General features: G+C 68.7%; 117 protein-coding genes and 3 tRNA genes (1 of these 120 running past the window's edge). 65 read left to right on the forward strand and 55 right to left on the reverse strand.

Features of this window, described 5'->3' with window-relative positions:
- The first annotated feature begins 333 nt into the window (after nt 1-333).
- From NOW55_RS00005 to NOW55_RS00015, 3 genes are read left to right on the forward strand one after another with little or no spacing between them, the layout of a single operon-like run.
- A complete protein-coding gene (locus tag NOW55_RS00005) occupies nt 334-840 on the forward strand; it encodes a YkgJ family cysteine cluster protein (RefSeq protein ID WP_256397998.1) in 507 nt (168 codons plus the stop codon).
- A gap of 52 nt (nt 841-892) precedes the next feature.
- Entirely contained in the window at nt 893-1054 is a 162-nt protein-coding gene (locus NOW55_RS00010; protein WP_256397999.1) for a hypothetical protein, read from the forward strand.
- A 59-nt stretch (nt 1055-1113) separates the two neighbouring features.
- Entirely contained in the window at nt 1114-1698 is a 585-nt protein-coding gene (locus tag NOW55_RS00015) for a hypothetical protein (RefSeq protein WP_256398000.1), read from the forward strand.
- A gap of 6 nt (nt 1699-1704) precedes the next feature.
- Here NOW55_RS00015 and NOW55_RS00020 read toward each other — a convergent pair whose 3' ends face one another.
- Nucleotides 1705-2598: a ZIP family metal transporter gene (locus NOW55_RS00020; RefSeq protein WP_256398001.1), complete on the reverse strand. Its 894-nt coding sequence runs from the start codon at nt 2596-2598 to the stop codon at nt 1705-1707.
- A gap of 72 nt (nt 2599-2670) precedes the next feature.
- A complete protein-coding gene (locus NOW55_RS00025) occupies nt 2671-3360 on the reverse strand; it encodes an SDR family oxidoreductase (protein ID WP_256398002.1) in 690 nt (229 codons plus the stop codon).
- 99 nt (nt 3361-3459) lie between these two features.
- Between NOW55_RS00025 and crtID the strand changes: the two genes are divergently transcribed.
- From crtID to cruF, 3 genes are read left to right on the forward strand one after another with little or no spacing between them, the layout of a single operon-like run.
- Nucleotides 3460-4944: a bifunctional phytoene desaturase/3,4-desaturase gene (crtID, locus tag NOW55_RS00030; RefSeq protein WP_256398003.1), complete on the forward strand. Its 1485-nt coding sequence runs from the start codon at nt 3460-3462 to the stop codon at nt 4942-4944.
- 1 nt (nt 4945) lies between these two features.
- Nucleotides 4946-5830, forward strand: a complete 885-nt coding sequence (locus tag NOW55_RS00035; RefSeq protein WP_256398004.1) for a prenyltransferase — start codon at nt 4946-4948, stop codon at nt 5828-5830.
- A complete protein-coding gene (gene cruF / locus NOW55_RS00040; RefSeq protein WP_256398005.1) occupies nt 5823-6737 on the forward strand; it encodes a bisanhydrobacterioruberin hydratase in 915 nt (304 codons plus the stop codon). The genes NOW55_RS00035 and cruF overlap by 8 nt, the downstream gene beginning before the upstream one ends.
- Nucleotides 6738-6740: 3 nt before the next feature.
- Here cruF and NOW55_RS00045 read toward each other — a convergent pair whose 3' ends face one another.
- Nucleotides 6741-7397: a DUF6517 family protein gene (locus NOW55_RS00045; RefSeq protein WP_256398006.1), complete on the reverse strand. Its 657-nt coding sequence runs from the start codon at nt 7395-7397 to the stop codon at nt 6741-6743.
- A gap of 263 nt (nt 7398-7660) precedes the next feature.
- Between NOW55_RS00045 and NOW55_RS00050 the strand changes: the two genes are divergently transcribed.
- Both NOW55_RS00050 and dnaG read left to right on the forward strand, forming a co-directional pair.
- The gene (locus NOW55_RS00050) at nt 7661-8533 is read left to right on the forward strand and encodes an ArsR/SmtB family transcription factor (RefSeq protein WP_256398007.1); all 873 of its coding nucleotides are present in this window, start codon (nt 7661-7663) and stop codon (nt 8531-8533) included.
- A 144-nt stretch (nt 8534-8677) separates the two neighbouring features.
- Nucleotides 8678-10129, forward strand: coding sequence for a DNA primase DnaG (gene dnaG / locus NOW55_RS00055; RefSeq protein WP_256398008.1), 1452 nt, complete (start codon nt 8678-8680; stop codon nt 10127-10129).
- On the opposite strand, the gene NOW55_RS00060 is transcribed toward dnaG, so the two are convergent.
- Together NOW55_RS00060 and NOW55_RS00065 are read right to left on the reverse strand one after the other, a co-directional pair.
- On the reverse strand, nt 10126-10554 hold the full coding sequence (locus NOW55_RS00060) for a GNAT family N-acetyltransferase (RefSeq protein WP_256399324.1): 429 nt from the start codon (nt 10552-10554) through the stop codon (nt 10126-10128). The two genes, dnaG and NOW55_RS00060, sit on opposite strands and share 4 nt — an antisense overlap.
- A 2-nt stretch (nt 10555-10556) precedes the next feature.
- Entirely contained in the window at nt 10557-11936 is a 1380-nt protein-coding gene (locus NOW55_RS00065) for a DUF92 domain-containing protein (RefSeq protein ID WP_256398009.1), read from the reverse strand.
- Nucleotides 11937-12049: 113 nt separating this feature from the next.
- Between NOW55_RS00065 and NOW55_RS00070 the strand changes: the two genes are divergently transcribed.
- The 6 genes from NOW55_RS00070 to NOW55_RS00095 all read left to right on the forward strand — a co-directional run bounded on the left by NOW55_RS00070 (nt 12050) and on the right by NOW55_RS00095 (nt 17384).
- Complete coding sequence (locus NOW55_RS00070; RefSeq protein ID WP_256398010.1) at nt 12050-13447, forward strand: PAS domain-containing sensor histidine kinase; 1398 nt, start codon at nt 12050-12052, stop codon at nt 13445-13447.
- A 52-nt stretch (nt 13448-13499) separates the two neighbouring features.
- Complete coding sequence (locus NOW55_RS00075; RefSeq protein WP_256398011.1) at nt 13500-14108, forward strand: undecaprenyl diphosphate synthase family protein; 609 nt, start codon at nt 13500-13502, stop codon at nt 14106-14108.
- A gap of 114 nt (nt 14109-14222) precedes the next feature.
- Nucleotides 14223-15050 carry a DUF4129 domain-containing protein gene (locus NOW55_RS20695; protein ID WP_256398012.1) on the forward strand — a complete coding sequence of 276 codons (828 nt, stop codon included), beginning with the start codon at nt 14223-14225 and terminating at the stop codon, nt 15048-15050.
- Nucleotides 15047-15619, forward strand: a complete 573-nt coding sequence (locus NOW55_RS00085; protein WP_256398013.1) for a DUF7269 family protein — start codon at nt 15047-15049, stop codon at nt 15617-15619. The genes NOW55_RS20695 and NOW55_RS00085 overlap by 4 nt, the downstream gene beginning before the upstream one ends.
- Nucleotides 15616-16869, forward strand: a complete 1254-nt coding sequence (locus tag NOW55_RS00090) for a DUF58 domain-containing protein (RefSeq protein WP_256398014.1) — start codon at nt 15616-15618, stop codon at nt 16867-16869. Before NOW55_RS00085 ends, NOW55_RS00090 begins: the two co-directional genes overlap by 4 nt.
- A complete protein-coding gene (locus tag NOW55_RS00095; RefSeq protein ID WP_256398015.1) occupies nt 16866-17384 on the forward strand; it encodes a DUF7519 family protein in 519 nt (172 codons plus the stop codon). The genes NOW55_RS00090 and NOW55_RS00095 overlap by 4 nt, the downstream gene beginning before the upstream one ends.
- Before the next feature lies 1 nt (nt 17385).
- Here the strand turns inward: NOW55_RS00095 and uppS are convergent, their stop codons facing one another.
- Nucleotides 17386-18309: a polyprenyl diphosphate synthase gene (gene uppS / locus NOW55_RS00100; RefSeq protein ID WP_256398016.1), complete on the reverse strand. Its 924-nt coding sequence runs from the start codon at nt 18307-18309 to the stop codon at nt 17386-17388.
- A 119-nt stretch (nt 18310-18428) separates the two neighbouring features.
- Between uppS and NOW55_RS00105 the strand changes: the two genes are divergently transcribed.
- Together NOW55_RS00105 and NOW55_RS00110 are read left to right on the forward strand one after the other, a co-directional pair.
- On the forward strand, nt 18429-18623 hold the full coding sequence (locus tag NOW55_RS00105) for a cold-shock protein (protein ID WP_256398017.1): 195 nt from the start codon (nt 18429-18431) through the stop codon (nt 18621-18623).
- A gap of 134 nt (nt 18624-18757) precedes the next feature.
- The gene (locus NOW55_RS00110; RefSeq protein ID WP_256398018.1) at nt 18758-19162 is read left to right on the forward strand and encodes a DUF5778 family protein; all 405 of its coding nucleotides are present in this window, start codon (nt 18758-18760) and stop codon (nt 19160-19162) included.
- A gap of 13 nt (nt 19163-19175) precedes the next feature.
- On the opposite strand, the gene NOW55_RS00115 is transcribed toward NOW55_RS00110, so the two are convergent.
- Nucleotides 19176-19766, reverse strand: a complete 591-nt coding sequence (locus tag NOW55_RS00115; RefSeq protein WP_256398019.1) for a GNAT family N-acetyltransferase — start codon at nt 19764-19766, stop codon at nt 19176-19178.
- 126 nt (nt 19767-19892) lie between these two features.
- On the opposite strand from NOW55_RS00115, the gene ahbB reads away from it, so the two are divergent.
- The 3 genes from ahbB (at nt 19893) to hemA (ending at nt 23093) form a co-directional block, all read left to right on the forward strand.
- On the forward strand, nt 19893-20993 hold the full coding sequence (gene ahbB, locus NOW55_RS00120; protein WP_256398020.1) for a siroheme decarboxylase subunit beta: 1101 nt from the start codon (nt 19893-19895) through the stop codon (nt 20991-20993).
- Nucleotides 20994-21111: 118 nt separating this feature from the next.
- Nucleotides 21112-21774: a precorrin-2 dehydrogenase/sirohydrochlorin ferrochelatase family protein gene (locus tag NOW55_RS00125; RefSeq protein ID WP_256398021.1), complete on the forward strand. Its 663-nt coding sequence runs from the start codon at nt 21112-21114 to the stop codon at nt 21772-21774.
- Complete coding sequence (gene hemA / locus NOW55_RS00130) at nt 21771-23093, forward strand: glutamyl-tRNA reductase (RefSeq protein WP_256398022.1); 1323 nt, start codon at nt 21771-21773, stop codon at nt 23091-23093. Before NOW55_RS00125 ends, hemA begins: the two co-directional genes overlap by 4 nt.
- Before the next feature lie 14 nt (nt 23094-23107).
- Here hemA and NOW55_RS00135 read toward each other — a convergent pair whose 3' ends face one another.
- The gene (locus tag NOW55_RS00135) at nt 23108-23926 is read right to left on the reverse strand and encodes a hypothetical protein (protein WP_256398023.1); all 819 of its coding nucleotides are present in this window, start codon (nt 23924-23926) and stop codon (nt 23108-23110) included.
- Nucleotides 23927-24067: 141 nt separating this feature from the next.
- Here NOW55_RS00135 and NOW55_RS00140 point away from each other — a divergent pair, with 141 nt between their 5' ends.
- Nucleotides 24068-24343, forward strand: a complete 276-nt coding sequence (locus NOW55_RS00140) for a 4a-hydroxytetrahydrobiopterin dehydratase (protein ID WP_256398024.1) — start codon at nt 24068-24070, stop codon at nt 24341-24343.
- Nucleotides 24344-24345: 2 nt separating this feature from the next.
- Nucleotides 24346-24723: an LWR-salt protein gene (gene lwrS / locus NOW55_RS00145; RefSeq protein ID WP_256398025.1), complete on the forward strand. Its 378-nt coding sequence runs from the start codon at nt 24346-24348 to the stop codon at nt 24721-24723.
- Between the two features lie 23 nt (nt 24724-24746).
- On the opposite strand, the gene NOW55_RS00150 is transcribed toward lwrS, so the two are convergent.
- Nucleotides 24747-25364: a universal stress protein gene (locus tag NOW55_RS00150; RefSeq protein ID WP_256398026.1), complete on the reverse strand. Its 618-nt coding sequence runs from the start codon at nt 25362-25364 to the stop codon at nt 24747-24749.
- A gap of 153 nt (nt 25365-25517) precedes the next feature.
- On the opposite strand from NOW55_RS00150, the gene NOW55_RS00155 reads away from it, so the two are divergent.
- Nucleotides 25518-26192 (forward strand): HAD family hydrolase, encoded by a 675-nt coding sequence (locus tag NOW55_RS00155; RefSeq protein WP_256398027.1) that lies wholly within the window; start codon nt 25518-25520, stop codon nt 26190-26192.
- A 71-nt stretch (nt 26193-26263) separates the two neighbouring features.
- Here NOW55_RS00155 and NOW55_RS00160 read toward each other — a convergent pair whose 3' ends face one another.
- The 3 genes from NOW55_RS00160 to NOW55_RS00170 all read right to left on the reverse strand — a co-directional run bounded on the left by NOW55_RS00160 (nt 26264) and on the right by NOW55_RS00170 (nt 29905).
- On the reverse strand, nt 26264-26683 hold the full coding sequence (locus tag NOW55_RS00160) for an HIT domain-containing protein (RefSeq protein WP_256398028.1): 420 nt from the start codon (nt 26681-26683) through the stop codon (nt 26264-26266).
- 88 nt (nt 26684-26771) lie between these two features.
- Nucleotides 26772-28688: a molybdopterin biosynthesis protein gene (locus tag NOW55_RS00165; RefSeq protein WP_256398029.1), complete on the reverse strand. Its 1917-nt coding sequence runs from the start codon at nt 28686-28688 to the stop codon at nt 26772-26774.
- Nucleotides 28676-29905, reverse strand: coding sequence for a molybdopterin molybdotransferase MoeA (locus NOW55_RS00170; protein ID WP_256398030.1), 1230 nt, complete (start codon nt 29903-29905; stop codon nt 28676-28678). The genes NOW55_RS00165 and NOW55_RS00170 overlap by 13 nt, the downstream gene beginning before the upstream one ends.
- A gap of 108 nt (nt 29906-30013) precedes the next feature.
- Between NOW55_RS00170 and NOW55_RS00175 the strand changes: the two genes are divergently transcribed.
- From NOW55_RS00175 to speB, 6 genes are all read left to right on the forward strand, one after another.
- Nucleotides 30014-30790, forward strand: coding sequence for a GIDE domain-containing protein (locus tag NOW55_RS00175; RefSeq protein ID WP_256398031.1), 777 nt, complete (start codon nt 30014-30016; stop codon nt 30788-30790).
- A 107-nt stretch (nt 30791-30897) separates the two neighbouring features.
- Nucleotides 30898-31254 carry an Hsp20/alpha crystallin family protein gene (locus NOW55_RS00180; RefSeq protein ID WP_256398032.1) on the forward strand — a complete coding sequence of 119 codons (357 nt, stop codon included), beginning with the start codon at nt 30898-30900 and terminating at the stop codon, nt 31252-31254.
- A 6-nt stretch (nt 31255-31260) separates the two neighbouring features.
- On the forward strand, nt 31261-32931 hold the full coding sequence (locus tag NOW55_RS00185; RefSeq protein ID WP_368407678.1) for an ABC1 kinase family protein: 1671 nt from the start codon (nt 31261-31263) through the stop codon (nt 32929-32931).
- A 54-nt stretch (nt 32932-32985) separates the two neighbouring features.
- Nucleotides 32986-34053: an aminotransferase class I/II-fold pyridoxal phosphate-dependent enzyme gene (locus tag NOW55_RS00190; protein ID WP_256398033.1), complete on the forward strand. Its 1068-nt coding sequence runs from the start codon at nt 32986-32988 to the stop codon at nt 34051-34053.
- 107 nt (nt 34054-34160) lie between these two features.
- The gene (locus NOW55_RS00195) at nt 34161-34538 is read left to right on the forward strand and encodes a translation initiation factor IF-5A (RefSeq protein WP_256296980.1); all 378 of its coding nucleotides are present in this window, start codon (nt 34161-34163) and stop codon (nt 34536-34538) included.
- Nucleotides 34539-34543: 5 nt separating this feature from the next.
- Nucleotides 34544-35356: an agmatinase gene (gene speB / locus NOW55_RS00200; protein WP_256398034.1), complete on the forward strand. Its 813-nt coding sequence runs from the start codon at nt 34544-34546 to the stop codon at nt 35354-35356.
- A gap of 325 nt (nt 35357-35681) precedes the next feature.
- On the opposite strand, the gene NOW55_RS00205 is transcribed toward speB, so the two are convergent.
- The gene (locus tag NOW55_RS00205) at nt 35682-36056 is read right to left on the reverse strand and encodes a 30S ribosomal protein S8e (protein WP_256398035.1); all 375 of its coding nucleotides are present in this window, start codon (nt 36054-36056) and stop codon (nt 35682-35684) included.
- Between the two features lie 92 nt (nt 36057-36148).
- Between NOW55_RS00205 and NOW55_RS00210 the strand changes: the two genes are divergently transcribed.
- Nucleotides 36149-36613 carry a DUF2240 family protein gene (locus NOW55_RS00210; RefSeq protein WP_256398036.1) on the forward strand — a complete coding sequence of 155 codons (465 nt, stop codon included), beginning with the start codon at nt 36149-36151 and terminating at the stop codon, nt 36611-36613.
- Between the two features lies 1 nt (nt 36614).
- Entirely contained in the window at nt 36615-37019 is a 405-nt protein-coding gene (locus NOW55_RS00215; protein WP_256398037.1) for a DUF7993 family protein, read from the forward strand.
- A gap of 16 nt (nt 37020-37035) precedes the next feature.
- Here NOW55_RS00215 and NOW55_RS00220 read toward each other — a convergent pair whose 3' ends face one another.
- Together NOW55_RS00220 and NOW55_RS00225 are read right to left on the reverse strand one after the other, a co-directional pair.
- The gene (locus NOW55_RS00220; RefSeq protein WP_256398038.1) at nt 37036-38244 is read right to left on the reverse strand and encodes a cation:proton antiporter; all 1209 of its coding nucleotides are present in this window, start codon (nt 38242-38244) and stop codon (nt 37036-37038) included.
- Nucleotide 38245: 1 nt separating this feature from the next.
- Nucleotides 38246-38725, reverse strand: a complete 480-nt coding sequence (locus tag NOW55_RS00225; protein ID WP_256398039.1) for a cation:proton antiporter regulatory subunit — start codon at nt 38723-38725, stop codon at nt 38246-38248.
- Between the two features lie 117 nt (nt 38726-38842).
- On the opposite strand from NOW55_RS00225, the gene NOW55_RS00230 reads away from it, so the two are divergent.
- Nucleotides 38843-39202, forward strand: coding sequence for a DUF5830 family protein (locus tag NOW55_RS00230; protein WP_256398040.1), 360 nt, complete (start codon nt 38843-38845; stop codon nt 39200-39202).
- Between the two features lie 34 nt (nt 39203-39236).
- Here NOW55_RS00230 and NOW55_RS00235 read toward each other — a convergent pair whose 3' ends face one another.
- On the reverse strand, nt 39237-40658 hold the full coding sequence (locus tag NOW55_RS00235; RefSeq protein ID WP_256398041.1) for a DUF7115 domain-containing protein: 1422 nt from the start codon (nt 40656-40658) through the stop codon (nt 39237-39239).
- A 133-nt stretch (nt 40659-40791) separates the two neighbouring features.
- Between NOW55_RS00235 and NOW55_RS00240 the strand changes: the two genes are divergently transcribed.
- Nucleotides 40792-40948, forward strand: a tRNA-Met gene (locus NOW55_RS00240).
- A gap of 123 nt (nt 40949-41071) precedes the next feature.
- Here the strand turns inward: NOW55_RS00240 and NOW55_RS00245 are convergent.
- A complete protein-coding gene (locus NOW55_RS00245) occupies nt 41072-41863 on the reverse strand; it encodes a hypothetical protein (RefSeq protein WP_256398042.1) in 792 nt (263 codons plus the stop codon).
- 172 nt (nt 41864-42035) lie between these two features.
- On the opposite strand from NOW55_RS00245, the gene NOW55_RS00250 reads away from it, so the two are divergent.
- Nucleotides 42036-42572, forward strand: a complete 537-nt coding sequence (locus NOW55_RS00250; RefSeq protein ID WP_256398043.1) for a hypothetical protein — start codon at nt 42036-42038, stop codon at nt 42570-42572.
- Between the two features lie 22 nt (nt 42573-42594).
- On the opposite strand, the gene phoU is transcribed toward NOW55_RS00250, so the two are convergent.
- From phoU to NOW55_RS00275, 5 genes are all read right to left on the reverse strand, one after another.
- On the reverse strand, nt 42595-43266 hold the full coding sequence (phoU, locus tag NOW55_RS00255; protein ID WP_256398044.1) for a phosphate signaling complex protein PhoU: 672 nt from the start codon (nt 43264-43266) through the stop codon (nt 42595-42597).
- Nucleotides 43267-43308: 42 nt separating this feature from the next.
- Nucleotides 43309-44178, reverse strand: a complete 870-nt coding sequence (gene pstB / locus NOW55_RS00260; protein WP_368407679.1) for a phosphate ABC transporter ATP-binding protein PstB — start codon at nt 44176-44178, stop codon at nt 43309-43311.
- 18 nt (nt 44179-44196) lie between these two features.
- Nucleotides 44197-45855 (reverse strand): phosphate ABC transporter permease PstA, encoded by a 1659-nt coding sequence (gene pstA / locus NOW55_RS00265; RefSeq protein WP_256398046.1) that lies wholly within the window; start codon nt 45853-45855, stop codon nt 44197-44199.
- A 1-nt stretch (nt 45856) separates the two neighbouring features.
- Entirely contained in the window at nt 45857-46816 is a 960-nt protein-coding gene (pstC, locus tag NOW55_RS00270) for a phosphate ABC transporter permease subunit PstC (RefSeq protein WP_256398047.1), read from the reverse strand.
- 62 nt (nt 46817-46878) lie between these two features.
- Nucleotides 46879-47871 (reverse strand): PstS family phosphate ABC transporter substrate-binding protein, encoded by a 993-nt coding sequence (locus tag NOW55_RS00275; RefSeq protein ID WP_256398048.1) that lies wholly within the window; start codon nt 47869-47871, stop codon nt 46879-46881.
- A gap of 330 nt (nt 47872-48201) precedes the next feature.
- Here NOW55_RS00275 and NOW55_RS00280 point away from each other — a divergent pair, with 330 nt between their 5' ends.
- Entirely contained in the window at nt 48202-49197 is a 996-nt protein-coding gene (locus tag NOW55_RS00280) for a phosphate signaling complex PhoU family protein (RefSeq protein ID WP_256398049.1), read from the forward strand.
- Nucleotides 49198-49653: 456 nt separating this feature from the next.
- Nucleotides 49654-50328: a TVP38/TMEM64 family protein gene (locus NOW55_RS00285; RefSeq protein WP_256398050.1), complete on the forward strand. Its 675-nt coding sequence runs from the start codon at nt 49654-49656 to the stop codon at nt 50326-50328.
- 4 nt (nt 50329-50332) lie between these two features.
- Here NOW55_RS00285 and NOW55_RS00290 read toward each other — a convergent pair whose 3' ends face one another.
- From NOW55_RS00290 to NOW55_RS00300, 3 genes are all read right to left on the reverse strand, one after another.
- The gene (locus tag NOW55_RS00290; protein ID WP_256398051.1) at nt 50333-50884 is read right to left on the reverse strand and encodes a response regulator transcription factor; all 552 of its coding nucleotides are present in this window, start codon (nt 50882-50884) and stop codon (nt 50333-50335) included.
- A 97-nt stretch (nt 50885-50981) separates the two neighbouring features.
- Nucleotides 50982-51113 carry an HVO_2523 family zinc finger protein gene (locus NOW55_RS00295; RefSeq protein ID WP_256399341.1) on the reverse strand — a complete coding sequence of 44 codons (132 nt, stop codon included), beginning with the start codon at nt 51111-51113 and terminating at the stop codon, nt 50982-50984.
- 45 nt (nt 51114-51158) lie between these two features.
- The gene (locus NOW55_RS00300) at nt 51159-54275 is read right to left on the reverse strand and encodes an adenosylcobalamin-dependent ribonucleoside-diphosphate reductase (protein WP_256398052.1); all 3117 of its coding nucleotides are present in this window, start codon (nt 54273-54275) and stop codon (nt 51159-51161) included.
- Nucleotides 54276-54636: 361 nt separating this feature from the next.
- On the opposite strand from NOW55_RS00300, the gene NOW55_RS00305 reads away from it, so the two are divergent.
- Nucleotides 54637-54876 (forward strand): hypothetical protein, encoded by a 240-nt coding sequence (locus NOW55_RS00305; RefSeq protein WP_256398053.1) that lies wholly within the window; start codon nt 54637-54639, stop codon nt 54874-54876.
- Between the two features lie 37 nt (nt 54877-54913).
- Here NOW55_RS00305 and trpG read toward each other — a convergent pair whose 3' ends face one another.
- The 4 genes from trpG to trpD are packed head-to-tail and all read right to left on the reverse strand — an operon-like array spanning nt 54914 to nt 58810.
- Nucleotides 54914-55543 (reverse strand): anthranilate synthase component II, encoded by a 630-nt coding sequence (gene trpG / locus NOW55_RS00310; protein ID WP_256398054.1) that lies wholly within the window; start codon nt 55541-55543, stop codon nt 54914-54916.
- Nucleotides 55540-57150, reverse strand: coding sequence for an anthranilate synthase component I (gene trpE / locus NOW55_RS00315; RefSeq protein WP_256398055.1), 1611 nt, complete (start codon nt 57148-57150; stop codon nt 55540-55542). The genes trpG and trpE overlap by 4 nt, the downstream gene beginning before the upstream one ends.
- Nucleotides 57147-57809: a phosphoribosylanthranilate isomerase gene (locus NOW55_RS00320; protein ID WP_256398056.1), complete on the reverse strand. Its 663-nt coding sequence runs from the start codon at nt 57807-57809 to the stop codon at nt 57147-57149. The genes trpE and NOW55_RS00320 overlap by 4 nt, the downstream gene beginning before the upstream one ends.
- On the reverse strand, nt 57806-58810 hold the full coding sequence (gene trpD, locus NOW55_RS00325; protein ID WP_256398057.1) for an anthranilate phosphoribosyltransferase: 1005 nt from the start codon (nt 58808-58810) through the stop codon (nt 57806-57808). Before trpD ends, NOW55_RS00320 begins: the two co-directional genes overlap by 4 nt.
- Before the next feature lie 114 nt (nt 58811-58924).
- Between trpD and NOW55_RS00330 the strand changes: the two genes are divergently transcribed.
- The 3 genes from NOW55_RS00330 to NOW55_RS00340 all read left to right on the forward strand — a co-directional run bounded on the left by NOW55_RS00330 (nt 58925) and on the right by NOW55_RS00340 (nt 61437).
- The gene (locus tag NOW55_RS00330) at nt 58925-59650 is read left to right on the forward strand and encodes a PKD domain-containing protein (RefSeq protein ID WP_256398058.1); all 726 of its coding nucleotides are present in this window, start codon (nt 58925-58927) and stop codon (nt 59648-59650) included.
- 110 nt (nt 59651-59760) lie between these two features.
- Nucleotides 59761-59835, forward strand: a tRNA-Val gene (locus NOW55_RS00335).
- Nucleotides 59836-60039: 204 nt separating this feature from the next.
- Entirely contained in the window at nt 60040-61437 is a 1398-nt protein-coding gene (locus NOW55_RS00340; RefSeq protein WP_256398059.1) for a receiver/sensor box histidine kinase, read from the forward strand.
- Between the two features lie 12 nt (nt 61438-61449).
- Here NOW55_RS00340 and NOW55_RS00345 read toward each other — a convergent pair whose 3' ends face one another.
- The 3 genes from NOW55_RS00345 to NOW55_RS00355 form a co-directional block, all read right to left on the reverse strand.
- Nucleotides 61450-61977 carry a DUF21 domain-containing protein gene (locus NOW55_RS00345; RefSeq protein ID WP_256398060.1) on the reverse strand — a complete coding sequence of 176 codons (528 nt, stop codon included), beginning with the start codon at nt 61975-61977 and terminating at the stop codon, nt 61450-61452.
- 50 nt (nt 61978-62027) lie between these two features.
- The gene (locus NOW55_RS00350; RefSeq protein ID WP_256398061.1) at nt 62028-62564 is read right to left on the reverse strand and encodes an adenine phosphoribosyltransferase; all 537 of its coding nucleotides are present in this window, start codon (nt 62562-62564) and stop codon (nt 62028-62030) included.
- A gap of 212 nt (nt 62565-62776) precedes the next feature.
- Nucleotides 62777-63091 (reverse strand): lycopene cyclase domain-containing protein, encoded by a 315-nt coding sequence (locus tag NOW55_RS00355; protein WP_256398062.1) that lies wholly within the window; start codon nt 63089-63091, stop codon nt 62777-62779.
- A gap of 135 nt (nt 63092-63226) precedes the next feature.
- Between NOW55_RS00355 and NOW55_RS00360 the strand changes: the two genes are divergently transcribed.
- Complete coding sequence (locus tag NOW55_RS00360; protein WP_256398063.1) at nt 63227-64384, forward strand: CBS domain-containing protein; 1158 nt, start codon at nt 63227-63229, stop codon at nt 64382-64384.
- Between the two features lie 42 nt (nt 64385-64426).
- Here the strand turns inward: NOW55_RS00360 and radB are convergent, their stop codons facing one another.
- A complete protein-coding gene (gene radB / locus NOW55_RS00365; RefSeq protein WP_256398064.1) occupies nt 64427-65125 on the reverse strand; it encodes a DNA repair and recombination protein RadB in 699 nt (232 codons plus the stop codon).
- Nucleotides 65126-65197: 72 nt separating this feature from the next.
- Here radB and NOW55_RS00370 point away from each other — a divergent pair, with 72 nt between their 5' ends.
- The gene (locus tag NOW55_RS00370; RefSeq protein ID WP_256398065.1) at nt 65198-65953 is read left to right on the forward strand and encodes a hypothetical protein; all 756 of its coding nucleotides are present in this window, start codon (nt 65198-65200) and stop codon (nt 65951-65953) included.
- A gap of 117 nt (nt 65954-66070) precedes the next feature.
- Here the strand turns inward: NOW55_RS00370 and NOW55_RS00375 are convergent, their stop codons facing one another.
- Nucleotides 66071-66328, reverse strand: coding sequence for a hypothetical protein (locus NOW55_RS00375; RefSeq protein ID WP_256398066.1), 258 nt, complete (start codon nt 66326-66328; stop codon nt 66071-66073).
- A 318-nt stretch (nt 66329-66646) separates the two neighbouring features.
- On the opposite strand from NOW55_RS00375, the gene NOW55_RS00380 reads away from it, so the two are divergent.
- The 3 genes from NOW55_RS00380 to NOW55_RS00390 all read left to right on the forward strand — a co-directional run bounded on the left by NOW55_RS00380 (nt 66647) and on the right by NOW55_RS00390 (nt 70934).
- Entirely contained in the window at nt 66647-68872 is a 2226-nt protein-coding gene (locus NOW55_RS00380; protein WP_256398067.1) for a CDC48 family AAA ATPase, read from the forward strand.
- Nucleotides 68873-69017: 145 nt separating this feature from the next.
- Nucleotides 69018-70625 carry an alpha-2-macroglobulin family protein gene (locus NOW55_RS00385; protein WP_256398068.1) on the forward strand — a complete coding sequence of 536 codons (1608 nt, stop codon included), beginning with the start codon at nt 69018-69020 and terminating at the stop codon, nt 70623-70625.
- A 75-nt stretch (nt 70626-70700) separates the two neighbouring features.
- A complete protein-coding gene (locus NOW55_RS00390; protein WP_256398069.1) occupies nt 70701-70934 on the forward strand; it encodes a DUF8028 family protein in 234 nt (77 codons plus the stop codon).
- A 5-nt stretch (nt 70935-70939) separates the two neighbouring features.
- Here the strand turns inward: NOW55_RS00390 and NOW55_RS00395 are convergent, their stop codons facing one another.
- Nucleotides 70940-71857, reverse strand: coding sequence for a DMT family transporter (locus NOW55_RS00395; protein ID WP_256398070.1), 918 nt, complete (start codon nt 71855-71857; stop codon nt 70940-70942).
- Nucleotides 71858-71980: 123 nt separating this feature from the next.
- On the opposite strand from NOW55_RS00395, the gene NOW55_RS00400 reads away from it, so the two are divergent.
- Nucleotides 71981-72616, forward strand: a complete 636-nt coding sequence (locus NOW55_RS00400; protein WP_256398071.1) for a ribonuclease H family protein — start codon at nt 71981-71983, stop codon at nt 72614-72616.
- Here the strand turns inward: NOW55_RS00400 and NOW55_RS00405 are convergent.
- Nucleotides 72613-73074 (reverse strand): hypothetical protein, encoded by a 462-nt coding sequence (locus tag NOW55_RS00405; protein ID WP_256398072.1) that lies wholly within the window; start codon nt 73072-73074, stop codon nt 72613-72615. The two genes, NOW55_RS00400 and NOW55_RS00405, sit on opposite strands and share 4 nt — an antisense overlap.
- 494 nt (nt 73075-73568) lie before the next feature.
- Between NOW55_RS00405 and NOW55_RS00410 the strand changes: the two genes are divergently transcribed.
- Nucleotides 73569-74102, forward strand: coding sequence for a hypothetical protein (locus NOW55_RS00410; protein WP_256398073.1), 534 nt, complete (start codon nt 73569-73571; stop codon nt 74100-74102).
- A 21-nt stretch (nt 74103-74123) separates the two neighbouring features.
- On the opposite strand, the gene NOW55_RS00415 is transcribed toward NOW55_RS00410, so the two are convergent.
- A complete protein-coding gene (locus tag NOW55_RS00415) occupies nt 74124-75353 on the reverse strand; it encodes an ATP-binding protein (RefSeq protein WP_256398074.1) in 1230 nt (409 codons plus the stop codon).
- 77 nt (nt 75354-75430) lie between these two features.
- Here NOW55_RS00415 and NOW55_RS00420 point away from each other — a divergent pair, with 77 nt between their 5' ends.
- A complete protein-coding gene (locus tag NOW55_RS00420) occupies nt 75431-75877 on the forward strand; it encodes a hypothetical protein (RefSeq protein ID WP_256398075.1) in 447 nt (148 codons plus the stop codon).
- A 50-nt stretch (nt 75878-75927) separates the two neighbouring features.
- Here the strand turns inward: NOW55_RS00420 and NOW55_RS00425 are convergent, their stop codons facing one another.
- Nucleotides 75928-78195: an NADP-dependent malic enzyme gene (locus NOW55_RS00425; protein WP_256398076.1), complete on the reverse strand. Its 2268-nt coding sequence runs from the start codon at nt 78193-78195 to the stop codon at nt 75928-75930.
- Nucleotides 78196-78345: 150 nt separating this feature from the next.
- Between NOW55_RS00425 and NOW55_RS00430 the strand changes: the two genes are divergently transcribed.
- From NOW55_RS00430 to bioD, 11 genes are all read left to right on the forward strand, one after another.
- Nucleotides 78346-78855 carry a COX15/CtaA family protein gene (locus NOW55_RS00430; protein ID WP_256398077.1) on the forward strand — a complete coding sequence of 170 codons (510 nt, stop codon included), beginning with the start codon at nt 78346-78348 and terminating at the stop codon, nt 78853-78855.
- Between the two features lie 41 nt (nt 78856-78896).
- Nucleotides 78897-79115: a hypothetical protein gene (locus NOW55_RS00435; RefSeq protein ID WP_256398078.1), complete on the forward strand. Its 219-nt coding sequence runs from the start codon at nt 78897-78899 to the stop codon at nt 79113-79115.
- 112 nt (nt 79116-79227) lie between these two features.
- Complete coding sequence (locus tag NOW55_RS00440; RefSeq protein WP_256398079.1) at nt 79228-80010, forward strand: transporter substrate-binding domain-containing protein; 783 nt, start codon at nt 79228-79230, stop codon at nt 80008-80010.
- Between the two features lie 120 nt (nt 80011-80130).
- Nucleotides 80131-80760: an amino acid ABC transporter permease gene (locus NOW55_RS00445; RefSeq protein WP_256399326.1), complete on the forward strand. Its 630-nt coding sequence runs from the start codon at nt 80131-80133 to the stop codon at nt 80758-80760.
- Nucleotides 80757-81515, forward strand: coding sequence for an amino acid ABC transporter ATP-binding protein (locus tag NOW55_RS00450; RefSeq protein WP_256398080.1), 759 nt, complete (start codon nt 80757-80759; stop codon nt 81513-81515). The genes NOW55_RS00445 and NOW55_RS00450 overlap by 4 nt, the downstream gene beginning before the upstream one ends.
- A complete protein-coding gene (locus tag NOW55_RS00455) occupies nt 81512-82405 on the forward strand; it encodes an amino acid ABC transporter permease (protein ID WP_256398081.1) in 894 nt (297 codons plus the stop codon). The genes NOW55_RS00450 and NOW55_RS00455 overlap by 4 nt, the downstream gene beginning before the upstream one ends.
- Nucleotides 82406-82471: 66 nt before the next feature.
- Nucleotides 82472-83422, forward strand: coding sequence for a hypothetical protein (locus tag NOW55_RS00460; protein ID WP_256398082.1), 951 nt, complete (start codon nt 82472-82474; stop codon nt 83420-83422).
- 405 nt (nt 83423-83827) lie between these two features.
- The gene (gene bioB / locus NOW55_RS00465) at nt 83828-84949 is read left to right on the forward strand and encodes a biotin synthase BioB (RefSeq protein WP_256398083.1); all 1122 of its coding nucleotides are present in this window, start codon (nt 83828-83830) and stop codon (nt 84947-84949) included.
- 83 nt (nt 84950-85032) lie between these two features.
- Nucleotides 85033-86139, forward strand: a complete 1107-nt coding sequence (gene bioU / locus NOW55_RS00470; RefSeq protein WP_256398084.1) for a (S)-8-amino-7-oxononanoate synthase BioU — start codon at nt 85033-85035, stop codon at nt 86137-86139.
- 126 nt (nt 86140-86265) lie between these two features.
- Nucleotides 86266-87513, forward strand: coding sequence for an aminotransferase class I/II-fold pyridoxal phosphate-dependent enzyme (locus NOW55_RS00475; protein ID WP_256398085.1), 1248 nt, complete (start codon nt 86266-86268; stop codon nt 87511-87513).
- Nucleotides 87510-88172 carry a dethiobiotin synthase gene (gene bioD, locus NOW55_RS00480; RefSeq protein WP_256398086.1) on the forward strand — a complete coding sequence of 221 codons (663 nt, stop codon included), beginning with the start codon at nt 87510-87512 and terminating at the stop codon, nt 88170-88172. Before NOW55_RS00475 ends, bioD begins: the two co-directional genes overlap by 4 nt.
- Before the next feature lie 90 nt (nt 88173-88262).
- Here the strand turns inward: bioD and NOW55_RS00485 are convergent, their stop codons facing one another.
- The 3 genes from NOW55_RS00485 to NOW55_RS00495 form a co-directional block, all read right to left on the reverse strand.
- Nucleotides 88263-89759, reverse strand: a complete 1497-nt coding sequence (locus NOW55_RS00485; protein ID WP_256398087.1) for a hypothetical protein — start codon at nt 89757-89759, stop codon at nt 88263-88265.
- A gap of 112 nt (nt 89760-89871) precedes the next feature.
- A complete protein-coding gene (locus NOW55_RS00490) occupies nt 89872-91377 on the reverse strand; it encodes a replication factor C large subunit (protein ID WP_256398088.1) in 1506 nt (501 codons plus the stop codon).
- Nucleotides 91378-91993: 616 nt separating this feature from the next.
- A complete protein-coding gene (locus NOW55_RS00495; RefSeq protein WP_256398089.1) occupies nt 91994-92422 on the reverse strand; it encodes a hypothetical protein in 429 nt (142 codons plus the stop codon).
- Nucleotides 92423-92739: 317 nt separating this feature from the next.
- Here NOW55_RS00495 and NOW55_RS00500 point away from each other — a divergent pair, with 317 nt between their 5' ends.
- From NOW55_RS00500 to NOW55_RS00515, 4 genes are all read left to right on the forward strand, one after another.
- Entirely contained in the window at nt 92740-93321 is a 582-nt protein-coding gene (locus tag NOW55_RS00500) for a flavodoxin domain-containing protein (RefSeq protein ID WP_256398090.1), read from the forward strand.
- Between the two features lie 5 nt (nt 93322-93326).
- Nucleotides 93327-94187, forward strand: a complete 861-nt coding sequence (locus tag NOW55_RS00505; protein WP_256398091.1) for a hypothetical protein — start codon at nt 93327-93329, stop codon at nt 94185-94187.
- Nucleotides 94188-94268: 81 nt separating this feature from the next.
- Nucleotides 94269-94934, forward strand: coding sequence for an HAD family hydrolase (locus NOW55_RS00510; protein ID WP_256398092.1), 666 nt, complete (start codon nt 94269-94271; stop codon nt 94932-94934).
- Between the two features lie 119 nt (nt 94935-95053).
- On the forward strand, nt 95054-96268 hold the full coding sequence (locus NOW55_RS00515) for an MFS transporter (protein ID WP_256398093.1): 1215 nt from the start codon (nt 95054-95056) through the stop codon (nt 96266-96268).
- Between the two features lie 20 nt (nt 96269-96288).
- On the opposite strand, the gene NOW55_RS00520 is transcribed toward NOW55_RS00515, so the two are convergent.
- Nucleotides 96289-97095 carry an arylamine N-acetyltransferase family protein gene (locus NOW55_RS00520; RefSeq protein ID WP_256398094.1) on the reverse strand — a complete coding sequence of 269 codons (807 nt, stop codon included), beginning with the start codon at nt 97093-97095 and terminating at the stop codon, nt 96289-96291.
- Nucleotides 97095-97676: an NADPH-dependent FMN reductase gene (locus NOW55_RS00525; RefSeq protein WP_256398095.1), complete on the reverse strand. Its 582-nt coding sequence runs from the start codon at nt 97674-97676 to the stop codon at nt 97095-97097. Before NOW55_RS00525 ends, NOW55_RS00520 begins: the two co-directional genes overlap by 1 nt.
- 110 nt (nt 97677-97786) lie before the next feature.
- Here NOW55_RS00525 and NOW55_RS00530 point away from each other — a divergent pair, with 110 nt between their 5' ends.
- A complete protein-coding gene (locus tag NOW55_RS00530; protein WP_256398096.1) occupies nt 97787-98212 on the forward strand; it encodes an SHOCT domain-containing protein in 426 nt (141 codons plus the stop codon).
- Nucleotides 98213-98221: 9 nt separating this feature from the next.
- On the opposite strand, the gene NOW55_RS00535 is transcribed toward NOW55_RS00530, so the two are convergent.
- The 3 genes from NOW55_RS00535 to NOW55_RS00545 form a co-directional block, all read right to left on the reverse strand.
- The gene (locus NOW55_RS00535) at nt 98222-99040 is read right to left on the reverse strand and encodes a DUF4097 family beta strand repeat-containing protein (RefSeq protein WP_256398097.1); all 819 of its coding nucleotides are present in this window, start codon (nt 99038-99040) and stop codon (nt 98222-98224) included.
- A 51-nt stretch (nt 99041-99091) separates the two neighbouring features.
- On the reverse strand, nt 99092-100069 hold the full coding sequence (locus tag NOW55_RS00540) for a ZIP family metal transporter (protein WP_256398098.1): 978 nt from the start codon (nt 100067-100069) through the stop codon (nt 99092-99094).
- Between the two features lie 314 nt (nt 100070-100383).
- Entirely contained in the window at nt 100384-101244 is an 861-nt protein-coding gene (locus NOW55_RS00545) for a DUF7351 domain-containing protein (RefSeq protein ID WP_256398099.1), read from the reverse strand.
- A gap of 127 nt (nt 101245-101371) precedes the next feature.
- Here NOW55_RS00545 and NOW55_RS00550 point away from each other — a divergent pair, with 127 nt between their 5' ends.
- A complete protein-coding gene (locus NOW55_RS00550) occupies nt 101372-101524 on the forward strand; it encodes a hypothetical protein (RefSeq protein WP_256398100.1) in 153 nt (50 codons plus the stop codon).
- Here the strand turns inward: NOW55_RS00550 and NOW55_RS00555 are convergent.
- The 8 genes from NOW55_RS00555 to NOW55_RS00590 all read right to left on the reverse strand — a co-directional run bounded on the left by NOW55_RS00555 (nt 101517) and on the right by NOW55_RS00590 (nt 109850).
- A complete protein-coding gene (locus NOW55_RS00555) occupies nt 101517-102599 on the reverse strand; it encodes a M23 family metallopeptidase (RefSeq protein ID WP_256398102.1) in 1083 nt (360 codons plus the stop codon). The genes NOW55_RS00550 and NOW55_RS00555 overlap by 8 nt on opposite strands.
- Nucleotides 102600-102797: 198 nt before the next feature.
- Nucleotides 102798-102868, reverse strand: a tRNA-Pro gene (locus NOW55_RS00560).
- A 55-nt stretch (nt 102869-102923) separates the two neighbouring features.
- Nucleotides 102924-103829, reverse strand: a complete 906-nt coding sequence (locus NOW55_RS00565; RefSeq protein ID WP_256398103.1) for an RNA-guided pseudouridylation complex pseudouridine synthase subunit Cbf5 — start codon at nt 103827-103829, stop codon at nt 102924-102926.
- A gap of 3 nt (nt 103830-103832) precedes the next feature.
- A complete protein-coding gene (gene cmk, locus NOW55_RS00570) occupies nt 103833-104408 on the reverse strand; it encodes a (d)CMP kinase (RefSeq protein WP_256398104.1) in 576 nt (191 codons plus the stop codon).
- Between the two features lie 86 nt (nt 104409-104494).
- Nucleotides 104495-105400 carry a DUF106 domain-containing protein gene (locus tag NOW55_RS00575; RefSeq protein WP_256398105.1) on the reverse strand — a complete coding sequence of 302 codons (906 nt, stop codon included), beginning with the start codon at nt 105398-105400 and terminating at the stop codon, nt 104495-104497.
- 36 nt (nt 105401-105436) lie between these two features.
- A complete protein-coding gene (locus NOW55_RS00580) occupies nt 105437-106087 on the reverse strand; it encodes an adenylate kinase (protein WP_256398106.1) in 651 nt (216 codons plus the stop codon).
- Nucleotides 106088-106179: 92 nt separating this feature from the next.
- Nucleotides 106180-107787 carry a S8 family peptidase gene (locus NOW55_RS00585; RefSeq protein ID WP_256398107.1) on the reverse strand — a complete coding sequence of 536 codons (1608 nt, stop codon included), beginning with the start codon at nt 107785-107787 and terminating at the stop codon, nt 106180-106182.
- A 209-nt stretch (nt 107788-107996) separates the two neighbouring features.
- Complete coding sequence (locus tag NOW55_RS00590) at nt 107997-109850, reverse strand: S8 family serine peptidase (RefSeq protein ID WP_256398108.1); 1854 nt, start codon at nt 109848-109850, stop codon at nt 107997-107999.
- A 159-nt stretch (nt 109851-110009) separates the two neighbouring features.
- Between NOW55_RS00590 and NOW55_RS00595 the strand changes: the two genes are divergently transcribed.
- Nucleotides 110010-110489, forward strand: coding sequence for an NYN domain-containing protein (locus NOW55_RS00595; protein ID WP_256398109.1), 480 nt, complete (start codon nt 110010-110012; stop codon nt 110487-110489).
- A 51-nt stretch (nt 110490-110540) separates the two neighbouring features.
- On the opposite strand, the gene NOW55_RS00600 is transcribed toward NOW55_RS00595, so the two are convergent.
- Nucleotides 110541-110552: the 3' end of a S8 family serine peptidase gene (locus NOW55_RS00600; RefSeq protein WP_303648625.1), read on the reverse strand. The gene runs 1869 nt beyond the window's last position; the window shows 12 of its 1881 coding nt (coding positions 1870-1881); its start codon lies off the right edge, out of view — the gene reads right to left on this strand; its stop codon occupies nt 110541-110543.

Below are 110552 nucleotides of genomic sequence, written 5' to 3' on the forward strand. Positions count from 1 at the left end.
CCTGGCGACGTTCCACAGTTTCGACGCGGAGAACCCACAGTCATCGAGGTCGTCACTCACCTGAGAGTGGTTGGCGATTTTCGCTCGATAGGTGCGGGTTGTCTCCAGCATCGGACTGTGTTCATAATCAGTTATGAAGAATTATTTATTAAAAGTAACGACTGGCGCGTGGAATATCCAGCAGGACCATCGAACGTGGTTAGTGGAGGAGTTGTCGGCTGTATCCCCGCCCTGAAGGGCGGGGTTTTAGCCTTGCAACTTCCATAAATTACCGTTCCTTACGGTCGTGCTCGGAGGCAACCCATTTGAGTCTCGGGGTCCGACTGTCCGCCGATGGAAGCGTCCAGACGCGTCGAGGTCCACCCCGGCCGCGAGGTAGTCGTCGACTTCGACCCGTCGCTCACCTTCGAGTGCGTCGACGACTGCACCTGGTGCTGTCACCACGGCGTGTTGCTGTACGAGCCCGACTTCTTCGCGCTGGCCGAGCACGCCGACCTCGCCGACGCGACGACCGAGTTCCGCGGCCAGGACTTCGTCCGCAAGGAGGAGAAGGACCGCGAGGAGCACGTCGGCGAGGACGGGGAGGCGTGCTACTTCCTGCGCGACGACGGGCTCTGTACGCTCCACCTCGAAGACGACTGGAAACCGGCCCGCTGTTCGGTGTTCCCGCTCGCGGTCACGGTCGAGGACGGCGACATCCACGTCGACATTCGCGACAGCGCACACGAACACTGCGAGGGGCTCGACGTCTCCGAACGGAGGGTGATCGACAACCTCGACGCGTTCCTCCCCGAGGTGCTGTGGGAGCTGGACGACCCGGAGAGCGACCGCGAACTCTGAGCCAAGCGGACTCCCCCGGCCATTCCAGGGGCTTCGGGGACACGGTTCGACCATGACGGGACCCGACTCCGAGCGCGAGCTCCAGCCCGAGGAGACGCTCGGCGAGGCCAGCGAGACAGTCGGCGAGAAGAGCGGGTGGGAGACACTCTCGGAGTGGGCGGACGACCACCTCACCGGCGACTGGTCGGACGACCACACCCCGTCCCGCCACTGACTGAAAGCCGTGTTTCACCCAGGGGAGGACATTTTGTCCGGGCTCCCGTCGGCGCACACGTGCAACGACGTGCACTTCTCACCGCGCTCGCTACCGGTGTCGCCAGCCTCACCGGCTGCCTCAAGGGGTCGCTCGACGCCGCCGGTGGCCAGTCCCCCGACTCGCCGGCCGACATCTGGGGTGAGGAGCCACCGTGCCCGGCGTTCGGCCGGACGGCCGACCGGACGGTCTGTACCGGCGGCGGGCACCCCGAGCCGAGCGGCGTCACCGTCGCGCTCGACCCGCCCGTGGACGCACCGCTCCGGGCGGGGAAGCCGTTCATCGTCACCCTCCGTCCCCGTGCGGACGTGCCCCTGACGTTTGCGCCCGGCGACTGGACGGTTCGGCGACTCGGCGACGAGGGCTGGACGGACGTCGCGTCGGGCAAGACCCCGACCGGCTTCACGACGGTCTACCCCGACGAGCAGTACGAGTGGCGAGTCGGCGTGGACGGGGCCGTCGCCACGACCGACGAAGCGACCCGCATCGGGGCCTCGTTCGACCCCGGGCGGTACGCCTTCTCGCTCACCGCGAGCGTCGGACGTGGCTGGTCACATGGAAAACGGATCGAGTGTGTCGTGCTGTTCGCGGTGCGTGGACGGTGACCGGGCTCACCCGACGACCAGCCAGGCGACGAACACGACCGCGCCGCCGAGGAACGTGCTCCCGACGGCGTGGATGCGGAGCCGGTCGAGCAGGTGGTGTGCGTCGTCGGAGACCTGCGCGACCTCGTACACCTCGCCACCGATCTCACAGCGCGGCAGGAAGTCCATCGCGACGTGGAGGAACACGCCCGCGGCGAAGCCGAAGACGGCGGCGGTGACGAGCGGCTCGCCGGAGAGGTCGAGGAAGCTGGCGGGGATGGCGGTCAGGCCGACGCCCGTCGCGGGCAGCAGGATGACCGTCGGCGTCTGCCCGTTGCTCGCGAGGCGGCGTGCGGCGGCGTAGCCCGCCGGGCCCTTGTGGGAGACGATGGCGAGTCCGAGGCCGACGCCGAGTTCGGGCATCGTGCCGTAGACGATACCGATGATGACGCCGGCGGCGAGCGCGTGGGCGGAGAGCTCGACGGCGGTGTGGTCGAACCCGAGGTCGACGTGGGCGAAGCGGTGCCCGAGCGTGTGCGAGCCGAAGCCGACGAGCAGCCCGGCTGCGACGCCCGCACCGGCGTACTTCATCCCCGTCGCAGGGTTAGACGCACCCTGTGCGAGCCCGAACGCCTGTGGGAGGAGAAAGAGCGCGGCGCTGACGATCATCGCGCCCGAGGCCAGTCCGTAGCCCCAGACGAGTGCCCGTGCGTGCTGGTCGCGTGCTTTGACACCGAGCGGGATGGCCAGTGCCATGGCGAAGAACGCGACCCACGCGATACCGACGGGCTTCATCGCGTCGGTGCTCGATGCGGAGAGGAGGGCGACACCGCTGAGTGCGAGCAACGCCGCGACGGCGACGAGGCCGACCCGTGAGAGGTCGTCGACGCCCCGCCAGCTGAACGTTTCCGTGGAACCCATTGTTACTAATGACAGTATTCGAGTTAATAAGAGGTTCGATTGGAGTGGTATCCACCGGTCCGTTCCCGGCGGTTACCGTGTCGCCTGCTTCCACTCCCGCAGGCCGACGACCGCGCCGTCTATGTCCTCCGCCGGACAGTCCGTCGCCGCCCAGACGAACATCGGGGCGACCTCGCTCGGGTCGCGCCCGCCCGGTCCGGAGAGTTCGGTCTCGACCTGCCCGGGGTCGACACAGCCCGCGACGTACGTGGTGTCGGCCGCGAACGCGCGGGTGACGGCCTCCGCGGCGGCCTTCGAGACCGCGTAGGAGCCGATGCCCGGCATGGCGTCCCGCGCGATGGAGCCGGTCGGAACGAGCAGCCGCGCGTCCTCGTTCAGATGCGGGACCGCCTCGCGGAACGTGGCGAAGACGCCGCGTGTGTTCGTCCGCAGGTGGTCGTCGAACGCCGAGTACGCCTCGTCCTGCACCGGGGTCTCGCCCGGGTCGCCGTGGTAGACCCCCGCGTTGGCGACGACGAGGTCGATGCCGGCACCGTCGCCGGTCCGCGAGGCCGTCTCAACGAGCCGCTCCACGTCGAACTCGTCGCGCACGTCGGCCCTGACGGGCGTGGCCGCGTCGCCGTGGCGCTCGACCAGCCCGTCGAGGTCGTCGGGGTCGCGGGCACAGGCGACCACGTGCGCCCCCGCCGCGACCAGCCCGTCCACGACCGCCTCGCCGATTCCGCGACTCGCACCGGTGACGACCGCCGTCTGTCCGTCCATACTCCCACCTTCGCTCTCGGCCCGCAGGAAAGCATCGGTTCCGGCGACCCCAACCAGGTTTGCGGCGACTTTATGCGGGTCTCGTTACAACAGTCAGGCATGAATTCCCTCGCAGGAGAGTCGGTCGTCGTCGTCGGGAGCGGGTTCGGTGGGCTCTCGACAGCCTGCTACCTCGCCGACGCCGGAGCCGAGGTGACGGTCATCGAGAAGAACGAGCAGCTCGGTGGCCGCGCCTCGGTGCTGGAGCGCGACGGCTTCCGGTTCGACATGGGGCCCTCCTGGTACCTGATGCCCGACGTCTTCGAGCGCTTCTTCGGGCACTTCGACCGCGAGCCCACGGAGTACTACGGGCTCGAACATCTCGACCCCCACTACCGCATCTTCTTCAAGGACGGCGACCAGGTCGACATCACCCGCGACAGAGAGCGGACGAAGCAGGTGTTCGAGTCGTACGAGACCGGCGCTGGCGAGGCGCTCGAACGCTACCTCGAGAAGTCCGAGGAGAACTACGAGATCGGCATGGAGCACTTCGTCTACGAGGACCGCTCCTCGTTCCGTGACTTCGTGGACCTCGACGTGGCCCGGCAGGCCCGCGGCCTCTCGCTGCTCGGGTCGATGCAGGACCACGTCGAGCACTACTTCGACCACCCGAAGCTCCAGCAGATCATGCAGTACACCCTCGTCTTCCTCGGCGGCTCCCCGAAGAACACGCCCGCGCTCTACAACCTCATGAGCCACGTCGACTTCAACCTCGGCGTCTGGTACCCCGAGGGCGGCATGGGCGGCGTCGTCGACGGCATCGTCGAGATGGGCGAGGAGCTCGGCGCGGAGTTCCTCGTCGACGAACCCGTCACGGAGATCAAGGGCCGCTACGGCGGCTTCCTCGTCGAGACCGAACGCGACAAGCTCATCGCCGACATCGTCGTCAGCGACGCCGACTACGCCCACACCGAGCAGGAGCTGCTCCCGCCGGAGAAGCGCCAGTACAGCGCCGAGTACTGGGACTCCCGTACCTACGCCCCCTCCGCGTTCCTCATGTACATGGGCGTCGAGGGCGACGTGCCCGAGCTCGAACACCACACGCTGGTCCTGCCGACGGACTGGAACCAGCACTTCGACCAGATCTTCGAGGAGCAAGCGTGGCCCGAGAACCCCGCGTACTACCTCTGTGTCCCCTCGAAGACCGACGACACGGTCGCACCCGAAGGCTACAGCAACCTGTTCGTCCTCGTCCCCATCGCGCCCGGGCTGGACGACGACGAGGAGACCCGCGAGTGGTACCGCGAACTCATCCTGAACGACATCGCGGCGTTCACCGACACCGACCTGCGCGACCGCCTCGTCGTCGAGGAGACGTTCTCCGTCTCGGAGTTCACCGACCGCTACAACTCGATGCAGGGGACCGCGCTCGGGATGGCCCACACGCTGCGCCAGACCGCGATGTTCCGGCCGCCGCACCGCTCGACGGCCGTCGACGGGCTCTACTTCACGGGGTCGTACACCACGCCCGGTATCGGGGTCCCGATGTGCCTCATCAGCGGCGACATCACCGCGGACGCCGTGCTGGAGGACCACGGCGCGTAGGATGAGAGCGACCGGTGTCGTCTCACGGCTCGCCCGGGTCGTCCCGTCGGAGGACCGGCTCTCGGGCTACCTGCTCCGGCTCTCCAGGCCCCGGTTCTGGTTCTACCTCGCCGGGCCGGTCGTCGTCGGCGTCACCTACGCCGCGAGCAGCACGGCAGATATGTTCACGCCCCTCGCCCTCGCCCTGTTCGCGTACTTCCTGGTCCCGGCGAACGTGTTCCTCTACGGGGTCAACGACGCGTTCGACCGCGACATCGACGAACACAACCCCAAGAAGGACGACCGGGAGGTCCGGTACCGCGGCGGGACGGCCGTCCGGGTCGTCGTCGCCCTCGCCGGATTGCTCGCGGTGCCCCTCCTGGTCGTCCTCCCGACCGTCGGTGCGCTGGCGTTCGCGCTCTACCTGTTCCTCGCCGTCGAGTACAGCGCGCCACCGCTGCGGTTCAAGACGACGCCGTTCCTCGACTCGCTCTCGAACGGGCTGTACGCGCTCCCTGGCGTCATCGCGTTCGTCGCCGTCGCCGACACCCTCCCGCCGACGGCGGCCATCGCGGGAGCGTGGCTCTGGACGATGGCGATGCACACGTTCTCCGCCATCCCGGACATCGAACCGGACCGCGAGGCGGGCATCAGTACCACCGCGACGTTCCTCGGCGAGCGAGCCACCTACGCCTACTGTGGGCTGGTCTGGCTCGCCGCCGCCGCCGCGTTCGCGCTGGTGGACGCCCGGCTCGGCCTGCTGCTCGGGGTCTACCCCGTGTTCGTCGCTGGTGTCGCGCTCTCGGACGTGGCCGTCGACCGGGCGTACTGGTGGTTCCCGTTCCTCAACACCGTCGTCGGGGCCGTCATGACGATGGGCAAGCTCTGGGTGATGGTGAATGGCTGAGGCGAGCGGGGCGGGCGGCGGAGACGGCCCCTCGGACGGCGAGGGCGGCGACGGCTTCGACCGCCGACGGTTCGAGGCGCGCCTCGACGCGCTCGTCCGCGAGCACCGGTTCACCATCGCCGTCGTCTTCCCGCTGGTCGGCGCGGTGACGCTCGTCGCCAGCGCGGAGGGCTGGCTCCCCGACCCGCTGGCGTACAACCCGCTGTTCGTGCTGTTCGGCGTGCTCGTCATGCGGCTCCCGCTCGTCGCGGGTGTGCTACCGCTCGTCGGCAGGCGGGCCGCGGCCAGTCTCGGGCTGTTGACGCTGTACGCCTACGGCATCGAGCTCGTCGGCATCCGCACTGGCTGGCCGTACGGCTACTTCGAGTACGAGGTGCCGCTCGGCCCGATGCTGTTCGGGGAGGTGCCGGTCGCGCTGCCGGTCTTTTTCTTCCCGCTCGTACTCAACGCCTACCTGTTGATGCTGCTGCTGCTCGGGAGCCGGGCGCGTTCGCGGGTGGTCCGGCTGCTCGTCACCATCGCGGCCGTCGTCGCCATCGACCTCGTGCTCGACCCCGGCGCGGTCGCGGTGGACTTCTGGGAGTACGCCGCCCACCCCGACGGCGTCGGCGGCTACTACGGCGTCCCCGCCTCGAACTACCTCGGCTGGGTGCTCTCGGCGACGGTCGCCGTCGTCGCCTTCGACGTGGCGTTCGCCCGCCAGGGGCTGCTCGACCGGCTGGAGGCGTGCGAGTTCATGCTCGACGACATGGTGAGCTTCGTGCTGCTCTGGGGGAGCATCAACGCCCTCTACGGCAACTGGATTCCGGTCGTCCTCGCGGCAGGCTTCGGCGTCGGCCTGCTCGCCACCGACCGGTTCGACTTCTCGGTGGGTGACAGCGCGCTCGTCAGGGCAGTCCAGCGGTGAGACTCACTCGACCCGCCGCATCGCCTCGAAGACGCGCGCTCTGTCCCGCTCGGGGTCCGGGTCCACCTCGACATCGACCGCCAGCCGTGCCCCCGATGCCTGCCGGAGAATCGCGTCGGCGAACTCCTCGGTCGGGTACATCCCGCCGGCCATGGCGTACGCGCCCCGCGTCGGCCAGATGCACGCCCAGAGCGTCGACGGCAGCGTGAACTGGCCGTCGACGACGTCCTGCTCGATGACGTCGTCCGAGAGCGGGTAGGCGACGTCGTAGCAGAACGCCCGCGCCGGCCGACCGTCCCCCCGGTCGAAGTCGCGCTCCTCGACTGTCTCGACCGCGGTGAGGCCGTCGGCCTCGATGCTCTCCTTGAACTCCCGTTCGGCGTAGCTGGTGGCGATACCGAACACCGAGGCCGGGTCGATGCCGAAGGAGTCGAGCGACGGGTCGAACACGAGGTCGGTGGTGAAGAAGGCGCGGCCGGCCAGGTCCACCCTGGGGTCCGCGATGGCGTCGTAGGCGTCCACGCTCGCGGACTCGACGTAGATGGCGTTGAACGCCTCGATGGAGAAGAACGGGAGTTCGAGCGCGAGTTCGGACTCGGTCCGTGCCAGCTCCCAGCCGAACTCGGCGAGCAACGCGTCGGGGAGGCGGGGAGCACTCATCGCTGCGGGCTACGCCCTCGACCTCCTTCGGCGTGCCGGTCCGGGGACCGACCGGTTCCGACGGCGAGCCCGAACGACCGTGCCGACACCCTCGATTTTCGACCACAATCTCCGTTTCACCTTCGGAACTATCTGGTAGCGAACACGAAATCAGTCCACTGGCCTCGACACGGAACCGCAGGACGTGGACGACCCGAATAGCTCAAAACGAGTTTTCAGCTTGCACAATTGGTTTACCTGTACCTGTTGTAGACGGGAGTAGCATGTCGCGGCTCCTCCCGTTCCGCTCGGACGAGACGACCCCCACCCCAGAACAGCCACCGCGGGTGGTCGACCTCGACAGCGACGACGCCGACCAGGTGTTCGGAGCGCTCTCCTCGGACACCGCGAGACGTATCTACACCTGTCTGCACGAGGAGCCGCGGACCCCGAGCGACATCGCCGACGAGATCGACTCGTCGATCCAGAACGTCCGGTACCACCTCGAGAAGCTGGAGGACGCCGGCCTCATCGACGTCGTGGACGTCTGGTACTCCTCGCGCGGCAACGAGATGAACGTCTACGCACCCCAGTCCGGCCCGCTCATCGTCTCCGGGGACGAGCAGCGCTCCTCGCGGCTCCGGTCGGCGCTCGGCCGGTTCGTCGGCGGCGTCGGCGTGCTCGCGGCCGCCAGCCTGTTCGTCCAGTACGGCCTGCCACGGCTGCTCGGGCGGACCGGCTGGGGCGCGACGGGCGGGTCGGGCGGGGCGGTCGAACCGACCGGCGGCGGCGGTGACGACGCCGAGTTCGCCGCTCGGAGCGGCAACGAGACGGCGGCACCCACGACCGCCGAGGGCGACGTGGAAGTCGCCGCGGAGACCAGCACCCCACAGGCGACGGCGACCGACGGCGGAGACGTAAGCGTGTTCAACAACGACGGCAACGCGACGACCGAGACCGCCGAGATGGCGGACGCCCCCGCCACCGAGGCGGCACAGACGACCACCGACGGTGCCGCAGCCGGGGCCGACACCGCCGTGCAGGGGGCCGACGCGCTCCTCTCGACCATCGAACCCGGCCTACTCTTCTTCGCCGGCGGCCTGCTCGTGCTGACGCTCGTGCTCGGCTACTGGTACTGGTCCGGCGACCAGTACTGAGGGAACCGCTGCCCCTCGGAGATACGTTCAGCCCACTTCTCCCGATAACAACAGGTATGAACACGGAGCCCGTAGCTCCCGTGTCCATGAACCAGTTCATGGCAACATCACAATCACACGCCCCCCACACGGGGCAGATCATCAATGGAGGATACATCCAAATATCTCATTCACGCGACGGTAACGGCCGACGGGGTGGTCGAACGGAGTGACGTCGTCGGAGCCATCTTCGGCCAGACGGAGGGACTCCTCGGCGACGAACTCGACCTCAGGGAGCTACAGCAGTCCTCGAAGGTCGGGCGCATCGATGTCGAGATCGACAGCGACGCCGGGCGCTCACACGGCAGCGTCACCATCGCCACGAGCCTCGACAAGGTGGCGACGGCGACGCTGGCGGCCGCGCTGGAGTCGCTGACCCGCGTCGGCCCGTGCAAGGCGACCCTCGAGGTCGCGGACATCGAGGACGTCAGGGCGGCCAAGCGCCGGCGCGTCGTCGAGCGCGCGAAGGAGCTGCTCGCGACGGCGTTCGACGACTCGATGATGAGCTCGGAGGAGATACTGCGGGAGGTCCGCGAGCACGCCCGCGTCGCCGACATCTCCGAGTACGAGGGCCTGCCGGCTGGCCCCCGCGTCGAGGAGAGCGACGCCATCGTCGTCGTCGAGGGTCGCGCGGACGTGCTCCAGCTCCTGAAGTACGGCATCAAGAACGCCATCGCCGTCGAGGGGACAGACGTGCCCGAGGCGGTCGCGACGCTCACGCAGGACCGGACCGTCACCGCGTTCCTCGACGGGGACCGGGGCGGCGACCTCATCCTGAAGGAGCTCTCGCAGGTCGGCGAGGTCGACTACGTCGCCTTCGCGCCGGCGGGCAAGTCCGTCGAGGACCTGCTCCACCACGAGGTGTTCGAGGCGCTGCGCGAGAAGGTGCCGTTCTCGGTCGTCGCCGAGACCAGCAACCCACACGAGACGGTCGGCACGCACGAGGCGGTCTCGATGTCGACCACGGAGAGCGACGGCGGGGCCACAGAGACGTCGGGCCGCCCTGGTGCGGACGAGCCCACCGGCGCGGCGACATCGGAGTCGGCCCAGGCCACGACCGAGTCGCCGGTTGTCGAGGCCGCGGCGGAGGCCAGCGACACGGCACGGGCGACGCCAGACGGGGCGACCACGGAGCCGGCCGACTCCGGGGGGACGACAGCGACCGATTCGGCTGCAGACGCCGCGGTCCCCGGGACCGAGTCGAGTGACGCGGAGACGGCAGCGGCGGCAGAACCGACCGACGAGCCGGCACCGCCGGACACCCTCCGGGGGCACGTCGAGGCGGTCGTCGCCGCCGGCACCGGCCAGGTGAGGCTGCTCGACGACGACTTCGCCGCCATCGCAGCGGGACCGGCGGACGAGGCGTTCGACCTCGTCCGCGAGGCCGAGACGGTGCCACACGCCGTCGTGCTCGACGGCGAACTGGGCCAGCGCGTGCTCGACGTGTCGGCCCAGCGTGGGGTCGACCACGTCGTCGCCGCGTCGCTCGGGGAGTTCGTGAAGCGACCGACCGGGACCAGAATCCGGACCGCGGACCGACTCCTCGGCGGCAGCTAGAGCTGCAGCCGGTATCGGACGGCGTCGCCGTCCGCTTCTCCGTCCTCGGTTCCGTAGTAGCCGACCAGCGTCTCCCTTTCCTCGAAGCCGAGCTCCTCGTAGAGCGTCCGCGCCGGCGTGTTCTCGACGGCGACGACCAGCTCGACGGCTCGACAGCCCTCGCGCCGGAGCCGGGCGAGCAGCGCGAGGAACAGCTGCCGAGCACGCCCCTCGCGGCGGTGTGCGTGGGCGACGACCAGCTCGGCGACGTGGGCGACCTCGCCGGTGAACGAGTGGATGTAGCCGACGGGCACGCCGTCGACGGCCGAGACGAGCGTCACGCCGGGGGGCAGGTCGTCGAAGAGGCCCGGCACCGGCGCGTCGAGGAGGCCCTGGAGCGCCCGGAGGGCGGGCAGGTCGGCACGTGTCGCCTCGCGGACCGGCATCGTCACGGGAGCGTCGCCCCGCCGGCGACGAACGCGACGAGCACCGCGACGACGGCCCCAGCGAGGGTCGCGAAGAAGTTCACACCCTGGTTGCCGAGGAAGTCGCCCTCGAGCGTGGCCCCGAGCAGGCTGTCGACGGTCATGCCGCCGATGCCGGCGACGAACACGACGCCCGCACCCGTCGCGGTGACCGTCGCCGAGCTGTCCACGGCCGGGAAGACGAGGAGGGCGATGGTGGCGACGACGGCCGCGCCGACGATGCCGGCGAGCTCGCCCTGCCAGGTCACCGCACCGTCGGTGCCCGGCTCGACGGGCTGGAGTGTCGTGATGAGCCGCGGCGAATCGAACACTGCACCGATCTCGCTGGAGAGGGTGTCGCTGAGCGCGGTGGCGATGGAGCCAGCGAACGCGAACAGAAAGATGGTCCCGTCGACGCGCAGCAGGGTGACACCGGGCTCGGCGGCCGCGAAGCCCAGCACCGCGACCATCGCGACGGCGGCGTTCCCGAGGACGTTGCCCGTGCCGCGAGCGCCCTCGTTGTCCTCCGCGATACCGCGTGCCTCCTTCGTGTCGTACTGGTACTTCGTCGAGAGTGCGCCGATGGCGAAGAAGGAGATGAGGACCGCGAACCAGCCGATGCCGCCGAGGACGATGGTGAGGATGGAGAGCAGGATCCCCGTCAGCATCCCCTCGACGGACGCGGTCTGGAGGGCGAAAGAGAGGTAGCCGAGGACGAGTGTGACGCCGATGGCCGCCGCGATCTCCTGCTGGTGGACCGCCGGTGCGAGCTCGAACAGCAGCCAGAGCAGGAGGCCGACGGAGAACAGCACCAGCGGGTCGTCCCGTTCGAACAGCGCGGCTCGCAGCAGCGCACCGAGGAACGCACCGCTGACGGCCAGGAACACGACCTTCGGGAGCGTCCCCGCGATGGGCTGGTCGAGCAGCACCCGGGCCACCAGCTGCCCCGTGATGCCGGCCACGACACCGCCGGCGACGAAGCCGGTGCTGACGTGGAAGGGGTCCGGGTACCGTATCTTGACCAGCTCCGAGGCGAGGTTGCCGTAGACGAGCAGGAGGACGGAGCCGACGAACACGTCGACCTGCAGCGGGGGGACTCGGCCGGTGCCGACGAGGTCGGTCACCGTCAGCAGTCCGAGGCCGACGACCGCGAGCCCGAAGCCGATGAGGCCGTACAGGCGTCGCTCCTTGCGGTCGCCGGGGCGAGCGAACAGTTCGAAGAGGGGGCCGTCGGTCACGATGGCGGCACCGACGAGCACGGCGGCGGCGACCGTCATCGCCGCCTCCGGCCCGACAGCTGGCAGGAGCAGCACCAGCGAGCCGACCGCCGCGAATGCACCCGCACGTCGAACTGGGGAAGTCACGCGGCCGCTTCTTTTCCCGGGGGTTACTTACCGTTTCCGAACGCCCGCCTCCCGGCTCGCGCCACGAAAATCGCCACAGCCTCTATGCCACTCGAACGTCTCTTGGAAACGAGATGGTGTCTCCGCCGGATCCCTCCGTACTCCTCGACTACACTCAGACGAAGCTCAGCGTCGTCGACGATGCGGGGACGATCAGGTACGTCAACGCCGCCGCCGAGCGGGTGATGGGGTACGAGCCGGAGACGCTGGTCGGGACCGACGCGTTCGACTACGTCCACCCGGACGACCGCGAGCGCGTGCTGGGGGCGTTCGCGGACGTCGTCGCGGGCGACCCCGACGCGGCGTCGGTCATCGAGTACCGGTACCGGACGGCGGACGGCGGCTGGGTCTGGCTGCAGAGCCGTATCACCGAGCTCGACGACATCGACGTGGACGGCTACGTCGTCAGCTCCCACGACGTGACCGAACGGATCGCGGCACAGCGGGAGCGACAGACGACGGAGACACGGCTCCAGGAGATCGCCGCCAAGGCGGGCGACGTGCTGTGGATGTTCAGCGGGGACTGGTCGGAGTGCCTCTTCGTCAACCCCGCCTACGAGGAGGTCTACGGCCCGCCCATCGAGACGCTGTACGACGATCCCGAGAGCTTCCTCGACTCGGTCCACCCGGACGACATCGCGGTCGTCGAAGCGGAGATGCGACGGCTCTCGAACGGGGAGCCCGCCGATATGGAGTACCGTGTGAACCCCGACACCGAGTACCGACGCTGGGTGTGGGTGCAGGCCGACCCGATCGTCGTGGACGGGACGGTCGAGCGCATCGTCGGCTTCAGTCGCGACGTGACGGACCGACGCCGGCGCGAACAGCAGCTCGCGGTGATGGACAAGCTCCTCCGGCACAACATCCGGAACGACATGAACGTCGTCATCGGCGAGGCCGAAAACGTCGAAGCGGAGGGAGGGCCGGAGGTCGCTGGACGGATGCGGGTGATCCGCGACACCGCGGCCCAGCTCATCATGACGGCGGAGAAGCAGCGGGAGATAATCGAGCTCCTCACGGGCCCCGGAACCCCGGAAGAGGTCGACCTGTCGGGGGCCGTCACGCGGGTCGGCCGAGCGATGCGGGAGCGGTATCCGGAGGCGGTCATCGAGGTCGACGTCCCCGAGACGGCACCGGCGTTCGCGCTCGGCGGCATCGAGACCGCCATCGCCGAACTCGCCGAGAACGCCATCGTCCACGCGACGGACGAGACGCCGACGCTCCGGCTCGCCTGCCGGATGACCGAGGAGTCCGTCGCTGTCGAGGTCGTCGACGACTGCGAGCCGATTCCGGAGTACGAGTACCGGGTCATCACCGGCGACCACGAGATGGACGACCTGTACCACGGCAGCGGCGTCGGCCTCTGGCTCGTCTACTGGCTCGTCGAGCTCTCCGACGGCGACATCGAGTTCGAGACGCGGGAGAGTTCGGGCAACCGCGTCCGGCTCACGTTCGCCCTGGTGGCCGACTGAGTCGCAACGACGAGTCGACAGGTTCAGGCTCCACCGGGTGGAACGGGGTGGCGTGGGACTGTACGACCGCTACCTCGCCTACCGTATCCGTCGCGACGAGGCCGCGCCGCCGGCACATGTCGCGCTCGTCATCACGGAGCGCGACCTGCTGGAACAGGGTGCCTACGGAACGCTCTCGCGGTTCTTCGAGCTCGCCTTCGAGGTGGGTGCCGACCGCATCACGGTGTACGTCAGCGTCCTCGACGAGGCGGCAGCGCCGACGCTCGCCCGCCAGTTCGACGACCTCGACGCACCGCGTCCGGTCGCGGTGCGGGGGCCGGACGACGACGAGCGGGCCCACACACCCATCCAGGTGAGCATCGGTCTCGGCGGGAAACACGAGTTCACCGCTGCCGTCCAGGGCGTCGCGAAGGAGGTCTCGCGCGGCGAACTCGAGCCCGACGCGGTCGACGAGGACGAGATCGAGCGCCGGCTCGTGTTCCCCGCCGAGCCGGACCTGGTAATCAAGACCGGGGCCGAACGGCTCTCCGATTTCATGATCTGGCAGTCCGTCTACTCGGAGCTCTACTTCACGGACCTCAACTGGCGGGACTTCCGCGACCGGGACTTCTACCGGGCCATCCGGGAGTACCAGGACCGCCAGCGCAGATTTGGACGGTAGGGTCGGGTTACTCCGAACCGCCGTCGTCCGGTGGCGAGACCCCCCGGGCCCCCGGATGTTCCGGCTCGGAAAACGAGAGTGTGTTTTAGGGCGGTCCGCCTCCTCGACTCGACCGTGACGCGATTCGCCCTCCAGACGGTCGCGATAGCCCTGCTGGTCACCGTCGCGCTGGGGGTGGCCGCCGGCTCGCTGGGCGGGCTCTCGGCCGACCTCGGCCCGGACGAGGAGGGGGTCAGGACGCCCGAGGACCCGGAGAGCGGGAGCTCGGCACCGTCGAGCGCGGTGACCGGTGGGGAGACCATCGGGCAGGAGACGTACCTCCGACTGCTCGCCGCGCTGCTCGCGACCGTGCTGGTCTGTTGTTACGTGCTGTTCCCGGGGTACCGTCGGGTGGTCGTCCTCACTGGCGGGACGGGTGCGGTCGGGGTGGCGGGATACCTGCTGTACCGGCCGAGTGCCGACGTGGCTGTCCCCGCGTTCGCGACGAGCGACGCGTTCGGGCTGGCCGGCGTCGGCCTGGTGGTCGGTCTGGTACTCGCCGGAGCGGGCCTCCTCTGGCGGTCCGACGTGCTGGCGTCTGCACAGACCCGGACGGACGACGAGGGGGCGGTGCGCTCCGGTGGAGCGGCCGCCGGAGCGACGGGACGCCACCCGGCAAGCGCCGACGCCAGCGACCCGGTCCGGCGTGCCTGGCAGCGGATGGTCGCCGACCTGCAGCCGCCGTCGCCGGGCGCTCGCACGCCGGGCGAGCTCGCCGAGACGGCGAAGGCACACGGTCGCGACGCCGGCGCCGTCGACCGACTGACGCACCTGTTCCAGACGGTGCGCTACGGCCGACACAGCCCCGAGGAGTGTGCCGACGAGGCGCGACGGCTCGCCGACCGGGTCGCCGGTGAAGACAGCCTGGATTCGCCGGACACCCCCGACGAGGTGCAGCGATGAGCCGGCGACCAGGCCCACGTAGCCTCCTGCTCGCGGTCGGGCTCTCGCTGGTCGGTGCCGGACTGCTCGGAACGGTCGCACCGGGGCTGGTCGTCGGCGACGCTGTCGCGCTGCTCGTCCTCGTCGCGGGGAGCGTCGCGGCGGTCGCGCTGGCGCTCGTCTACGCCCGACAGGACACACGGGCGATGGTCGGGCGGGCGACTGTCCCGGACCGGTCGGGGCCACGCGTCCCCGGACAGGCCGCCGACGAGCTGCTCGCCGGTGTGACCGCGGCCGGCCGCGTCCGCGGCGACGATGCCCGCGAGGACGTGTACGAGCGACTCACCGCGGTCGCGGTCGACACGCTCGTCGCCCGATACGACTGCACACCCGGGGAGGCGCGACGCCGGCTGGAGACGGGGTCGTGGACCAACGACCCGGTCGCGGCCGCGCTGTTCGTCGAGGGCGTCGACCCCGAGTGGACGACACGGGACAGGCTCCGGACGCTCTGGACCGGCGAGCCACCGCTCCGTCGGCGCGCCCGGCACGCGCTCGCCGAACTCGCGGCGCTCGCGGGAGGTGAGCGATGAACTGGAGCCGGACGACGACCGACCGCTGGCGCTGGCTGGTCCCGGTCGCGCTCGTGCTCGCGCCCGTCGGCGTCGTCTCGTCGAACCCGGCGGTCGTGCTCTGTGCGGTCGTCTGCGTCGGCGTCGCGGCGTTCGCCCGTGCATCGCCGGAGCCGACCCCGGCCCTCGCCTGCGAGCGTCGGTTCGAGGAGCGCGACGACGGCACCGTCGGGGTCTCGCTCCGGGTCACGAACGACGGCGACGGTCCCCTGCCGGACGTGCGTGTCGTCGACGGCATCCCGGCGGACTGCACCGTGGTCGACGGGACGCCAGAGCTGACGTGCTCGCTGGCGGCCGGGGCGTCGCGAACGCTGCAGTACCGGGTCGAGTCCCCGGAATCCACCCGACGGTTCGACGACCCGTTCGTCGTGGTCGCGGACCGTGCCGGCCGGGTGGAGCTGGACGCGCGGGTCGACGCCGGTGCGAACCGGCTGGGGAGTTCGCGGCCCCTGCCCGACGCCGAGCCGGTGGCGTTGCGTCCGCCGACGGGTGGGCCACCCGGGCCGCTGACCGGAACCGAGTCCGGCGAGGGGCTCGCGTTCCACTCGGTCCGGGAGTACCGCCGCGGTGACCCACTCGCCCGCGTCGACTGGTCCCGGTTGGCCCGGACCGGCGACCTCTCGACGGTGACGTTCCGGGCGGAGCGCGCCCCGACCGTGGTGCTGGTCGTCGACGCTCGGCCGGCCGCCTCCGTCGCGCGAGCCGCCGACGCGACGCCGGCACGGGCCCACGCGGTCGACGCCGCGCGGACGCTCGTCACCGGACTGGCGGACGCGCAGGTCGGCCTCGCGGTGGTCGGGTCGGGCGTGTCGTGGACGCCGCCGGGGACCGGACGTACACACCACGCGCGGCTCCGACGCGAACTCGACACCGACCCCGCGCTGGTCGCGCCGCCCGAGGGTCCGGACCCCGACCTCGAATCGGTGGCGTCGACGCTCCGGGCGCGCGCACCGGCCGACGCGCAGGTCTGCCTGCTGACGCCGCTGTGTGACGACGAGGTGGCGACGCTGGCTCGGCGGCTCGACGCCGGCGGGACGCCCGTCTCCGTCGTCAGCCCGGACCCGACGACTGTCGACGGGCCGGGCACCCAGCTCGCACATCTGGAGCGCGGGGCCCGGGTCCGTGACCTTCGACGGGCCGGAGTTCCGGTGCTCGACTGGCGGGAGGGCGACGCCCGCGAGGCGTTCGCGCGCTCGGGGTGGTCCCGATGAGCCGGACGACCGTCGAGCGGGACGACCGAACCGGCCGACCCCTGACCGGTGGGACACCCGCGGTGCTGGTCGCACTCGTCGCCGCGCTCGCCGCGACGTTCGTCGCGAGCGTGACGGTCCCCGGAACCGCCATCGCTGTCGCCGGGACCGCCGGGCTCGGTGCCGGCACCGTCCACGAGGGCCGCCGGACGCGCCTCGCGGGGGCCGCGCTGCTGGTCGGGGCGGTCGCATACGGCGCGTACGGCGGGCTCCCGATTCCGGTCGTCCTCGGCGGCACCGTCGCCGCGCTGGTCGCCGCCGACGGCGCGGAGCGGGCGGTCGCCCTCGACGCGCAGGTCCCCGACGCTCCGACGGGACGACTCGTCCTCCGGCGGACCGGCACCACGCTCCTCGTCGGGACCGTCGCGGCGGGTCTCGGCTACGGGGCGTACCGGGTCGGGTCCGGCGAGGCACCGGCGGCCGCGGCCGCGCTGCTGCTCGTCGGTGCACTGCTGTCGGCGGCCGCGCTCAGGTAGCTCAGTCCGCGGTCGTCGACTCCTCGGTGACGCGGGAGGCCTCGTCGTGCTCGCTGCCCGAGAGCGAGTCGCGGAACTTCCGGACGACGCTCGTTGCCTCGGCGAGCTCGGTCGTCCCGAACGCCTTCACCAGCGCGAGCGCCCGCCGGGCACGGGTGCGCCGCCAGGACTGCTCGCGGTTCTCGTAGGTCCGGATGGCCCGCAGGAAGTCGACCTTCGAGAACTCCGGCCAGTACGGCGCACAGAAGAACACGGCGGCCTCGTTGCCGTTGGCGTGCCACGGCAGGAAGTTCGAGGTGCGCTCGGCCCCGCCGGTCCGGATGATGAGGTCCACGTCCCGCACCGACTGGCCGTAGAGCCGGTCCTCGACGGTCTCGACGTCCACGTCCTCGGGGGCGAGGTCGCCCTCGTCGACGGCACGGGCGATCTGCTGTGCCGCGGTGAGCAGCTCGTTCCGGCCGCCGTACGCCAGCGCGATGTTGAGGACGAACTCGTCGTAGCCGCGGGTCTGCTCCTCGGCGTGCCGGACCGCGGACCGGACGCGCTCGGGGAGCATCTCGGCGTCGCCGATGACCCGGATGGCGACCTCGTGCTCGTGAATCTGCTCGTGGTCGGCGAAGTCACGCAGCTTCTCGGCCATCAGGTCGAACAGCGGGTCGAGCTCCTCCTGTGGGCGTTCGAAGTTCTCCGTCGAGAACGTGTACAGCGTCAGCTCCTCCACGCCGACGTCGCGGCACCACTTGAGTATCTCCTCGCTGGTCTTCGCACCCGCCTTGTGGCCGTCGGGGGCGTCGTCGCCGCGCTGTCTGGCGTATCGACGGTTGCCGTCCTGGATGACGGCGACGTGGGTCGGCGAGCCGGAGATCTCCCGCTTCAGCAGTTGCTCGTACGCCGACTGCCACCGCTGGCGGACCCACGCTCGCATCACCGGTCCTTCGACGGAGCGGCTAATGGGTCTTGTGTTGTCTAACTGGTGGGTCTGCCACGTGCCGAGCGAGCACGCCACACACATTTTTATCCGATGCCGTCGTGATTCCATGTGAAATGGCAACAGGTACTGTCGATTTCTTCAAGGAATCGGGCGGCTACGGCTTCATCGCGACAGAGGACCACGACGAGGACGTGTTCTTCCACATGGAGGACGTCGGCGGCGAGGATCTCGAGGAGGGTCAGGAGGTCGAGTTCGACATCGCCGACACCGACGACGGGCCGCGGGCGCAGAACCTCACGCGACTGTAGGTCGTAGCCACCACAGGCGAGTGGTGTCCGGGCGGGCGGCGTGCCGTCTTTCCCGTGTCACGACCATTTTCCGCACGGCCAGCGGCGCGGCCGGACCGTGAGCGATTTGAGTGGGCGGAACGACCGGTCGACCAATGAGCGAGACCATCGACGACGACCTCGTGAAACGGACGAAGGCGCTGCTCGAACCCGGCGACATCGAACTCAACGGTGTCATCGTCCACACCGACTACTCGGGGCAGGAGGACCTCGAGATGATGCAGGCGACGCTCGACGCGGGCGACGTCATCGCCGAACACGCGGGCCACGACCCGAAAGACGTGTACGTCCACTCCGGCAACGACGACCCCGACTTCTCCTCGAACCAGCATCAGGGCCTCACCATCGACGGCGAGGAGTTCGTCTGGGAGTGCCAGCAGCTGCTCCGTGACGGGAGCTTCGACGTGGTCATCTACTACGAGGCGTCGGCCGACCACGAGGCCATCCTCGACGGTATCGAGGCGCTCGGCTACGACGTGACCGGCGTCCGGGGCGACTGAGCCGCGAGCGACACTACAGCTCCTTTCCGAGTATCGTGTTCGCGGTGCCGCCGAGCCGGTTCGCCAGACCGTCTCGAAGCGACGGATGGTACTCGTCGAAGTCGTAGTACAGGAACCGGGTGCCGTCCGCGCTGCGCTCGTCGACGAGGTCGCCGTGGCTCGCGTAGTCGGCCGGCAGGTCGGTCTCGGGGACCTGCACGAGGATACAGGACGGCTCGTAGCCGCAGGCCCGGTAGAACCCCACGACGTTGTCGGCGGCGGCGACGCTGACGGCGTCGCCGTACTCCCGTGCGCCCGCTTCGAACGCCTCCAGCAGCGCACGGCCGAGCCCGTTGCCCTCGTGTCCGTTCCTGACGCCGATGGCGGCGAGGACGACGGTGTCGTCGTCGACCGCCGGCCCGTCGGCGTAGCCAGACGCCGCACCGAGCAGCTCTCCGCCGGACCCGTAGCTGTCGCCGGTCGCCTCGACGAGCACGAACAGCTCCGGATACTGGTCGAACCGCTCGCTGAACGTCTCGGGCGATACGTCGTGGCCGACGAACTCGCGCTCGAACGCCCGCATGGCGTCGAGGTCGGCGGCCGTCGCGGTTCGCGTGGTCGGCATCGCTTCTCGGTTCGACCGTCGGTGGACAAGTGCGTTCCGGTGGTGTGTGGGTCGGGGCTGGAGAGTCGCCGCTCGCCGAGCGCGAGAGAGCGCGCCGTTTTTACCCGCGCGAACCCCAGCGGGGGTATGGGACGGGCCGTGGAGTACGAGCTGGACAGAACCGACCGCGCCGTCGTCAACGCCTTCCAGGGGGGGTTCCCGGTCGTCCGCCGACCGTTCGACCCGGCGGCGGCCGCGCTCCGGGACCGGGGCGTCCAGGTGAGCGCCGACGAGCTGGTCGAGCGCATCCGGACGCTCGACGACGAGGGGGTCCTGAGCCGGTTCGGGCCGCTCGTCAACGCACAGGAGATCGGCGGTACCGCGACGCTCGTCGCGATGCACGCCCCCGAGGACCGGTTCGACGAGGTCGCCGAGCAGGTCAACGCACACCGCGAGGTCGCACACAACTACGAGCGCGAGCACCCGCACCTCAACATGTGGTTCGTGCTCTCGGTCGCCGACGGCGAGGACGAGACCGCCGCGGAGCGCGTCGACTCCGTGCTGGCCGAGATCGAGGCCGAGACGGGCCAGGAGACGTACAACCTGCCCAAGCAGCGGGAGTTCCGCGTCGAGGCGAAGTTCTATCTCGACGGGCCGATCGCCGACGGCGACCTCGACCTCACCGGGCTCGGGCCGAGCGTCGAGCCGTCCGGTCGCAAGACGCTGACGCCCCGGGAGCGCGACCTCGTCCTCGAGATTCAGGACGGCTTCCCGGTGACGATGACGCCGTATCGCGACGTGGCGGAGACGCTCGGCGAGGACGTGGACTGGGTCGTCGAGACCGTCCGGCGGTTCGAGCGCGAGGGGAAGATACGCCGCATCGGCGTCATCCCGAACCACTACGCGCTCGGCTACACGGAGAACGGGATGACCGTCTGGAACGTGCCCGACGACGTGGTCGACGAGGTCGGCCCCGTCGTCGCCGGCCTCGACTTCGTCACGCACTGCTACGAGCGGCCGCGCCACGACGGCGTCTGGCCGTACAACTTCTTCGCGATGACCCACGGCCGCTCCGAGGCGGAGAGCCAGGAGCGCATCGAGCAGGTGCGCGAGACGATGGCGGAGTACTGGGATGTGGGCGAGGAGGAGTGGGACTCGCTGTTCTCGACGCGCATCCTGAAGAAGACGGGCATCCGGCTCGCCGAGCGCGCCGACGCGAACACGGACGTCGAAGTGGAGGCCCGGTGACGGCGGTCGCGGCACCGACATCAGTGGATTCTCACCGTGCGAGAGCCCCCGGTGAACTTTTGTCCGTCGCTTCCCTCGCTCCGGCAGAAGCGATGGCCACACCCCGGAGGGGACACCGATGATCCCACTGCTCCACGACTTCACCGGTACGACAGTCCTCGTCGTCGGCGGCGGCCGCGTCGGTGCACGCAAGGCCCGACGCTTCACCCGAGAGGCCCGCGTCGTCGTCGTCAGCCCCGGCTTCGTCGACGACGACGACCCTGGCGTCGACTTCGGCGGGGCCGAGAAGGTCCGTGCGTCGCTGGGCCCCGAAGACGTCGACGACTGGCTGGACCGGGTCGACCCCGCGCTGGTCGTCGCGGCGACCGACGACGGCGAGCTGAACGCGGCCATCGAGCGTGCCGCGACGGACCGGAACGTGCTCGTGAACCGGACCGACACGCACGGCGGACGCGACCCCGGCAGCGTGGTCGTGCCCGCGACGGTGCGCGACGACCCCGTCGTCGTCTCCATCTCGACCGGTGGCGCGTCGCCGGCGCTGTCGAAGCACCTCCGCGAGACGCTCGAGGGGGACATCGAGGGTGCGGGCGCGATGGCCGAACTGACCGGGCTCGTCCGCGAGGAGCTACAGGCTCGTGACATCCCCCCCGAGACACGGCGCACCGTGGTACGGGACGTGGTTCGGTCGCCCGACGTTTGGACAGCTTTACGTACAGGAAACCCCAACCTCCGCCAGATAGCGCGCGAGGTCGTCGCCGACCGCGCACTCGACGAACCATGATAGGTGCCTCTGGCGTCATCTCAGGCGTTCGCGTCTCTCACTCGGTCGCCAGTGTCGACGACATCGCGGCGGCCAGCGGGGCCACCCAGCGCGAGGTCGTCGCCGACCTGACCGCACGGGACGGCGTCCACGAGGCGTTCTGCATTCACACCTGCAATCGCGCCGAAGCGTACGTCGTCACCGACGACCCGGCGACCGGCCGGGCGGCGCTGGAACCCTACACCGAGAACGTCGAGAACGACGACGTGGTCGTGCGGATGGACCACGAGGAGAGCCTGCGCCACCTGCTCCGCGTCGCGGCCGGCCTGGAGTCCATCGTCCTCGGCGAGGACCAGATCCTCGGCCAGATCCGCTCGGCCTACGAGGACGCCCGCGGCGTCGACGGCCTCGGTGCGATGCTCGACGACGCCGTGCTGAAGGCCATCCACGTCGGCGAGCGTGTCCGAGACGAGACCGACATCAACGAGGGCGTCGTCTCGCTGGGCTCCGCCGCCGCGAACCTGGTCGCCGCTGAGCGCGACCTCCCCGACTCGACGGCGCTCGTCGTCGGCGCAGGCGAGATGGCGACGCTCGCGGCGCGGGCGCTCGCCGACCGCGGCGTCGCCGAACTCGTCGTCGCGAACCGCACGCTCCCCCACGCCGAGCATCTCGTTGGCGAGGTCGAGGTCGACGCGGAGGCGGTCACGCTGGCCGCCCTCGACAGCGCGACGCGCGACGCCGACGTGGTCGTCACCGCGACCGGCAGCGACGAGCCAGTCATCGCGCGGGCGGACCTCGACGACGGCCGCGAGCGGACCGTCTTCGACCTCGCACAGCCGCGCGACGTCGAAACCGCCGCCCGCGAGCTGGACGCCGTCGACGTCTACGACCTCGACGACCTCGAGGACGTCACCGACGAGACACGGGCGAAGCGCCGCGAGGCCGCCGGCGAGGTCGAGGCGATGGTCGAGACGGAGTTCGACCTCCTGCTCGACCAGTACAAGCGAAAGCGCGCCGACGAGGTCATCGCGGCGATGTACGAGTCTGCAGAGCGCGTGAAGGCCCGCGAGGTCGAGACGGCCCTCGCGAAGCTCGACCTCGACGACGAGGAGCAGGAGGTCGTCGAGTCGATGGCCGACGCGCTCGTCGGCCAGCTGCTCGCGCCGCCGACGAAGAGCTTGCGCGACGCCGCCGCCGAGGACGACTGGGCGACCATCAACACGGCGCTCCAGCTGTTCGACCCCGAGTTCGGCGGCTCGCCGCCGGCGTTCGTCCGAGGGATGACGGCCGCCGACGAGGACGCCGACCTGCCGGCGAGCGTCGTCACCGACGACGACTGAGTTTCTGGCGGTTCTCAGCGGAGGTACCCGTCCACGTAGCGCGTCGTCGCGCGGAGCGTCGCGTCGCTCAGCTGCCAGGTGTGCGTCCAGTGCCGGGGGTCGTGCTCGCGCCCGTCGTGGGTCGAGAACGACGCGTGGTCGTAACAGCCCGAGCCGTGCCACCGCGTCTCTCCGCCGACCAGCGTGGTGTCGGCATAGGAGGTTGCGAGCGGCGTCACGACCACCGTCTCCAGGTCCCGCCGTGCGACGACGCCGAGGTCGTGTTCGCACCGGCTGCCGTTGACCGCGGCGGCGACCTCGGGACGGAGGACGGTGTGGAGCCACTCGTGGACGGCCATGTTCTCGGAGACGGCGCGGTCGTCCCAGAACTCGGTCGCGCCGAGGTTCGCGAACGCGACGGCACCGCCGCTTGCGACGTCCCGGTTCGCGCCGCCGTAGCCGAGCGCCTGGTCGAACGGGAGTCGCGGGAGGTAGAGGTGACAGGTGCCGTCGTCGTACGCGTCGCGGTCGCGGAGCCAGCGCTCGACGCTGTCGAACAGGGCTGGCTGGTCGGTCGACGAGACGGCTGCTGGTGGAATCGGTTCGCCCTCGGTGACGTTCCTCTCGACCGTCACGTCGAGGGTTCGTTCGGCGCGGGAGGCGACCTGTTCGACGCCGGTCCGGACGGCGTCGCGGACGGACCGTGTGGTCCCGTTCCAGCCGAACCGTGCGTCGGGGTGGACGGCGACGGCGAGTCGCGGTGCCGGCTGTCGCGTCGGCCGACCCGACGCGAACCCGCCGAGGGCGGCGGTGCCGACGGCCGCGAGCAGCCGTCGTCTGGAGGGCGGATGCACGTCCGAAGCGTCGGCGGTTCGGGCTGTAATCTTTGGGGCGGCATCGACTGGCGACCAGGAGGGTACCAGCTGGCGACCGGACCGCTACGTCGTGGTTCCGTTCCCCCAACGATTATCCCGACCCCCGCCCATGGCTCGGGTATGGCAGACGTGCTGTCCGACGAGGAGGTCGACGAGCAGCTCCCCGAGGGCTGGGAACGGGACGGCGACGAGATCGTCCGGGTCTTCGAGTTCGACGACTACATGAAAGGCGTCAACTTCGCGCAGCTGACGGGCGAGATCGCCGAGGCACAGTTCCACCATCCGGAGCTGATAATCCGGTACGAGGAGGTCGAGGTCCGCTTCACCAGCCACGAGGCGGGTGGTATCACCGAACAGGACATCGAGATGGCCGATATCCTCAACGCGGAAGTGTAGCGGTGCAGGCGGCGTACGTCGTCCGGGTGCGCTTCCGGCTCGCCCCGACCGAGGGGTGGGTGTCGGTCGACCCGGCGACGTTCGAGACGACCGTTCGCTGGACGGCACCCGAGCCCGGCAGCGACGGCTGGCTGTTCTTCCGCGACCACTGCTGGCACGGCGAGTTCAACGAGCCTGCACACGCCCGGGAGCTGCTCGCGGACGCACTCGGCGTGCCGGTCGAGGACGCCTCGTTCAGCGAGCTGCGGACCGACGAGGCGTACCTCGACGCGCTGAAGTCCGAGGTCGGTGCCGACCTGACGCGCTTCAACGCCGACTCGACGAGCGAGGCGCTCTCGAAGTACCTCGGGAGCTCCATCCACGTCGTCGACGAGCGCTGAACGGTGCGTCGCCGGGCGGGGGTTCAGTCCCGCAACCGGGCGATGCGCGTCGAGCCCGACGTGGCGTCGATGTGAACCTGGACGGTGCGGTCGCCGGCCTTCGCGGGGACGATCCACGAGCCGGTGGTCCGGTACGGCTCCTCGGTGATCGTCGGGTCGTCGTAGCCGTGTGCGGTCAACTCCGCTCTCGCAAGTTCCTCGGCCTCCTCGGCGTCGTGGATGGTCGGTTCGTCGGTCATCCGGATGGTGACGACCGGCACGTCGGCGGTCCGGACGACGCGCTCGGTGACGCTGCCGATGATGGCCCGGTCGACGCCGGTCCGACCGTGGGTTCCCATGACGATCATGTCGGCGACGGCCTCGTCGGCGTAGTCGAGGATGGCCTCGTACGGGACGCCCTGCCGGACGGCGGTCGTCACGTCGACACCGTCCTCGCGGGCGGCGTTCGCGACGGTCTCGACGGTCCGCTCGGCCTCCTCGGTCGCCCGCTCCGCCGCGGTCTCGTCGCGGTAGGGGTCCTCGGTGACGACCGAGAGCACGTGCAGGGTCGCGTCGTACTGTTTCGCGAGGTCGATGGCGTGGCGTCGTGCCCGGTTCGTCGCGTCACTCCCGTCGGTGGGAAACAGCACGGTGTCGTACATACGTGACCCTTCAGCGGCATGGGACTTAAACGCGGGCGGCGATTCCCGTGGGCTGGCGTCAAGCGGCGACAGCGGCGACCCGGAGGCCGCACCGGCACATCGAGACACACCCCCGGAAGACACTTACGGGGACCCGTCCTAGCTCAGTATCCGATGCCGCCCGAGTACGACTACTGGCTGCTCGACCTCGACGGCACCCTCGTCGACGTGGACTGGTCGTACACCCGCGAGGTGTTCGACCGCGTCGGCGACCGCCTCGGCCGCCAGTTCACAGACGAGGAGGCCCACGTCCTCTGGCACGGCCTCACCGGCAAGCGGGACGACCAGCTCCGCGCGTGGGGCATCGACCCCGCCGAGTTCTGGCCCGCCTTCCACGCCGTCGAAGACCCGCAGGTCCGCGCCGAGAACACGTTCCTCCACCCCGACGCAGCGTTCGTCGGCGACCTCGACTGCCCCGTCGGGCTCGTCACGCACTGCCAGCAGTTCCTCGCCGACCCGGTCATCGACCACGTCGGCATCCGCGACTGGTTCGACGCCATCGTCTGCTGTACGGACGACACCGGCTGGAAGCCCGACCCGACGCCCGTCTACCACGCCCTCCGCGACATGGGCGTCGCAAACCCGCCCGTCGCCACCGACGGGGGTGTCGCCACCGAGGGTCGTGGTGTCCTCGCCGGCGACGGCAGTGGCGACGTGGGTGCGGCCTGGAACGCCGGTCTCGACGCCATCCACGTCGAGCGCCACGGCCACGAGTTCCGCGGCCACTGCGTGATGGGCGACCACCGCGTCGAGACGTTCGCCGACCTGTGGGCCGACGACCGGTACTGAGTATCTCGAGCGACGCGGACCCGTTCCGGTTGTCGCTCGTTACGGAGAGAGTTTCCACGCAGAGCGGGCAGCTACCGTCCGTCGCTCGTCGTGAGTGCCCGTCGAACGGCTTCGTAGATCAGGCCCGTCTCGGTCTCGTCGTACGAGCTCTCCGGCCAGAGGTCGAGCTGGTCGCCCGCTCGGCGGGGTGCGAGATGGACGTGAAAGTGCTGTACCGACTGGTGGGCGGCGCGGCCACTGTCGTTCAGCAGGTTCACACCGTCGAACTCGTCGGCACAGAGCCGACGACTGAGGGTCCGCACGTGTCTCATGACAGCGCACAGCGTCGGCTCCGGAATGTCGAGCAGACTCTCGTGGTGTTCCTTTGGAATCACCAGCATATGGCCCTCGGAGATGTGGTCGAGCGGGGCGAACGCGAGTGTCTGGTCTGTCTCGTCGAGGACCACCGCGTCCTCCTGGCCCCGACAGATCGAACAGAACACGCAGTCCATACCGGTGGGTGTCCGGTGACCGTGTAAACAATTCCGGCGGTTCGAGACGCAGTCACACGGGGAGCCAGCGGTTCGAATCCTCGGCGAGCTACATCGAGTAGCCCGCCAGCCCCTCCGCGAGCCCCGCCTCGGGGTCCAGCGCCGCGACGAGCGCCTGCACACCCGTCTTCTCGACCCGGTCGGGGTTCCCGAGCAGCCGGACCCGCTCGTGCCCACACGAGACGAACCCCATGTCGAGCTTCGCGGCGGTCGCACGCAGGCCGAGCGCCACGTCCGCGTCGCCCGACCTGACCACCCGCGCCGGGCTCTCGTGCGCCCGCCGGCCGGCGTCGAAGCCGTCGATGGACTCGACGACCTCGTGTCGTTCGACGCCCCGCTCGTCCGCGAGCGCGGCGAGCGCGTTCGCCAGTGTGGTCCGAAGCCCGGAGGCGGTCGTGCGGTTGACGAACCGGAGGTCGCGGTCCGCGAGATCCGCCAGTCCCGAGACCTCGTCGGGGTTGCCGTGCGGGACGACGAGCCCCCACTCGCGTCGCCAGTCCGCCAGCAGTTCGGGCTCGTCGGCCTCGCTCTCTCGGTCGAGGTCCACGGGGCCGGCGGTGACGGCCACGTCGGGCACGTCGGCGCGGAGCCGCCGGAGCCCGGGGCGCGTGCCGACACCGAGGTAGCGCGCCGTCGCGACACGGTCGAGCGCGAGCGAGAGTAGCGGGTCGTCCTCGCCGACGCCGAAGACGGCCGGCGGCCGCACGTCCGGCGAGAACAGCTGGACCGTCACGGTCTCCCCCGCGTCGAGGTAGGTCACGTCGGCGGGCATCTCGACGACGCCGTCGGCCTCCGCGAGGCTGGTCGTCGCGCCGGAGCCCTTGTCGACGGGGTAGACGAGGGTGCGACCGTCGCCCGTCTCGACCAGTCCGACCGAGACGAAGCGGTGGCGGCCCTCGGCGTGGCGCTCACGCTCGACGAGCTCGCCGGTCGTCGTCGCCATCGTCGATTCGGGGAGCCCGGCGGCTCGGCGGATGGCCGGTGCGACGAAGGTGCGGAAGATGGTGAGCGCGGAGACCGGGTAGCCCGGGAGGCCGACGTACGCGCTGTCCGCCAGCTTGCCGACGAGCATCGGCTTGCCGGGCTTGACCGCGACGCCGTGCACCAGGAGTTCGCCACGCTCCTCCACGACGCGGTACACCACGTCGACGGCGCTCGCGCTGGTGCTGCCCGAGGAGAGCACGAGGTCGCACTCGTCGGCGGCCTGTGAGAGCACGCGCTCCATCTCGTCGTAGTCGTCGCCGGTGTGCGGGTAGAGCTCGGGGACGCCGCCCGCGTCGGCGACGCTCGCGGCGATGCTGTAGCTGTTCACGTCGTATATCTGCCCGCGCTCGTCGTGGAGCTCGTCGCCGGGGCGGACCAGCTCCTCACCGGTGGAGACGATGCCGACCGTCGGCTTGCCCCGTACCGGCACCGCGTCGACGCCGAGCGCCGACAGCAGGCCGACCTCGCGGGGCGTGATTCGGGTCCCGGTGCCGAGTGCGCGCTCGCCGGCGGCGACGTCGGTGCCCGCGAAGGCGACGTTCCCGCCGGGCGTGACGCTGGTCCTGACCGCCACGTGCTCGTTCCCGTCGCCGTTCTCGACCAGGTCCGTCTCCTCGACCATCACCATCGCGTCCGCGCCGTCGGGCATCACCGCGCCCGTCGATATCTCGACACACTCCCCGACGCCGACGGTCACGTCGGGTTCGGTGCCGGCGTCGACCCGTCCGACGAGATCGAGCGTCGCGGGGTCGGTCTCGCCCGCGCCGAAGGTGTCCGCCGCCCGGAGCGCGTACCCGTCGAGCTTCGCGCGGTCGAAGCCGGGTACGTCACGTTCGGCGTCGATGCGCTCGGCGAGCACGCGACCGCTGGCGTCGGCGAGCGGTACGGTCTCGGGCTCCGGTTCGAGGCCGAGGCTGGCGATGGCCTCGTGGGCCGCCTCGGGGGATGCTAGCTCGCGGAACTCCTTCCTCACGGCGACCACCCCCAGCGCTGGACGGCGACGAGGTCGCCCTCCGGCAGCCCCTCGATGCCCTCGCGGATCTCGACCCAGCCGTCGGCGAGGCCGACCGAGGAGTGCGACAGCGGGCCGTCGCTCCGGATGGGGACGGCGACGCGCTGGCCGCCCTCGGCGTCGAAGCGCACCCGGACGTACGTCCTGACGCCCGGCTCGGAGGGCACCTTCCGGGCGAGCATCGCGGGCCCGGTCAGCAGCTCCTCGTACTCGCGCCCCTCGGTCCACGTCACGGCTGGCCGGAGGAACTGCACCGCGCCGACGACGCAGGCGGCCGGGCCGCCCGGGAGGACCACGACGGGCGTGTCGTCGACCGTACCGAGCCCCAGCGACCCGCCGGGCGTGGCCGCGATGCCGTGGACGAACAGCGAACCGACGCGCACCAGCGCGTCCGGCACGAGGTCCGACGCTCCGAGGCCCGAGCCGCCCGTCGTCGCCACGATGTCCGCGTCGGCGGCGGCCTGCTGGAGTGCGTCACTGATGGCCGATGCGTCGTCGGTGACCGGGTCGTGGCGGTCCGCGACGCCGCCCCAGCGTTCGACCAGCCGTGCGACGGTCAAGGAGTCCGTCTCGACGCTCTCGCCCGGCCCGGGCTCGTCGTCGACGAGGTCGTCGCCGGTCGGGAGGACCGCGACACGCGGCCGGTCCCTGACGGTGACGGTGTCCACGCCGGCGGCCCGCAGCAGCCCGAGGTCCGGTGGGCGGAGCCGCCGACCCGGCTCGTACAGTGGCTCGTCGGCGGCAACGTCCGAGCCGACGGAGGTGACGCCATCGCAGACGGCGACGGGGTCGAACACCTCGACGGTGTCGTCGACGCGTGCAGCCCCGCCGACCGGGACGACGGCGTCCGCACCCGACGGAAGCGGGTCACCGGCGTCCACGCGGCGCGCACCCCGGGTGCCACTCCCGTCCCCGACGTCACCGTCGTGGTCCAGCAGCGCGGGTGACCGGTCGCTCGCGCCGAACGTCGTGCTCGCGGCCACCGCGAACCCGTCGACGGCCGCCCGCGACTCCCCCGGCACCGTCCGGCGAGCGGCGACGGCCTCGGCCAGCGTCCGCCCGTCCGCGTCGGCGACCGCGACCGTCTCCGTCCGGCCGACCGGCGACACCACCTCGCGGAGGCGCTCCCTCGCGTCGTCGATGCGAGTCCGCTCCCGGAACCCGGACTCGCGCCTGCGTTCGTCCATGTTCTCAGAGTCCGCGGGCGGAGGCAAAAACGTGCGGGACAGTCGCAGGACGTGTCGGTCGAGGAACTATCAATTCTTATATGGTACGGCGAGAAACGCCGGAGGACGGTGACGCCCTTCCACCAGCTGGCCATCGCCGGCGGTCTCATCGCGCTCGGCTACGGCGCGGTCGTCGGCGCGAAGGCCTACCGCATCGGCCGCGACGACCCCATCCCGACGTACCGACTCCGGCACGGAGGCGTCTGCGAGGTCGAGGGCGTCGCCGCGGCCCACGAGGAGACGGTGTCCGCGCCGTTCACCGGCACCGACTGCCTCGTCTGTCGCTGGACGGTCGAGGAGTACACGCAGTCGGGCAAGCACAGCCACTGGAAGACGGTCGACTCGGGCGTCTGGTCGCGCCCGTTCGTCCTCGCGGACGACACCGGCCGGGTGCTCGTCGCCCCCGACGGCGCGGAGTTCTCGCTCGGGGACGACGACACCATCCGGGTCGACGGCGGTGACACGCCGCCCCGTCGCGTCCAGCAGTTCATCGACGCGAACGACCGCGTCGACGACGAGGACGCCGAGCTCGACCTCGGCGTCGTCACGCTCTCGACGGGGAACGACCGTCGGTACGTCGAGGAGCGCCTCGACCCGGGCGACAGCGCGTACGTGTTCGGCCACGCCCGGGCGAACCGCCGCCCCGGCAGCGGCGTCGAGGGCGTCGTGACAGGCCCACCGACCGACGGCACCGGCTCCCGGCTGGACCGGCTGGTCGGTCCGCTCTTCCTCGTCTCCGATACGACCGAGGCCGACGTCCTCGGTCGGCTCCGCTGGCAGGCGGTCGCTCCGATGCTGCTCGGTGCCGGCCTGGTCGCACTCGGACTCACGCCGCTGCTCCCGTGAGCCGGTGCCCCGAGCGGGCCGGCTCTCCGGAGAGGGTGTGCCGGACAGTGACACGCATCGGTTCCGTCTCCGCGGCCTTTTTCGTTCCCGACTCCCAAGGGTCTGGCATGTCAGCGCTGCGTGACGCGTTGCGGGACCTGCCCGACGCCGTGTTCGCCGACTTCCTCGAATCCGAGGAGGCGTACCTCCTCGTCGTCGACCTGCCGGGCGTGTCCAGCGAGACGCTCGACATCGTCGTGACCGACGGTCGGGTCCGTCTCGAAGCGCGCCGCGAGAAGGACGTGCCCCCCGAGTTCCGCTACGAGCGCGAGGACCGGTCCATGTTCCTCGACGCCGAGTTGCCCCTCCCGCCGGACGCGACCGCAGAGGGAGCGACGGCCGCCGTCGACCGCGGCGTCCTCGAACTCCGCCTCCCGAAGCGCCGCGCAGAGGAGACCCACATCGAGATCAGCGACGACGAGTAAGCCGGGGTGGTCACGCTGGTCAACCTTCGCGCGTACTGGCGCTTCTTCGTCGTCGCGAGACAGTTCCTCCCGCTGCTGCTCGCCTACGCTCGCGACCGCCGCCGGTACCTGCTGTTCGGCGGCCGCCGCCAGGTCGACCGCGAGACGCAGGTCCGTCGCGCCGAACACCTGCTCTCGTCGCTGCTCACGCTCGGCCCGACGTTCATCAAGCTCGGCCAGCTGCTCTCGACCCGGCCCGACGTCCTCCCGAAGGCGTACATCGACGTGCTCTCGTCGCTGCAGGACGACGTGCCGCCGGCGGACTGGGCGGACGCACGGGTCGTCCTCGAGGAGGAGCTCGGCCCGGTCGCGGAGACGTTCGACGAGTTCGACACCGACCCCATCAGCGGCGCGAGCCTCGGGCAGGTGTACCGTGCGAAGGTCCGGGGTCAGGACGTCGCGGTGAAGGTACGCCGTCCCGGCGTCGAGTCGCTCGTCGAGGCCGACCTCCGGGTCATCAAGTGGTCGCTCCCCCTCCTGATGCGCTTCGTCGGCGAGGCGCGGGCGTTCTCGCTGGAGAACCTCGCCGACGAGTTCGCGAAGACCATCCGCGAGGAGATGGACTACAACCGCGAGGCGCGGATGCTCACCGAGATCCGCGCGAACTTCGCTGACTTCGACGGGGTCCGCATCCCGGCGGTCCTCGACGACTACTCCGACGCCCGGGTGCTCACGATGGAGTACGTCGCCGGGACGAAGATCAACGACGTCGAGCGCCTCGACGAGCTCGGTATCGACCGCAGCCACATCGCCGAGACGCTGCAGGAGACGTACCTCCAGATGATAATCGAGGACGGCGTCTTCCACGCCGACCCCCACCCGGGCAACCTCGCGGTGACCGACGACGGCACCATCGTCTTCTACGACTTCGGCATGTCCGGACGGGTCGACGAGTTCATCCAGGACCGCATCGTCGAGTTCTACATCGCCGTCGCGAACCAGGACATCGACGGCATCCTCGACTCGCTCATCGCCATCGGCACGCTCTCGCCGGAGGCCGACCGCGACGTGATGGGCGACGTGATGGAGCTGGCCATCGCCGACGCCCGCGGCGACGACATCGAGCAGTACCGCGTGAACCAGATCATCAGCCAGATCGAGGACTCCATCTACGAGTTCCCGTTCCGACTGCCCGCGAACCTCGCGCTCGTGCTCCGCGTCGCGACCGTCGTCGAGGGGGTCTGTGTCACGCTGGACGGGGACTTCGACTTCATCGAGACCGCGACCTCGTACCTCACCGAGCAGGGCTACCGCGAGGAGTCCGTCAAGCAGTACGTCGAGGAGACCGGCGAGCAGGCCTGGGAGTCGGCCCAGTCGATGCTCCGCGTGCCGCCGAAGCTGGAGCACACGCTCGACCGCGCCCAGCGGGGCAACCTCACCCTGCAGGTCGAGCTGAACGACCAGAAGGGCGTCATCGACCGGCTCGCCAAACGCATCGTCTACGGGCTGGTGTTCTCGTTCAGTCTGCTCTCGACGGCGTACCTCTACCAGGGTGCGTCGCTGTACGCCGCCGGGGTCTCTGCCGTCATCGGCATCATCGGCGGCATCCTGCTGTGGCTCTCCTTCCGCGACAGGAAGGGCATCCGCGCCCAGCCGCAGTTCACCAGACAGAACATGCGGAAACGGCGCGAGGACTGAGGACCGAACCGCCGGTGCCGGTACACGTTTCTCGTCGCCGGACACACGTCCTGTATGGACATCGCCGAGTTCGGACTGGAGCGGTGGTTCGGTGAGTACGAACACGGAGCGGACATCATGCTCGCGGAGTCGGGCATCCGGCCACTGGACTCCTCGCGATTCGACACCGACCCGGGCGAGCTGAACTACGTCATCCCGACCGACGGCGACCCCGAGTTCCGCGCCGCGGTCGGCGAGCGATACGACCGCGGGGCCGACGAGGTGTGTTTCACCTGCGGGACACAGGAGGCGAACCTGCTCGTGTTCCTCTCGCTGCTCGACGCCGAGGACCACGCGGTCGTCGTGACGCCCACGTACCAGGCGTTGCAGGCGGTTCCGGAGTCCATCTGCGACGTGACGACGGTCGACCTCCAGGAGCCGGCGTGGACGCTCGACGTGGACGCCGTCGCGGACGCGATGCGTCCGGAGACGAAGCTGGTCGTGCTGAACAACCCGAACAACCCGACCGGGCGCTACCACGACGAGGCCGTCGTCGGCGAGCTGTACGACGTGGCCGCCGCCCACGACGCCTACCTGCTCTGTGACGAGGTGTACCGCCTACTCGACGACGAGCCCATCCCACCGGTGGCGAGCATGGGCGACCACGGCATCTCGACGACGAGCCTGACGAAGGCGTACGGATTAGCGGGCCTGCGCTTCGGCTGGATCGCCGGTCCCGAGGACGTGGTACGGGACGCGGTGCGTTGGAAGGACTACACGACCATCTCGCCGCCGATATTCGGCCAGCACGTCGCCCGGCAGGCGCTCGGCGAGCAGGAGGACGCAATCCTGCAGGAGAACCGCGAGCTGGCTGCCACCAACCGGGCCATCGTCCGGGAGTTCGTCCACGAGCACGGGCTCGACTGGTACGACCCCGTCGGCGTCAACGGCTTCGTCACCGTCCCCGACGGGTTCGCGGACGGCCGGGAGTTCTGTGTCCGCGTCGTCGAAGCGGAGAGCGTCGTACTCGCGCCCGGCGACCTGTTCGGGTTCCCCGACTACTGGCGTCTCGGTTTCGGCCTCCCCACGGACGAGCTGGAGGAGGGACTCGAGCGCGTCTCGCGGGTCATCGAGTCGGCCTGACCGACGCATCGACGGGCGGGTGCCGCGGCTCGTGTCGCTACGCCCACAGACCACGTCGTTGGCGCCGTTCCAAACGGTTTATACACAAGCGGGCAGAACCCCGCCACATGGCTAAACAGCAGAAGGAAGTGCGTGACCTTCAGGAGGGTAGCTACGTGATGATCGACGACGTCGCCTGTAAGATCAACGGCTACTCCACAGCGAAGCCGGGCAAGCACGGCAGCGCGAAGGCTCGCGTCGAGGCCGTCGGCGTCTTCGACGGCAAGAAGCGCTCTATGTCCCAGCCCGTCGACGCGAAGTGCTGGGTCCCCATCATCGAGCGGAAGGGCGGGCAGGTCGTCTCCGTCGAGTCCGCCACCGTCGCACAGGTCATGGACCTCGACACCTACGAGACGTTCTCGATGTCCATCCCGGAGGATATGGACCTCGAGCCCGACGACGAGATCGAGTACCTCGAGCTCGACGAACAGCGCAAGATCGTCTGAGGCCGATGTTCCCCGGAGCCATCGCCGACCGCGACGACGCAGATTACGTGGTCGTCGGGGCTCCGCTCGACGTCTCGACGACCTTCCAGCCGGGCACGCGGTTCGGACCGGACCGCATCCGGCGCTTTTCCGAGACCTTCGACGACTACGACCACCACACCGAGAGCCACTTCTCCGACCTCGGCGTCGCGGACCACGGCGACGTGCGCGCCTGGGACGACGCCGCGGAGTACCTCGACTACCTGGAGGGCGTCTGTACCGACGTCGTCTGGGACGACGCCACGCCCCTCGTCCTCGGCGGCGAGCACACCGTCACGCTGGCGAACGTCCGCGCGACCGACCCCGACACCTTCGTCTGCCTCGACGCCCACCTCGACCTCCGGGCGGAGTACGACGGCAACGAGCTGAGCCACGCGACCGTCACCCGACACGTCCTCGACGTCGCCGACGAGGCGGTGATTCTCGGTGCCCGGACCGGCAGCGAGGCAGAGTGGAACCGCGCCAGCGAGGCCGACGTGACCGTCGTGCCGCCCGGGGATGTGGCCGACTGGGAGCCCGACTTCGGCGACCGCGACGTGTACTGCTCCGTGGACATCGACGGAGCCGACCCCGGGTTCGCACCCGGGACGGGAACGATGGAACCCTTCGGGCTCGCGCCCCGCGAGATGCGCGACGTGGTTCGGGCTGTCGGGGAGACGGGCGACGTCGTCGGCTTCGACGTCGTCGAGGTGAACGACCGCGACGACGGGCAGGCGGCGTCGCTGGGTGGGAAGCTACTGCGGGAGTTCGTGTTCGCGGATGCTGTCGGTTCGGTGTAGGTTCTGAATTCTGCGTCCTTGCAGGGTGTTTATCGGTCAGTCACCGGACTTGCTTGAACCACCAACAGCCAGAAACCCCCGACGTGCTCGACTCGGGGGACTGGCGAGACTCCTTCGTCGTCTCGCTGCCCTCCGCTCGCAGGCTCGCGGAGACCTCACTTCGTTCGGCACGCTCGTCAGCGTGAGAGCAAGCTCTCACTTGCAATCGGAATCGCGCCGCGATTCCGAGACAGCCGCGCGCCACGTGGAAAATCCGGGACTCGAATCGGTCTGAAAGACACCAGTCGCTACGCGAGTCAGGAGAGAGACGGAAAGAGAGAGCCGCTTATTCGTCGACGGCGACGGCGTTGACCTGTCCGGTCTGGCCGGGGCGGGAGGTGACGCGGGCGGTGCCGGCGTCGGTCTCGATGAGCGCGCCCTTCGTGATGATGTTCCGGCGCACGTAGTTCGGGTTGGCGTCGTTCTCGACGACGTCCTCGATGGTTGCCTCGACGGTCTCGCCGCCCTTGTTCACGTTGGCGATGTCGGTCGCGAGGGCGCGGGTCTTCTCGGTGTTCCCGCGCGTGTCGACGATGCGGAAGCGGGGCTCGCCGACCTGCGTCTCCGTGGGGAGGCGGCCGAGCTGGTGCTTCTTTCGGTTGCGGATCGGGCGCAGTCGCCCACCGGTGCGCTTGCGAGTGGAGCGTCCCTGGTCTTGCATACCCGGGAAGAGTCCCAGGAGCTACTTGAATCGCTCGACTTGGCACGGGCAGAATCGCAGGGTTTAGGCCGTCCTCGGCCGACCGGCGAGACATGAGTCTTCGCGTCGCCGTGGCCGCGCCGTTCCGACAGCGCGGCAAGGACGAACTCGCCGAGAACGAGTTCGTGGTCGCGCTCTCGCTCGACCGCGACTGGTTCTCGCCGGACCAGGCGAAGCGGCTGGTCGACGTGGCGACGGGCGAGGGGTTGCTCGAGCGCGACGACGGCGGGCTGCGCCCGACGTTCGACCCGGCGGAGGTGACGGTGCCGGAGGGGTTCGTCCCGGGCGAGGACATCCTGCGCTCGCGCTCGGCGTTCGAGCAGGTGCTCGACGACCTCGTCGCCGACGGGCACGAGAAGCACGAGGCGGTGGGCGAGATCAACCAGCTGCAGGGCGAACTCGACGTGACCATCGAGGCCGCCGCGGTCGTCTACGCCCGCCGGAACGGGCTGGACGTGAGCGGCGTGCGCGGGAAGGCCGTCGCCGAACTGGCGAGCGACGACGGGGAGGCGACGTAGGATGGTCGAGGACCGCGTCACCGACGGCGTCCGCATCGCGCAGCTGCTCTCCTCGGAGCTCGACGGGCGCGAGGACGGGACGTTCGACCGCTTCGACGTCGTCGACGCCGACCCGGATGTCGAGCCGACGGTCGACGGCGCGCTCGCGTACCGGGTGCGCTGTGACGGCGACCCGGTCGCCGAGGTGTTCGTCCAGCCCGACCGCGCCCGCGTCGAACTCCGGACGGGCCTCGACGCGGCGGTCGAGCGGGCCGGGGAGCTGGCGTCGGCCGCCGATGGAACCGTCGACCTGCGGGTCCGCCCGAAGGCGGTCGAGCCGCCCCGTGTCGTGCTGTTCGTCGAGTCCGGCGCGGCGGTCAAGCGGGCGGCCGACGTGCTCGCGGCGGCGGTCGAGTCCGCGTCCTGAGCACGCCGTCCTCGACTCAGGCGGTCTCCGTGGCCTCGGCTGACCGGTCCTCGAGGTACCCCTCCAGCCGTGGAACCGACTTCATCAGCACCGTGCCGAGGACGCTCATCGCGAGCACGTAGCCGACGGCGAAGGCGGGGATGACGTCGGCGAGCGCGCCGGTGCCGACCTCCAGCGCGAGCGCGGCGAGCACCAGCGAGAACTCCCCGCGGGCGACGAGCGCGATGCCGGCACGGCGGGCGCGGCGCTCGCTCAGACCATACCGGAGCCCGCTCCAGTAGCCGCTGACGAGCTTGCTCACGGTGGTCAGCACGACCGCGACGGCGAGCAGCGTCAGCGCGGTGCCCGAGAGCGCGCCGAGGTCGGTCTGGAAGCCGATGGCGAGGAAGAAGATGGCGGCGAACAGGTCGCGGGCGGGTGAGAGCAGCTTCTCGACGCGGTGGACGGCGTCGGTCGCGCTGACGGCCGTGCCGACGAAGAACGCCGCGACGGCCTCGCTGACGCCGAGCTGGAGCGCGAGCCCGCCGACGAGCGCGACCGCCCCCAACGTCGTGAGGACGAACAGCTCGTCGGAGTCGACCGAGAGGACGCGCTGGATGACGGGCGTGCCGAGGCGGGCGACGACGACGAGAACGGCGATGAACCCGAGCGCGACCGCCACGGCGGAGAGTGCCGCGTCACCCCCACCCCCCAGGACGAGCGCGGAGAGCACCGCGAGGTAGACCGCGATGACGAGGTCCTCGACGACGAGCGTGCCCAGCACCACCTCGGCCTCGGGGTCGGCCACCCAGCCGAGGTCGATGAGCGACTTGGTGACGATGGCGCTGGAGGAGATGTAGACGATGCCGGTGAGGAAGGCCACCTCGACCGGCGTGAAGCCGAACGCGAGCCCGATGGCGACACCGACGGCGGCGTTGACGACGAGGTCGATGCCGCCGACGACGGCCAGTCTGTCCCGGTTCGCGAGCAGCTGGTCGATGCTGAACTCGACACCGATGAAAAAGAGCAGGAGCACGACCCCGAGCTCGGCGAGCAGGTCCACGAACTCGTGGCGCTCCAGCACCGAGAACGAGATGCCGGCGACCTCCGGCGCGTTCGGCCCGACGACCAGCCCGATGACGATGTACGCCGGGATGACCGACTGGCCGAGCCGGAACGCGAGGGTTCCGGCGACGGCGAGCACGGTGATGGCGAGGCCGGCCTCCAGCAGCAGTCCCGAGGCCATCCTACTGGTCGACGAACTCCTGGAGCGCCTGCTGTTCCTCCCGGGTTCCCAGCACGACGAGGATGTCGTCCGCCGCGATGGTCTCGTCGGGGTCCGGGTTGGGGACCGTCTCGTCCCCGCGCTGGATGGCGATGACGGAGACGCCGGTCTGGTTTCGCACGTCGCATCCGGAGAGCGTCTGCCCGACGATCGAGGAGCCCTCGCCGATCTCGACCCACTCCAGGATGGCCTCGCCCAGTGGCACCTGCGTCCGGTCCAGCTCGATGGGCTGGAAGTACGCTCCGGTCAGGATGGCCCCGAGCTGGCGGGCCGTCTCGCCGTCCAGATCGACGATGCGCTGGCTGTCCGCGTCCGGGTTCGGCCGGTGGAACAGCTCGCGCCGCCCGTCGTGGTGCATCAGGACGACGAGTCGTGCACCCTCGCCGACCTCGAGTTCGAACTTCCGGCCGACGCCGGGCACGTCGGTCTCGTAGACGGTCATGTCCGACTCGATGGCCGCCTGCGACTTAAAGAGCGATGGCGACCGTGTGCGACGATTCGGACAGCCGCACCACGATTGCACGCAAGGCTTAATCGCCTCCCTCTACCACTGAGAACGATGGCACACGAGCGGGTCGAACTCGGCGTGGAGCTCCTCTCGAAGCTGGAGGACGACGAACTCGCGCTCGCCGAGGCGATGGACCGTATCGAGACGGTCACGCGGGACCCCGCCACCGTCCGGGAGATCCTCGACACAGCCGTGATGCGCGGGGTCATCGAGCGCGAGGACGGCGTGGTTCTGACGACGAGCAGCGGCGGCTACGTGAGCCAGTCGGGCGACGTGGTCCGGCGAGAGGGCGACTTCGAGTGCCGACGCTGTGGGGCGTCCATCTCGACGGGGCACTTCATCGAACTGGAGTCGGGCGAGCTCGGGCCGTTCGGACCGGAGTGTGTCCGGAAGGTCACCGGCCGGGACTGAGCTTCTGCCCGGGAGAACCATCGACCGCGACGACTCAGCGGCCGCGGCTGAGTTCGTCGACGAGCTGCTGGAGGAGGTCGTGCTGACGCTTGAGGAGTTCGTTCTGGTGCTCGACCTGGGATTCGAGCGCCTCGATTCGTTCGAGCAGTTCCTCGTCGCCGGCCGAGGTTGCGGGCTGGAACCCGGCCTCGGCGAACTTCGAGTCCGCGAGCGAGTCCTCGTCGTCGCTCTCGTCCATGTTCGCCGGCGGCTCCGCCGCGTCGTCGCCGGCCGACACGTCGGTCTGGGTCGACTCGGGGGAGTCGGTCTGCTGCGCCGACTCCGTACTCCCCGCGGCATCCTGTGTGTCACTGACCGTCTCTTCGACCATCGATGCGAGCTCGTTCTGCGTGGTCTCATCGACGGTTTCGGTCACCGCGTCGACGCCGTCGCCCTGCTGTCCGGTCTGGTCCTCGCTGGTCGACTCGTTCCGCTGTGTCGGCTGGGACTGTTCAGGCGATTGCGCCTGTCCGGGTTGCTCGCCAGATGACTGCTCGGCCTGCGTCTGGTCGACCGCGGGTTGGTCTGCCTGCGCCTGCGTCTGCTGGTCGGCCTGCGGCTGACCCGGCTGCGACCCGCCCGCCGGCGACTGAACGGGCTCGTTCCCCCGAGCCGTCCCGGCGTCGGCGGGCTGATTCTCGACGGGCTGTTCGGCCGGCGGACCCGGTTCGACTGGCTCCCCGCCGTCGTCGGGCTGGACCGTGTTCCCGGCGTCGAGCGGGTCGACACCCTCGCCGAAGTCGACGGCTGCGGCCTCGTCGGCCTCGTCGGCCTCCTCGGGTGCGACGGCTTCGTTCAGCGCGTCGAGCGAGTTCACGCCGTAGTACGAGAACAGCGAGCGCTGGAGGTACTCCTTCACCTCGGCGGCGCGGTCGTTCGAGACCTTCATCCGCTCTGGGCGGCCGTCGACCGTCAGCACGAGCTGGGTTGCGACGCTGCCGTCCTCGAAGTCGAGTCCGGTCACGTCCGCGAAGTGGTACTCCTCGTAGTCCTCGTCCCAGACGGCGCTCCCGACGTGCTTGACGAGCCGCGCGGAGGTGATGACGAGCGTCAGTTCGTCGAGTCGGAACGTGCGTGTGACGGTCTCGTCGGCGTCGGTGACGCCGCTCGCGTTCAACACGCCGGCCAGCACGGGGTGGAGCACGTCGTCGGTCGCGTTCGAGGGGACGGTGAACTCCTCGGTTCCATCGAGGGAGTACTCGAGGCTGATGCGGGTCTTGCGGCGACCCTCCTTGACGGTCATCCGCTGTGCGTCGTGGGGGTACTCGTCGACGGACTCGTCGCTGAGGAACCCCTCGGACTGGTAGATGAGTGTTCGGGTCGGCGTCACGTAGAGGGCGTTCTCGCCACCGAGGGAGACCTCGGCAGCGACTTCCTCGCCCGAAAGCGTCGATTCCACGATGCCCGGGACGTCCATGCCCACTGATTTACCACCCCACCGTATAAATCCGTGGGGCTGTCTCACGGCCCGCCGGAAGGCATGCGACCGCAGGACAGCCCGGGGAACAGTTGAGAAGGCTTAAGTCGTCCACCCGGTAACGAGGGAGTGAGGCCGGGTGGCTTAGCTGGACATAGCGCCGCACTCATAGGGTTTCAGAGATTCGGTGCGGTACCACAGCCTTGGAAGGCTTACGCGTGACCTCGGGGCCCGCCGAGCCTCGAACCTGGGTCATGCGGAGATCGCGGGTTCGGAGCCCGCCCCGGCCACTTCTGACGCGGAGCAACGTACGCCAGTGAGTGACGGCGCCCGTTCACAAATAGGTCCAAGGACGGCTGTTCTGAGATCGCGAGGTGGTTGGCTCCCACTGCAGGAGGAACGAGAAGCGACGGCTACTCCGTCGGGTCGATGAGCTGTGAGCCTTCCTGTGCGACCAGACCCTTGTCGATGGCGGCGTCGATGACCGCACGACACTCCTCGACGTCGACGTCGTAGGCACCCACGGCGACGTCCTCTATCTCGCCCCGTTCGATGGGGAAATCGCGGTTCTGGAGCAGTCGCACGACCTTGTTGTACGTCTGCGGTGAGGGGCTCACCGTCCGTTGCTGGCCGCTGGAAGGGGCCGATACCGAGTCGTCGTCGGCCTCCGCGGCGCGTGCGGTGCTGCGGTCGACCGCGTCGCCGAGGGGCCGGCCGTCCTCGGTTGTCTTGGTGGTACCGGGCTGACCGGCGTTCGCATCGGGCTCCTCGAAGCTGACTGCGTCATCCGGTGTCGAGAAGACGGAGTCGGTCCCCGCCGTCTCGTCCGGGTCGCCGAACACGGACGTCTGGTCGTCGTCGTGGTCGTCATCCTCGGGCTTCCGGAAGGTGATCTCGTCGGCACCGTCGACGGTCGACTCCGCCGTGGACTCGCCGGCGGTCTCGGCGTCGGCGATGGGTGGTGACGGCGTGCCGTCCTCTGGCGCAGGGATCGACGTGGGGTCGGTGAAGCCGGCGTCTGCCTCCGTCTGCTCGTCGCCGTCCTCGGGCAGCGTCGACTCGTCGGCCGCCGCCTTCGACTCGTACTCGAGTTCGAGTCGAACCGACGTTATCTGGGAGAACTCGACGGGGGCCGCCTCCAGCATCGCGCGGAGGTTCTCGTAGGCGTCCTCCGGGTCGTCGACCTCGATTGTCAATGAACTCACAGGAAACCACCCGCCAGCGCGGTACACCATCCACGACCGCATGTCAGGTCCGTCATCGGCGTAAATCACGACAGCCCCCTATCTAAAACTTAGGCTATCCAGCTGATACTCCTCGTTTCTTGCCGTTTCGACGTGGGAAAAAATAATATGGTTCGCATACGTGTGAGGACGTATGAGCCAGAACGAACGCGGGACCGCTGGTGGGGCGTCGGTCCAGCTGTCACCCGAGCGAGTGCTGGCGGCGTTCGACGGGCACGCGCCGGAGACGACGGGGTCGCTCGCCGAGGAGCTGAACGTCGCGAGCGAACGCGTCTGCGAGACGTGTCGTACGCTCTGTGACCGGGACGCGCTCGCCCGGCGGGAGCTGAACTGTGGGCACGGCACCGTGACGGCGTGGTACCGGCCGGCCGACGCCGGGGGGGACCTCGAAGACCGGGCCGAGCAGGCGCTCGCGGAGCTGTCGGTCCCGGGCACGAGCGAGATGATGCGCGACTGGCGGCGCGACGCCGTCCGCGCGGCGTTCGAGTTCGTCGTCGAGGAGGGGCCAGTCGTCGAATCGGAGTTCACCGAGCGGGTGTTCCCGACACAGAACGCAGGCTACGACGACCCCGAGCGGTGGTGGGAGATGGTGGCTCCGCGGCTGGCGGAGGTTCCGGGCATCTCGCCGCCGGCGGAGGGCGAGGTGTGGACCAGCGACGTGGGTCGGTAGAACCGCGGCCCGGTGAGCGAACTCAGTAGATGAGTTCGTCGTCGTTCTCGACCATGTAGAGGGTGCGTGCCGCGATGTTCACCGCGTGGTCGCCGATGCGTTCGAGGTCACGGACCGTGAGCAGCAGCCGCGAGACGTCCTCGAGCACCGTCTCGACCTCGGTGCCGTCGTCGAGCTCGCTCTCGATGAGGTCGCGGACGACGGTCTGGCTCGCGTGCTCGCACATCGCGTCGAGCTCGTCGTCGCTCTCGTTGATCTCGAAGCAGGCGTCGGTGTCCTGTGCGGCGTAGGCGGCCATCGCCTTCTCGACCATCGAGACGGTCTGGTCGCCGATGGCCTGCACGTCGACCTCGGGGTAGACGTCGTGCCGAGCGTCGAGCGTGTACTCGCCGAGGTTCGTCGCGAGGTCGCCGATGCGTTCGAGGTCGGTGATGATCTTGAACGACGCGGCGATGAAGCGGAGGTCGCCGGCGACGGGCTGTTGGAGCGCCAGCAGGTCGACGCACTGCTGTTCGATGTTGAGGTAGAGCGAGTTCACCTCGCTGTCGCCGTCGATGACCTCCCATGCCGCGTCATCGTCCTTGTTCTCGAGGGCGGTGAGGGCGGTTCGCAGACGGTCGACGACGACCTCGCTCATGTAGAGGACGTCCTCTTCGAGACTGTCCAGTTTCTCCTGGTAGTTCTCTCGTGCCATGATTGAATCAGAAAGTGGTGTTGGTGGTGTGCGTTGCGGTGCTCATCCGAACTTGCCGGTGATGTAGTCCTCAACGCGCTCGTTCTCGGGGTTCTCGAAGATCTTCTTCGTGTCGTCGAACTCGACGAGCTCCCCGCCGGTGAGGAAGACGGCGGTCTTATCGGAGATGCGGGCCGCCTGCTGCATGTTGTGTGTGACGATGATGACGGTGTAGTCCTCGGCGAGCTCGTCGATGAGATCCTCGATCTTCGAGGTGGCGACGGGGTCCAGCGCGCTCGCGGGCTCGTCCATCAGGATGACCTCCGGGTCGGGTGCGATAGCCCGGGCGATGCAGAGCCGCTGTTGCTGGCCGCCGGAGAGGTCGAGACCGGACTCGTCGAGCTGGTCCTTGACCTCGTCCCAGAGCGCGGCGCGCTTCAGCGACTCCTCGACGATCTCGTCGTGGTCGCCGCCGATGTCCTGGATCTTCAGCCCGTAGGCGACGTTGTCGTAGATGCTCTTGGGGAACGGGTTCGGCTTCTGGAACACCATGCCGACGCGGCGGCGGAGCGCAACCGGGTCGACATCGTCGTCGTAGACGTTCTTGCTCCCGAGGTAGAGCTCGCCCTCGACGCGGGCGGCGTCTATCATGTCGTTCATCCGGTTGATGCAGCGAAGGAACGTCGACTTCCCACAGCCCGAGGGGCCGATCATCGCGGTGACCTTCTTCTCGGGCACCTGCATCGAGATGTCCCGGAGCGCCTGGTCGTCGTTGTACCAGACGTTGATGTCCCTGGCCTCGACGAGGGTTCGTTCGTGTGTCACCCCGGAGTCCGGACTGCTTTCATCGAGCCCGGACGTCACGTCTGTCTCGAGGACCATGTCGTCGTCCGTCGGGTCCTCGGTCGCCGATTCCACGTTGTCGTTACTCATGTTCTCTTGACTCATTGGTCACGTTTCTCGCTCATACCTGTTGCGCAAGACGATTGCAACGGAGTTCATCGCCAGCAGCACGGTGACGAGGACGACGACTCCGGCCGGCACGGCCTTCTCGTAGAAGTCCGCCGTCGCGAAGTAGCTCGCCCAGCTGTACACCTGCAGCGGCATCGCGCTCACCTTCGAGGAGAGCTCGGAGGGGAACGAGAACAGCACGTTCGGCGCGCCGATCATGATGAGCGGCGCGGTCTCGCCGATGGCGCGTCCGAGCGCGAGGATGGTGCCGGTCAGGATGCCGGGGAACGCACGCGGGAGGACGACGTTCTTCATCGTCTGCCAGCGCGTCGCGCCCATCCCGTAGGAGGCCTGGCGCATCTCGTCGGGGACGCTGCGGATGGCCTCCCGCGCCGAGATGATGACGATGGGGAGGATGAGCAGCGCGAGCGTCGCGCCGCCGACGAGGATGGTCCCGCTCGGCTGGCCGAGTCGGGTCACGAACAGCCCGAGCCCGAGCAGGCCGTAGACCACCGACGGCACACCCGCGAGGTTCGAGATGTTCACGTCGATGAACCGGGTGTAGCGGTTGTCGGGGGCGTACTCCTCCAGGTACAGCGCCGCGCCGACCCCGATGGGGAACGAGAGCCCGGCGACGGTCAGCATCAGGAGGATGGAGCCCGCGATGGCCGGGTAGAGACCCGCGTCGACGGCGGTCCCGCTGTGGTCGCTGGTGAGGAACTGCCAGTCGACCCACGACTGCGGGCCCGCGTAGCCGAGCGTGTCGACGAGCACCTCGCCCGCCAGGGCACCGACCACGATGACCACCGGCAGGACGAGGCCGATACGTGCCTGCTCGCGGGTGACCGCCGTGCCGCCGACGTACGCCGCCGTCGGGACGACCGCGACCGACGCCAGGACGACCGAGGGGATTGGCCCGACGCCGACGACGGCCGGGCCGACGACCGCCGAGGCGGCGACCGTGGCGAGTGCGGCGGCACCCGCGAGCAGCCCCGTCCGTCGGTCACTGATGTTGGACGCGTAGAGTGCCACGGGCGTCGCGGCGAACACGCCGACCGTCAGCGTGAGCTGTATCCAGTCGAGAGGGACGATCGGCGCGAACAGGACGAGGGTGGCGACGCTCGGGAGGAGCTGGGGCAGTCCGACGTAGCTGCCGACGATGCCCGGGAACCCGAACAGCGACAGGTAGAACGCGAGCATGGCGAGGGCGAACCGGGGGAGGAACGGGAGCTGTCGGCTCCGTTGCTGGAGCGCGACGGTCACCACGACGGCGGCGGCGAGCGCGATGACGTACGCGAACCAGACCAGCGGTTCGAGGACCTCGACGAAGATGATGGCGACGCCGCCGCTGAACAGCAGGCCGACGACGAACAGCCCGAGCGTCGTCGCGCCGAACTTGAGCGCGTCGAGGTTGGACCACGCGAGGTAGCCGCCGGCCGCGAGCGTCGGGAGCACGAGCGTCAGGAGGAACGTCAGGTGCCAGCCGGCGTCCGCCGTGAGCGGCTGGATGGCGTCGTTCGTCACGTACACCAGGAGTATCGACAGCACGACGAGGCCGAACAGCGTCGACGCCAGTAGCAGGTACCGGAAGACGGTGCCGACCGTCCGACTGACCTGTCCGAAGCCCTCGGCGAAACTGGGGCGTTCGTCGGTCGCCATCTCAGTACTCCTCCCTGTACCGCTGTGCGACCCATTCACTGATGACGTTCATGGCGAAGGTGATGACGAAGAGGGTGAGCCCGATGGCGAACAGGCTGCGGTAGGCGAGCCCGCCGCCCGTGATGTCGCCGGTCAGCAGGTTGACCATCGTCGCGGTCATCGGCGAGCCGCCGTCCAGATAGGCCGCCGGGTTGAGCGGGTTGTGGAACTTCGCCTGCGCACCCGCGGCGACGGTGACGGCCATCGTCTCGCCGATGGCCCGCGAGAGCGCGAGGATGAACGACGAGAGGATGCCCGACAGCGCGGCCGGGACGACGATGCCGGTGGACACCTCGAACTTCGTCGCGCCCATCCCGTAGCCGGCCTGCCGGAGGTCGTCCGGCACCGCCGACATCGCGTCCTCGCTGATGGACGCGACCATCGGGATGATCATGATGCCGACGACGATGCTCGCCGAGAGCAGGTTGAACGTCCCGATGCTCGGGAAGGGGATACGCAGCGCGGGCGTGATGTAGATGAGTGCGAAGAAGCCGTAGACGACGGTCGGGATGCCGGCGAGTATCTCGAGTGCGGGCTTGAGAACGGCCCGGACCTGCGGGTCGGCGTACTCGCTGAGGTAGATGGCCGTCGCGACGCCGAGCGGGAGGGCGATGATCGCGGAGCCGAGCGTCACCATGATGGTCGAGGTGACGAGCGCGAGGACGCCGAACTTGCCTTCGTTGATTATCCACTCTGTACCGGTGAGGAACTCGACGACCGACGCGGTCTCCCCTTCGATGCCCACGAGGGGCGCGGTGACTGTGAAGAACTTCGCCGCCTCCGTCACGAGCAGCACGATGATCGCGAGCGTCGTGAAGATGGAGAGGACGGCACAGAGGAAGAAGAAGGAGCGCGTCAGGAGCTCCGGGGGCGCGTTGGCCGTGTTCCGTGTGAGGTCTTCGGTGAGGTCGTCCGTGCTCATTGAGTGTCGTTCGTGTTTTCCCGTGTGGTGATTAAGCGATTCGTTCGAAACTCAGCGGGCGGTCACTCGGTGTTCGCCTCCATGATCGCCGCCTCCAGCGTCGCCAGCTGCTCGGCCTGCTGTTCGGCGTCGAGCGGGACGTAGCCGACCTCGTCGGCGACGATCTCCCGGCTCGTCGCGTTCGCGAGCCAGAAGCGGGCGAACGACGAGACGTGTTCCTTCGCGAGCGCCGACTTCGCCGGGTAGGTGAACAGCGGCCGCGAGAGCGGGCTGTACTCGCCTGACTTGGCGGTCTCCAGCGACGGTTCGACCGGGCCGTCGCCGTCGTCGACGCCGAGGGCCGTCACGCGGTCGGTGTTCTCGCTGTAGTAGGCGTAGCCCATGTAGCCAATCGCGAACTCGGAGCCCTCGACACCCTGGATGATGGTGCGGTCCTGCTCGGTCGCGGAGTAGTCCTGACGGTGGCTCAGTTCGCTCTCGCCGCCGTGGAGGATGGCCTCGATGAAGTAGTCGTACGTGCCCGAGGCGTCCGAGGGGCCGTACAGTTCGATGGGCTCGTCGGGCCAGTCGGGGTTCACGTCGGACCACCGCTGGGGCTGCTCCTCGCCGGACCAGATGGTCGCGAGCTCCTCGACTGTCACCGAGTCGATCCAGTCGGCGTCGTTGTTGACGATGACGGTCAGCGCGTCCGTCGCGACCGTCAACTCGACCGGTTCGACGCCGTTCGACGCACAGGCGTTCTGCTCCTCGGATTTGATGGGGCGCGAGGCGTTGTTGAAGTCGGTCCGGCCGGGGCAGAAGTGGTTCGCGAAGCCGCCACCGGACCCGGTGGACTGGAGATTAAAATCGACGCCGGCGTGTGTGATCTTGAACCGCTCGGACATCGCCGTCGCGAGCGGGAAGACGGTCGAGGAGCCGGCGATGTCGATGCTGCCGGAGAGCCCTCCGTCTCCGCTCGCGCGAACACGGTCGTTCTCGACACAGCCGGCGAGGCCGAGGGCACCGAGCGTGCTCCCCCCGGCCGCGACGAACGCCCGTCGACTGATCTCTGCCATTACCGGGAGAAGGACGATATCCGAATAAATACCCTGCTATGATAAATATATAGGAGTACGTAGTCAAATAGAGTACTGCGTACTTCGGCCTGTGTCGTCGGGGGTATCTGACGGACAGACGTGACGTTCGGGTGGTCCAGAGGGACGCACATCGCCATACTGGACGGTTTCTGTCCGGTGTGGCGGCGGCCGGCAGTGGACCGCTTCAGCTGCGGTGGTCCCCGCCAGCGACGCATCGTATCCCCATAGTACTCGGCTCTAGTACCGCCTACCGAACGCGGATATATAGGAACAGGCAGTTTTATTTTGCACCCCACCCGACGACCCCACATGGAGACCCGCAAGGTCCAGGTCACGGGCGGTTCGACGTTCACCGTCTCGCTCCCGAAGTCGTGGGCGACCGAGAACGGCGTCTCGGCCGGCACGACGGTCGAGTTCTACCCCGAGGACGACTCGCTGCTGTTGACACCTCAGAGCGAGGTCCAGCGGACGAAGGGCCACCTCGACGTGTCCGACCTCGATGGCGACCGACTCACACGTGCGGTGATGACGATGTACGTCTCCGGCTTCGACATCATCTCGCTGGAGGCCAGCCGCATCACCACCGACCAGCGGCGCGCCATCCGCGAGGCCACGCAGAGCCTCGTCGGCGTCGAGGTGCTGGAGGAGACCACCGATAAGGTCGTCATCCAGGACCTCCTCGACTCCTCGGAGCTCAGCATCCACAACGCGGTCACCCGGATGCGACTCATCGCCGAGTCGATGCTCCACGACGCCGTCGTCGCCCTCGTCGAGGACGACGACGACATGGCCCGCGACGTGCGCGAACGCGACGACGACGTCGACCGCCTCTGGTTCGTCGTCTCGCGCATCTTCCGTGCGACCCTGCGCTCGCCGCGAGCCGCCGAGGAGCTCGGCCTCCCTCGCGAGACCTGCTTCGACTACCACTCCAGCGCCCGCCAGCTCGAACGCATCGGCGACCACGCCGCCAAGATAGCCTCCCACGCGCTCAACATGAACGAGATCGACGGCGAACTCGGCGAGGCACTCCTCGAACTCCACGACGATTCCGCCGAGGTGCTCGAACACGCGATGGACGCGCTGTTCGCCGACGAGAGCGACGAGGCCACCCGCCTCGCCAACACCGCCCGCGAGAGCATCCTCGACATCGACGAGCACACTCGGGCCATCGACGAGCTCCTGCGCGAGCGCGACCCCCACACCGCCCAGTCCATCGGCCTCGTCGTCGACTCGCTGTCGCGCTCCGCGGACTACGCCGGCAACATCGCCGAGACCGCGCTTCAGAAGGCCGCACCGCGGCCCTGACAGACCACCGACTTTCGTTTTTCAGCCCACATCGATAGCCGACCAACCGGATGGCGCGCGGCCCGCGAGCGTGCCGAGCGCTAGCGAGGCCGTGAGCAGACGCTCGTGCGAGGGATGAGAAGCGCAGGGAGCGCTAGCGACTGAGCATCGCAGTCGGCTGGGGAGGTGTGAGGTGCGGTTGCGGTGTGGGGGGTGGGACTGAAAGGGGCGACGCTCTCGACGAAGGAAGACGACGCAAGCACCGCAGGAACGAGGAGCGCAGCGAGTCTCCCGAGTCGAGAGCGTCAGGGCTTTCTGGCTGTTCACGGTTCCAGTTTCTCCCACGTTTGACGGGGGCTCTCTGGTTCTTCTCTACGCAGGCTCGGACAACAACGACCGTACCATATCCACCAACAGTAACCAGCCCCACTCTCAGGACCGAAACAGGGTAGGCCGTGGACGACCGACGGGGAGACGATGCGAGTCGAGTTTGGACGGCGGGCGCTGGCGGGTGCGGTCGTCGCCTGCGTCGTGGTCGCGAGTCTGCTCACGTCGCCGGAGACAGCACTCGAACACCTCGCCACGATAGCGAACGACCCGGTCGCCTTCGCCGCCGTCCTCGTCGGCCTCTACATCGTGCGACCGTTCCTCGCGTGGCCGGCGACGTTGCTCGCGGTCGTGGTGGGCTACGGCTACGGCGTCGCCCTGGGGGTGCCGGTCGCGCTCGCGTTCGTGGTCGGCACGTCGCTCATCCCGTTCTACGCGACGCGGTGGTTCGACGGCGGAACGCTGGAGCCGACCGACACACCGGACGAGCCCGACGGTGGGTTACGGGGACACGTGGAGCGCTACTTCGGCGCGACGGGGCACGTGCGCGGGGTGACTGCCGCGCGGCTCGTGCCCATCCCGGCGGACATCGTCTCCTGTACGGCGGCGGTCAGCGGCGTCCCGACGTCGGCGTTCGTCGCGGGGACGCTGCTCGGCGAGCTGCCGTGGACCCTCGCGGCGGTCGTCGTCGGCAGTTCGGCGAAGGAGCTGTCGACGGGCGGGCTGGGCTCGGTGGGGCTGCCGCTCGGGGTCGTGACGGTCGCCGCCGCCATGGTGCTGCTGGCTGGGCCGGCGTATCGAAGTTACGCGCAGTCCACCGAATAGGGACTCAGTCTTCGGAGTAGAGGCTCTCGAACCGCTCCTCGGCGGCGGCGGTCTCCTCGGCGAGCTCGTCACCGACCTCCCTGAGCCGGCTCTCGAGCTGCTCGTACGCGCCCGTCTCGGCCAGGTCCTCGGCGTCGAGTTCGTCATCCAGCGTCGCGAGCTTGTTCGAGACCGCCTCGTGCTCCCGGCGGCTGTCGTCGAAGCGGTTCCTGACCCGGAGGGATTCGACGAGCCGGACGAGCTGCGAGCGGGAGACGGGCTTGGTGAGGTAGTCGTGGACGTCCATCTCGAGCAGGTCGAGTCCGGGGTCGACGGCGGTGACCATCACGACCCAGCCCTCGTAGCCGTCGGCACGCAGGCGTTCGAGCACCTCGTCGCCGGTCAGGTCGGGCATCCGCCGGTCGAGCAGCACGATGTCGACCGACTCGGTGACTGCGTCGAGGGCTGCCTCGCCCCCGTAGACGGCGGCGGCGCGGTACGCGTCGGACAACCACGTCGCGTAGAGGTCTGCGAGTCGTTCCTCGTCGTCGACTACGAGTATCGTCGGTCGTGGCATGGGTCGTCAGGGCTACTGCTATGATGACAACCAGCCAACAAAGGTAGTGCTTTCGGCCAGCACCTGCGCGGCCCGTGGCCCGGACGGGTCCCGGGGCTCAGAACGTGAACGGGTCCGAACAGTCGACGACGACGCCGTGCTGCGGACAGACGTACTTGCAGTGGCGCTTGAACAGTCGCTCCTCGCACATCGGGCAGCGCCGGTCGGCGCGGGCGTCGTCGGCCGTCACGCCCGCATCTTGGTGTGACCGGATGCTAAAACTGTCGTCCGGCCCTCAGCACTCCGACCAGCCGCAGGACTCGCACGTCTTGCAGCCCTCGGAGTAGTACAGCGTCATCGACCCGCAGTCGGGACACTCGGGGCTCTCCCCGGCGTCGATGAGCGACTGCGTGTCGTCGTCAGCGCCGCTGTTGTCCTGTGCGACCGCACCGCCGTCGGTCTCGCGGGACTCGGCGGCGGCCTCGCGCTCGGCCTCCTCGGCGGCAGTCTCGTCGAGCGTCGCCTGCTGCGGGTAGTGTGCACGCTCGATGTCGCCGTCGAGGTAGCGACGCATCGCGGTGCCGATGGCGTCCGGGATGGACTGGATCTGCTCGCCCTTGTCCCAGGCGACCTTCGGGCTGCGGATGCCCTCCAGCTCGTTGGCGATTTCCTCGGGGTCGACGCCCGAGCGGAGCGCGGTCGAGATGGTCTTCGCCAGCGCCTCGGTGAAGGAGGCGGTGAAGCCACCGGAGTTACCGATGTTGGCGAACAGCTCGAACGGCCGGCCCTGCTCGTCCTCGTTGATGTTGACGTAGAGCTTGCCGTAGCCGGTGTCGATGCGCTGGGTCACGCCGTGGAGCACGTCCGGGCGCGGGCGCTTGTCGGTGTAGGCGACGCCCTCGTCGGCGGCCTCCAGCAGGCCAGCGACCTCTCGGTCGAGTGCGGCCTGCACGTCGTCGTTGTCGAGGAAGCCCTCGATGCCGCCGAAGATCTCCTCGATCTGGGCGACGAGCTGCTCTGCGGCCTCGTCCTCGTCGGCGAAGTCGGCGTTGTCCGCACGCGTCGTCAGGACCTGCTTCGAGCGGGTGCCGTCGCGGTAGACGGTGACGCCCTTGCCGCCGTTGCGGTAGATGTAGCGGTACACCTCGTCCATGTCCTCGATGGAGGCGTCGTTCGGGAAGTTGCAGGTCTTCGAGATGGCGGAGTCGACGCCCTCCTGGCAGGCACACTGCACGGCGGCGTGCTCCTTGCCGGCGAGGTCCTGCGTAGTGACGAACAGCTCCGTGATGGCGTTCGGTACGGCTTCGAGGCCCTCGACGCCGTCGAACTCGTTCTCGGCCATCTGCTCCTCGGCCTCGGCCTTGACCGCGTCGACGTCGATGTCGTTGGCCTCCAGCACGCGCAGGAAGTAGTCGTCGAACTCGACGAGCATCTCGTCGCCCTGCACGTCGTCGGAGACGTTCTTGTAGTAGGCGACGTTGTAGATGGGCTCACAGCCACCCGTCGTGTTGCCGACCATCGAGGTCGTGCCGGTCGGTGCGATGGTCGTCGTGTTGTGGTTCCGGATGGGGAAGCCGTCTTCCCACTCGTCGGCGTCGAGCCCGGTGTGGTGCTCGAACCAGTCGGCGTACTCCGTAGGGTTCGCGTACTTCGAGTCGCCCCAGTCGTCGAAGGAGCCGCGCTCCTCGGCGAGCTCGTGGGACGCCCACTTCGAGCCGTGGTTGATGTGACGCATGAGCTGGCGGGCGACCTCGTTGCCGGGGTCGGAGCCGTACTCGATGCCGAGCTGGACGTAGAGCTGTGCGAGGCCCATGACGCCCAGGCCGATCTTGCGCATCTCGCGGACCTTCTGCTCGATCTTCTCGACCGGGAAGTCCGACATCGTGACGACGTTCTCGAGGAAGCGCGTGCCCATCTCGATGCGGCGGTCGAACTCCTGGACGTCGATGGCCTCCTCCAGGAAGGCGTCGACGGCCGATTCGAGGTCGTCGTACTCGTCGGCGTGGCGCTCGGACCAGACCCTCCAGTCCGGGGAGTCTAAAGAAGCGAGGGTGCTGAGGTTGATATGTCCGAGGTTACACGCCTCGTACTCTTCGAGAGGCTGCTCGCCACAGGGGTTAGTTGCCAGAATCCTGTGTTCCGGGTGCTCCTCCACGTCGAACGAGTGCATCTTGTTCACCCGTTCGAGGTAGATGACGCCGGGCTCGCCGTTCTCGTGTGCGCCCTCGACGATGTCCTCCCAGACGACCTCGGCGGGCATCGACAGGACCTCGCCGACCTCGACGTACTCGCCGAGGCCGAACATCTCGTAGAGCTCCTTCGTCTGCGGCGTCGCGACGTGGGGCTCCTCGGTGCGCGGGTTGGTGAACGTGAAGTCCTCGCCATTCTCCAGCGCCTCCATGAAGTCGTCGGTGACGCCGACGGAGATGTTGAAGTTCGAGAGGTGGCCCTCGACGGCGTTGCGCAGGTGCTTCGGGACCCGGCCCTCGTCGTCGATGAGCTCGCGGGCCTCCTCCAGTGCGTCCGCGAAGGAGGTGTGCGTGTAGTCGTCGGGGTCGTTCAGCCGGAGGGTCTGGGCGAGCGAGACGTCCTTGTTCTTCGAGTGGATGAACTGGATGACGTCGGGGTGCGAGATTCGCATGACACCCATCTGTGCGCCGCGTCGCGCCCCACCCTGCGCGATGGTCTCGCACATCTGGTCGAACGTCCGCATGAAGGTGATGGGGCCGGAGGCGATGCCGCCGGTCGAACCGACCGCGTCACCGTAGGGGCGGAGCCGCCAGAAGGCGTAGCCCATGCCACCGCCGGACTGGAACACCTGGGCCGCCTCCTTGGCGGTCTGGTGGATGTCGTCGATGTCGTCGTCGGGCGAGTCGACGAAGCAGGCCGAGAGCTGCTGGAGCTCGTCGCCCGCGTTCATGAGCGTCGGCGAGTTCGGCATGAAGTCCAGCTTCGACATCATCTCCTGGAACTCCTCGGAGACGTCCTCGACGTGCGTGCGGACGTCCGCGGGCAGCTCCGGGACGATGGTGTCGTAGGCGAACTTGTTGACGTTGTAGATGGTGAGCTCGGTCTCCGCCTCGTCCTCGGCAGTGACTCCCGTGCCGAAGACCTCGGCGGCCAGCTCGTCCCGTCGCGGGTGGTCCGGTTTGAGCTGGGCCGGCGTCACCGTGATGGTCTCGTCCTGCTTCTCGGCCTCGTAGACGGCCTCGGCGAGCGCGATGTTCTTGCCGACGCGCTCGAAGAGGTCCTCCTGCTCCTCGATGAGCTCGCCATCGGCGTCCTTCCGGAGGTATCGCGCCGGCAGGATGTTCTGGTACGCGTTGTCGGTCAGGCGCTCCGCGAGGGTGTCGCCCTCGGTGCGCTTGACCGGTAGCTCGAGTTCGTCGGCGGACAGGTCCGACCGGCTCATTCGTGTCCCTCCCCACCGACAGCGGCCCCCTGTCGGCCGTTTCCGTATGTTCCGTTTGGTCTCGTTTGCATCGTTTGTAGACGAAGTTTCGTTACTGTTGCACCCGTCATAAATGGACAGGTTACGGTTCGTTTGTCCTATTGAAAGCTCGGTTGTCTTCGGAGCGTCGCCACTGTCCCAGGATGCCCTGTCTTCCCGAGCCACCGCTGACCGTGGCTACTGAGACATATGTAGGGCACCATCAATAACCCCACGGAAACCGGAGTGAAAGTGAAACTGTGGCGACGAGACGAGGGGGGATGATTACGGACCAATTAGTTTCGCCCGCATCCTTATGCCCCCGCGGGGTGTCGGACCGGGTATGGTAGACCCGATGCCCCTGCTGCCGTTGCAGTCGACCGTCGAGCTCGCCGGAGCGGCGGTGCTCCTGATCGTCGCACTCGTGGTCATCTTCAAGATAATCCGGGTGGCCTACAGTATCGCGGTGAAGGTCATCGTCATCGCCATCGCGGCGCTCATCATCCTCTACGCGCTCGCGCTCGCCGGCATCAACCCGCTGGGACTGCCGGCGGCCGTCGCGCCCGCACTCACCGCGCTCTGAAGCGCGGGACGAACCGGACGCGAAGCGACCCGCGCGGTCAGCCCCCGCGCGCGTCGGCGACCAGCCCGAGGAAGTTGTCCACCACGTCGTGTCCCCTGCCCGTGAGCACCGACTCCGGGTGGAACTGCACGCACTCGATGGGATGTTCGCGGTGGCGCACGCCCATGACGAGCCGTTCGGTGCCGTCCGCGCCCGCGTGGTCGGCCGTCGCGGTCACGGCGAAGCAGTCGGGTACCGTCTCGGCGACCAGCGAGTGGTAGCGCCCCGCCGAGAAGCCCTGCTCGATGCCGGCGAACACGCCCGTCCCGTCGTGGTCGACCGGCCACGCCTTCCCGTGGACGGGGTCGGGCGCGCGCCCCACGCTGCCGCCGTAGGCGTAGACGGCTGCCTCCAGCCCGAGGCAGACCCCGAACGTCGGCACGTCGGGACTCACCTCGCGGAACACCTCGGGCGTGACGCCCACGTCGCGCTCGTTCTTCGGGTGGCCGGGGCCGGGCGAGACGACGAGGGCGTCGGGGTCGAACGCCCGTATCTCGTCGAGACTCGCCGTGTTCCGCAGGACGAGCGTTTCGGGCTCCGCGTCCGAATCGAGCAGCGACGACTCGACGTACTCCACGAGGTTGTAGGTGAACGAGTCGAAGTTGTCGACGAACAGCACGCGGGTCATCGGGGCACCTCCGGGACGGGCTCCTCGGGTTCGCGCTCGATGCGCCGGAGCGCGGTCAGCACGCCGTCCATCTTGGACTCGGTCTCCTCGTACTCCGCACCGGGGTCGCTGTCGGCGACGATGCCCGCGCCCGCACGGACCCGAACGCGGTCCTGCCCGTCCGCGGCCGCGCCACGTTCGACCGTCGCGGTGCGGATGACGATGGCCACGTCGGCGTCGCCGGTCCAGGAGTAGTAGCCGACGCCGCCGCCGTAGAGGCCGCGGGGGTCGTCCTCAAGTTCGTCGATGATCTCCATCGCGCGGACCTTCGGCGCGCCGGTGAGCGTCCCGGCGGGGAAGGCGGCGCGCGTGGCGTCGAACGCGTCGGCATCGGCAGCGAGCGCGCCCGTCACGGTGGACTCGATGTGCTGGACGTGGCTGTACTTCAGGACGTTCATGAACTCCTCGACGCGGACGGTTCCCGGCTCGGAGACGCGGCGCACGTCGTTGCGCGCGAGGTCGACGAGCATCGTGTGCTCGGCGCGCTCCTTGTCGTCGGCGAGCATCTCGCCCGCCAGGCGACGGTCCTCGACGGGGCTGTCGCCGCGTCGGCAGGTGCCCGCGATGGGGTTCGACGTGACGCGGCCGCCACCGACGGAGACCAGCGTCTCCGGGCTCGCGCCGACGACGTGGCGGTCGCCGTGGGCGAGCAGGTACATGTACGGCGACGGGTTCACGTCACGGAGCGCGGCGTACAGCCCGAGCGGGTCGCAGTCCCCGACGAGCTCGCGGGTCCGGGAGATCACACCCTGGTAGATGTCGCCGTCGAGGACGTGCTCCTTCGCGTGCCCGACCGCACGCTCGTACGCCTCGCGCGAGCCGGCCGTCTCACCGGTGCGGACGAAGCCACCGGGGTCCGGGTCGGCGGCGGCCGCGAGCACGCCAGCGACGTACTCGGCCTCGGCGACGAGCGAATCGTAGACGGCACCGGCATCCTCGTCGTCGCGGACGACCGGCGTGACGACCAGGGACACCTCGTCGGCGTGGTGGTCGAAGACGAGCGTCTTCGTCGTCAGGACGAACTCGGCGTCGGGCACGTCGGAGTCCGGCCTGTCGAGGCCGACCTCGTCCAGGAAGAGGTCGTAGACGGACTCGTAGCCCAGGAAACCGACGAGGCCGCCGTCGAGCTGCTGGCGCTCGGTGTCGGGGAAGCCGACGGGTTCGGCGTCGGGCATCGCCGACCGGAGCGTGTCGAGCGTGTCGTCACCGTCCGGGTCGACGAGTCCCGCATACCGCTCGTCGCAGACGTCGACCGTGGTCTCGTTCTCGGTTATCGACACCACCGCGGCGGGGTCGTAGCCGACGAACGAGTAGCGCGCGTGACGGTCGCCGTCGTCGGGCCGGAACGCGCCGTCGGGGTCGCTGGAGGCGGTCTTCTCCGCGCTCTCCAGCAGGAACGAGTGCTCGGTCTCGCCCGACAGCGCGGCGTACGCGCCCAGTGGCGAGCTGTCCACGTCGAGCGTCGTCTGTGCGCGCACGACCGCCGGTCGGTCGGCGGTGGCGGTCGCGTCGACGAGGTCGCAGAATGTGTCGCGGTCGGGTGTCAGCGTAAAACCGGCGTCGTTCATGGCTCCACCGTCCGCGGTCGATAGCCCTGGGACTCCCGCGTGGCGGCGACGAACGCGGCGAGCGCGTCGTGGTCCTTCACGCCGCCGCGCTCCTCGACACCGCTGGCCACGTCGACCGCGAACGGGTCGACCGTCGCGACGGCCTCGGCGACGTTCTCGGGTGTGAGCCCGCCCGCGAGGACGACCGGTACGTCGAGGTCGGCGGTCGCCGCCCTGGTGCGGGCCCAGTCGTGCGTCTCGCCGGTGCCGCCACCGCCGTCCTCGCCGATGGAGTCCACGAGGAGTGCGTCGACGACGTCGACGTAGCGTGCTGCGGTCTCCGGTGCGGCCGCGTCGACGTGCTTGACGACGCGTGCATCGACCCGTGACCGGAGGTACGCCACGTCGCCCGGCGGCAGGTCGCTGTGTATCTGGACCGCGTCGGGCTCGACCTGCTCGACGAGGGAGACGGTGCGCGCCGGGGCGTCGGGCATCGTCACCAGTACGGTCGTCACGAACGGCGGTGCGTGGGCGACGAGCTCGGTGGCGCGCTCGGCCGATATCTCTCGCGGGGAGTCGACCGGCACGTCGACGACGAAGCCGATGGCGTCCGCGCCCGCCTCGACGGCCGTGTCGACGTCTTCCTCGCGGGTGAGTCCGCAGACCTTCACGCGAGTCATTGCGCGACGGCCGACTGGAGGTCCGCCAGCCGGGCGGCGGCGTCGCCCGACTCGATGGCCTCGCGGGCGCGCTCGATGCCGCCCTCGATGGTGTCGACCTCGCCGGCGACGTAGATGGCAGCGCCCGCGTTGGCGAGGATGATGTCCCGCTTCGGGCCGGTCACGTCGCCGCGGAGGATGCCTTCGAGGTCGGCGGCGTTCTCCTCGGGCGAGCCACCGGCGACCGCGGCGACGGGCGCGCGCTCGATGCCCAGGTCCTCGGGCGTGACCGTGTACTCCTCGACCTCGCTGCCGGTGACCTCGGCGACGACCGTCTCGTCGTGGATGGCGATCTCGTCCATCCCGGAGCCGTGGACGACCAGTGCGCGTTCGACGTCCATCCGGGCGAGCGCGCGGCCGAGCACGGGAACGAGGTCGGGGTCGTAGACGCCGACGACCTGCGCGTCCGCGCCGGCGGGGTTCGTCAGCGGGCCGAGCACGTTGAACACCGTCCGCATCCCGAGCTCCTGACGCGGGCCGATGACGGCCTTCATCGCGGGGTGGAACACGGTCGCGAGCATGAAGCCGATGCCGTCGTCCTCTATCTGGGCCTCGACGGCGGCGGGCTCTGCGGCCACGTCGACGCCCGCGACCTCCAGCACGTCCGCGCTCCCCGACGACGAGGAGACGGAGTAGTTGCCGTGCTTGGCGACGGGGACGCCCGCGCCGCTGGCGACGAGTGCGCTGGTCGTGGAGACGTTGATGGTGTCGTAGTCGTCACCACCGGTGCCGCAGGTGTCCACTAGCGGCGTTCGGTTCGGCGAGATGGTCCGTGCCGCCGCGCGCATCCCCTCGGCGAAGCCGGCTATCTCGGCCTCCGTCTCGCCCTTCGCGCGGAGCGCCGACAGCATCGCCCCGATCTGGGCGTCGGTCGCGTCCTCGAAGACGTGGCCCGCGACCTCGCGGGCCTCGGTCTGTGACAGGTCCTCCCCCTCGGCCACACGTTCGATGTATTCCTTCATTATGGGTCACCAATGTATGGTTTAGTCTTACGATGTACAAAATCGTACATCGACTTAAACGTGTCGTCACCGTGCCAGGGTTCAAGTACGGGAACGGGGCCACTCCGGGGCACGATGTCCCCATCCCACAGCCGACGACACGTACTGCGTACAGCCGCCAGCGCCCTCACCACCGGTGGGCTCGCCAGCGCCGCCCTCACCGGGACCGGTGCCGCCGATGAAGGAGCATCCCCGCGGAACGACACAGACGAGCCACCGATCGCCGTCCACGGTGCCGAAGCCGTCCCGTCCGGGTGGGACGACCGCTACCGAACCATCGTCGGGCGCGAGGTCCGGTTCGCGCTCGCGCGGATGACGACGATGGTCGTCCGCCCGGGCGGCCCGCGCGTCGACAAGTGTACATGGTCCATCGACGGAACCGTCTCGCTGTCGGGGCCCGCGGTGACACGAACCTGGACGACGACGGGCACGCACGAGATCGGCCTCACCGTCGCCTACAGCGACGGAAGCGTCGCCCGGCGGAGCCTTCGGGTCGACGTGGCCGAACCGAACGAGGCTCCGCTCGCGGTCCCCGACGTGTATCCCGCTCGCTGGTTCGACGACGGCGTCGCGGTGACCGCCGGCGAGATCGTGACCTACGACGCGACCGGGAGCGAGGACGACGACGGCCAGGTCGTCACTGCGACCTGGGACTTCGATGGCTACGTCGTCGACGGGATGGTCGTCGAACACGAGTTCCGCCGGACCGGCCCCAAGACGGTCACGCTCTCCGTCACCGACGACGACGGCGCGACGGCCGAGACGGAGCTGTTCGTCTACGTGGAGCGCCCCGACCGCTGACCCGTCGCCGTCGCCCTGTCTCGGACCACCACACGCCGCCCCAATCGAAACCCTTTTTTATACCAGCGGTGAACGAACGAGTGCACGCAACGGAGAACCAGTGCGCCACCGGGTTGGTGGTCTAGTCTGGTTATGACACCTCCTTGACATGGAGGAGGCCGGCAGTTCAAATCTGCCCCAACCCACTTTTCAGCGACCCACGCGACGAGCGAAGCGAGAGCCCGTCGCTGAGGATGGGTGCAGGTGGGGTTGAACCAGGCGCAGTGGGGCGACCGTGGTTCAACTCTGCCCCCCACACACTTCCCCTGAAAACCCACCAGACAGTGGTGCCGCCCTACGTACCTCGACAGAACCCTTTTAGGAGGTGATACCCACCACTGAGTGAACAAATGTGTCCAGCCACCGGTCCGGAGCGACCGACCACGTTGGCCGTCTACCGCGACGCGGCGGGCGTCCTCGATGGCCACCTGACCGGGTTCGACGACGCGGCCGTCGTGCGGGTCGCCACGATGGACGTGTTGCTCGAACACGTCGCCGACGGGCTGGACTGCGTGCTCTGCGCCGGTGCGGACGCGACTACCGTGCTCGACGGGACCCGCGCCGACCACCGGACGCCGGTGGTCGTGGTCGACGAGGCGGGCGACGCCGGGCTGGCGAGTCGCGTCTCGGAGCATCGGAACACGCTGTACGTGCCCGCCGGTCGGCTCGCGGAGGCCGACTACGACCTGGGAGCGGCGGTCCGCGAGCTGATTGCCGACTGGTGGGCGGTGACCGACAGCCGACGGCGGTTCGCCGCGCTGGAGTCCGCTCGGGAGGGCATCGGCATCCTCGACGCCGACGGCGAGTACGTGTACGCGAACCGGTCGTACGCGGCGAAGTACGGCTACGAACCGTCCGACCTCCTCGGTGAGCACTGGCGAGTGCTCTATCCGAGCGAGGAGGTGACCCGGTTCGAGGAGGAGATACTGCCCACGCTGGAGCGCGAGGGCGCGTGGACCGGGAGGGCGATCGGTCGCCGTGTCGACGGCGAGGAGTTCCCCGAGGAGCTCTCCCTGGCGAGGCTCGACGACGGGGGTCACGTCTGCGTGCTCCGGGACATCACCGACCGCCAGCAGCGCGAGGAGCGGCTGCAGGTGCTCGACAGGGTCCTCCGACACAACCTCCGGAACAAGATGTGTATTGTCCAGGGTCTCGTCGACGACGCGCTCCGCGCGACTGCCGACGACGCGGTCCGCGAACCGCTCGAGAGCGCACAGCAGGAGGCGTCGGAGCTGCTGGAACTCGCCCAGAAGGCACGGACGTTCCACCGGTTGCTCGACCGCGCTCGACTGGACCACGCGCCGGTCGACCTCACCGAGTTCGTCGCGGGCGTCGTCGACTCGATGTCGCTTCCGGCCCGGGCTATCGAGGTCGAGGCGGCCGACGACGGCCTCGCTATCGAGGCGGACCCGGCGCTGCTCGAGACGGTCATCCAGGAACTCGTCACCGTGCTCGTGGAGGCCAGCGACGCCGACGGACCGGTCACGGTGAGCGTCGGCACGGCGGCACCCCACGGGGCGGCAGTCCGGCTCTCCATCCCCGACGCGTCGCTGTCGTCCGCCGAGTTCGACGTCGTCGAGCGCGGCGAGGAGACGCCGCTGTACCACGGTGAAGGAATCAGTCTCTGGTTCGTGCGCTGGGCGACCGTGCTGATGGGCGGTCGCATCGAGTTCGACACGGAGGGCGTCCAGCTCTTGCTGCCGCGTGCCGACAGCGCGGCCGAGGAGCAGGCCCTCGACGAGACCTGACGCGAGCGACTGCTATCGTCCGTCTTCCTCGACGTACTGCTCCTCGATGCCCCTCTTGCCACCGATCGCCGCGCTGAGCCGCCGCGTCGCCACGTCGAAGACGACGACGAGCGGGAGCAACACCAGTTCCACCACGCGGAGCGGCCGGGCGATTCGGAGCGCCCACGACAGCGCGTTCCCGAGCCCGTAGGATTTCGGGACGATCTCGCCGAACACGAGCACCGTCGCGCTCGCGACGACGGTGGCCAGCACCACGGCGACGCCCGTCGAGAACGACTCCACGAGGATCGCGGTCGTGATGCTCGATATCGCCACGTTCACCACGTTGTTGCCGACGAGCAGCGTCACGAGCAGCCGGTGGGGGTCCTCGCGCAGCTCGGCGAGCTGTGCGGCCCGCCCGTCGCCCGCCGTGGCGCGCTCGGTCAGCTGTTCGACCGGGAGCGAGAAGATGGCGGTCTCGCTGGAGGAGAAGAAGGCACTCAGACAGACCAGTACGACCACCGCGACGATGCCGAGCGGGACGAGGGGAAGCGCGACCATACCAGCCCCTCCCGCCACACGGAGAAGAAACCCCGGTGAGTGGGAGTCGCTCAGTCGACGATCTCGACGCCGTCCTCGCTCACGCGCACGTCGAGCAGGCTCTTGACCTCGTGGCCCATCGGCACCGGCTCGGACTCCACGCGCCGGATGACCGTCACCACGTCGACGACGTTCGCGCCGACCTCCTCCAGTGCCTCCGTGATGGCCGCGACGAACGCACCCGTGTTCGTCAGGTCGTCGAGCACGAGCACGTCGTCGCCTTCCTCGACGTCGTTCAGGTAGAGGCGGTCGTCGCCCGCGTCGAAGGCGTACTCGTCGTCGAAGCCGTACTGCCGGTCGCGGATGACCACCAGCGGGATGTCCGAGACGAGCGACACCGCCGTCGAGACGTGGACGCCCATCGTCACCGGCGTCGCGATGACGTCAGCGTCGGCGAGGTCTGCCACCTGGCAGATGCCGTTGACGACCTCGCGGACGAGGTGCGGATCGAGTGTCGGGATGCCGTTGCTGATGGGGTGGACGAGGTACGGCCGTCCGTTCCGGTCGATGACTGGGGCCTCGTGGACCGAGCGTTCGAGGGCGTCCATGTTGATGCGTTGTCTGTCGGTAGCGGGTAAAACTGCGTGGATTTCCGTTCGTGCTCTCGTGAGTCGCTGTCGGTGGATGCGTGGCCCGGGGTACTACCAGCGGGAAAGGGCCGACAGCCTCGCCCCGCGGACCGCTCGCGTCGTCTCGCCAGCCGCGCGCCCCGGCTGGTTCTTCGCTGCCGCCCGTGGAGGTTCACGAATATCGTAAACCTTCAGTCCCGCCGTTCGTCCCGCAGCCGCAGGTTCTCGTGGATGCCGAGCACGAGGGCGGGGACGACGACGATGAAGATGTGCTCCTCGATGGGGATCCAGAGCAGTTCGACGCCGGTGCGCATGGGGATGGAGAAGACGCCAACCTCCAGCGTGTACCAGTCCCAGACGTACGCGACCGGGTAGAGCACGGCGATGGTCCGGCCTGCGCGGGCGAGGGCGTCGGCCCGGAGGAGCAACAGGAGTGCAGCGGTGCCGAAGACGACCTCGGTCGCGAGGTACGTCCACGGGCCGAGGACGGTGATGTCCGGGAGCATGTCGGGGGCTAGGGACCGGAGCGACATGGTTCCCAGGGCGGTCTGCGCGGGTGTTCGGGACCGGGGGACTGGGCACGAACCGGTGAGAATTGGCGGTATCTTCAAGACCGGTCGGGCGGAACTTACAGATGTACTATGGATATTTCTGATATTGCGACCGAGGAGTTCATCGAAGTCGACGTGAAGACCCGGCTGGGGAAGGTCCGTTCCCTGTTCGAGCGGGAGAACCCGAAGGGCATCATCGTCACCCGGGATGGCGAGTACGACGCGGTTCTCACCGAGCGAGAGATCATCCAGTCGCACGTCGAGGACGACGCGAAGGTCGCGGCGCTGGTCAAGCCGAGCCGGAACGCACCGGCACCGAAGGTCGAGCGCTACGAGGACATTCGGGAGACGGCACGTGTCCTCGTCGAGGGTGGTGTGAAGGTAGCACCGGTGTTCGAGGGTGACAACCTCTGGGGCATCGTCACCGCGGACGCGATCCTCGAGGCTGTCATCGAAAACCTCGACGCGCTCGACGTCGGGCAGATCTACTCTGACGACCCCGTCACGGTGAACGACAGCGATGGCCTCGGGACGGTCGTCAACCTGCTCCGCGAGCACGGCATCTCGCGACTGCCGGTGCTGGACGACTCCGGCGGGCTCACCGGCGTCGTCACGACCCACGACGTCGCCGACGTCGTCATCCGCGGGATGACCAAGTCGACCCGGGGCGAGCGTGCCGGCGACACCGACCGGATGCTCGACATCCCGGTGTACGACATCATGACCAGTCCGGTCCAGACGACGACCCTCGGCGAGTCCGTCGAGGAGGCCGTCTCGCGAATGCTCGAGGACGACCTCGGTGGCCTGGTCGTCGTCGACCCGGAGGACGACGACCGGGTCGTCGGCGTGGTCACCAAGACCGACGTGCTGCGTGCGCTGACGTTCACCGAAGAGGAGCACATGGACGTCCAGATCACCAACATCTCGCTGCTGGACACGCTCTCGCGTGAGACGATCCGCGACTCGCTGACGGACGTGCTCGACAAGTACCAGAAGATGCAGGTGATGCACGTCCACGTCCGCTTCCAGCAGCACAAGGAGAAGCTCCGTGGCACGCCGCTGATCTACTCGCAGATCCGGGTGCGGACGACCGACGGGCAGGTCGCCGGCTCCGGCGAGGGCTACGGCGCGGAGAGCGCGTTCCGCGTCGCACTCGACAAGTTAGAGCGCAACGTCCTCGAGATGAAGAGCTACCGGTCCGACGAGGAGTACCGCGGCCAGCTCGCCCGGAAGCTCAACGAGCTGTAGGTCGGTCCCTGCGGGGCTGACCACCTCACCTCGACCAGCCGCTCACAGCTCGGTCGCTGCGATGCCGGCGTCCGTTATCTCGAACTGTATCGACTCACCGGCGGGTTTGGCTCGATGTTTCTCCAGCGTCGCCCGACGGTTCCCGCCGCGGAAGCGGTCGATGCGGACGACGGTGCCCATCCAGTGCTCCAGCGTGTTGCCGCCCAGCGCCCGCGTCCGGTCGCTGTCCGGGTCGCTGAACACCTGGTTGGTCAGCAACACGGCGAACTCGTGCCGGCGCGCGAGCGACAGCAGGTGGGTCACCTGTCTGCCGACCTTCCGGAGCGCGTCGCCGGCCTCGCCGTCCTCGCCACGCTTGAGCCGGTAGAAGCCGGTCGCTGAGTCCACCACCACGAGGTCCGCGCGCTCGGCGAACCCCTCGACGTCGCGGACGGCCTCCTCCTGCTCCTCGAAGTCGAGCGCCTCCTCGATCACGATGCGGTCCGTGATGTCGGCCAGCTCCTCGTCGGAGCGCTCGGCGCGGGCGCTCGCGACCTGCTCGAACCGGTCGAGCGAGAGGCCCTCGGTGTCGACGTAGACGACGGTGCCGCCGTTCGCGGCGGTCTCGACGGCGGTCACCAGCGCGACGTTGGTCTTCCCGGCCGCCGGTGGGCCGTACACCTGCGAGACGGTCCCCCGATCGAAGCCGCCGCCGAGGAGCCCGTCGAACGGCTCGTACCCGGTGGTGATGCTCTCGGTCACGTCTGCCCCTGGGGCGGCTCCGGATAAAAGTCCACGGAAGGCATTAAGCCCGCCCGCACGGAAGTTCGGGGAGTGATAGTCGTCGCGACGGCTGACTTCGAGCTGTACCACGAGGTCGTCACGGAACTGCGGGACCGCGGGGTGACGTTCACGACCGTCGAGCCGGGCGACCCGCTCCCCGAGCGGACAGACGTGGTCGTCGTCGGCGAGGACGAGGAGGTGGACACCGGAACGGACGGCGACCGCACCCCCGTTCACGTCGTCCGCGCGTCGCCCGACGCGCCGCGGCGCGCGGTCGACGCCGCGCTCGCGTATCTCCGCGGTGGCGACGGCCGAACCGTCGTCGGCGTCGACCCCGGTCGCAAGCCCGGCATCGCGGTGCTCGCCGGCGACACGGTCGTCGCGGCGTTCCAGGTGCCCCGCGACGACGCGGCCGCCGTCGTCAGGGCCGAGGTGGCCGACGCGGCCGACCCCGTGGTCAGGGTCGGCGACGGCGCGCGGCTCGACGGTGCGGCCATCGTCAACGAGCTGGAGGACGTGCGCGTCGAACTCGTCGACGAGACGGGAACGACGCCGTACCTCGGCACCGGTGCACGCGGAATGGGCGACGTGCTCGCGGCGGTGAACATCGCCCGTCTGGAGGGCGAGGTCGTCGAGAAGCGGGACATCGAACCGACCGCCGGCGAGCTCCAGATCATCAAGGACCGCTCGCGCGAACAGTCCACGGAGAACCGGGCCATCGACGAGGTGCTCGCGCGCAGGGTCGCCGCCGGCGAGCTGAGCATCGAGGAGGCCCTGGAGCGACACGCCGACCCAGACGAAGAGTAGGAGAGAGGGGACGAACCGCGAACGCCGGCCTCCGTGGGGTTTCCACCCCCCGGTCGGGCTGGCAGGTCGAGTTTCCCGGTCGGGCAGCCGGTCGCGTGTCGGCAGCGGCCGACCCAGTCAGCGGGCGGTCCAGTCGCAGTCGCAGCAGGCGGGCACGCCCTGCACGTTGACGAGGTCGCCGGTACACGACGGGCAGTCCGTGGTCACGGCGACACCGCCGTCCGCGATGGCGGTCGGCGTCCCGTCGGTCGCCTCGGCCTCCGCATCGTTCTCGGCGTCGGCGACGGGCGCTGCACGTCTCCAGATGCCGAAGTTGAACGGGTGGTGGTCGTAGATGGTCTCGCGCTCCCCGGTGGTGTCGTTCTCGGTGGGCATGGCCTCGTACCTATCAGGAGAACTCGTCCGCATTCCATATAAGGTTAGCTGAAAAAATGTATGGGGGGCTAAAGAGTATTAATATGGACTAAGGTGTGTGGCGATATGCCTATGTATGCATCATATGGCTGGGTGCGTGACCGTCACCCACGCCTCCAGCACGGGCATCACGAGGCCAGCAGGGTGTAGGGCGTATCGACCCGTCTCTCACGCGTCGTTACGGCGCAGTATCACGTCGCCGGCGGGTCCGCTGGCCCCGGTAGCAAAAGACATATCGGGCCACGAACCGGAGTGGACACCATCCCCGTAGCCTGAATCATGAACGAAGTTCAACTGGAGGTTGCCAAGGCGTACCCGAACGACTCGGGGCGCGGTATCGCCAGGCTCGACCCGGATACGCTGTTACATCTGAAGTTGAGTCCCGGCGACATCATCGAGATCGAGGGTGCAGACACCACCGCGGCCAAGGTGTGGCGTGCGGACCGGCAGGACTGGAACACCGATACGGTGCGCATCGACGGGTTCACCCGTCAGAACGCTGACGTTGGAATCGGCGAACGGGTGACAATCCGGAAGGCGGAGGCGACGAAGGCGGAGACGCTCGTGCTCGCACCGCCCGAGGAGGCGTCGGTGCAGTTCGGCTCCGACGCGGCCGGCATGGTCAAGCGACAGATACTGAAGCGGCCCGTCGTCGAGCGCGACATCGTCCCGGTGATGTCGAGCACGAACCACCCCTTCATGCGCTCGCCCGGCCAGGCCATCCCGCTCATCGCGGTCGAGACCGAGCCGGAGGGCGTCGTCCTCATCACCGAGGACACCGAGGTCGAGCTGCGCGAGGAGCCCATCTCGGGCTTCGAGAAGACCGGCGGCGGCATCACGTACGAGGACATCGGCGGACTCCAGGGCGAGATACAGCGGGTCCGCGAGATGGTCGAGCTGCCGATGAAGCACCCCCAGATCTTCAAGAAGCTCGGCATCGAGCCGCCCCAGGGGGTGCTGCTCCACGGCCCGCCCGGCACGGGCAAGACGCTGCTCGCGAAGGCGGTCGCCAACGAGACCTCCGCCAGCTTCTTCTCCATCGCTGGCCCGGAGATCATCTCGAAGTACTATGGCGAGTCCGAGCAACAGCTCCGCGAGATATTCGAGGACGCGAGCGAGGAGTCGCCCTCCATCATCTTCATCGACGAGCTCGACTCCATCGCGCCCAAGCGCGAGGACGTGACCGGCGAGGTCGAACGCCGCGTCGTCGCCCAGCTGCTGACGATGATGGACGGGCTGGAGGCCCGGGGCCAGGTCATCGTCATCGCGGCGACGAACCGCGTCGACTCCGTCGACCCCGCGCTCCGTCGTCCCGGCCGGTTCGACCGCGAGATCGAGATCGGCGTGCCCGACGAGGTGGGTCGCGAGGAGATCCTCCAGATCCACACGCGCGGCATGCCGCTGTCGGACGACGTGAACCTCTCCCACCTGGCCGACGAGACCCACGGCTTCGTGGGCGCGGACATCGAGAGCCTGACGAAGGAGGCCGCGATGAAGGCGCTGCGCCGGTACCTCCCCGAGATAGACCTCGACGAGGAGGACATCCCGCCGAGCCTCATCGACCGGATGATCGTCAAGCGCCAGGACTTCCGCGGCGCGCTCAACGAGGTCGAGCCGAGCGCGATGCGCGAGGTGCTCGTCGAGCTCCCGAAGATCACCTGGGACGACGTCGGTGGCCTGCAGGACGCCAAGGACAACATCGAGGAGTCCATCGAGTGGCCGCTGAACCAGGCCGAGAAGTTCCAGCGGATGGGCATCGACCCGCCGAAGGGCGTGCTGCTCTACGGTCCGCCCGGCACTGGGAAGACGCTGATGGCGAAGGCGGTCGCCAACGAGACGAACGCGAACTTCATCAGCGTGCGTGGCCCGCAGCTGCTCTCGAAGTGGGTCGGGGAGAGCGAGAAGGCCATCCGGCAGACGTTCCGGAAGGCCCGGCAGGTGGCCCCGACGGTCATCTTCTTCGACGAGCTCGACTCGCTCGCGCCCGGCAGGGGCGGCGAGATGGGGTCGAACGTCTCCGAGCGCGTCGTCAACCAGCTCCTGACCGAGCTCGACGGGCTGGAGGAGATGGGCGACGTGATGGTCATCGGCGCGACCAACCGTCCGGACATGATCGACCCGGCGCTCATCCGCTCGGGCCGGTTCGACCGCCTCGTGATGGTCGGCCAGCCCGACGTCGAGGGCCGCGAGCAGATCCTCAAGATCCACACCGAGGACACGCCGCTCGCGACCGACGTGAGCCTGCGCGAGCTCGCCGAGCTCACGGACGGGTACGTCGGCTCCGACCTGGAGTCCATCGCCCGCGAGGCCGCCATCGAGGCCCTGCGCGAGGACGAGGACGCCGAGTCCGTCGACATGCGCCACTTCCGTTCGGCCATGGAGAACGTCCGGCCCACCATCACCGAGGACATCCTCGACTACTACGAGCAGATGGAGGACGAGTTCAAGGGCGGTACCGCGGACGTCGGCCCGGACCGTCGCGGCGGCCGCATCGGCTTCCAGTAACCCTCTCATCGGCTTCCAGCAATCCTCTCCGTCTTCCGCGCCGACAGTGACGGCTACGGCCGCTGTCGCAGTGTGTCCTCCCGCCGTCGTCCGCAATCGGCAGACGCGCTTAAGTTCCTCCCCCGTTCATCTGGTACCAGAGCAGATGCCGTCGGAAGCACCCTGTCCGGTTCCCGGCTCGGCACCCGTCCGGGCGGACGAGCGCTATCGCCCCCTCCGTGACCCGCAGGTCATCATCCTCGTGCTCATCGTGCTGGGGACGTTCGCCGTGATGGTCGGCGGGCTCGGCACCGGCCCGCCCTTCGGCGACGACAACAGCTCGGACGGGCCGGTGTTCCCGTTCTACGACTACGACGGCCAGGAGCAGCCGGAGCCGGAGGAGGTCACCCTGTCCGCGGACCGGACGGTCGTCGACCCCGGCGGCTCCATCGAGTTCACCGTGCGGGCCGGCGACAGGGCGGTGGCCAACGCGACGGTGCAGGTCGCCGGACAGTCGGTCGAGACGAACCGGAACGGCACCGCGACGGTCCGGTTCGAGACGCCGGGCGAGTACACGGCGCGCGTCGTCGAGCCCGAGGCGGACAACGACACGGTCGCACGGCTCCCGCTCCGGGTCCGTCGATTCACCGTCGACCTGTCGACGTCGGCGTCCGCGAGGACCGTCGTCACCGGGGAGTCGCTTCGGGTGCAGATCACCCGTGTCGACACCGACGAGCCGGTGACCGGCCGGGTCGTCGTCGACGGGCGGACAGTCCGGACGAACGAGTCAGGCGTCGCCACGCTCTCGTTCGACACGGCGGGCGGGTACGAGCTGCGGGTGGAGAAGGAACGCACGGACACCGAGCGGTTCACCGCGGTCCGCATCCCCGTCTCGGTCGAGCGGCGGACGGTCGACCTGAACCTGACGCTCTCGTCGGACCGGACCAGCGTCGACGACCTCGTGACCGTCGTCGTCACGCGGGCCGACACGGGCGAGCCGGTGAACGCCTCGGTGGCCGTCGACAACCGGAGCGCCTGGACCGGCCCGGACGGGACCGTCCCGGTCGAGTTCGACGAGAGCGGGACGTACACGGTGTCGGCCTCGGCGCCGCGGACCGACGCGGTGCGGTTCGCCGACGGGACGGCGAGCCTCCACGTGCGGCCCCGGCTGGTCGGGCTCGACCTCGCGGTGAGCCGGACGACGGTACCGGCGGGCGAACGCGTGACGTTCACGGTCACCCGCGCGACGACCGGCGAGCCGGTCGCGGGCACCGTCGAGCTGTTCGGGACGCGCTACCTGACCGACGAGGACGGCCAGCTCCGCATCCGGTTCCAGGTGCCTGGCGACGTGTCCGCCGTCGCTCGCGCGCCCGAGACGCCACGTGAGCGGTTCCTCTCCGACCGGACGAACCTCACGGTCGTCGGAGCCGACTACGCGGTGACCGGGTTCGACGCGCCGGCGACCGCCGCGCACAACGGAACGGTCACTGTCGCCGCGACGGTGACGAACGAGGGCAACGCTCGCGAGCCCGAGACGGTGACATATCGAATCGGTGATGCGGTGCTCGCCTCCCGCACGGTCGACCTCGACCCGAACGGGTCGACCCGGGTCGAGTTCACGGTCGAGCTGTCGGACCTCCCGCCGGGCGAGTACGTCCAGACCGTCGCGGTGGGCCGTGATGCGGCGGAAACGGCCATCACCGTGACCGGGAACGAGTCCGCGACACGGCCGCCGGAGGCGTGGGGAAAGCGGATGCTAGAGACCAGTAATTAACGGCTACGTTCCCACCTGAACAAAAAACAGTTTCTGCTGGTTATAAGTTTCTGCGTCCGGTAGCTTCACTTGACGATGTCGGGCCAGTCCCTCCTGGGCCGCCTCCCCGAGAGTCCCATCGATAGCGTCTCCCGGTCGGTCCCCCGGTCCGTACGAATGGTCGGCTTCTGGAGCGCCGTCTCGCTCCCGGTCGTGAACCTCGCACTCCTCGTGTGGGGACTCGACAGCCCGCTCAAGACCGCCGCGTTCCTCGTGCTGCTCGCCTGGAACGCGCTCGCGCTGGTCGTCGGCAAGCGGTACGACCCCTGAGCGCGCTAGCTCGTGCCGAGCAGTTCGACCTCCCGCGCGACGGCGCGTCGTTTCACCACGATGAAGCCGGCGAAGATGACGACGAAGCCGACGACGGTGGCGAGCGTGATGGGCTCACGGAGCACCAGCCAGCCCGAAAGCGCCGCGAACACCGGCGCGACGTAGGAGACCATGTTTATCTCGACGGGACCGAGCCGGTCGAGCAGGTCGAAGTAGATCAGGAAGCCGACCGCGCTCGCGGCGACCGCGAGGTACGCCAGCGAGAGGACGGCGGTGAGGTTCCACTCGACCATCGCGAACGACTCCGAGGGCATCGCGGCGCTCAGGACGTGCATCAGCGCCGCGCCGAGCAGCATCGACCAGGCCTCCATCGTCTCGATGGGCAGACCGCCGTCGACCCGCCGGGTGAGCACGCTCCCGAGGGCGAACGCGGCGGCCGCACCGAAGACGAGCGACTTCGAGACGACGGCGTCGGTCAGCAGTCGCCCGGGGTCGGGGTTCATCAGGACGACGACGCCGACGAGCGCGAGGAACATCCCGAGCCACGTCGAGGCGGTCACGGGCTCGTTCGGCAGGAGCAGGCGGGCGAAGGCGGTCGTCAGCACGGGCGAGAGCGCGACGAGCACGGCCGCCGCGGCGCTGCTGACGGGGCCCGTCTCCCCGACGAACAGCAGCGCGTGGTAGGCCGCGATCATGAACACGCCGCCGATGGCGACCTCCATCCAGCCCGCCCGCGTCGTCGGGTACCAGTCGTCGACGGCGACGACGGCGTAGCCGAGCATCAGCACGCCCGCGATGTCGTACCGGAGCGCGGCGAACAGCACCGGCGGGATGAACTCGACGCCTGCCTTGATGGCCATGAACGCGCTCCCCCAGACGGCCGCCAGCAGCAGGAACAGCGCGACGTTGCGGTACCGGGACACGTCACGTGTGAGTGCATGGACGGTAACAGGGCTTTCCCCTCCGGGGAATTCGGCCCCAATCCATGCGTGTGGGTGTCTGACACAGCCGGTTGATTTATACGAACCCTCGTCTATACGTCAGTCATGGCCGCCCACGGCCGACCCGCATTGCGGGACCTGTTCGACGAGTCGCCGACGCCGCATATCGCCCACCCGCCCGAAACGCACCATCGAGACTTCTACGTGGCCACAGACGGTTCCTACAGAGACGACCGTCCCGGCGGGCTGGGTGCCGTCATCGAGACACGCGACGGCACGCGTGTCGCCCGCGTCGCGTCGTCCGACTCGCCGCCGGACAACAACGTCGCCGAGTACCGTGCACTCCACCTCGGACTCGACGTACTCGCCGCACGCGCACCACCGACGGCACGCGTCGGCATCCTCGTCGACCACGACGACCTCGCCGCGAACGTCAACAACGCACTGCTCGCGGCCCGGCACCCCGACTGGGAGCCGACGATGCGCCTCGACGTCCCCGACGCCAGCGTGAACCACTGGCGGGGTATCCGTGCCCGCATCTCCGGCTTCGCCGAGGCTCGCGCCGCACGCATCCACTCGGACCAGAACCCGGCGCACCCGCTGGCCAACGACCCGTCACGATACGGGCACGTCAACCGGGAGCCGGACCGCTGCGTGCTCCCAGAGCCCGTGGAGCCGTCGCGGACGACGGGGCCGCAGTACCCACCGCCGTCCCGCGCGGACCGCAACGCCTCGGACTAGAGCAGGCGTCGCTCGACCAGCCTGACCGTGTGCCGGTCGGCGATCTCGAGGACGACCCGCTCGCCCGCGTAGATCGGTCGCTCGACCAGCAGCGACCCGTCGACGCTCAGGTCGAACAGGTAGTCCGTGTCCTCGGCGAGCCGCCCCGAGAGGTAGGCCCGCTCGCCGTACTTCAGCTCTCGTGTCCGCTCGTGGACCGTCCGCAGACTGTCGTACAGCTGCAGCTGGAACCCCGCGTCGACGGTCCCCGAGACGGTCGAGAAGATCTCCAGTTCCGCCGCCGGCGTCGGCGTCGACGCCGCGTCACCGGTCCTCGCGTCCGTCGCTGGCGCGTCGTCGACCGTGAGCGCCGTGTCCGCGTCGCCGTCGTCGCCACTCGACGAGTTCCGGAGGGTGACGCCGGCACAGCCGGCGGCGGCGACCGACCCGGCGACGGCGAGGAACTGACGGCGCTCCATACCGGAGTGTACGGGTACACACCCAAAAGTGCGAAGAAAAGACAAACCGCTCTTTGAGATACCGGCCCGCAACTGTCAGGTATCGTACTCGATGGGGCGGTGTCGGTCACTTTCGCTCTGCTCCCGAAACCGCCGCGGCGACAATGTGATTCACTTCCGCCAGGGTGGCACTAAATGTCAGATATTGATATGTTCATTGGGCCAGATAACATTGAAGTCCCTCCGGAGCAACGGTGCTAAGGCACAGGCTACACACCACGCGAGGGGACGGGAGGATTAGGACACTACCGTCTTCTCCCTCCGACGGCATAAGCCTTGCCCACAGAGAGACATCGCTGTCCCGTCGGGAGGTGGCCACGCGGCAGCCAGCGTCACGCCGCGGAGTCACGACACCATGTCACAACACGACCCGCAACTGACCGACCGAAGACGGAAACACGGAACGGCGCTCGGACGACCTCGCACCCGCACTCGGCACCAGCCGGTGAGAGACGATGCCTAACTCCAGTATGCAGGAGTCCCAGCAGCGGTCCAGCCGGAGCGACGTGGACGCGCTGGACATGACGGAGTTGGCGGAGCAGCTCGAACAGGTCGGCGGCGAGGCGACCTCGTTCACGTACCGCGAGTGGCTGCTGCTCGCACCGGCGGCGATCGCCCTCACGTATCTGCCCCTGGTGCTCGTGTTCGGGCAGGAACTGCTCTACTCGACCCGCGGGGGCGAGCCCCACCTGCTCGGCTTCGGGCTCATGGCCGCACTCGTGGGCGTCGCGGCCACGGCGACGGGACACCTCTACGACGACGCGAAGCACGTCGCCGAGACGAGCGACTGGTCGCCGAACCCGATGCACTACACCGCGACCGGCACTGTAATCGTCACCGCCGCGCTGGTCGGCCGGGTCCTCCTGCTCGACGGGACCATCGCACGCCCGGCGGAGTTCGTCGGCGGCGTCGTCATCGTCTCGGTGCTGCTCTCCTCGGTCGTCGCCGGCCCGGTCTACGTGTTCCGGCGACGGCGTCGGCTGGAGTAGGGACACCCCGTCCGGGCCGGCTCACAGCACCGTCGCCAGTCCGAGCGGGAGCAGGAACAGGACGGCGAAGGCGAGGGCGACCAGCGCCCGGGCGAGCAACCGGCCGTGGCGTCGCACCCCGTACCAGTCCACGAGCCACTCCTCGACGGCGTCGACCGCCCAGATGCCGCTCGTCACGAAGAAGCGGAAGACGTGGACGACCAGGTCGCCCAGCTCCGCGAGCGCGCCGGCTGGCGACGTCTCGGCGAGGTCGCCGCCGCCGCTGGCGGACCGCCGGGAGCGTCGGCCCCGCCGGCCCGACTGATTCCCACCGGCAGCGCTCGCGCTCTCGTCGGCGACCGGCAGGTCGCTTCGCTCCGCGTCCGCAGCGTCGTCTTCGTCGGCCGGCCCCCCACCGGATGCGTCCTGCCGACGGGCACGTGCGACCACGTCGCCACCGATGGCCGGCAGCGTCGACCGGCCCTCCGAGAGGTCCGGCGTCGCACCGGCGTCGGCGGTGTGCTTGCGCCGGAACTGCACCCGCCGGAGCGACGGCTCCCAGTCGGCCATCACCAGCGCCTCACCGTCCGCGAGGGACTGCACGTCCTCGGCAGCCTCCGAGCCCGCGACGCGGTCGACGACCGCCGTGTCGTTGTCCCAGGTGAGCCGGTGCCAGACGAGCCAGTCGCACTGCGTGATGAAGTCCTTCGACACCGAGGCGGGGCGTTGCGAGAGCCCACAGATGCCAAGCCCGCGCTTGCGTCCGCGCTTGGCGATGCGGATCAGCGTCTCCGAGAGGTCGTCCGACCCGCCGCGCTCGGGCAGGAACTCGTGGACCTCCTCGACGAGCACGAGGTACGGGTGCCTGGCCGTCTTCTCCGCGGCGAACAGCGCGTCGAGCACGGCCTTCAGGAGCTCGTCGGTCTCCGCGCCGAGCTCCGAGACATCGAACAGGATGGGGACGTTCTCCTCGACCGCTAGCTGCGCGAGCGAGTCGGGCTCGACATCGCGCGGGTCGAGGTCGCAGTGCTCCCCGGAGCCCACGGTCAGCATCTCGTAGCGCTCGGCCAGCCCGTAGTACTCGGCGTCGGTGTCGACGACGAGCAGCCCGCGCCCGCGCTCCAGCAGCTCCTCGGCGACGACGCTCGCGGTGTTCGACTTGCCCGCGCCGGACTTCCCGGTGACGAACCCCCGGCCGGTGAGCACGTCCGCCGTCGGGAATCGGACGCTCTCGTCGTCTCCGACCGCCAGCCCGTCGTCCTCGTCGCTCATTCGCCGGTTGGTACAGGCCGGACCACCATAGGTTTCCCCCCGGAACCCTTTTCGACCCCGACCGTGTCGGCTCGACCATGCGGACGCCGAACTGGCTGGACGACCCCGTGCATCGAGCCGCCGTCTCCGTCGCGGCGTCGACCGTGCTCCTCACCCTCGCCATGGTCGGCATCCTCTCGTTCTCGAACGGGGGCAACGCCGGCGTCGGGGGCCGGCTCCCGGCGTACGTCTTCGCGGCGGCGCTGGCGTTCGTCGTCACGCTGTTCGTCCTCGACGACCCCGCGGCCGACGGTGTCCAGATCATCGTCGCCGTCGCCGGCATCTCCCTCGGCGTGTTCGGGCTGGTCGCACTCGCCGGCGAGGGCGTCGTCTACGCCGTCGAACACCCCGGCGACGTGTTCGTGCCCCAGCTCCTGCTGTACATCGCGGCCGCCGGGCTCGTCTGTACGGGCGTCGGCGTCTGGGGGCTGCGCCACTGGCGGGAGTTCACGACCGGCGCGACGGGCCAGGAAGACGTGGAGTAGCAGGCTCGCACCTCGTTCGCAAGAGCCGGTCGAAACGTGACCGCGAAGCCCTACTCGTTCTGCTGTGCGTCGACGACCGCCACGCCGGCCAGATTCACGATGTCCTTGACCTCGTCGCCCCGCTGGAGCACGTGGACCGGCTTGTCCATCCCCACGAGCATCGGGCCGATGGCCTCCGCGCCGCCGAGGCGCTGGAGGAGCTTGTAGCCGATGTTGCCCGCCTCGAGGTTCGGGAAGACGAGCACGTTCGCGGGCTCCTCGAGGTCCGAGAACTCGTAGGTTCCCTCGAGGATCTCCTCGACGACGGCAGTGTCGGCCTGCATCTCGCCGTCGACCGGGTAGTCCACGTCGCCGTCGTTCCGGAGCATCTCGGCGGCACGGCGGGGCTTGCGCGTCCCGGGGTTGTCGACGCTCCCGAAGTTGGAGTACGAGAGCATGGCGACGCGCGGGTCGACGTTGAAGCTGCGGGCGAGCTCTGCGGTGTGGTCGGCGACCTCCGCGAGCACCTTCGCGTCGGGGTCCTGATTGACCGTCGTGTCGGCGCAGAAGATGACGCGGTTCTTGAACGTCAGCATGTAGACGCCGGCGGCGTAGTCGGCGTTCTCGGCGGTGCCGATGACCTGCAGCGGCGGGCGCAGGGCCGAGGGGTAGTGGTGGGTGAGCCCGGTCAGGAGCGCGTCGGCGTCGCCGCACTCGACCATCACGCTGCCGTAGTAGTTCGAGTCGCGACGGATGAGGTCCTCGGCCTCGCTCTTCGTCAGCCCCTTGCGCTTTCGCACCTGGTAGAGTCGCTCCGCGTAGTCCTCGTGGCGGTCGTCGTCGTCGGCACGGGGGTTCGCGATGGTCGGCTCGAAGTCGAGCCCCAGGCGCTCGGTCGTCTTCGTGATGCGATTCTCGTTGCCGATGAGGACCGGTTCGGCGATGCCCTGCTCCTCGAGCTGGTACGCCGCGCGGATCATCTTCTCGTCGGCACCCTCCGCGAGCGCGATGCGCTTGGGGTCGGACTTCGCCTTGTTCAGCACGACGCGCATCATCTCTCGGGACTTGCCCAGGCGGGCCTCGAGGCGCTCCTCGTACGCCTCAAGGTCGAGCTCCTGTCGGGCGCAGCCCGAGTCCATCGCGGCCTTCGCGACGGCAGGTGCGACCTCGAACAGCACGCGCGGGTCGAGCGGCTTCGGGATGATGTAGTCCGGGCCGAACTGCAGCGGCTGGTCGCCGTAGGCCTTGACGACCGCGTCGGGGACGTCCTGCTTCGACAGCTCGGCGAGGGCGCGCGCGGCGGCGACCTTCATCTCCTCGTTGATCTCCGTCGCACGCACGTCGAGCGCGCCGCGGAAGATGAAGGGGAAGCCGAGCACGTTGTTCACCTGGTTCGGGTAGTCCGAACGCCCGGTCGCCATGATGACGGTGTCGACGCGGGCCTCCTTCGCCGCCTCGTAGCCGATCTCGGGGTCCGGGTTCGCCATCGCGAAGACGATGGGGTTGTCGCCCATCGAGCGGACCATCTCCTGGTCGACCAGCCCGCCGATGGAGAGCCCGACGAACACGTCCGAGCCCGCCATCGCGTCGGCGAGCCCTCCCTCGTCGATGTCGCGGGCGAACTCCTGTTTGTACTTGTTCACGTCGCCGGCCTCGGCGCGGGCCTCCGTGATGATGCCCGAGGAGTCACACATCGTGATGTTCTCCCGCTTCGCGCCGAGGGAGACGTAGAACCGCGCCGTCGCCAGCGCGGACGCCCCCGCGCCGGAGAAGACGATGTCGAGGTCCGCGAGCTCCTTGCCCGCGATCTCGGCGGCGTTCAGCAGCGCTGCCCCGGAGATGATGGCGGTGCCGTGCTGGTCGTCGTGGAAGACGGGGATGTCCATCTCCTCCCTGAGCGTCTCCTCGATGGTGAAGCACTCGGGCGCGGAGATGTCCTCCAGGTTGATGCCCCCGAAGGTCGGCTCCATCGAGCTGACGGCCTCGATGATCTTCTCGGGGTCGTCCTGGTCGAGCTCGATGTCGAACACGTCGATGTCGGCGAAGCGCTTGAACAGCACGCCCTTGCCCTCCATGACCGGCTTGCTGGCCTGCGCGCCGATGTCGCCGAGGCCGAGGACGGCCGAGCCGTTGGAGATGACGCCGACGAGGTTCCCCTTCGCGGTGTACTTGTACGCGTCGTCGGGGTTGTCGGCGATGCGTCGGCACGGTTCGGCCACGCCGGGCGAGTACGCCAGTGAGAGGTCGCGCTGTGTGTTCGTCGGTTTCGTCGTCGATATCTCCAGCTTCCCCGGTGGTTCCGCCTCGTGGTAGTCCAGTGAATCCTCGTCGAGTCCCATACGAATGCCACCACATGGTACGACTAAAAGCTAATCGAACCAACTGTTCGACAGTCGTCGAACTCCGCGGGCCGCGAGGGCCGCCCGAAGCGTTCTCACGACGCTGGAAGGACCGTGCGCTTGATATGGTCGTGCCCCCGAGCAACGACCATGAACTGGCTCGACCGCCGGAACGTCGCCATCCTCGGCGCTGTGACGACGGGGCTGACGTTCCTGCTCATCCTGCTCGGCGTGTACACGGCTGCGACGGGGACGGGGCTCACATGCCAGGGCCGCTGGCCGCTCTGTGGCGGGCCCCTGTTCGGCCTGCTGCCGCCGAACGTGGCGTCGTACCCCGAGTGGATCCACCGGTTCGTCGCCTCCATCACCGGGTTCTTCATCCTCGGGACGGCCTACGGCGCGTGGAAGGCGTTCGACAGCCGGCGTATCCACGCCGCGGTCGCCATCTCCATCGCCGTCCTGCCGGTGCAGGTGCTCCTCGGTCGGCAGACCGTCGTGACCTACACCGCGGGCGTCCAGACGCTCCACCACGGCGCGGCGATGGTCATCTTCGCCGGCCTCGTCGGCGCGACCGCGTGGATGTTCGACCGCAGCGGGGAGGACGGGACGACCGCGACGGCGGAGCGCGAGGGGACGACGCGGGCCGTCGACGCGGACTGACCACCCGACGACTTTTCACACCGGTGGCCGAACCGCCGAGCATGCTCCCCGCAGGAACCAGCTCCATCTTCGACTGGGGTGACGACTACTTCATCAAGGAGTACCGCAACGCCGTCGTCTACGGCGACCGCGACGCCACGGACGTCCTCCACGAGGGCGAGGTCCGGGTCCTCGCCAACGGCTGGGTCGAACTCCCGACCGGTCGGCTCATCTCGCCGGACGCGGTCCACCACGTCGACCCGGTCCCCGACGAGGACTGAGCGGCGACGAGTGGGGTCGGCGGCCAAACCGGCCGACAGGGCCGAGTTCGAACTCGCAAGATTCCCCGGAACCGGCTAACCGTTTTATATCGGGGTATCATACTCCACCGGTATGGATAGACGTAGCTATCTCAAGGCGAGTGGTGCAGCAGTGACGACGATCTCTCTCGCGGGCTGTGTGGACTCCCTCAGCGGTGGCGGGAGTGGCGGGGAGAACACGATAATCCCGGGGACAGCGTCGGGCTTCCCACCGTTCGAGATGAAGGAGGGCGACGAGGTCGTCGGCTTCGACATCGACCTGCTCGAGGCGGTCGTCGACGAGACCGACTACGAGCTCGCGGCCTGGGAGGACCTGAACTCGTTCGACTCGCTCATCCCGTCGCTCCGCAACGGTAACATCGACGTCATCGCCGCCGCGATGACCATCACACCGGACCGTGACGAGAACATCGACTTCAGCGACCCGTACTACAGCGCGAACCAGTCCATCCTCGTGCGCGAGGGCGGCGACTTCCAGCCCTCGGAGCTGTCCGACCTGCAGGGCCGTCAGGTCGGCTCCCAGTCCGGGACGACCGGCGAGGGCGTCCTCCAGGGGATGATAGAGGACGGCGACTTCCAGGAGTCGAACTACAACGCCTACGACACGTACGTGCTCGCGGTGACCGACCTCGAGAACGGCAACATCGACGCGGTGGTCCTCGACGAACCGGTCGCGGCGTCGTTCGCGTCCGAGCGCAGCGTCAGCGTCGCGTTCGTCTACGAGACGGGCGAGCAGTACGGCTTCGGGATCCGGAGCGGCGAGAGCGAGCTGCAGTCCGCGCTCAACGACGGGCTCGCGACGGTGCGTGAGGACGGCACCTACCAGGACCTGACGGCGGAGTGGTTCGGCGAGTAATCCGCGATGGTGCTGGAACTCACACCGGCAGCCGTCCCGCTGCAGGGCGGACTCGCTGACGCCGTGAGTCGGTTCTTCCTCGACAACCCCGACTGGGGGTACGTCTGGGGCAACCGGGACATGCTGCTGGAGGCGACAGTCGTCACCGTCCAGCTGACGTTCGTCTCCATCGTCCTCGGGTTCCTCATCGGGCTCCCGGCTGGCATCGCGGAGGTGTACGCGCCAGCGTGGCTCCGCGTCCCCGTCGAGACCGTCGGGGTCGTCGTCCGCGCGGTTCCCATCCTGGTCATCCTCATCTACATGTTCTACGTGTTCTCGGTGTCGAGCAGTCCGTTCATCGCGGCGACGTTCGCGCTTGGGCTCCGCTCGGGAGCGTACCAGTCCCAGATCTTCCGCGGGGCAATCCAGAGCGTCGGCGAGGGCCAGATGGAGGCCGCCCGCTCCGTCGGCATGAGCAAGCTGGAGGCCATCGTCTACGTCATCGTGCCGCAGGCGCTCCGGCGGTCGATCCCCGGCTTCCAGAACGAGTTCACCATCGTGCTGAAGGACACGAGCATCGCCATCATCCTCGGCGTCACCGAGCTGCTCGGGACGGCGGAGGACCTGTTCCTCCAGCAGAACCGGACCGGCACCGCGCTCGAGCTCATCCTCGCCATCAGCCTCGTCTACTTCGTGCTGACGGTGTCGACGAACCGCGGGCTGGAGTTCGCCGGCGACTACTTCGGCGTCCCGACGGGTGAGGGCGCATGAGCGACCCGCTTCTCCGCGTCGAGGACCTGCACAAGAGCTACGGCGACGAGAAGGTCCTCGAGGGCATCAGCTTCGAGCTGGAGAAGGGGGACGTCGAGGTGCTGTCGGGCCCGAGCGGTTCGGGGAAGTCCACCCTGCTTCGCTGTGTGAACCGGCTCACCGAGCCCGATTCGGGGACCATCTACCTCGACGGCGAGCGCGTCAGCGGCCCCGGAACCGACGTGAACAAGCTCCGGCGGCAGGTCGGGATGGTGTTCCAGGACTTCAACCTGTTCCTGCACCTCACCGCGATCGAGAACATCACGCTCGGCCTGCGCCGGGTGAAGGGGCTGGGCAAGGCCGAGGCCCGCGAGCGGGCGATGGAGCACCTCGAACGCGTCGGCCTCGCCAACCAGGCCAAATCCTACCCCGCCGAGCTCTCGGGCGGCCAGAAGCAACGTGTCGGCATCGCCCGGGCGCTCGCGATGGACCCGAAGCTCCTGCTGTTCGACGAGCCGACGAGCGCGCTCGACCCCGAACTGGTCGGCGAGGTCACGGGCGTCATGCGCGAACTCGCAGACGAGGGCATGACGATGCTCGTGGTGACCCACGAGATGGGCTTCGCCCGCGAGGCAGCCTCGCGCATGATGTTCCTCGACCAGGGCCACATCGTCGAGCGCGGGCCGCCCGAGCAGCTGTTCGAGCACCCCGAGCAGGCACGCACCGCGGAGTTCCTGCAGCGCATCACGCAGCTCCACGGCGGTGAGAGCGCGTGAGTTACGCCGAGGACCTCAGGCGGATACGTCGGACCGAGGGCCGGTCCGCCGGGTCGTGGGTCCTCGTCGTGGCCGGTGTCCTGTTCTGGGGCTACCTGCTCATGCGCTGGCTCATCAACTGGAACTGGGTTCCGTTCGGGACGCCCGGCGAGCCGCTGGTCTCGCCCGAGGCGCTCGGGCTGACCGGCGGCACCGCCACCGCGTTCCAGTCGCTGCCACAGCTCGCCGAAGGGGCGTACATCACCGTGCTCATCACGGTGCTCTCCATCCTGCTCGGGCTCGTGATCGCGGTCCCGCTGTCGGTGGCCCGCGTGTACGGCACCTGGAGCAAGTACGTCTCGCTGACGTTCACCGAGCTCATCCGGGGGACGCCGCTCATCGCCCAGCTCTACCTGCTGTACTACGGGCTGAACCTCTCGCAGTTCTTCCGCGGCCTCACCGAGTTCGGCCCGTTCACGCTCCGGACCGCGCTGTGGGTCGCCCTCATCGGCTTCACCATCAACAGCGCGGCGTACCAGGCGGAGTACATCCGGTCGGCCATCGAGAGCGTTGACCCACAGCAGCTCGTCGCGGCCCGGTCGGTCGGGCTGACCCAGCGCGATGGCATCCGGTACGTCGTGCTCCCGCAGACGCTCCGGTTCGCCATCCCGGGCTGGACGAACGAGCTGGTCTACCTCATCAAGTACTCCTCGCTCGCGACGTTCATCACCGTCGCCGAGCTGTTCCGGCGGGCCGACGCGGTCGCGAGCGACACGTTCGACTACACCGCGATGTTCACCGTCGTCGCGCTGGTGTACATCGGTATCGTCATCACCGCGACGAAGCTGATGGGCTACATCGAGGACCGGGTCGCGCTGCCCGGCCTCGGGCAGGCACGCGGGCGGTCGTGACGGACTGACGCCCGGCGCACCAACCCCCGTCACACTTTACCACGCTCGGCCCCGAGTTCCCACCCGATGACCGACGTGTCTCCGACCCGACCGGGCGGGCTCACCCCCGGCCAGCGCGAGCGGTTCGAGCGCCTGCGCAGCGCGCGGAGCCTCGCCGAGCTGGTCGGGGTGACGGCCGCCGACGGGCCCCACGAGGCCTACCTCGCCGCCAAGCGCGAGTGGCGCACGCTCCAGGAGCGCCGGCTCACGCCGACGTCCACGCCGGGCGTCCCGGGCACGACCGTCGCGGTCGGCGACCGCGAGTTCCACGTCCACGGCATCACCCACGCCGACACCGACGCCGAGCGCTCGTTCCTCCGCGAGCACGTCGCCGACTTCCTCGATTCCGGCGCGTCGGTGTACTGCGAGCAGGGCATCTGGCGGATGTACTTCGCCGACTTCGGTGCCGCCTACGAGATGGACGACTACCGGTGGGCGATGGAGCGCTGCCGGGAGCTCGACGGCGACTCGAACCTCGACGACCTGCCCGGGAACTTCGAGGGCCTGCTGGAGGACGTGGACTCCTTCACCGGCGAGTTCAAGGACGCCGTCTTCTCGTTCGTCGACGACGGCAGCGACGTCTACGGCGAGACGTTCGAGCGCACCCTCGGCGACCTCGCCTCCGGCTTCCTCACCAGCCACGAGAGCCTGGCCACCGGCGACGACTACGAGTCGTTCAAGCTCACCCGTCGCGCCGCCACCGACCCCGCCCACCTCGTCCATCTCCAGCACTACTACCGGACGACGTTCCTCCCACAGCCCCTCGAACGTGAGTGGCTCCGGCGGCACGACCCCGAACTCGAACTCATGACCCACGCCCGCAACGAGCGCATGGCCGACTACGGGATGTACCACGCCAGCCCCGGCGACACGGTCCACCTCCTCGTCGGCGCGGCCCACCAGCCCGGCATCGAGTACTACCTCCAGCGGTTCGACTCGGGTGAGCGCACGCTCGACGGGTTCGAGCTGACGGAGTGACTGAGGCCGGACTGCGGGGTCGTGGCGACAGAAGAGTTTACAATATTCGTAAACCTCTTCAACCGGCGCGCGGCTGGCGAGCGTGCCGAGCGCCAGCGAGGCCGCGAGTCATCCGCGCGAGGGATGAGCACCGTGGTTCGGGAGAGCGGAGCTCTCCCGTCATCACGAGAGAGCTTCGCTCTCTCGAACGACAGCGCAGCGAGGAGCGCAAGAGGCTGGGGAGGCGTGAGGTGCGGTCGTGGGCGGGTGGGACTGAACGGGGCGAGTCGACAGAATCAGGGCTTTCTGGGTGTCGCTGGCGATGCCGTCTGGTGCGCAGACGGAATACGCTGTTCCTCCACCGTGTCGCAAACGTTTCACGACCAGACCCCAAGAACTAATACCTCGTCAACCACCGTCGCTAGCGTGGTTTACGAGACGGAAAACCCGACGGTCGACGCCGCCGTCGAGCGCGTGCTCGCGGGCGAGCGCCTCGACCGCACGGACGGCCTGGCACTGATCGCACAGCCGGTGGACGACCTCGCGCCGGCGGCGGACTACGTCCGGTCGCAGTTCGGTGACGGCACCGTCGACGCCTGCTCCATCGTGAACGCGAAGGCGGGCAACTGCGCGGAGGACTGCGGGTTCTGCGCGCAGTCGGTCCACTTCGACACGGGCATCGAGACGTACGGCTTCCTCGACCCGGCGGAGATACTCGACGCCGCGAAGCGCGCGGAACGCGACGGTGCCCAGCGGTTCGGCATCGTCGTCGCCGAGAAGGGCGTCTCGAAGGAGCATCGTCCCGAGGAGTGGGCCGAGGTCGTCCGTGCCATCCGGCTCGTGCGCGACGAGACGGACGTGGAGGTCGACGCCAGCCTCGGCATCCTCACGCGCGAGGAGGCCGAGATACTCGCCGCGGAGGGCATCAACCACTACAACCACAACATCGAGACCTCGCCCAGGTTCTTCCCGGAGATCGTCGAGACGCACGAGTTCGAGGACCGGGTGAAGACGCTCGAACTCGCCAAGGACGTGGGGATGGACCTCTGTGCCGGCGTCATCCTCGGCATGGGCGAGACCCCGACGGACCGCGTGGAGGCGGCCATCGCGCTCCAGGAGGTCGGCGTCTCGTCGCTGCCGGTGAACATCCTCAACCCGGTCGCGGGCACCGCGCTGGGCGACGAACTCGGCGACTCCGCGGATATCTCGACCCGGGAGATCATCCGGACCATCGCCGTCTACCGGCTGCTCCACCCCGACGCCCGGGTTCGCCTGACCGGCGGCCGGGAGGTGAACCTCGCCGTCGACGAACAGCACCTCCCGTTCGAGGCCGGCGCGGACGGCATCCTCACCGGCGACTACCTCACCACCGGCGGGCAGACCCCGGGCGACGACATCGAGGTCATCGAGCGCGCCGGGCTGGAGCCCAACACCGCGGCGAACGAGTTCGACCCGGCCGAGGTGAAAGCCCGGGACGACGACCAGCCCGACGAGGCCGTCGAGACGGCGGCGGGCACAGCGACGAGCAACGCGGAACTGGACGACTGACCGACGACGACCAGACGACTGACCGACGACGACCGGACGACTGACCGACGACCGGACGACTGACGGCGACATCTCATCCAGCCATGGACGACGTGAAATTCGCGGTACTCGGAACGGGCGGTATCGGCCGACGAACGCTCGAAGTGAGCCAGCAGAAGGACGGACTCACGCCGGTCGCGGCCTGCGACAGGAACGGCCTCGCCATCGACCACGACGGGCTCGACGTCGCGGAACTGCTCGCCGCGACGGAGGGGAACGTCGCCAGCGAACGCGCCGAGGACGACCACGGCGACGACACCCGAACCGTCGACAACACCAGCGCCGTCGACGACAGCGACACACGACCCGACGGCGGCACGGCGGTCAAACAGCACGGGGAGGGCGCGGGCGTCGTCGCCAGCGAACAGGCCCGCCCCACGGAGACGCCCATCCAGGACGTCATCGACGAATCCGCGGCCCTCGACGCGGTGCTGCTCGCGCTCCCGAACCTCACGCACGACTTCATCCCGCGCACCGCCGAGCGGTTCGCCGAAGCGGGCTACGAGGGCGTCCTCGTGGACGTGCTCAAGCGCTCGCGGGTCATCGGCATGCTCTACGAACGCGCCGAGCTGTTCGAGGAGTCCGGCATCACCTTCGTCTGCGGCGCGGGCGCGACGCCCGGCTTCCTCACCGGCGCGGCCGCGCTCGCCGCCCAGTCGTTCGTCGAGGTCGAGGACGTGGAGATCTGGTGGGGGGTCGGCCTCAAGTCGGGCTACGAGGACAACCGCGGCACCGTCCGCGAGGACATCGCCCACCTCGAAGAGTACGACATCGAGAGCGCCCGCGAGCTGAGCGACGGAGAAATCGAGGCTATCGTCGACGAGCACGACGGCGTCATCGAGTTCGACGATATGGAGCACGCCGACGATGTGCTGCTCGAACGCGCCGGTATCTGCGACGCCGCGGACGTCACCGTCGGCGGCATCCTCGACGTGCGCCACGACGAGAAGCCGACGACGACGACGGTACGCGTGACCGGCCGCACGTTCGACGGCGAGCGCGGGACGAACACCTTCGAACTCGACGACGCGACGAGCATGGCCGCGAACGTCAACGGCCCCGCCCTCGGCTACCTGCAGAGCGCGGTGCGGATGAACCGCGTCGGCGACTACGGCGTGTTCGGCCCGGCGGACCTGATGCCCGGATTCTGACGATGCCGTGGCGCTGGATGGACGGAACCGACCGGCCAGGACCCGAGCCACGGGCATGACCCTGAAAGGTCAGAGCCGACGCGGTATCGAACCGTTCAAGACCCGGTAACTGACACCTACGACCAGATGACAGAGCGCGGGTTCGACCTCGCCGACCGCGTCGCCGCCCGACACGACACTGACCTCTACCGCGATATCGCACCGGTCGACCGGGTTGCAGAGCGCAGCTACTTCGCGCCCGACCCGGGTCGCGACCTCCCCGTCCTCGACGGCGAGGAACACCTCGTCTTCGCCGCGAACAACTATCTCGGCCTGACCCAGCACGACCGGGTGCAGGAGGCGGCCGCGCAGGCCGCCGACGTGGTCGGGACGGGTGCGGGCGCGAGCCGGCTCGTCACCGGGGACACGCTGGTCCACCGCGACCTCGAACTCCGGCTCGCGGAGGTCAAGGGTACCGACCGCGCGCTCGCGTTCTCGTCGGGCTACGCGGCGAACGTGGGCACCATCGCCGCGCTCGACCCCGACGTCGTGTTCTCCGACGAGTTCAACCACGCGAGCATCGTCGACGGCTGCCGGCTCTCCGGTGCGGACGTGGTCGTCTACGACCACCGGGACGCCGGGGACCTCCGTCGGCGCATGGCCGCTCGTGCCGAGTCGAGTGAACACACGGCGTCGGGTGGCCCGCCGTCATCGACCGACGGGGGCGAGGACGAGTCGTGGCTCGTCGTCACCGACTCGGTGTTCTCGATGGACGGCACCGTCGCGCCGCTCGAAGCACTCTGCGACGCCGTCGAGTCGTTCGGCGCGTGGCTGATGGTCGACGAGGCCCACGCGACCGGCCTGCACGTCGACGGCGGCGGCATCGTCCAGCGCGAGGGGCTCGAGGAGCGCGTCCACGTCCAGATGGGCACGCTCTCGAAGGCGCTGGCCAGCCAGGGCGGCTACGTCGCCGGGAGCGAGTCCCTGATAGAACACCTCGTCAACGAGGCGCGGTCGTTCGTCTTCTCGACCGGGCTGGCCCCGCCGGCCGCCGCCGCCGCCAGCGAGGCGCTCCACCTCGCCCGCCACGGGGAGTGCCGCGACCGCCTCTGGTCGAACGTCGGCCAGCTGCGCAACGGGCTCGAATCGGTGGGCTACGAGGTCTGGGGCGATACACAGGTCCTTCCCATCGTCGTCGGCGACCGGCTGGACGCGCTCGCACTCGAACGGGCGGTCAGGGAGCGCGGCATCGTCGCGCCCGCCATCCGGCCCCCGACCGTGCCCGAGGGAACGAGCCGAATCCGGATCGCGCCGATGGCGACGCACTCCCGGAGCGACGTCGAGCACTGCATCGAGGCGTTCCGGGCGGCCGGCGAGGAGGTCGGGCTGCTGTGAGTCTCGCGGTCGTCGGGACCGACACCGGCGTCGGCAAGACCGTCGTCACGGCGGGCGTGACCGGCGTCCTTCGGGCCGCGGGCGTCGACGCCCGCGCGGTCAAGCCGTACCAGACCGGCTTCCCGCCGGACGACGACGCGGCGTTCGTGCAGGCCGCCTGCGATGACGAGGCGGCGGCGACTTGCCTCGGTCGGCTGGAGCCGCCACTCGCGCCACGCGTCGCGGCCGAGCGCGAAGGCACCGCGCTCGACTACGCCGACCTCCGGAGCAGGACGGCTGACGCGCTCGACGCCGCCACGGTCGGCGTTTTGGAGGGTATCGGCGGCCTGCGCGTGCCGCTGACCGGCGACCACGACGTGCTCGACCTCGTCGCCGACTGCGGCTGCGAGGCGCTGCTCGTCGCGCGCTCCGGACTCGGCACGCTGAACCACACGGCGCTCTCGGTCGACGCGCTCGACGCCGCCGGCGTCCCGGTCCAGGGGGTCGTCCTCAACGAGTGGGCCGGCGAGACGGTCGCCGAGCGGACGAACCCGGCCGAACTCGAACGCATGACCGGGCTGCCCGTCGAGACGATGCCGCCGGCGGCCATCGACGAGCCGACCGACGCGGTCTCCTTCGTGGACGCACACTTGCCCGACTCGTTCCTGCCGACGCCGTAGGCTGCAGCCCCCCCACCAGTTCACCGACGCCGCCAGCGTCGCCGCTCGCCGTCGAACGCGCGAAAGAAGGTCGGTGTCGTCTTCCCTGGTTCAGACCGTGGCGCGGACCGCGCCGGACTGTGCGGTGACGAGGCGCTCCTCGTCGTCGTCATCGTCGGACTGCACACTGCTGGTCTGGTCGGCGTCGGTCATCGTGACCGTCACGTGGCTCGCGTTGCCCGTGGCGACGGTCTGGGTCGTGAAGCGCTCGTGGCCTGCGAGCACGACGACCGTCTCGTCGCTGATCTCGACCATCCGGTAGGTGTGGTCCTCGTCCATCCGGTAGACGCCGTCGGTCAGCGGGCCGCGGCTCTCCAGCCAGTCCCCGAAGATGCCGCGGAACTCGTCCTGCTCGGAGGCGTTGTCGAACCGGAGCGTCCAGGCGTAGCCGTACTTGTAGTTGCCGGCGGAACTGTAGCTCTGGTTCCGGAACGTCATCGCGCGGTCGGCACCCCAGCCCTCGGCACCGGCGGCGGCGCGCGGGCCGCTCACGCCGGCACGGAGCGAGGAGCGCAGGAACAGCTCACCGCGCGTCGAGGTGTCGTAGTGGTTCCAGACGGAGTCCTGCCCGCGCTCGACGGTCAGGTTGCGCGGCCGTTCCTCGTCCGGCATGTGGTTGTGCATGATCTGCTCCATCGAGATGGGCGGGTTGTCGTACAACGTCTGGAACTCGCTGGTGGAGTTGACGCGGAACTTCGTGTAGCGTTCGCCCATCACGTAGGGGCCGAGCTGGTACATCGAGAACGGCGAGGAGTTCGCCCACGCGGAGACGTTCCGGGAGGCGGCGTCGCGGTCCATGTACTGCTCCTGGTACTCGCTCTCGAAGTACACCGCGCTGCCCTCGACGAGCGAGGTCTCGACGTCGCCCAGGTTGACGCCCTCGCTGGTGAGGTTGGCGGCCAGGCGGTCCTGGCTCCCCTCGTAGAACTGGATGGCGTGGAGGTACTCGTGGGCGAGGGTGATCTCGGCCTCCTCGGGGCCCTGCGGGCGGCCCTCGCCACCGTCGGCGTCGATGTACCGCATCACGACGTCGACCTCGACGCTGCCGTCCGGGCCGGTCTGCGGGGAGGCGTAGCCGGCGACGTACACGTCGGGCGTGCCGTTCGGCGCGATGCCCATGACGGCCTGGAACGACTCGTTGCTGAACCCGAACTGGTCGAACGTGTACGGGTTCGTCTGTTCGGGCGAGAGCGAGCGCACGGACGGGCCCGTGTCGAGCTCCACGCCCGCCATCTCCATGACGTTCAGGTAGACCTGGTTGGCGTCGAAGCCGAGGCAGGCACCCTGCACCTGCACGAGGTCCCCCTCCTCGCTCCGGTACTCGCAGGGTTCCTCCTGCTCCTCCCGTTCGTCGTCCTCCTCGTCCTCACCGCCGGACGTGGTGGTCCCCGTCTCGGTCTGTTCGGCCGTCGTCTGTGCTGTCGTCATCTCGTCGGTCGGCTCCCCCGTGGGCTCGACTGTCGTCGAGTCCCCTCCCTGGTCGGTGGTGTTGCACCCCGCGACCACGAGCATGAGGGCCAACGCGACTGCGAGAAGCGCTCGCTTCATGTGAGAACTATTCCCAACACAGGAGTTGGTACGCTTAGGCGTTGCGGTCTCGTTTCACCGGAAACGGCGAGAAAGTTTCCACGAGTTCCGGGGAGGGCGGTGGGTTCGAGTCCTAGAGCCAGTCGTCGAGTCCCGACTGTCCGTCATCTGTTTCGTCAGTCTCGCTGTCAGTATCGGCCGGCGACGGCTCGCCGGGGTCGTCCGCCGCCCCACCGAGTGTCGTCTGGCCGTCGTCGCCGTCGTCGTCCGCGGCTGCCTCGCCCTCCGTCGCCGGCTCGTCGTCCGCCGTGCTCCCCTCCTCGTCGGACTCGAACTGCGCGAACGCGCCGCCCGCGTTCTCGACGACGGCGTCGTCGCGGCGCTCCTGAGCCTCCTCGACGATGCCCTGCACCTTGTTCGTGTCCTCACCGCTGCCCGTGACGAACGACACCTCCGCGGCGTCGAGGTCGTACACCATCGTCATCCTGACGGTGAGCTCCCGGGGCTTGCAGTGGTGGGTCATCTCCGCGAGGAACGGCATCACCTCTCGACGGGCAGTCCCCATGCTGAAGCCGCCCTTCTCGGCGATCTTCCGGGCGATGGCGTCCCGTCTGTTCCGCGTCGCCTTCGAACGCCCGAGCTTCGACCAGTACGACGGCGGCCCGTACCGGGTCCAGCCGCCGTGGTCGTGCCGGCGCGAGGCCGCGACACCCGCGGCGACGTTGTCCGTCGCGTAGCGCCAGAACGAGTAGTCCTGCGTGGCCCGCACGCGCCCGAGCCAGCGGTCGGCGTTCGCGAGGAAGCCGTACGCGTCGGCCAGCTCGTCGCCGCGGTAGTCCTTCGGGACGTTGTCCTCGACCCAGTTGAGGAGGTCGTCCGGCGTCTCGTCCACGTCGTACGATGCGTACAGCGCCTCCTCGGCGGACTTGTTCTTGATGACGTCGTCGAGGAAGTCGAAGATGCCCTCCGTGCGGTCGCGCTCGCCCATCACCACGTCGTCGACGGTGAGCCGCTCGTTCCGCTCGGCCAGCGCCTGCAGGTCGTTCACGGCCGAGCGGAGGTCGCCGCTGGTCTCCCGGGCGATCTTGTCGAGCGCGTCGTCCTCGTACTCGATGCCCTCCTGTCGACAGATGTCGCGCAGGACGGGCACGATGGAGCGCCGGGAGACGTCGCGGAACTCGATCTCGCGACAGGCGTTCCGGAGGCTGTTGCTCATGTCGTAGAACTCGTTCGCGATGAGCACCATCGGCTGGTTCGCCTCCTTGACGATACGAGTCACCTCCCGTGAGCCACCGTAGTCGCTGTTCCCGTGGAAGTTGTCCGCCTCGTCGACGACGAGCAGCTGCCGACCGCCGGTCCCGCCGAGCGTCTGGTTCTGCGAGGCGCGCCCGGCGAAGCGCTTGATGTCGTCCGCGGTCCGGGAGTCGCTCGCGTTCAGCTCCATCACCGGCCAGCCCATGTCGCTGGCCAGCGCGTGGGCCGCCGAGGTCTTCCCGACACCGGGCGAGCCGTGGACGATGGCCGCCTCGCGGTGGTCGTCCCACGTCTCCGCCCACTTCCGGAGCGCGTCGCGGGCCTTGTCGTTCCCGCGCACCTCCGAGAGCGTCGTCGGGCGGTACTTCTCCGTCCAGTCTGCCATTACCGGAGGGAAGGGCGGCCCGCGTTTAGTGGTTGCGCTCGACGGCGTTCTAGAACGGTTCACACACCAACCGTGCTCGACGAGAGGGTCGGTAGATACAGACAAAGCACTTGCCGTCTTACCAATGACAATTCAGTATGCGCTTCAGGAACGCCTTGGTCCTCACGGTAATAGTTGGTAGCTTGCTCCTCACGGGGTGTCTGAATCTTGCTGAAAATCAATCAACGACTGCCCAACCAACCACAACCGCTCCAGTCCCCAGCACACCACAACCCGTCTCCAATCTCTCGGAACTATCCGATAGCGAAGCGGGCGAAATCGCACTTCAGGCCGAGGCGGTCTACCTCTCGATGCGGCTACGGAATGCAAGTTGCCTCGAAAGATGGGGGACCCATCCGACCACGTCATCTAAAGAGTCGACAGTGATGAACCGGAGCCCTGAGAGAATCATAGTGACCGTTCAACACCCGTATTCGTTCTCTACAGTTAACTCGGAAGCGGATGCGTCTTCCAGTGCCCGATACCGAGTGACAGAGAACGGAACGACTCGTCTCTCTGGAGATGAGATAGACCCCTGTTAACTTCGCACCCCTACCTAACGGGTGTCTCCATCCGTTCACTCTCGTCGTTTTCGTCGGATCGATTCCCCGATACAGGCGAAACCAGCCAAAGCACTCGCTATCGATGCAATTCCGAACGGCGTCGTTGCCCCGAAGTATATCCGCCGGTTGAACAGGTGCCACTCGTTCTGATACCTGAGTGCGAGGTCGCCTCGTCCCGGGCCGGGCCAAAGCCCGTCACTCTGGAAGACAATTCGTTCTCCTTCCATTGCCCGTTGTACGACTTCCTTGTCCTCGACCGTGAGGTCTTCGTAGTCGAACTGCCAGCGTGCGTCGGTTGGGTCTTCGACTGTCCCGGCATACCTGAACTCGTACCGTATCGCACCGATGCCAAGCGCGGTCGTGACGACCAAGAGTAGCACTACCCCCAGAAAAAAGAACATGAAGACAGGGGATGGAGGAGACCTCGAAACGCCTCGCATCATGCATTGAGTGAGATGGCCGATAATATAAATTTCCCTATGAGTTCCCGTGAGGTGGTGGACGATTGGGGTAGTGGTCGCCGCATCGGTCCCGGGGCCCCTCGGAGAGCGTCAGACGACCACGGTCGTCGAGTATCGATTCGGACATCCTCGACGGTAGCGTGGGTGACCACGTCGTTTCGCCCCGGAAACGGAGGAGGAACCCATTCTGGTTCCGCACACTGTCGCTCGCCGGCGAGACAGAACGTTGTTCTCAGCCGGGGAGAATCGTCGCTACGGCTTCCCTCCGAGACCACGTACTAGCAGGCGGTGAAGACACAATGGCTCACTTCCTCGTCATCTACGGCACCGGTGAGGGACAGACCGCGAAGGTCGCGGACGCGATGCGGACGGACCTGCGCGAACGCGGCCACGAGGTGACGGCGTACGACGTCAGGGCCGCCCCAGAGGACCTCGACGTGTCGGCGTTCGACGCAGTCCTCGTCGGCGGGTCCATCCACGTCGGGAAACACCAGGACGGCGTGGTCGAGTTCGCCAGCGACCACCGCGACGAGCTCGCGGCGCGCCCCTCGGCGTTCTTCCAGGTGTGCCTCTCCAGCGCGAGCGACGACGCGGAGCGGAAGGCGGCGGCCACCGGTTACATCGACGCGTTCGTCGAGGCGACGGGCTGGCATCCGGACCGCGTCGCGAGCTTCGCCGGCGCGCTCCGCTTCTCGGAGTACGGCTTCCTGAAGCGGCTCATGATGAAGAAGATCGCCGCCGAGGCGACCGGTGACACCGACACCTCGCGGGACTACGAGTACACCGACTGGGAGGCCGTCGACCGGTTCGCGGTCGCGTTCGCCCGCATCGTCGAGGATGCCCACCCGAAAGTCGACGGGCTCGCCGAGGTCGAGGGGTGACCACGATGACGACGACGCGACGGACCATCTCGCGACCGCTCGTCGCCGCGTCGCTCGCCACGCTGGTGCTGACGACGGTCGCGGCCGGTGCCGGTCTGCTCGTCCCGTCGCTGTACCGGGATAGCGAGGTCCTCCTCCCGCAGCTGTACGGACAGGACCTCCTCACGCTGGTCGTCGGCGTCCCCGCGCTCGCGGGCTCGCTGTTCCTCGCGTCCCGGGGCTCGCACCGTGGCTACGTCGCCTGGCTGGGCGTGACCGGCTACCTGCTCTACACGTACGCCTCCTACGCGGTGATGACGGCGTTCAACCCGCTGTACCTCGTGTACGTCGGGCTGTTCGGGCTGACGCTGTTCACGTTCGTCGCCGGGATGGCTCGGCTGGACGCCCCCGCGCTGCGGCGTGCGGTCGGGGATACCGCAGTCCGGGCGACGGTCGCCTACCAGCTCGCCGTCGCGGTACTGGTCGGGGCGCTCTGGCTGGCGGACGTGGTGCCCGCGTCGCTCGACGGGACGACCCCCGCGGCGATGGCCGACACCGGGCTGGTGACGTCGGTCATCCAGTCGTTCGACCTCGCGGTGCTCCTGCCCGCGTTCGCCCTCTCGGCGTACTGGCTCCACCGTGGGCGGCCCTGGGGCTACGCGTTCAGCGCGGTGCTGCTCGTGAAGGCGACGACGCTGGGGCTCGCCATCCTCGCGATGGTCGGGGTCATGCTCGCCGACGGGCAGGCCGTCCCGCTCCCGCAGATCGTCATCTTCGGGGTGCTCACCGCGGTCGGACTGGTGGTGACGGGGCGGTTCCTGCTCGCCATCGACCCGGCCCGTGGGTCGGCCGCGCCCACGTCGTCTCCGGAGCCAGCCGTCGACTGACACCGGCGACCATCACGGACCGTGGGAGGAGGCGACACACGACCAAAACAATCAACTCCCGGCTCCCGAAACCGTCGCCAAGTGACATACGACGCGATACTCTTCGACAACGACGGGGTGCTGGTGGACCCGCCGGCGCACGCGGACCAGGTGGCGGCCATCCGCGACGCCTTCGACGAGCTGGGCATCGAGTCGGCCGACGAGGAGCACCTCTCGGCGCTCACGGCCGGTGTGACGCCCGACCTCCTCGCGGACCTCGAACGTACCTACGGCGTGGACCGGGAGGCGCTGTGGGACGCCCGGGAGCGCCACGACGAGCGCTCGCAGTTCGAGGCGTTCCGGGCGGGCCGACGGGACAGCTACGACGACGTGACTGCACTGGCCGACATCGACCAGCCCTGCGGACTGGTGAGCAACAACCACCACACGACGGTCGAGTTCGTGCTCGACCGGTTCGCCTTCGGCGAGCAGTTCGAGACGTACTACGGGCGGCCGATGACCATCGAGAGCCTGTCGCTGAAGAAGCCGAACACGCACTACCTCGACCGGGCGCTCTCGGACCTCGGCGGGGGGTCGGCGCTGTACGTCGGCGACAGCGAGAGCGACGTGGTGGCCGCCGAGCGCGCCGGGATGGACTCGGTGTTCGTCCGGCGCGAGCACAGCCGGGACGTCGCCCTGTCGATGGAGCCGACCTACGAGGTGGAGACGCTGCACGCGGTGCGGGACATCGCGAACGACGCAGCGTGACCGCACCGACCGGCACGGAAACTGTCTGAATCCATACCAAAACGGATTCCAGCAAGGCTGTTTACAAAAGAGAATTTCCGGGAAACCCTACAAGTTCCCCTCCCGTACGTCTAGCTGTAATGGCGACGGACAGATCTGTCGTGCGGCGGTACTACCTGTTCCGCGCGACGAACGCGGCCGGCTTCTACCTCCCCATCAGCGTCCTCTACCTGCTGGACCAGGGGTTCGGCCTCGGGTTCGTCGCGCTGGTGCAGGCGACGTTCTCCCTCGCGATGCTGGCCGCCGAGATCCCCTCGGGGTACCTCGGCGACCGAATCGGCCGGCGGGCCAGTCTGGCCGTCGGCAACCTGCTCCGGGCGGCGGGGATGGCGGGCTACGCGTTCGTCGAGACGCCCGTGGGCTTCGTGGCGATGCAGGTCGTCTGGGCGACGGGCTGGGCGTTCCGCTCGGGGACGGGCGACGCCTGGCTCTACGAGCTGCTCGCCCGCACCTGCGACGACGACGGGTTCGCCCGCATCAAGGGACGCGGGAGCACCGTGTTGCTCCTCACGTCGGCGGTGACGGCCATCGCCGGCGGGCTGCTCTACGGCGTCGCCCACGAGCTGCCGTTCCTGCTCAGCGCGACGCTCGCCGTCGCCGGCGTCCCCGTGCTGTACACGTTCCCGTCGGTCCGGGTCGAGGACGACGACGCCGACGTGTTCACCGTTCGGGAGGCGGTCCGGATGCTCCGCGTGCAGGCGAGTCGCGAAAGCGTCCGCTGGCTCGTCGCCTACGTCGGGCTGTTCTACGGCCTGTTCGGGCTCGCCCGGATGGTCGAGCAGCCGGCGCTGGACGCGCTCGGCGTCCCGGCCGCTGGTCTCGGTGTCGTCTTCGCGGCGTTCAAGCTCGTCTCCGCGGGGGCGGCCTCGACGGCGGGCTGGTTCGAGGAGCGACTCGGCGCGCGCGGTGTCTTCGGCCTGCTCGTCCCGGTGTTCGCCGTGGCGTTCGTCATCGGGGCGTTCTTTCCCGTGTTCCTCGTCCCGACGTTCTTCCTGTACCGGAGCGTCCGGTCGGTCGTCCAGCCCGTCCAGAACCAGTACCTGAACGACCGGCTGGCGGACGTGGGTCGGGCGACGGTGCTCTCGGGCGTCTCGATGGTGCTGTCGCTGTCGAGCGGGCTGATGAAGCTCGCGACGGGCGGCATCGCGGAGCAGCTCGGGCCGCTCGCGTTCCTCCCCAGAGCAGGTGCGGTCGTCGTCGTCGTCGCCTGCCTGCTCTGGTTCCTCACGCGGCCCGTACGGAGCGGCGCAGGCACGGCCGCGGTTCCGGGCGGAGGGGCAGCAGCCTCTGACTGAGAGAAGAGCGCGGCGGCCGTTCAGCCCGACCGGTACCGCAGGCCGAACTCCCGGGCGAGCACGTCGTGCCACGCGTCCGGATCGACCGCCTGCTCGTACTCTTCGCCACCCTCCTCGCGGACGAAGGTGTCGCGTTTCAGCTTCGCGTGGCCCGTCGCGGTGGCGATGGTCACGATGGGATCGCCGGTGAACGGCGACTCCGGCGCGCTCTGGAGGTAATCACAGGTCGCCTCGAAGTAGGAGAGGTCGCGGGGCTCGTCGGTGAACAGGTAGCGGTCCTGCCAGTCGTCGTCGCCCGGCGTGCGGTACTGGGTGAGGTGGGTCTCGTCGGGCCGGTCGCTCTCGACGACGCGCCAGTCCACGCCCACGGGGCCGGTCACGACCTCGCCGTCGACGGGGAGCGGTCGGCGCATCGTCGGGGTGCCAATCCCCACGTCGACGAGGTAGCGCCGGTCGAACTCGACGACGTTCGTGTGGTGGTTAGCGGGCGGTCTGCCGGTGCCGTCGTCGCCGACGACACGCGCTGCGACCCGGTCGGTGGCGACGCCGAGTTCGTCGAGCAGCCAGCCGAACAGTCCGTTCAGCTCGAAGCAGTAGCCGCCCCGCTCGCGCTCGACCACCTTCTCGAACAGGTGCGGGAGCTCGAGTACGACGTCCGCACCGTCGTCCGCGTCGTCGAAGGGGTCGCCGACGATGGCGAGGTTCTCGAACGGCACTGCCCCGACGTGGGCGTGCTGGAGCCGTGCGACGGTGTCCAGGTCGACGGCACCGACGGTGACGCTCGCGGGGTCGACGCCGACCCGTTCGAGGTAGCGGTCGGGGTCCATCAGTCGCCCGTCACCGGGTCGAACGTCTCGGTGACGGCGGTCGGGTACGACTCGACGCCCGCGTAGGCGACCAGCTCCGCGCCGAGCCTGTCGACGCGCTCGGCCAGGTCCGCGTCGACGATGTCGCCGTCCGCGACCGCCGCCCCGACGTCCCCGATGCCGACCTGCAGGGGGAGCGTCCACGCGCCCACCGCGCGAGCGACCGACCGCATGTGTTCGAGCGCCGGCGTCGGGTAGCTCCCGCCCGCGACCGCCAGCAGACCGACGGTGGTTCCCTCGAACTCGTCGGACCCGCAGTAGTCGAGCGCGGTCTTCAGCGGCGAGGCGTACGAGCCGTGGTACACCGGCGAGCCCAGCAGGACGGCGTCGGCGGCCGCGACCCGTTCGCGGAGGGCGGCTGCGTCACCGGCGTCGGCGTCGTCGCCGTCCCGTGGCGGAAGCTCGTACTCGCGGAGGTCGAGCAGTTCCGTCGTGGCCCCAGCTGCATCCGCCGCCGTGAGGGCGCGTCGTATCGCCGTTCGGGTGCCGCTGTCGTCGCGCAGACTCCCGCAGAGTCCGAGCACGTGTACGTTCCGTCTCATGAACGCGACTACCGGATGTGGCAACTAAAGCGCTCGCTGAAACCTGTTTTTGTACGTGATTGGACAGGTCCGGTCGAGGTTTTTTGTCCGTTCGCGACCGACAGCCGGGTATGAGTCGTTCGTTCGGGGGGACCGTCCTCAAGCTCGTCGTCTGGGCGTTCGTGGTGCTGGTCGCGCTCTCCGTCGTCGGGACCGTCGTCGGACTGCTCCTCGGCATCCTCAGTGCGGTGTTCACACTGGTCGTCGTGCTCGGGTTGCTCGTGCTGTTCGGCGCGGTCGCCGCCGGAGTGCTCTCGCTGCTCGGCGGGAGCGGTGACGACGACGGACGCACGTCGGACTGGTTCGAGGCAGAAACCACCGTCGAGACGGAGCCGGCGGACGCTGCCACCGAGGCTTCCCGGCTCCGCGAGCGCTACGTCGCCGGCGAGATCGACGAGGTGGAGTTCGAGCGCCGACTCGACCTGCTGCTCGACGACCCCGAGAGCGAGGCGTTGCTTGACGACGACCGCGAGACGGAGTGGGAGTTCGACCGGTAGCGGGTCCGCTCAGAGCGACCGGAGGGTCACGTCGCCGGTCGTCGTCTCGGCGGTGACCCGGTCGCCGCCGCCGTTCAGGTCGCCGACGATACGGTTCGAGCGGTCGGTCGAGCGGTCGAGCGACAGCCCCCGGACCGTCACCTCGCCGACGCTCGTCGAGAGGTCGAACGTCGCCTCGAGATCCGCGGCAGCACGGAGGGTCAGGTCGCCGTTCGTCGTCTCGACGGGCACGTCGGTGCGGGTGGCCCGGAGCTCGACGTCGACGTCGCCGTTGGTCGTGACCGCCCGGTCCAGCCCGGCGACACCCATCGCGTCGACGTCCCCGTTGGTCGTCCGCAGGCTCACGTTGCCGTCGACGTTCTCGGCCTGCACCGGGCCGTTGGCGCTCGCGAGGCTGGCGTCGCCGGCGATGCCGGTCGCGGACACCTCGCCGTTGGCCGTCTCGACGGTGTCGACGAGGACGCCGTCGGGGATGCCGATCTGGAAGTCCACGACCACCGGTGCCGCCAGCAGGTCGCGGTTCTCCGGGTAGACCGCGCGAATCGCGAGGGTGCCCGCCGACTCGTCGAGACGGACCTCGACCTCGTCCAGCGCGTCCTGCCCGCCACGGGTCCGTTTGGTCGCCTCGACGGTCACGGCGTCCCCGTCGGCCGTCCCCACGTGGACGTCCCCGTTCTGGCCGACGACGCTGACCGGCGTCCCGTCGTCGACCACGACCTCCCGGTCGACGGTCTCCGTCACCTCCGTCCCGTCGTCGAGGAGGCTACAGCCCGCGAGAGCGGTGGGGAGGGCGATACTCGCAGCCGAGAGGACCGTTCTGCGCTGCATACACCGAGGTTCAACGCACCGACATAAAAGCGCGACGGGGCAGTGTCACACCTACACGAACAGCAGCGGGACCATCACGCCGAAGCCGCCGAGCAGCCCGGCGGTGAGTTCGGGATAGCCCTTCGAGTCCAGTCCCTCGCCCGTCTCAAGGGCCTCGGGAATGAACTCGCTCAGCACGAGGAACACCATCGCGCCGGCGGCGAAGCCGAAGCCGAACGGGAGGAACTCGCGGGCGCTCCGGACGAACGCGAACGCGATCACCGCGCCGATGGGCTGGGGCAGGCTGGAGAAGATGGCCGCGCCGACCATCCGCCAGCGCCCGACGCCCATCGCTCGCAGCGGGATGGAGATGGCCAGCCCCTCCGGGACGTTGTGGATAGAGATGGCGACGGTCATCATGATCGCCAGCACGGGCACGGTGAGCCCGAGCATCCCGATACCGCCTGCCAGGCCCATATCCGCGAACGAGACTCCGACGGCGACTCCCTCCGGGAACGAGTGGACGGTCAGCACGCCGAGCACGAGCACCAGCTTCTTCACGTCGCCCTCGGCGACGATATCCGGGTGGACCAGCTCCGCGTGGTCGTGGCTGTGCCCGTGCTCGTCGTCGGCGTGGTTGTGCCCGTGTTCGCCGTCGGCGTGGTTGTGCCCGTGCTCGTCGTCGGCGTGGTCCTGCTCCCGGACGCCCTCGACGGCCCCGCCGTCGGTGGCGCGCTCCGGCTCGTCGTCGGCGTACTTGCCCACGTCGACCCGGTCGAGGACGTCGTCGGCGACCACGACCAGCAGCACGCCGACCACGACGCCCGCCAGCAGGACGGTCGGGAAGCCCTCGCTGGCGGCCAGCCCCTCGTTCATCAGCCCGAAGATGGACGCCGAGATCATGATGCCCGAGGCGACCCCCCACAGCGCGACGTTCCACCGGTCGCTCACGTCGTCGACGAGGAAGAAGGGCAGCGCGCCGAGTCCGGTCGCCAGTGCGGTCGCCAGCCCGGCGAGGAAGACGACGACGAGGGAGCCCCAGAAGCTCATATGTGGGGCTAGTCGTTCGGTGGAGATAAATCCTATCACGAACGTTACAATTTTTCGGTCGGCCTAAACACCGGCCGGTGGTATCCGTAGCCCCGGCGACGCGTCGTCGCATCCGTTCGGGAACTGCGGTCCGGATGGCCGATGGACCCGGTGAGTTCGTCTGAGAACCCGGGACTCGCTAGTTCCGCCTCGCGTCCGGCACGGGGTTCCGCTTCCCCCCCGACTGCCGAGGCGTCCTGTCCTGTCGCGTCCGAACCCCCCTCTGACGGACCGCGGACGTTCATCGGTGACGTGTCGCTTCCCGTCGTCCGTCCTCACTCGAGACGCCCCGAGGACACGTCGAGACGGTCGTCGATGACGAACGTCGCCGTCCCGTCCGGCCCGTCGACCTCGACGTGTATCCGCAGTGGCTCCTGCGAGGTGACCCGTGTCGTTGGTTCCGGTAGTTCCCACTCGTATCGTTCCACATCGATCCCCGCGTCGGAGAGCACGGCCGTCACGTCGGGGTCGAGCAGGAAGGGGAACAGGACGTGTGAGCCGACGTGAAACGAACAGGAGTCACACCTGATCTCGATTGGTGGCTCGTTCCCCGCAACGATGGCATCCCGCTCGACCTCGATGGTCGTCGTCGCCGCACAGAACGGACACTGGCCGGAACGAGCCACTCCGAGATGCTGTTTGCAGCGCCCATGTGCAGCACGCACGGCCTCGTCGTCAGTCCGACCGCGGAATCCGTTCCCTGGAAACGGGTAGGAGAACCCGAGCCAGTCGTCGCAGGACTCACAGTCGACCGACAGGAAACCCCGTTCGTGGGTCCCGACCAGCCGAGCGCCACAACGGGGACACTCCGAGTCGACCTCGAACTGTGTCCTGTCCCGCGCCCGGTCGGGCCGGTGCGCGACGACTGCCCGATAGAGTGCGGTCGCTGCAGCGGTCGGTACGTAGCCGCCGTCTACCTTCTCGACGTACGTACCGTGGAGCCGCCCGAGATGATAGTTGAACTTCCCACTGTCCGACACCCCGACAGCATCCATCAACTCCGCGTACGTCGTCGGTTCCGTGTACGCAGCCACCCACTCGTCCAGAAGCACCACGAGGATGTCCAGCCGGATGTCGTGACCGAGCAACGCGAACGCCTCCCGCATCGATGGTTGCTCCCCCGGGTCGTCTCCCATACAGCACCCTCACGGCGACTCCACAATGGTCGTTCCGACTCGCCGGCCCGTTCCCCTCCCACACCGTCGCCTGTGAAACTGAGTTCGCAAAACGATTACAGTCACAGTTGGAGTATCGATACTCGTCATGCTACGACGAGACGAAACCGATGCCTACGGACTGATCGCGTACGTCCTGTTCCCGCTCGGAGCCATCTTCGTGGGCCCGCTCGAAGCTGTGCTCGGATTGGGGGTCTACTGGCTTCTGACGGACGACGAGAACGAGATCCCTGTCAGCTAGCACCGGGCCCTGTCGAACCTGTGTCCCCCGTATTCGTGACACGGTCACCGGCCCAGAGGTACGCCACGGGAGTCTCTCGGCCGACGGACCGATAGAACTCGTGGTCGTCCCGACGGTCGTCCTCACGCGTCACGGCCGCATCTCGAAACTGCGGGACGAGACTGGCAGCAGTCCAGAAGTTCGGGTGGTCCTGGAGTTGGTAGTGGAGATGGGGTTCGCCGGAGTGTCCCGAGTTACCGCAGTCACCGACCTTCTCACCACGCTCGACACGGTCACCAGGTGAGACGACGACACTCCCCCTCCGGAGATGGCCGAGGAGGCTGTACTCGCCGTCGGCATGCCTGACCACGACGTGGTTGCCGCGAACGTCCCACGTTCGCCACTCCAGCCAGCCGCTTCCCGGCCGTGGATGGTCCCGTAGTCGGTCCCTCGCCTTCACGACGACCCCGGACGCCGGTGCGCGGATCGGCTCGCCGAACGCGTAGTACTCCTCGAGTTCGGTTCCGTCGCCGGTGTGGGTCGCCCCGTCCTCGTCGGTGACGACGAAGTCGTAGGCGTACCGTTGCGCGACGAGCATCCAGGAATGCGAGGTCTCCTCGGTCACCCCACCGTTGACGACCGTCCACCGACCGTCGTACGGGAGCGAGGGTGTGGTGCTCGGGACGTGTCGCTCACGGTTCGGGTACCGCCGCTGGTACCGGACCATGGTGACCAGCTGGCCACCAAACTGCAGGACCTGGGTGACGATCCCCCAGGGGGTCACGCTCCATCCGAGTGTGGAGACGACGTAGCGGAGGCGCTCGCCGTGGTCGATCTCGTAGGCGTACCCGTGCGTATCTTCGTCGCCGTCAACCGTCTGCAGAACCACCGGTACGATTCCAGCCAGAAGGAAGCACACCACGGCGTACGACTCGAACCGTTCGGTCCGCATCGTCACTACCCCCAGGAGGACGAATCCACCGAAGACCACCCAGAAATCGAGGGTCGCGAACCACAGCAGTGCACGCCGAAGCAGCGACCGAGCGGTCCGCAACGTCTCACGCGAGGCCGAGGGTTCTGCCGACCGATTCGTCATCGGTATCGCGTTCGGCCACGCCACAGTTAGTGATTTTGCGAAATTCAGCTCACAAGAAGACAGTCGTGGCACCGGGGTTAGCTCGTGACATCGTTGCAACCACCCGACACCAGAACCGCGACACTCCCCCGAGAATTGGATTTTCGGGCGTTTCGGGTGGGTATACTCTCCGTTGATGGAGAGTTAGATAATTTCGAGTGGGACCGCCGAGAATTGAACTCGGGTCCTACGGACCCCATCCGCAGAGGATACCACTACCCCACGGTCCCGTACGTCAACCGATGCCCGTTTGCCGTTTAAGCGTGTCGTTTCGTCGGCACCACGCTACACGAGCACGCGCTCGAGTTCGACGACGGTCCCGGATTCGGCGTCGGGGTCGCCGACGAGCGTCCCGAGACAGACGGCGGTCCCGCCGGGCAGGTAGCAGGCCACGAGGTCGCCCTGCTCGCCGCTCTCGACGCTGATGACGCCGGGGGCGTAGACGGGCGCACCCTGGGCAACCTGTTCGGAGGCGGACGGTGCGATGGTCACGCTGGGGAGGTGCGTGAGCGCGCGCTCGGCGGGCTGGACGACCTCCCGCAGGGGTGTCTCGTCGCCGTCCTCGACCCAGAACGCGAGCGCGTCGACGAGGTCGTGGTAGCTGACGAGTGTGGAGTCGTCGAAGGGATCGGTGGCGGTCCTGCGGAGGTGGCCCATGTGCGCGCCGGTGCCGAGGGCGAGCCCGAGGTCGTGGCAGAGCTTCCGGATGTAGGTGCCGGACTCACAGCGGATCCGGACGAGTGCGCGGCGCTCCTCGACCTCCAGCACGTCGAGGTCGTACACCTCGCGGACGCGGAGGCGGCGCGTGACCGCGCTCTTCCGCGGGGGTTTCTGGTAGAGCGGGGCCTCGAACTCGCTGGCGACGGCCTCGACGTCGCCGGGGGCGCGCCCGTGGAGTTCCAGGACGGCGACGTACTCCTTGGTGCCCTCGAGGAACACCTGGGCGAGCCGGGTGGCGTCGCCGAACAGCGTGGGGAGACAGCCGGTGACCTTCGGGTCGAGGGTACCGGAGTGGGCGGCTTCGTCGACGGTCGCGTCGCTGCCGGCGCGGTCGAGTGCGTCGGCGACGGCGTCGCGGCACCAGCCCGTGAACTGGTGTGCCGACGGGCCGGCGGGCTTGTCGAGGTTGACGACGCCGAACTCGAGCAGTTCGGCGGGCGAGCGCTCGTCGGGCGGTGCGCGGAGGGACATGGTTCAGAACTCGTAGTCGAGCTCGACCGGTGCCTTCCCCTCGTCGGTCTCGGGGTCGTAGGACTCGACGGCCTCGACGAGGACGTGCTGGACGTGCTCGGCGTTCCAGCGCGCGGTGTTGACGCTCAGGTCGTAGATGGAGAGGTCGCCGATGTCGATGCCGTAGTACTCGTGGTAGCGCTGGGCCTCGCTGGACTCGCGGGCCGCGGTCTCCTCGGTGGCGAGTGCCGGCTCCTTGTTCTCGCGGTCGGCGATGCGGTCGCCACGGACCGCGAGGGGGGCGTCGAGCCAGAAGCGGAAGTCGGCCTGTTCGGCTGCGAGCCAGCCGGCGAGCCGCGATTCGAGCACGAGGTCGTCGCGCTCGACGGCGATCTCGCGGAGCCGTCGGTCGAGGTCACGGTCGATCCCCTCGTCCTCCTCGGCGAGTTTGTTGAACTCGAGCGGTGTGTAGCCGCGCTCGTCGGCGAGTTCGCGGAAGATGTCGCCGCCGGAGACGTGGTCGAGATCGAACGCATCGGCCAGCCCTGCGGCGGTGGTGCTCTTTCCACTGCCCGGCGGGCCGGAGACGGTGAGCAACATAGCCTATCTGCGGGGGTGTCGGTAAAATGGGTTGTGATTGGACGGCGGAGCGACGGTCGTGGCGTGGTGCCGACGACGACCGGAGCCTACGTCGGCGTCGCGTCGAGGTCGAGCGTCTTCCGGAGCAGCTGGGTGAACCCCATCGAGCACAGGAAGTACCAGACAATCCACGCCGGCATCGGGCCGATGGCGCCCTGCATCCACTCGCGCTCGCCGAAGATGGGCAGCACCATGCTCTGTTCGGCGGGCACGAGGTGGCCGCCGTCGAGGATGGTCCAGTACATCCAGAGGAAGGCGGGGATGGTGAGGAGCATGATCCACGCCATGGGGCGGAAGTTCTCCTTCATCATCTCGCCCTGGTCGCCGAGCGCGTCCATCTTCTCGTCCTGGATGCGTTCGAGGGCGGCGTCGTCGCCGGCCTCCTTGGCGGCCTGCTCGCGCTCGGTGATGTTCTGCATCTTCTCCTGGATCTGCTTGACCTTGCTCCGGTCGACCATGTTCGCCTGCAGCAGCGTCGAGTACAGGCCGGTGATGAGCGCGACCGAGAGGATGACCGCGTAGAACGGGAGCACGTCGTTCAGCGGCTCGAAGATGACGTTGATGCTGCTCCCGACCGCGTTGCGGATGGGGGTGTAGTAGTAGCCGGCCATCATCCCGACCGAGACGAGCGCGGCGAGCTTGTCCCGGGTGTGCCAGCTCGAGCCCTCGCTGTCGACCTCCACGGGGTCGCTCGCGACGCTGATGTCGTCGCCGAGTACGTCGGTGACTGCGTCGGGATCGACGACCACGAAGCCGTCCTCCTGCTCGCGGAGTATCTCGCTCTGGATGAGTCGTCCCCAGCGGCCGCTGTCCATACCGTCCTCGTCCTTGACGTCCTTCCACTCGACCTCGTCGTCCCCGTCGTTGGAGGCGTCCATGACGACCTGCAACGCCTCCGAGGTCCCGGGGTTGTCCGAGAGGAAGTCCTGTATCTGTTCCGCCGTCCAGGCCATATGGGAACCCGTTGGCAGTCGTGGGATAAGAGTCTTTTACTCTGTGGCAGCCTCGATGGCTGCTCTCACGTCGGTCCAGACCTCGTCGGGGGTCTGCTCGCCGTCGACGGCGACGAACTCGTCGGTGTCCTCGTAGTACTCGACGACCGGGAGCGTGTTCTCCTCGAACACGTCGAGGCGGTTCTCCGCGGCCTCCTCGGTGTCGTCCTCGCGCTGGACGAGCTCGCCGCCGCACTCGTCACAGACGCCCTCGGTCTCCGGCTGATTGTACTTGACGTGGTAGTTTGCGCCGCAGTCCTCGCAGACGCGGCGGCCGGTGAGGCGGTCGAGCAGCTCCGAGCGGTCCACGTCGAGGTAGAGGACGAGGTCGAGGTCGGTCATGTCGGCGAGCTCCTCGGCCTGTTCGAGGTTGCGCGGGTAGCCGTCGAGGACGTAGCCGTCGGCGGTGGAGAGCGCCTCCTCGACGATGGCGTTGACGACGGCGTCGGGGACGAGATCGCCGGCGTCCATGTACTCGCCGGGTGTGTCGTACTCGAACTCCATGTCCGAGATGTCCATCTCCTTGTTCGAGCGGAGCGCGTCGCCGGTGGTGACGTGCTCGACGCCGAACTCGTCGACGATGTTCGCGGACTGCGTGCCCTTGCCTGCGCCCGGTGCACCGAGGATGAGGATGTGCGGACTGCTCATATCTGGGCGGTCGGACCCGGCACGTAAAGAGTTAAAGAAAACGGCTGGCACGTGGGGTGACCGTTCCGCCGGGGAGCCGGTCGGTCGACGCGTTACTCGTACTCGGTGATGGTCAGCTCGAAGCTGCCGGAGCCGGAGTAGGAGTCGACGGTGACGTAGAGCTCGGTCGACGTGTCGGGGCTGTCGATGACGACCGTCTCCTGGCTGTCGACCGTGTAGGAGCCGTAGTCGTAGCTGCTGGACGACGGACAGCTGGCCTCGCCGTCGTTGACGTAGAGATCGAAGTCGGCGTCCGACGGCCCAGAGAGCGACAACTCGACCTGGCTCGGGGAGCTGTACTCCCACGCCCACGTGTAGCAGGCGGAGTCCCAGTAGCCCGACAGCGAGTCGGAGACGCTGCCGGTGGTCGAGCCGCCGCCACCGCCACCGCCGCCGCCACCGCCACCGCCACCGCCGCCGCCACCGCCACCGTCACCGGGTTCGGTGGTGACCGCGGCTTCGGCGTTCACCTGACCGCTGCCCTGCTCGTCGCTGGAGAGACCGATGTCCGTGGCGGTGTTCTTCAGGTGGCTCCGCAGCTCGGCGTTCGTGAGGTCCCACTGCGCCGCCGCGAGGCCCGCCACGCCGGAGACGACCGGCGTCGCCATCGAGGTGCCCGAGAGCTGCTCGTAGGCCCCCCGTGCCTCGGTCGTCGTCGAGAGCACGTCCACGCCCGGCGCGCACAGCTCGACGCTGGAACCGTACTGCGAGAAGCTGGCGAGGGTCTCGTTGTCGTCGACCGCGCTCACGGCGAGACACTCGTCGTAGGCGGCGGGGTACGACACCGAGCCGGAGCCGTTGTTCCCGGCCGCGGCGACGACGAGCGCGCCGTTGTTCGTCGCGTAGCTCACGGCGTTCTTCATGGTGTCCGTGTAGCCGCCGCCGCCGAGACTGAGGTTGATCACGTCCGCGCCCTGGTCGGCCGCCCACTGGACCGCGTCGGCGATGTCGGCGGTGGAGCCGCTGCCGGACTCGTCGAGCGCCCGCCCGTTGATGAGCGTGGAGTTGCTCTGCCCGGCGACGCCGGTCCCGTTGTCGATGACTGCGGAGGCACAGCCGGAGACGTGGGTCGCGTGGTACTCGTTGCTCGGGGCGTCCGGGTACGGGTCGCCGTCGCCGTCGGCGAAGTCCTTGCCCGGGTCCGCGGCGTAGTTCGCCGCCAGATCGGGGTGGTCGTACTGTGCGCCGGTGTCGACGACCGCGATGGTGACGTTCGAGCTCCCGTACGTGGTGTCCCACGCGCCCGGCGCGTTCACCTGCTGGGGTGCGTACTGGTCGCCGAACTGCGGGTCGTTCGGCGTCGCGAGCGCGTGCAGCGTCTCGTTGCGCTCGGCGTACTTCACGCCGTCCTGCCGCGTCACCGCGGACACGAAGTTATCGCGGGCCCGCGTCGACGCCACGTCGGGGAACTGCACGGCCACGTAGCCGAGGTCGTCGTTCTCGTGGACGATGCGTGCGTCGCCGGGCACCGCCGACTGGATCGCCGCCCGTCGGTCGGTGACGTCCGCGCTGACGCCGACGAGGATCTCGTCCTCCTTCGGGCCGGGGGTGCGACTCGGGGTCGCGCTGGTGATGCCGCCGAACGCCGCGGCCGCGCCGAGTGCGCCCGTCGCTTTCAGATAGCCTCTCCGTCCAAACTGTCGGTTGTCATCATCTGCCATGACCGGGTGGCCGGTCAGAGAGACGACACTAAAGGCTTGCGGTATTGGTCATATTCATCTATGATTTCCGATGGAAATCGGCTTTGGACATAAATATGTGTCGGCCCCGGTGCTCGGTTGTCCGAACGTCTCTCTCGAACTGGCATAAATTCAACCGAATCGATGACGGGATAAATTGTTCCCCCCCCGGCTCGACGCTGTGGCGCGCGTTACTGACCGAGCTCCTCGACGCTGACCGTGTAGCTGCCGGAGCCGGAGTAGGAGTCGACGAGGATGCCGATCTGCTGGCCGGCACTCACGTCGTCGAGCGTGATCTGCTCCTGGCTGTCCGGGGTGATGGAGCGTCGGTCGTAGTCGTACTGGCTCGGCGTCCGACCGTCCGTCGTGACGTACAGGTCGAAGTCGGACCAGTTACCGCCAGACAGCGAGATGGTGACCTGGCACGGGTTCTGCAGGTCGTTCGTCCACGTGTAGTCGTCCGAGTCGTAGTAGCCGTACAGGTAGCCGTTCGCGGAGCCCGTCGAGGACTCGTCACCGCAGCTCCCGCCGTCGTCGGACTCGACGGTGATGCTCACGGAGTCGGTGCTCGACGCGCCGTCGTCGTCGGTGACGGTGAGGCTGGCGCTGTAGTCGCCGGCCTCGCTGTAGGCGTGGGTGACCGTCGCGCCCGTCGCGGTCGCGCCGTCGCCGAAGCTCCACTCGTAGGAGCTGATGGAGCCGTCGGTGTCACTGGAGCCGGAGCCGTCGAAGGTGACCTCCTGGCCGACCGTGACCGTCGCCGACGAGGCGTCGATGGACACCGTCGGGGCCTCGTTCTCCGGCGGGTCCGGGTCGTCGCCGCTGCCGACGAGGTTCGCGGCGTCGACGCGCCCGGCACCCTGCTGGTTCTCGGGAAGGCCGATGTCGACGGCCGTGTTCTTCAGCTGGTTGCGCAGCTCTGTGTTCGACCAGCCGGGGTTCGCCGCGAGGCCGAGTGCGGCGACGCCCGCCGCTGCCGGACACGCCATGGACGTGCCGGAGATGCGGTTGTACGGCGAGTCCGTCCACGTCGAGAGGATGTTCACGCCGGGGGCGACGACCTCCTGCTTCTCGCCGTAGTTCGAGAAGCTGGCGAGGTTCTCGTTCTCGTCGATGGCACCGACCGCGATACACTCGTCGTAGGCCGCCGGGTACGACACCGAGCCGGAGGAGTCGTTGCCGGACGCACAGACGATGGTGACGCCGTTGTCCGCCGCGTAGCTGACTGCGTTCTTCATCGTGTTAGTGTAGCCGCCGCCACCGAGGCTCATGTTCACGATGTCCGCGCCCTGGTCGGCCGCCCACTGTACGGCGTCGGCGATGTCGCTGGTCGAGCCGCTGCCCTGCTCGGAGAGCGCACGGCCCGAGAGGATGCTGGAGTTCGACATCCCGGCGATGCCGTCGCCGTTGTCCGTCGTCGCCGCCGCGATGCCGGCGACGTGGGTGCCGTGGTACTCGTTCGACATCGAGTCCGGGTACGGGTCGCCGTCGTCGTCGACGAAGTCGTAGCCCTCGTTCGAGCCGAACTGGCCCGCCAGGTCCGGGTGGTCGTACTTCACGCCCTGGTCGATGACCGCGATGGTGACGTCCTCGCTGCCGAGCGTGGTGTCCCACGCCGCGGGCGCGTTGACGAGCTGCAGCGCGTACTGGTCGCCGAAGCGCGGGTCGTTCGGCGTCGCGAGCGCGTGCAGCGTCTCGTTGAACTCGGCGTAGCGTACGTGGTCGAGTGACTCGAGCGTCTCGAGGATGTCGTCGTCCGACATCGTCGTGACCTCGGGCTTCGACAGCGCGATGTAGCTGAGGTCGTCGTTCTCGTGCGTGACCGACATCCCGTCCGGGAGCCGCTCGTCGTTCGCGGTCGCCGACGCGACGTCGGTCACCGAGTACGTGTTCGTGACACCCACGAGGATCTCGTTCGGTCGTGCGCCCGGTTCCCGCGACGGTGTCGCGGACGACAGTCCTGCGAACGCCGCTGCCGCCCCCACGGCACCAGTTGTCTTCAGGAAGGTACGTCGTCCCCAATCGTGACTGCTATCGTCTGTCATGAGACACCCATACCGACACCCTGTCCCCTATTTAAATTTTTGTAGTACTGATTGCTAATTTTAATCGATATACAAATTGTATTCTGGTTGTGAACAGTTGTGTACTGGGGGTTCGGGCGAACCGCCACGGCTTTGAGCGGCACCGAGAGAGGAGTGGGTATGGACGAGCGATTCAGGCGGCTCCTGCCCGGTACGGAGCCGCATCCGCGGGCGCGCGTGGGACTGTTCGTCGACGGTCCGAACGTGCTCCGCGACGAGTTCGACGTCGACCTCGACGACGTCCGGACGGCCGCGACCGCCGTGGGTGACCTCACGGTGACCCGGCTGTACCTCGACGAGCACGCGACGCCCGGCCTCATCCAGGCGGCAGAAGCCCGCGGCTTCGAGGTCGTCGTCACCAGCGGCGACGTGGACGTGAAGCTCGCGGTCGATGCGACCGAGACCGTCGTGACCGAGGCCATCGACACGCTGGCCATCGCCTCGCGCGACACCGACTTCAAGCCGGTGCTCGAGAAGGCGGGACGCTACGGCATCCGCACGCTGGCCATCGCGCCGGGCGAGCACGGCCGTTCGGACGCGCTCCGGAACGCCGCGAACGAGGACGTGGTCATCGACGACGACGCGTCGCTGTCCGGGTAGCGAACGGGGAGAAGGGCGGCGGGAGTGGTGAGTCCGAGGTGCCGTCTGTCCTTACTGGCCGAG

Source organism: Haloarchaeobius litoreus, assembly GCF_024495425.1.
In the GTDB taxonomy this organism is placed as follows: domain Archaea; phylum Halobacteriota; class Halobacteria; order Halobacteriales; family Natrialbaceae; genus Haloarchaeobius; species Haloarchaeobius litoreus.

Bases quoted from the DNA above. Each gene is read 5' to 3' on its own strand.
- NOW55_RS00050 (WP_256398007.1), top strand. From the start codon at position 7,661: ATGTCGCGGCTCCTCCCGTTCCGCTCGGACGAGACGACCCCCACCCCA.
- NOW55_RS00070 (WP_256398010.1), top strand. From the start codon at position 12,050: ATGGTGTCTCCGCCGGATCCCTCCGTACTCCTCGACTACACTCAGACG.
- NOW55_RS00445 (WP_256399326.1), top strand. From the start codon at position 80,131: ATGCTGCTGGAGGCGACAGTCGTCACCGTCCAGCTGACGTTCGTCTCC.
- NOW55_RS00155 (WP_256398027.1), top strand. From the start codon at position 25,518: ATGCCGCCCGAGTACGACTACTGGCTGCTCGACCTCGACGGCACCCTC.
- NOW55_RS00125 (WP_256398021.1), top strand. From the start codon at position 21,112: ATGATCCCACTGCTCCACGACTTCACCGGTACGACAGTCCTCGTCGTC.
- bioU (WP_256398084.1), top strand. From the start codon at position 85,033: ATGGACGACGTGAAATTCGCGGTACTCGGAACGGGCGGTATCGGCCGA.
- NOW55_RS00555 (WP_256398102.1), bottom strand. From the start codon at position 102,599: ATGACGAATCGGTCGGCAGAACCCTCGGCCTCGCGTGAGACGTTGCGG.
- NOW55_RS00535 (WP_256398097.1), bottom strand. From the start codon at position 99,040: ATGCAGCGCAGAACGGTCCTCTCGGCTGCGAGTATCGCCCTCCCCACC.
- NOW55_RS00020 (WP_256398001.1), bottom strand. From the start codon at position 2,598: ATGGGTTCCACGGAAACGTTCAGCTGGCGGGGCGTCGACGACCTCTCA.
- NOW55_RS00565 (WP_256398103.1), bottom strand. From the start codon at position 103,829: ATGTCCCTCCGCGCACCGCCCGACGAGCGCTCGCCCGCCGAACTGCTC.
- NOW55_RS00460 (WP_256398082.1), top strand. From the start codon at position 82,472: ATGACCGACGTGTCTCCGACCCGACCGGGCGGGCTCACCCCCGGCCAG.
- NOW55_RS00595 (WP_256398109.1), top strand. From the start codon at position 110,010: ATGGACGAGCGATTCAGGCGGCTCCTGCCCGGTACGGAGCCGCATCCG.
- NOW55_RS00235 (WP_256398041.1), bottom strand. From the start codon at position 40,658: ATGGACGTCCCGGGCATCGTGGAATCGACGCTTTCGGGCGAGGAAGTC.
- crtID (WP_256398003.1), top strand. From the start codon at position 3,460: ATGAATTCCCTCGCAGGAGAGTCGGTCGTCGTCGTCGGGAGCGGGTTC.
- NOW55_RS00085 (WP_256398013.1), top strand. From the start codon at position 15,047: ATGAGCCGGCGACCAGGCCCACGTAGCCTCCTGCTCGCGGTCGGGCTC.
- NOW55_RS00550 (WP_256398100.1), top strand. From the start codon at position 101,372: ATGCTACGACGAGACGAAACCGATGCCTACGGACTGATCGCGTACGTC.
- cmk (WP_256398104.1), bottom strand. From the start codon at position 104,408: ATGTTGCTCACCGTCTCCGGCCCGCCGGGCAGTGGAAAGAGCACCACC.
- NOW55_RS00435 (WP_256398078.1), top strand. From the start codon at position 78,897: ATGCTCCCCGCAGGAACCAGCTCCATCTTCGACTGGGGTGACGACTAC.
- trpE (WP_256398055.1), bottom strand. From the start codon at position 57,150: ATGAACGACGCCGGTTTTACGCTGACACCCGACCGCGACACATTCTGC.
- NOW55_RS00355 (WP_256398062.1), bottom strand. From the start codon at position 63,091: ATGCTCCCGGACATCACCGTCCTCGGCCCGTGGACGTACCTCGCGACC.
- NOW55_RS00205 (WP_256398035.1), bottom strand. From the start codon at position 36,056: ATGCAAGACCAGGGACGCTCCACTCGCAAGCGCACCGGTGGGCGACTG.
- NOW55_RS00475 (WP_256398085.1), top strand. From the start codon at position 86,266: ATGACAGAGCGCGGGTTCGACCTCGCCGACCGCGTCGCCGCCCGACAC.
- NOW55_RS00285 (WP_256398050.1), top strand. From the start codon at position 49,654: ATGCGAGTCGAGTTTGGACGGCGGGCGCTGGCGGGTGCGGTCGTCGCC.
- speB (WP_256398034.1), top strand. From the start codon at position 34,544: ATGTTCCCCGGAGCCATCGCCGACCGCGACGACGCAGATTACGTGGTC.
- NOW55_RS00110 (WP_256398018.1), top strand. From the start codon at position 18,758: ATGAGCGAGACCATCGACGACGACCTCGTGAAACGGACGAAGGCGCTG.
- NOW55_RS00250 (WP_256398043.1), top strand. From the start codon at position 42,036: ATGAGCCAGAACGAACGCGGGACCGCTGGTGGGGCGTCGGTCCAGCTG.
- phoU (WP_256398044.1), bottom strand. From the start codon at position 43,266: ATGGCACGAGAGAACTACCAGGAGAAACTGGACAGTCTCGAAGAGGAC.
- NOW55_RS00010 (WP_256397999.1), top strand. From the start codon at position 893: ATGACGGGACCCGACTCCGAGCGCGAGCTCCAGCCCGAGGAGACGCTC.
- NOW55_RS00410 (WP_256398073.1), top strand. From the start codon at position 73,569: ATGCCTAACTCCAGTATGCAGGAGTCCCAGCAGCGGTCCAGCCGGAGC.
- NOW55_RS00095 (WP_256398015.1), top strand. From the start codon at position 16,866: ATGAGCCGGACGACCGTCGAGCGGGACGACCGAACCGGCCGACCCCTG.
- NOW55_RS00360 (WP_256398063.1), top strand. From the start codon at position 63,227: ATGGATATTTCTGATATTGCGACCGAGGAGTTCATCGAAGTCGACGTG.
- NOW55_RS00330 (WP_256398058.1), top strand. From the start codon at position 58,925: ATGTCCCCATCCCACAGCCGACGACACGTACTGCGTACAGCCGCCAGC.
- NOW55_RS00345 (WP_256398060.1), bottom strand. From the start codon at position 61,977: ATGGTCGCGCTTCCCCTCGTCCCGCTCGGCATCGTCGCGGTGGTCGTA.
- NOW55_RS00190 (WP_256398033.1), top strand. From the start codon at position 32,986: ATGGACATCGCCGAGTTCGGACTGGAGCGGTGGTTCGGTGAGTACGAA.
- NOW55_RS00350 (WP_256398061.1), bottom strand. From the start codon at position 62,564: ATGGACGCCCTCGAACGCTCGGTCCACGAGGCCCCAGTCATCGACCGG.
- dnaG (WP_256398008.1), top strand. From the start codon at position 8,678: ATGGAGGATACATCCAAATATCTCATTCACGCGACGGTAACGGCCGAC.
- NOW55_RS00375 (WP_256398066.1), bottom strand. From the start codon at position 66,328: ATGCCCACCGAGAACGACACCACCGGGGAGCGCGAGACCATCTACGAC.
- pstB (WP_368407679.1), bottom strand. From the start codon at position 44,178: ATGAGTAACGACAACGTGGAATCGGCGACCGAGGACCCGACGGACGAC.
- NOW55_RS00490 (WP_256398088.1), bottom strand. From the start codon at position 91,377: ATGGCAGACTGGACGGAGAAGTACCGCCCGACGACGCTCTCGGAGGTG.
- trpG (WP_256398054.1), bottom strand. From the start codon at position 55,543: ATGACCCGCGTGCTGTTCGTCGACAACTTCGACTCGTTCACCTACAAC.
- NOW55_RS00025 (WP_256398002.1), bottom strand. From the start codon at position 3,360: ATGGACGGACAGACGGCGGTCGTCACCGGTGCGAGTCGCGGAATCGGC.
- NOW55_RS00575 (WP_256398105.1), bottom strand. From the start codon at position 105,400: ATGGCCTGGACGGCGGAACAGATACAGGACTTCCTCTCGGACAACCCC.
- hemA (WP_256398022.1), top strand. From the start codon at position 21,771: ATGATAGGTGCCTCTGGCGTCATCTCAGGCGTTCGCGTCTCTCACTCG.
- NOW55_RS00525 (WP_256398095.1), bottom strand. From the start codon at position 97,676: ATGAGACGGAACGTACACGTGCTCGGACTCTGCGGGAGTCTGCGCGAC.
- NOW55_RS00280 (WP_256398049.1), top strand. From the start codon at position 48,202: ATGGAGACCCGCAAGGTCCAGGTCACGGGCGGTTCGACGTTCACCGTC.
- NOW55_RS00520 (WP_256398094.1), bottom strand. From the start codon at position 97,095: ATGGACCCCGACCGCTACCTCGAACGGGTCGGCGTCGACCCCGCGAGC.
- cruF (WP_256398005.1), top strand. From the start codon at position 5,823: ATGGCTGAGGCGAGCGGGGCGGGCGGCGGAGACGGCCCCTCGGACGGC.
- NOW55_RS00005 (WP_256397998.1), top strand. From the start codon at position 334: ATGGAAGCGTCCAGACGCGTCGAGGTCCACCCCGGCCGCGAGGTAGTC.
- NOW55_RS00180 (WP_256398032.1), top strand. From the start codon at position 30,898: ATGTCAGCGCTGCGTGACGCGTTGCGGGACCTGCCCGACGCCGTGTTC.
- NOW55_RS00090 (WP_256398014.1), top strand. From the start codon at position 15,616: ATGAACTGGAGCCGGACGACGACCGACCGCTGGCGCTGGCTGGTCCCG.
- NOW55_RS00140 (WP_256398024.1), top strand. From the start codon at position 24,068: ATGGCAGACGTGCTGTCCGACGAGGAGGTCGACGAGCAGCTCCCCGAG.
- NOW55_RS00405 (WP_256398072.1), bottom strand. From the start codon at position 73,074: ATGGAGCGCCGTCAGTTCCTCGCCGTCGCCGGGTCGGTCGCCGCCGCC.
- ahbB (WP_256398020.1), top strand. From the start codon at position 19,893: ATGGGACGGGCCGTGGAGTACGAGCTGGACAGAACCGACCGCGCCGTC.
- NOW55_RS00305 (WP_256398053.1), top strand. From the start codon at position 54,637: ATGGTAGACCCGATGCCCCTGCTGCCGTTGCAGTCGACCGTCGAGCTC.
- NOW55_RS00115 (WP_256398019.1), bottom strand. From the start codon at position 19,766: ATGCCGACCACGCGAACCGCGACGGCCGCCGACCTCGACGCCATGCGG.
- NOW55_RS00580 (WP_256398106.1), bottom strand. From the start codon at position 106,087: ATGAGCAGTCCGCACATCCTCATCCTCGGTGCACCGGGCGCAGGCAAG.
- NOW55_RS00300 (WP_256398052.1), bottom strand. From the start codon at position 54,275: ATGAGCCGGTCGGACCTGTCCGCCGACGAACTCGAGCTACCGGTCAAG.
- NOW55_RS00170 (WP_256398030.1), bottom strand. From the start codon at position 29,905: ATGGACGAACGCAGGCGCGAGTCCGGGTTCCGGGAGCGGACTCGCATC.
- NOW55_RS00540 (WP_256398098.1), bottom strand. From the start codon at position 100,069: ATGAGCTTCTGGGGCTCCCTCGTCGTCGTCTTCCTCGCCGGGCTGGCG.
- NOW55_RS00530 (WP_256398096.1), top strand. From the start codon at position 97,787: ATGAGTCGTTCGTTCGGGGGGACCGTCCTCAAGCTCGTCGTCTGGGCG.
- NOW55_RS00495 (WP_256398089.1), bottom strand. From the start codon at position 92,422: ATGATGCGAGGCGTTTCGAGGTCTCCTCCATCCCCTGTCTTCATGTTC.
- pstC (WP_256398047.1), bottom strand. From the start codon at position 46,816: ATGAGCACGGACGACCTCACCGAAGACCTCACACGGAACACGGCCAAC.
- NOW55_RS00105 (WP_256398017.1), top strand. From the start codon at position 18,429: ATGGCAACAGGTACTGTCGATTTCTTCAAGGAATCGGGCGGCTACGGC.
- NOW55_RS00060 (WP_256399324.1), bottom strand. From the start codon at position 10,554: ATGCCGGTCCGCGAGGCGACACGTGCCGACCTGCCCGCCCTCCGGGCG.
- uppS (WP_256398016.1), bottom strand. From the start codon at position 18,309: ATGCGAGCGTGGGTCCGCCAGCGGTGGCAGTCGGCGTACGAGCAACTG.
- NOW55_RS00415 (WP_256398074.1), bottom strand. From the start codon at position 75,353: ATGAGCGACGAGGACGACGGGCTGGCGGTCGGAGACGACGAGAGCGTC.
- NOW55_RS00210 (WP_256398036.1), top strand. From the start codon at position 36,149: ATGAGTCTTCGCGTCGCCGTGGCCGCGCCGTTCCGACAGCGCGGCAAG.
- NOW55_RS00275 (WP_256398048.1), bottom strand. From the start codon at position 47,871: ATGGCAGAGATCAGTCGACGGGCGTTCGTCGCGGCCGGGGGGAGCACG.
- NOW55_RS00440 (WP_256398079.1), top strand. From the start codon at position 79,228: ATGGATAGACGTAGCTATCTCAAGGCGAGTGGTGCAGCAGTGACGACG.
- NOW55_RS00150 (WP_256398026.1), bottom strand. From the start codon at position 25,364: ATGTACGACACCGTGCTGTTTCCCACCGACGGGAGTGACGCGACGAAC.
- NOW55_RS00590 (WP_256398108.1), bottom strand. From the start codon at position 109,850: ATGACAGACGATAGCAGTCACGATTGGGGACGACGTACCTTCCTGAAG.
- NOW55_RS00290 (WP_256398051.1), bottom strand. From the start codon at position 50,884: ATGCCACGACCGACGATACTCGTAGTCGACGACGAGGAACGACTCGCA.
- NOW55_RS00230 (WP_256398040.1), top strand. From the start codon at position 38,843: ATGGCACACGAGCGGGTCGAACTCGGCGTGGAGCTCCTCTCGAAGCTG.
- NOW55_RS00485 (WP_256398087.1), bottom strand. From the start codon at position 89,759: ATGAAGCGAGCGCTTCTCGCAGTCGCGTTGGCCCTCATGCTCGTGGTC.
- NOW55_RS00195 (WP_256296980.1), top strand. From the start codon at position 34,161: ATGGCTAAACAGCAGAAGGAAGTGCGTGACCTTCAGGAGGGTAGCTAC.
- NOW55_RS00515 (WP_256398093.1), top strand. From the start codon at position 95,054: ATGGCGACGGACAGATCTGTCGTGCGGCGGTACTACCTGTTCCGCGCG.
- NOW55_RS00380 (WP_256398067.1), top strand. From the start codon at position 66,647: ATGAACGAAGTTCAACTGGAGGTTGCCAAGGCGTACCCGAACGACTCG.
- NOW55_RS00545 (WP_256398099.1), bottom strand. From the start codon at position 101,244: ATGGGAGACGACCCGGGGGAGCAACCATCGATGCGGGAGGCGTTCGCG.
- NOW55_RS00160 (WP_256398028.1), bottom strand. From the start codon at position 26,683: ATGGACTGCGTGTTCTGTTCGATCTGTCGGGGCCAGGAGGACGCGGTG.
- NOW55_RS00500 (WP_256398090.1), top strand. From the start codon at position 92,740: ATGGCTCACTTCCTCGTCATCTACGGCACCGGTGAGGGACAGACCGCG.
- pstA (WP_256398046.1), bottom strand. From the start codon at position 45,855: ATGGCGACCGACGAACGCCCCAGTTTCGCCGAGGGCTTCGGACAGGTC.
- NOW55_RS00220 (WP_256398038.1), bottom strand. From the start codon at position 38,244: ATGGCCTCGGGACTGCTGCTGGAGGCCGGCCTCGCCATCACCGTGCTC.
- NOW55_RS00385 (WP_256398068.1), top strand. From the start codon at position 69,018: ATGCCGTCGGAAGCACCCTGTCCGGTTCCCGGCTCGGCACCCGTCCGG.
- NOW55_RS00215 (WP_256398037.1), top strand. From the start codon at position 36,615: ATGGTCGAGGACCGCGTCACCGACGGCGTCCGCATCGCGCAGCTGCTC.
- NOW55_RS00400 (WP_256398071.1), top strand. From the start codon at position 71,981: ATGGCCGCCCACGGCCGACCCGCATTGCGGGACCTGTTCGACGAGTCG.
- NOW55_RS00450 (WP_256398080.1), top strand. From the start codon at position 80,757: ATGAGCGACCCGCTTCTCCGCGTCGAGGACCTGCACAAGAGCTACGGC.
- NOW55_RS00225 (WP_256398039.1), bottom strand. From the start codon at position 38,725: ATGACCGTCTACGAGACCGACGTGCCCGGCGTCGGCCGGAAGTTCGAA.
- NOW55_RS00390 (WP_256398069.1), top strand. From the start codon at position 70,701: ATGTCGGGCCAGTCCCTCCTGGGCCGCCTCCCCGAGAGTCCCATCGAT.
- NOW55_RS00420 (WP_256398075.1), top strand. From the start codon at position 75,431: ATGCGGACGCCGAACTGGCTGGACGACCCCGTGCATCGAGCCGCCGTC.
- NOW55_RS00585 (WP_256398107.1), bottom strand. From the start codon at position 107,787: ATGGCAGATGATGACAACCGACAGTTTGGACGGAGAGGCTATCTGAAA.
- NOW55_RS00035 (WP_256398004.1), top strand. From the start codon at position 4,946: ATGAGAGCGACCGGTGTCGTCTCACGGCTCGCCCGGGTCGTCCCGTCG.
- trpD (WP_256398057.1), bottom strand. From the start codon at position 58,810: ATGAAGGAATACATCGAACGTGTGGCCGAGGGGGAGGACCTGTCACAG.
- NOW55_RS00320 (WP_256398056.1), bottom strand. From the start codon at position 57,809: ATGACTCGCGTGAAGGTCTGCGGACTCACCCGCGAGGAAGACGTCGAC.
- NOW55_RS00430 (WP_256398077.1), top strand. From the start codon at position 78,346: ATGAACTGGCTCGACCGCCGGAACGTCGCCATCCTCGGCGCTGTGACG.
- NOW55_RS00045 (WP_256398006.1), bottom strand. From the start codon at position 7,397: ATGAGTGCTCCCCGCCTCCCCGACGCGTTGCTCGCCGAGTTCGGCTGG.
- NOW55_RS00425 (WP_256398076.1), bottom strand. From the start codon at position 78,195: ATGGGACTCGACGAGGATTCACTGGACTACCACGAGGCGGAACCACCG.
- NOW55_RS00340 (WP_256398059.1), top strand. From the start codon at position 60,040: ATGTGTCCAGCCACCGGTCCGGAGCGACCGACCACGTTGGCCGTCTAC.
- NOW55_RS00505 (WP_256398091.1), top strand. From the start codon at position 93,327: ATGACGACGACGCGACGGACCATCTCGCGACCGCTCGTCGCCGCGTCG.